The organism is Acidiphilium sp. PA (assembly GCF_026191915.1).
Taxonomy (GTDB): Bacteria; Pseudomonadota; Alphaproteobacteria; order Acetobacterales; family Acetobacteraceae; genus Acidiphilium.
This window is the reverse complement of sequence record NZ_JAIMBY010000005.1, coordinates 1-115,343: the sequence shown is the minus strand read 5'-3', so window position 1 is coordinate 115,343 and position 115,343 is coordinate 1. Positions and strand designations below refer to the sequence as shown.

Annotated in this window: 94 protein-coding genes and 4 tRNA genes (1 of these 98 running past the window's edge); 62 read left to right on the top strand and 36 right to left on the bottom strand. The window is 63.0% G+C overall.

The annotated features are described in order from the left end of the window. Positions 1-1,101, top strand: the 3' portion of a protein-coding gene (locus AruPA_RS09160) for a nitric oxide reductase activation protein NorD (protein ID WP_265636362.1). The gene continues 609 nt to the left of window position 1, outside the view; 1,101 of the gene's 1,710 nt are visible here — the last part of the coding sequence; the start codon falls outside the window, past its left edge; the stop codon is at positions 1,099-1,101. Here AruPA_RS09160 and AruPA_RS09155 read toward each other — a convergent pair. The 13 genes from AruPA_RS09155 to AruPA_RS09095 all read right to left on the bottom strand — a co-directional run bounded on the left by AruPA_RS09155 (position 1,102) and on the right by AruPA_RS09095 (position 16,519). Then, positions 1,102-1,187, bottom strand: a tRNA-Leu gene (locus AruPA_RS09155). A gap of 52 nt (positions 1,188-1,239) precedes the next feature. Then, complete coding sequence (gene shc, locus AruPA_RS09150) at positions 1,240-3,198, bottom strand: squalene--hopene cyclase (RefSeq protein WP_408858587.1); 1,959 nt, start codon at positions 3,196-3,198, stop codon at positions 1,240-1,242. Between the two features lie 47 nt (positions 3,199-3,245). Continuing rightward, the gene (locus AruPA_RS09145) at positions 3,246-4,550 is read right to left on the bottom strand and encodes an MFS transporter (protein ID WP_265636360.1); all 1,305 of its coding nucleotides are present in this window, start codon (positions 4,548-4,550) and stop codon (positions 3,246-3,248) included. A gap of 53 nt (positions 4,551-4,603) precedes the next feature. Next, positions 4,604-6,100 carry a malonyl-CoA decarboxylase gene (locus AruPA_RS09140; protein WP_265636359.1) on the bottom strand — a complete coding sequence of 499 codons (1,497 nt, stop codon included), beginning with the start codon at positions 6,098-6,100 and terminating at the stop codon, positions 4,604-4,606. Positions 6,101-6,427: 327 nt separating this feature from the next. Continuing rightward, entirely contained in the window at positions 6,428-7,147 is a 720-nt protein-coding gene (locus AruPA_RS09135; RefSeq protein ID WP_265636358.1) for a hypothetical protein, read from the bottom strand. Between the two features lie 215 nt (positions 7,148-7,362). Then, positions 7,363-8,028, bottom strand: coding sequence for a PEP-CTERM sorting domain-containing protein (locus tag AruPA_RS09130; protein ID WP_265636357.1), 666 nt, complete (start codon positions 8,026-8,028; stop codon positions 7,363-7,365). A 586-nt stretch (positions 8,029-8,614) separates the two neighbouring features. Next, positions 8,615-10,480 (bottom strand): sulfate adenylyltransferase subunit CysN, encoded by a 1,866-nt coding sequence (gene cysN / locus AruPA_RS09125; RefSeq protein WP_265636356.1) that lies wholly within the window; start codon positions 10,478-10,480, stop codon positions 8,615-8,617. Continuing rightward, positions 10,480-11,436 carry a sulfate adenylyltransferase subunit CysD gene (gene cysD / locus AruPA_RS09120; protein WP_265636355.1) on the bottom strand — a complete coding sequence of 319 codons (957 nt, stop codon included), beginning with the start codon at positions 11,434-11,436 and terminating at the stop codon, positions 10,480-10,482. The genes cysN and cysD overlap by 1 nt, the downstream gene beginning before the upstream one ends. Positions 11,437-11,597: 161 nt before the next feature. Beyond that, the gene (locus tag AruPA_RS09115) at positions 11,598-13,121 is read right to left on the bottom strand and encodes a Do family serine endopeptidase (RefSeq protein WP_265636354.1); all 1,524 of its coding nucleotides are present in this window, start codon (positions 13,119-13,121) and stop codon (positions 11,598-11,600) included. A gap of 213 nt (positions 13,122-13,334) precedes the next feature. Further along, a complete protein-coding gene (locus tag AruPA_RS09110; protein WP_265636353.1) occupies positions 13,335-14,042 on the bottom strand; it encodes a pirin family protein in 708 nt (235 codons plus the stop codon). Between the two features lie 73 nt (positions 14,043-14,115). Further along, the gene (locus tag AruPA_RS09105; RefSeq protein WP_265636488.1) at positions 14,116-14,565 is read right to left on the bottom strand and encodes a MarR family winged helix-turn-helix transcriptional regulator; all 450 of its coding nucleotides are present in this window, start codon (positions 14,563-14,565) and stop codon (positions 14,116-14,118) included. A gap of 2 nt (positions 14,566-14,567) precedes the next feature. Next, positions 14,568-15,446, bottom strand: coding sequence for a universal stress protein (locus tag AruPA_RS09100; RefSeq protein WP_265636352.1), 879 nt, complete (start codon positions 15,444-15,446; stop codon positions 14,568-14,570). Between the two features lie 32 nt (positions 15,447-15,478). Beyond that, positions 15,479-16,519, bottom strand: coding sequence for a rod shape-determining protein (locus AruPA_RS09095; protein ID WP_029311338.1), 1,041 nt, complete (start codon positions 16,517-16,519; stop codon positions 15,479-15,481). Between the two features lie 232 nt (positions 16,520-16,751). Here AruPA_RS09095 and AruPA_RS09090 point away from each other — a divergent pair, with 232 nt between their 5' ends. Both AruPA_RS09090 and AruPA_RS09085 read left to right on the top strand, forming a co-directional pair. Next, on the top strand, positions 16,752-17,021 hold the full coding sequence (locus AruPA_RS09090; protein WP_265636351.1) for a YMGG-like glycine zipper-containing protein: 270 nt from the start codon (positions 16,752-16,754) through the stop codon (positions 17,019-17,021). Between the two features lie 115 nt (positions 17,022-17,136). Continuing rightward, positions 17,137-18,921, top strand: coding sequence for an SLC13 family permease (locus AruPA_RS09085; RefSeq protein WP_265636350.1), 1,785 nt, complete (start codon positions 17,137-17,139; stop codon positions 18,919-18,921). A 77-nt stretch (positions 18,922-18,998) separates the two neighbouring features. Here the strand turns inward: AruPA_RS09085 and ndk are convergent, their stop codons facing one another. Further along, a complete protein-coding gene (ndk, locus tag AruPA_RS09080) occupies positions 18,999-19,421 on the bottom strand; it encodes a nucleoside-diphosphate kinase (RefSeq protein WP_265636349.1) in 423 nt (140 codons plus the stop codon). Between the two features lie 105 nt (positions 19,422-19,526). On the opposite strand from ndk, the gene AruPA_RS09075 reads away from it, so the two are divergent. Both AruPA_RS09075 and AruPA_RS09070 read left to right on the top strand, forming a co-directional pair. Continuing rightward, positions 19,527-21,395, top strand: coding sequence for an ABC-F family ATP-binding cassette domain-containing protein (locus AruPA_RS09075; RefSeq protein WP_265636348.1), 1,869 nt, complete (start codon positions 19,527-19,529; stop codon positions 21,393-21,395). A 57-nt stretch (positions 21,396-21,452) separates the two neighbouring features. Further along, the gene (locus tag AruPA_RS09070; protein ID WP_265636347.1) at positions 21,453-22,367 is read left to right on the top strand and encodes a restriction endonuclease; all 915 of its coding nucleotides are present in this window, start codon (positions 21,453-21,455) and stop codon (positions 22,365-22,367) included. Positions 22,368-22,446: 79 nt separating this feature from the next. Here AruPA_RS09070 and AruPA_RS09065 read toward each other — a convergent pair whose 3' ends face one another. The 4 genes from AruPA_RS09065 to AruPA_RS09050 all read right to left on the bottom strand — a co-directional run bounded on the left by AruPA_RS09065 (position 22,447) and on the right by AruPA_RS09050 (position 28,271). Further along, positions 22,447-23,688, bottom strand: a complete 1,242-nt coding sequence (locus AruPA_RS09065) for an outer membrane beta-barrel protein (protein ID WP_265636346.1) — start codon at positions 23,686-23,688, stop codon at positions 22,447-22,449. 190 nt (positions 23,689-23,878) lie between these two features. After that, positions 23,879-26,644, bottom strand: a complete 2,766-nt coding sequence (locus AruPA_RS09060; RefSeq protein ID WP_265636345.1) for an ATP-dependent DNA helicase — start codon at positions 26,642-26,644, stop codon at positions 23,879-23,881. A 411-nt stretch (positions 26,645-27,055) separates the two neighbouring features. Further along, positions 27,056-27,691, bottom strand: a complete 636-nt coding sequence (locus AruPA_RS09055) for a uracil-DNA glycosylase (protein WP_265636344.1) — start codon at positions 27,689-27,691, stop codon at positions 27,056-27,058. A gap of 7 nt (positions 27,692-27,698) precedes the next feature. Then, complete coding sequence (locus tag AruPA_RS09050; RefSeq protein WP_265636343.1) at positions 27,699-28,271, bottom strand: NYN domain-containing protein; 573 nt, start codon at positions 28,269-28,271, stop codon at positions 27,699-27,701. Between the two features lie 105 nt (positions 28,272-28,376). Between AruPA_RS09050 and folK the strand changes: the two genes are divergently transcribed. The 6 genes from folK (at position 28,377) to AruPA_RS09020 (ending at position 35,217) form a co-directional block, all read left to right on the top strand. Further along, positions 28,377-28,877 (top strand): 2-amino-4-hydroxy-6-hydroxymethyldihydropteridine diphosphokinase, encoded by a 501-nt coding sequence (gene folK / locus AruPA_RS09045; protein ID WP_265636342.1) that lies wholly within the window; start codon positions 28,377-28,379, stop codon positions 28,875-28,877. Positions 28,878-28,988: 111 nt separating this feature from the next. Further along, positions 28,989-29,399: a DNA-directed RNA polymerase subunit omega gene (gene rpoZ / locus AruPA_RS09040; protein WP_029311326.1), complete on the top strand. Its 411-nt coding sequence runs from the start codon at positions 28,989-28,991 to the stop codon at positions 29,397-29,399. A gap of 37 nt (positions 29,400-29,436) precedes the next feature. Continuing rightward, complete coding sequence (locus tag AruPA_RS09035) at positions 29,437-31,689, top strand: bifunctional (p)ppGpp synthetase/guanosine-3',5'-bis(diphosphate) 3'-pyrophosphohydrolase (protein WP_265636487.1); 2,253 nt, start codon at positions 29,437-29,439, stop codon at positions 31,687-31,689. 85 nt (positions 31,690-31,774) lie between these two features. Further along, positions 31,775-32,179, top strand: coding sequence for a holo-ACP synthase (acpS, locus tag AruPA_RS09030; protein ID WP_029311324.1), 405 nt, complete (start codon positions 31,775-31,777; stop codon positions 32,177-32,179). Positions 32,180-32,183: 4 nt separating this feature from the next. Further along, entirely contained in the window at positions 32,184-33,275 is a 1,092-nt protein-coding gene (locus AruPA_RS09025) for a class I SAM-dependent RNA methyltransferase (RefSeq protein WP_265636341.1), read from the top strand. Between the two features lie 367 nt (positions 33,276-33,642). After that, positions 33,643-35,217: a 2-isopropylmalate synthase gene (locus AruPA_RS09020; protein WP_265636340.1), complete on the top strand. Its 1,575-nt coding sequence runs from the start codon at positions 33,643-33,645 to the stop codon at positions 35,215-35,217. Here AruPA_RS09020 and AruPA_RS09015 read toward each other — a convergent pair. From AruPA_RS09015 to AruPA_RS08980, 8 genes are read right to left on the bottom strand one after another with little or no spacing between them, the layout of a single operon-like run. Beyond that, positions 35,206-36,102, bottom strand: a complete 897-nt coding sequence (locus AruPA_RS09015) for an alpha/beta fold hydrolase (RefSeq protein ID WP_265636339.1) — start codon at positions 36,100-36,102, stop codon at positions 35,206-35,208. The genes AruPA_RS09020 and AruPA_RS09015 overlap by 12 nt on opposite strands. Beyond that, positions 36,099-37,601 (bottom strand): glycosyltransferase family 39 protein, encoded by a 1,503-nt coding sequence (locus AruPA_RS09010; protein WP_265636338.1) that lies wholly within the window; start codon positions 37,599-37,601, stop codon positions 36,099-36,101. The genes AruPA_RS09015 and AruPA_RS09010 overlap by 4 nt, the downstream gene beginning before the upstream one ends. Further along, on the bottom strand, positions 37,598-38,857 hold the full coding sequence (locus tag AruPA_RS09005; RefSeq protein ID WP_265636337.1) for an FAD-binding oxidoreductase: 1,260 nt from the start codon (positions 38,855-38,857) through the stop codon (positions 37,598-37,600). Before AruPA_RS09005 ends, AruPA_RS09010 begins: the two co-directional genes overlap by 4 nt. A gap of 5 nt (positions 38,858-38,862) precedes the next feature. Then, entirely contained in the window at positions 38,863-40,203 is a 1,341-nt protein-coding gene (locus AruPA_RS09000) for a glutamine synthetase family protein (protein ID WP_265636336.1), read from the bottom strand. 55 nt (positions 40,204-40,258) lie between these two features. After that, a complete protein-coding gene (locus AruPA_RS08995; protein WP_265636335.1) occupies positions 40,259-41,353 on the bottom strand; it encodes a spermidine/putrescine ABC transporter substrate-binding protein in 1,095 nt (364 codons plus the stop codon). Positions 41,354-41,379: 26 nt separating this feature from the next. Beyond that, positions 41,380-42,219, bottom strand: coding sequence for an ABC transporter permease (locus tag AruPA_RS08990; RefSeq protein WP_265636334.1), 840 nt, complete (start codon positions 42,217-42,219; stop codon positions 41,380-41,382). Continuing rightward, entirely contained in the window at positions 42,216-43,124 is a 909-nt protein-coding gene (locus AruPA_RS08985) for an ABC transporter permease (RefSeq protein ID WP_265636333.1), read from the bottom strand. Before AruPA_RS08985 ends, AruPA_RS08990 begins: the two co-directional genes overlap by 4 nt. Before the next feature lie 40 nt (positions 43,125-43,164). Continuing rightward, the gene (locus AruPA_RS08980) at positions 43,165-44,283 is read right to left on the bottom strand and encodes an ABC transporter ATP-binding protein (protein ID WP_265636332.1); all 1,119 of its coding nucleotides are present in this window, start codon (positions 44,281-44,283) and stop codon (positions 43,165-43,167) included. Positions 44,284-44,415: 132 nt separating this feature from the next. Here AruPA_RS08980 and AruPA_RS08975 point away from each other — a divergent pair, with 132 nt between their 5' ends. Genes AruPA_RS08975 through AruPA_RS08965 form a run of 3 tightly spaced genes read left to right on the top strand, consistent with a single transcriptional unit; the run spans position 44,416 to position 46,321 of the window. Beyond that, a complete protein-coding gene (locus AruPA_RS08975; RefSeq protein WP_265636331.1) occupies positions 44,416-44,553 on the top strand; it encodes a hypothetical protein in 138 nt (45 codons plus the stop codon). A gap of 48 nt (positions 44,554-44,601) precedes the next feature. After that, positions 44,602-45,723, top strand: coding sequence for an alanine dehydrogenase (gene ald, locus AruPA_RS08970; RefSeq protein ID WP_265636330.1), 1,122 nt, complete (start codon positions 44,602-44,604; stop codon positions 45,721-45,723). A gap of 31 nt (positions 45,724-45,754) precedes the next feature. After that, positions 45,755-46,321 (top strand): cupin domain-containing protein, encoded by a 567-nt coding sequence (locus AruPA_RS08965; protein ID WP_265636486.1) that lies wholly within the window; start codon positions 45,755-45,757, stop codon positions 46,319-46,321. Positions 46,322-46,454: 133 nt separating this feature from the next. Here AruPA_RS08965 and AruPA_RS08960 read toward each other — a convergent pair whose 3' ends face one another. Then, a complete protein-coding gene (locus tag AruPA_RS08960; RefSeq protein WP_265636329.1) occupies positions 46,455-46,694 on the bottom strand; it encodes a hypothetical protein in 240 nt (79 codons plus the stop codon). Between AruPA_RS08960 and AruPA_RS08955 the strand changes: the two genes are divergently transcribed. The 3 genes from AruPA_RS08955 (at position 46,683) to AruPA_RS08945 (ending at position 50,892) form a co-directional block, all read left to right on the top strand. Then, positions 46,683-48,074 carry an aspartate aminotransferase family protein gene (locus AruPA_RS08955; protein WP_265636328.1) on the top strand — a complete coding sequence of 464 codons (1,392 nt, stop codon included), beginning with the start codon at positions 46,683-46,685 and terminating at the stop codon, positions 48,072-48,074. The genes AruPA_RS08960 and AruPA_RS08955 overlap by 12 nt on opposite strands. Beyond that, on the top strand, positions 48,071-49,444 hold the full coding sequence (locus AruPA_RS08950; RefSeq protein WP_265636327.1) for a glutamine synthetase family protein: 1,374 nt from the start codon (positions 48,071-48,073) through the stop codon (positions 49,442-49,444). Before AruPA_RS08955 ends, AruPA_RS08950 begins: the two co-directional genes overlap by 4 nt. Before the next feature lie 131 nt (positions 49,445-49,575). Further along, positions 49,576-50,892: an APC family permease gene (locus tag AruPA_RS08945; RefSeq protein WP_265636326.1), complete on the top strand. Its 1,317-nt coding sequence runs from the start codon at positions 49,576-49,578 to the stop codon at positions 50,890-50,892. A 76-nt stretch (positions 50,893-50,968) separates the two neighbouring features. Here the strand turns inward: AruPA_RS08945 and AruPA_RS08940 are convergent, their stop codons facing one another. The 3 genes from AruPA_RS08940 to AruPA_RS08930 all read right to left on the bottom strand — a co-directional run bounded on the left by AruPA_RS08940 (position 50,969) and on the right by AruPA_RS08930 (position 55,162). Beyond that, positions 50,969-52,066, bottom strand: a complete 1,098-nt coding sequence (locus AruPA_RS08940; protein ID WP_265636325.1) for a PA0069 family radical SAM protein — start codon at positions 52,064-52,066, stop codon at positions 50,969-50,971. A gap of 72 nt (positions 52,067-52,138) precedes the next feature. Beyond that, positions 52,139-53,536 carry a TIGR03013 family XrtA/PEP-CTERM system glycosyltransferase gene (locus tag AruPA_RS08935; RefSeq protein ID WP_265636324.1) on the bottom strand — a complete coding sequence of 466 codons (1,398 nt, stop codon included), beginning with the start codon at positions 53,534-53,536 and terminating at the stop codon, positions 52,139-52,141. Positions 53,537-53,719: 183 nt separating this feature from the next. Beyond that, complete coding sequence (locus AruPA_RS08930) at positions 53,720-55,162, bottom strand: mannose-1-phosphate guanylyltransferase/mannose-6-phosphate isomerase (RefSeq protein WP_265636323.1); 1,443 nt, start codon at positions 55,160-55,162, stop codon at positions 53,720-53,722. 74 nt (positions 55,163-55,236) lie between these two features. On the opposite strand from AruPA_RS08930, the gene AruPA_RS08925 reads away from it, so the two are divergent. Next, positions 55,237-56,037 (top strand): creatininase family protein, encoded by an 801-nt coding sequence (locus tag AruPA_RS08925; protein ID WP_265636322.1) that lies wholly within the window; start codon positions 55,237-55,239, stop codon positions 56,035-56,037. Next, a complete protein-coding gene (locus tag AruPA_RS08920; protein ID WP_265636321.1) occupies positions 56,034-56,957 on the top strand; it encodes an EamA family transporter in 924 nt (307 codons plus the stop codon). The genes AruPA_RS08925 and AruPA_RS08920 overlap by 4 nt, the downstream gene beginning before the upstream one ends. Before the next feature lie 42 nt (positions 56,958-56,999). Here the strand turns inward: AruPA_RS08920 and AruPA_RS08915 are convergent, their stop codons facing one another. Continuing rightward, entirely contained in the window at positions 57,000-57,953 is a 954-nt protein-coding gene (locus AruPA_RS08915) for a GDP-mannose 4,6-dehydratase (RefSeq protein WP_265636320.1), read from the bottom strand. 7 nt (positions 57,954-57,960) lie between these two features. Next, the gene (locus tag AruPA_RS08910; protein WP_265636319.1) at positions 57,961-58,932 is read right to left on the bottom strand and encodes a GDP-mannose 4,6-dehydratase; all 972 of its coding nucleotides are present in this window, start codon (positions 58,930-58,932) and stop codon (positions 57,961-57,963) included. A 158-nt stretch (positions 58,933-59,090) separates the two neighbouring features. On the opposite strand from AruPA_RS08910, the gene AruPA_RS08905 reads away from it, so the two are divergent. Then, entirely contained in the window at positions 59,091-60,668 is a 1,578-nt protein-coding gene (locus AruPA_RS08905) for a glycosyltransferase family 1 protein (RefSeq protein WP_265636318.1), read from the top strand. On the opposite strand, the gene AruPA_RS08900 is transcribed toward AruPA_RS08905, so the two are convergent. After that, positions 60,628-61,350 carry an SIMPL domain-containing protein gene (locus AruPA_RS08900; RefSeq protein ID WP_265636317.1) on the bottom strand — a complete coding sequence of 241 codons (723 nt, stop codon included), beginning with the start codon at positions 61,348-61,350 and terminating at the stop codon, positions 60,628-60,630. The two genes, AruPA_RS08905 and AruPA_RS08900, sit on opposite strands and share 41 nt — an antisense overlap. Before the next feature lie 131 nt (positions 61,351-61,481). Here AruPA_RS08900 and AruPA_RS08895 point away from each other — a divergent pair, with 131 nt between their 5' ends. The 4 genes from AruPA_RS08895 to AruPA_RS08880 all read left to right on the top strand — a co-directional run bounded on the left by AruPA_RS08895 (position 61,482) and on the right by AruPA_RS08880 (position 66,743). After that, entirely contained in the window at positions 61,482-62,669 is a 1,188-nt protein-coding gene (locus tag AruPA_RS08895; RefSeq protein WP_265636316.1) for a DUF563 domain-containing protein, read from the top strand. Further along, the gene (locus AruPA_RS08890; protein ID WP_265636315.1) at positions 62,666-63,646 is read left to right on the top strand and encodes a hypothetical protein; all 981 of its coding nucleotides are present in this window, start codon (positions 62,666-62,668) and stop codon (positions 63,644-63,646) included. Before AruPA_RS08895 ends, AruPA_RS08890 begins: the two co-directional genes overlap by 4 nt. A 224-nt stretch (positions 63,647-63,870) precedes the next feature. Then, positions 63,871-65,520 carry a DEAD/DEAH box helicase gene (locus tag AruPA_RS08885; RefSeq protein ID WP_408858586.1) on the top strand — a complete coding sequence of 550 codons (1,650 nt, stop codon included), beginning with the start codon at positions 63,871-63,873 and terminating at the stop codon, positions 65,518-65,520. A 32-nt stretch (positions 65,521-65,552) separates the two neighbouring features. After that, positions 65,553-66,743, top strand: a complete 1,191-nt coding sequence (locus AruPA_RS08880; protein WP_265636314.1) for an acyl-CoA dehydrogenase — start codon at positions 65,553-65,555, stop codon at positions 66,741-66,743. A gap of 17 nt (positions 66,744-66,760) precedes the next feature. Here AruPA_RS08880 and AruPA_RS08875 read toward each other — a convergent pair whose 3' ends face one another. Continuing rightward, the gene (locus tag AruPA_RS08875) at positions 66,761-67,570 is read right to left on the bottom strand and encodes an N-acyl amino acid synthase FeeM domain-containing protein (RefSeq protein WP_265636313.1); all 810 of its coding nucleotides are present in this window, start codon (positions 67,568-67,570) and stop codon (positions 66,761-66,763) included. Between the two features lie 170 nt (positions 67,571-67,740). On the opposite strand from AruPA_RS08875, the gene AruPA_RS08870 reads away from it, so the two are divergent. Then, positions 67,741-70,158, top strand: coding sequence for a bifunctional diguanylate cyclase/phosphodiesterase (locus AruPA_RS08870; protein WP_265636312.1), 2,418 nt, complete (start codon positions 67,741-67,743; stop codon positions 70,156-70,158). On the opposite strand, the gene AruPA_RS08865 is transcribed toward AruPA_RS08870, so the two are convergent. After that, complete coding sequence (locus AruPA_RS08865) at positions 70,052-72,826, bottom strand: hypothetical protein (protein ID WP_265636311.1); 2,775 nt, start codon at positions 72,824-72,826, stop codon at positions 70,052-70,054. The genes AruPA_RS08870 and AruPA_RS08865 overlap by 107 nt on opposite strands. 61 nt (positions 72,827-72,887) lie before the next feature. Here AruPA_RS08865 and mutS point away from each other — a divergent pair, with 61 nt between their 5' ends. From mutS to AruPA_RS08695, 34 genes are all read left to right on the top strand, one after another. Next, positions 72,888-75,542, top strand: a complete 2,655-nt coding sequence (gene mutS, locus AruPA_RS08860; RefSeq protein ID WP_265636310.1) for a DNA mismatch repair protein MutS — start codon at positions 72,888-72,890, stop codon at positions 75,540-75,542. Position 75,543: 1 nt separating this feature from the next. Continuing rightward, positions 75,544-78,378 carry a [protein-PII] uridylyltransferase gene (locus AruPA_RS08855; protein WP_408858589.1) on the top strand — a complete coding sequence of 945 codons (2,835 nt, stop codon included), beginning with the start codon at positions 75,544-75,546 and terminating at the stop codon, positions 78,376-78,378. A 177-nt stretch (positions 78,379-78,555) separates the two neighbouring features. Beyond that, a tRNA-Leu gene (locus tag AruPA_RS08850) sits at positions 78,556-78,637 on the top strand. Positions 78,638-78,727: 90 nt separating this feature from the next. Beyond that, positions 78,728-80,050, top strand: a complete 1,323-nt coding sequence (gene tig / locus AruPA_RS08845) for a trigger factor (RefSeq protein ID WP_265636308.1) — start codon at positions 78,728-78,730, stop codon at positions 80,048-80,050. A gap of 158 nt (positions 80,051-80,208) precedes the next feature. Then, a complete protein-coding gene (gene clpP / locus AruPA_RS08840) occupies positions 80,209-80,871 on the top strand; it encodes an ATP-dependent Clp endopeptidase proteolytic subunit ClpP (RefSeq protein ID WP_322784394.1) in 663 nt (220 codons plus the stop codon). A gap of 134 nt (positions 80,872-81,005) precedes the next feature. Beyond that, positions 81,006-82,262 carry an ATP-dependent Clp protease ATP-binding subunit ClpX gene (clpX, locus tag AruPA_RS08835; RefSeq protein ID WP_265636307.1) on the top strand — a complete coding sequence of 419 codons (1,257 nt, stop codon included), beginning with the start codon at positions 81,006-81,008 and terminating at the stop codon, positions 82,260-82,262. A 186-nt stretch (positions 82,263-82,448) separates the two neighbouring features. Continuing rightward, entirely contained in the window at positions 82,449-84,899 is a 2,451-nt protein-coding gene (gene lon, locus AruPA_RS08830) for an endopeptidase La (protein WP_265636306.1), read from the top strand. Positions 84,900-85,098: 199 nt separating this feature from the next. After that, entirely contained in the window at positions 85,099-85,362 is a 264-nt protein-coding gene (locus AruPA_RS08825) for an HU family DNA-binding protein (RefSeq protein WP_029311286.1), read from the top strand. Between the two features lie 89 nt (positions 85,363-85,451). After that, a tRNA-Val gene (locus tag AruPA_RS08820) sits at positions 85,452-85,523 on the top strand. A gap of 395 nt (positions 85,524-85,918) precedes the next feature. Next, positions 85,919-85,995, top strand: a tRNA-Asp gene (locus tag AruPA_RS08815). Between the two features lie 197 nt (positions 85,996-86,192). Next, complete coding sequence (locus AruPA_RS08810; protein WP_265636305.1) at positions 86,193-86,558, top strand: NADH-quinone oxidoreductase subunit A; 366 nt, start codon at positions 86,193-86,195, stop codon at positions 86,556-86,558. A gap of 100 nt (positions 86,559-86,658) precedes the next feature. After that, positions 86,659-87,219 (top strand): NADH-quinone oxidoreductase subunit B family protein, encoded by a 561-nt coding sequence (locus tag AruPA_RS08805; protein ID WP_029311283.1) that lies wholly within the window; start codon positions 86,659-86,661, stop codon positions 87,217-87,219. Continuing rightward, positions 87,212-87,856, top strand: coding sequence for an NADH-quinone oxidoreductase subunit C (locus tag AruPA_RS08800; RefSeq protein WP_265636304.1), 645 nt, complete (start codon positions 87,212-87,214; stop codon positions 87,854-87,856). Before AruPA_RS08805 ends, AruPA_RS08800 begins: the two co-directional genes overlap by 8 nt. After that, positions 87,853-89,070, top strand: coding sequence for an NADH-quinone oxidoreductase subunit D (locus AruPA_RS08795; RefSeq protein ID WP_265636303.1), 1,218 nt, complete (start codon positions 87,853-87,855; stop codon positions 89,068-89,070). The genes AruPA_RS08800 and AruPA_RS08795 overlap by 4 nt, the downstream gene beginning before the upstream one ends. Positions 89,071-89,073: 3 nt before the next feature. Further along, positions 89,074-89,685, top strand: coding sequence for an NAD(P)H-dependent oxidoreductase subunit E (locus AruPA_RS08790; protein ID WP_265636302.1), 612 nt, complete (start codon positions 89,074-89,076; stop codon positions 89,683-89,685). After that, positions 89,685-90,980 carry an NADH-quinone oxidoreductase subunit NuoF gene (nuoF, locus tag AruPA_RS08785; protein ID WP_265636301.1) on the top strand — a complete coding sequence of 432 codons (1,296 nt, stop codon included), beginning with the start codon at positions 89,685-89,687 and terminating at the stop codon, positions 90,978-90,980. Before AruPA_RS08790 ends, nuoF begins: the two co-directional genes overlap by 1 nt. Before the next feature lie 12 nt (positions 90,981-90,992). Next, positions 90,993-91,379: a pentapeptide repeat-containing protein gene (locus AruPA_RS08780; protein ID WP_265636300.1), complete on the top strand. Its 387-nt coding sequence runs from the start codon at positions 90,993-90,995 to the stop codon at positions 91,377-91,379. Then, positions 91,379-93,454, top strand: a complete 2,076-nt coding sequence (nuoG, locus tag AruPA_RS08775) for an NADH-quinone oxidoreductase subunit NuoG (RefSeq protein ID WP_265636299.1) — start codon at positions 91,379-91,381, stop codon at positions 93,452-93,454. Before AruPA_RS08780 ends, nuoG begins: the two co-directional genes overlap by 1 nt. Before the next feature lie 4 nt (positions 93,455-93,458). Further along, on the top strand, positions 93,459-94,475 hold the full coding sequence (gene nuoH, locus AruPA_RS08770) for an NADH-quinone oxidoreductase subunit NuoH (RefSeq protein ID WP_265636298.1): 1,017 nt from the start codon (positions 93,459-93,461) through the stop codon (positions 94,473-94,475). Between the two features lie 168 nt (positions 94,476-94,643). Beyond that, a complete protein-coding gene (gene nuoI / locus AruPA_RS08765; protein WP_265636297.1) occupies positions 94,644-95,132 on the top strand; it encodes an NADH-quinone oxidoreductase subunit NuoI in 489 nt (162 codons plus the stop codon). A 9-nt stretch (positions 95,133-95,141) separates the two neighbouring features. Further along, entirely contained in the window at positions 95,142-95,801 is a 660-nt protein-coding gene (locus AruPA_RS08760) for an NADH-quinone oxidoreductase subunit J (protein ID WP_265636296.1), read from the top strand. Then, entirely contained in the window at positions 95,798-96,106 is a 309-nt protein-coding gene (nuoK, locus tag AruPA_RS08755; RefSeq protein ID WP_265636295.1) for an NADH-quinone oxidoreductase subunit NuoK, read from the top strand. The genes AruPA_RS08760 and nuoK overlap by 4 nt, the downstream gene beginning before the upstream one ends. Before the next feature lies 1 nt (position 96,107). After that, entirely contained in the window at positions 96,108-98,036 is a 1,929-nt protein-coding gene (gene nuoL, locus AruPA_RS08750; RefSeq protein ID WP_265636294.1) for an NADH-quinone oxidoreductase subunit L, read from the top strand. A 13-nt stretch (positions 98,037-98,049) separates the two neighbouring features. After that, positions 98,050-99,558 carry an NADH-quinone oxidoreductase subunit M gene (locus AruPA_RS08745; RefSeq protein ID WP_265636483.1) on the top strand — a complete coding sequence of 503 codons (1,509 nt, stop codon included), beginning with the start codon at positions 98,050-98,052 and terminating at the stop codon, positions 99,556-99,558. Then, positions 99,555-101,003, top strand: a complete 1,449-nt coding sequence (nuoN, locus tag AruPA_RS08740) for an NADH-quinone oxidoreductase subunit NuoN (protein ID WP_265636292.1) — start codon at positions 99,555-99,557, stop codon at positions 101,001-101,003. The genes AruPA_RS08745 and nuoN overlap by 4 nt, the downstream gene beginning before the upstream one ends. After that, positions 101,000-101,728 carry a biotin--[acetyl-CoA-carboxylase] ligase gene (locus tag AruPA_RS08735; protein ID WP_265636291.1) on the top strand — a complete coding sequence of 243 codons (729 nt, stop codon included), beginning with the start codon at positions 101,000-101,002 and terminating at the stop codon, positions 101,726-101,728. The genes nuoN and AruPA_RS08735 overlap by 4 nt, the downstream gene beginning before the upstream one ends. Before the next feature lie 22 nt (positions 101,729-101,750). Beyond that, complete coding sequence (locus tag AruPA_RS08730) at positions 101,751-102,551, top strand: type III pantothenate kinase (protein ID WP_265636290.1); 801 nt, start codon at positions 101,751-101,753, stop codon at positions 102,549-102,551. A 19-nt stretch (positions 102,552-102,570) separates the two neighbouring features. Next, positions 102,571-104,235, top strand: a complete 1,665-nt coding sequence (locus AruPA_RS08725) for a ribonuclease J (RefSeq protein WP_265636289.1) — start codon at positions 102,571-102,573, stop codon at positions 104,233-104,235. 248 nt (positions 104,236-104,483) lie between these two features. Then, entirely contained in the window at positions 104,484-105,578 is a 1,095-nt protein-coding gene (locus AruPA_RS08720) for an acyltransferase (protein ID WP_265636288.1), read from the top strand. A 34-nt stretch (positions 105,579-105,612) separates the two neighbouring features. Continuing rightward, positions 105,613-106,926 (top strand): proline--tRNA ligase, encoded by a 1,314-nt coding sequence (gene proS / locus AruPA_RS08715; RefSeq protein WP_265636287.1) that lies wholly within the window; start codon positions 105,613-105,615, stop codon positions 106,924-106,926. Next, a complete protein-coding gene (locus AruPA_RS08710; protein ID WP_265636286.1) occupies positions 106,926-108,173 on the top strand; it encodes a lipoprotein-releasing ABC transporter permease subunit in 1,248 nt (415 codons plus the stop codon). Before proS ends, AruPA_RS08710 begins: the two co-directional genes overlap by 1 nt. Then, positions 108,166-108,843, top strand: coding sequence for an ABC transporter ATP-binding protein (locus AruPA_RS08705; RefSeq protein WP_265636285.1), 678 nt, complete (start codon positions 108,166-108,168; stop codon positions 108,841-108,843). Before AruPA_RS08710 ends, AruPA_RS08705 begins: the two co-directional genes overlap by 8 nt. Before the next feature lie 17 nt (positions 108,844-108,860). Next, the gene (locus tag AruPA_RS08700) at positions 108,861-109,799 is read left to right on the top strand and encodes an alpha/beta hydrolase (protein ID WP_265636284.1); all 939 of its coding nucleotides are present in this window, start codon (positions 108,861-108,863) and stop codon (positions 109,797-109,799) included. Next, entirely contained in the window at positions 109,789-110,253 is a 465-nt protein-coding gene (locus AruPA_RS08695) for a phosphate-starvation-inducible PsiE family protein (protein ID WP_265636283.1), read from the top strand. The genes AruPA_RS08700 and AruPA_RS08695 overlap by 11 nt, the downstream gene beginning before the upstream one ends. Positions 110,254-110,383: 130 nt before the next feature. On the opposite strand, the gene AruPA_RS08690 is transcribed toward AruPA_RS08695, so the two are convergent. Beyond that, positions 110,384-112,171, bottom strand: coding sequence for an ABC-F family ATP-binding cassette domain-containing protein (locus AruPA_RS08690; protein WP_265636282.1), 1,788 nt, complete (start codon positions 112,169-112,171; stop codon positions 110,384-110,386). 65 nt (positions 112,172-112,236) lie between these two features. Between AruPA_RS08690 and AruPA_RS08685 the strand changes: the two genes are divergently transcribed. From AruPA_RS08685 to AruPA_RS21795, 3 genes are all read left to right on the top strand, one after another. Continuing rightward, positions 112,237-113,823 carry an NAD(P)/FAD-dependent oxidoreductase gene (locus AruPA_RS08685; RefSeq protein ID WP_265636280.1) on the top strand — a complete coding sequence of 529 codons (1,587 nt, stop codon included), beginning with the start codon at positions 112,237-112,239 and terminating at the stop codon, positions 113,821-113,823. Positions 113,824-113,987: 164 nt separating this feature from the next. Then, on the top strand, positions 113,988-114,137 hold the full coding sequence (locus AruPA_RS08680; RefSeq protein WP_265636279.1) for a hypothetical protein: 150 nt from the start codon (positions 113,988-113,990) through the stop codon (positions 114,135-114,137). Between the two features lie 502 nt (positions 114,138-114,639). After that, positions 114,640-114,951 (top strand): TonB family protein, encoded by a 312-nt coding sequence (locus tag AruPA_RS21795; RefSeq protein ID WP_408858588.1) that lies wholly within the window; start codon positions 114,640-114,642, stop codon positions 114,949-114,951. The last annotated feature ends 392 nt before the right edge of the window (positions 114,952-115,343 follow it).

Genomic DNA, 115,343 nt, shown 5'->3' with positions numbered 1-115,343 from the left:
GTGGTCGAACCGGCCTATCGCGATGACAATGCCGGGATCTGGATCGCGACCGAGCCGCCGCCGCCGGACGCGGCGTCCGAGACCTGGCTGCAAGCCGCGACAATCACCCCGGCCGAGACCGAACCGCCGCGCGGCCCGCCCGATGAGGCGGACAATCAGCCGGCCAATGCAGCCCGACCCGCCGCCGCGACCGAAGATGGTTCACCGCCGCTCGCGTCCTATCCCGAATGGGATCATCTGATCCGTCAGGCACGGCCGCATTGGGCGACGATCCGGGCCTATCCGGCGCGCGCCGGGCGGCAGGAGGTGATCGATGAGATCATCGCTTCACATGCACCGCTGGCGCATCGGCTGGCCGCGCTGATCGAACACGCGCGGGTCAGCCGGCCACGCCGGCTGCGCCGTCAGGCGGAGGGGGACACGCTCGATCTCGATGCCAGCATTGAAGCCGCGATCGACCTGCGGGCCGGATTACTGCCCGATCCGCGGATTTATAGCCGGATGGAGCGGCGGCATCGCGATCTGGCGACGCTGGTGCTGCTCGATGTGTCGCATTCGACCAATGACCGCCTGCCGGGATCAGCCACCAGCGTGCTCGCGCTGGAGCGCGCGGCGGCGGCCCTGCTCGGCGATGCGATGGCGGGGCTGGGGGATCGGTTTGCGATGGGCGCGTTCTGTTCGAACGGGCGGCATGATGTGCGCTACAGCGTGATCAAGGCGTTCGACGGGTCGTTCGATGGCGCGGCGAAGCGGCGTCTCGCCGGGTTGACCGGCAGCCTTTCGACCAGGCTGGGGGCGGCCCTGCGCCACGCCAGCCGCGCGCTTGGGCAGCAGGCGGCGTATCGGCGGTTGCTGCTGGTGATCTCGGATGGCGAGCCTTCGGACATCGATGTGGGAGATCGGCGCTATCTGGTCGAGGATGCGCGGCACGCGGTGCAGGAATTATCACTGGGCGGGATCGATGTGTTCTGCGTCGGGCTGGATGCCGGGGGCGATCGATATTTCGGGCGGATTTTCGGGCGGCACCGGATTGCGCTGATCGACCGGATCGAACGACTGCCGGAGCTGCTGCCGCTGATTTATCTGCGGCTGACGGCGTGATGGTGCGGATGGCGGGACTCGAACCCGCACGCCCTGACGGGCAACAGATTTTAAGTCTGCAGCGTCTACCATTCCGCCACATCCACATAGGGTAAGGGTAAGGCTTCTTTTTTACAAAAAAGAACTGCTTCTTCTCACCTAAAACCCGTAACTCACCCGCCCGCTATTCCCCAACGACAGATTCCGATACCGCGCCATTGCCATTAACGGAAAGAACCGCGGGTAGCCGTGATAGCGCAGATAGAACACGCGGGGAAAGCCCACCGCGTTATAGGGCTGCTCGGTCCAGGACCCGTCAGCCTCCTGCACCGATTGCAGCCAGGCGATACCGCGCGCGACGGCAGGATGATCGTGGCGGCCGGCGGCCATCAGACCGAGCAGGGCCCAGGCGGTCTGGGAGGGCAGGCTTTGGTGGTATTCGCCGTGCGGCGCGTCCGCGTAGCTTTCGCAATCCTCACCCCAGCCGCCATCGGCGCGCTGCTTGCTGATCAGCCAGTTGGCGGCGCGGGTGATGGTGGGATCGTCGTGATCTAGGCCGGCGGCGTTCAGCGCGCAGAGCACCGACCAGGTGCCGTAGATGTAGTTGGTGCCCCAGCGGCCGAACCATGAGCCATCGGCTTCCTGATCGCGCCGCAGATAGGCGACGCCGCGATCGATCGCGATGCGATCCTCTGGGTGGTTCAACTGGCCGAGGAAGGAGACGCAACGCGCGGTGACATCGGCGGTCGGCGGGTCGAGCAGGGCGCCATGATCGGCGAAGGGGATGTGGTTGAGATAGGTGAATTCGTTGTCGGAATCGAAAGCGCCCCATCCGCCGGACTGGCTCTGCATGCCGAGCACCCAGAGGCGGGCGCGTTCGACCGCTTCGTGATGCGCCGGGTCGCCGTTGCGGTCGAGGATCATGCCGACCACGGCGGTATCATCGACATCGGGGTAATGGGCGTTGTTGTACTGGAAAGCCCAGCCGCCCGGCGGCGCATCGGGTTTGCGGTGGGCCCAGTCACCTTTGACATCGAGGATCTGGCGCGGGATCAGCCAGTCGCACGCGGCGGCGACGCGGGCATCGCCGGCACCGGCGGCTTCGGCGAGGGCGTGGGCGGCGAGCGAGGTATCCCAGATCGGCGACAGACAGGGTTGGACATAGGCGGCGCCGGCGAACCGATCGGATGCGTCGGTGATCAGCTTGCGCACCGCGGCCCAGGCGGTCGCGTAGTCCGGGTGGTCGGGGGCGTAGCCGAGGGTGTGGTACATCATCACGGTGTTGGCCATGGCGGGATAAATGGCGCCGAGCCCGTCTTCGCCGTTGAGGCGAGGGGTGATGAAGTCGATCGCCGCCTGGATCGCACGGCGGCGCGAGCGGCTGGGAAAATGCCGTTCAAGCGGGCGGAGCGCGGAGTCGAGCGCCTTGAAGGCGTGACCCCAGGCCGAGCGATACGGGCCGCGGATATAGTCGCGCACCTGAGCGGGCGGGGTGACGAATAATTCGTCGATGCGGATGTTGTGCGGGTTTCGCGCCAACGGGCGCTCGGTCATCAGGACCAGCAGCGGTGCGATGACGGTGCGCGACCAGTAGCTGATTTTCCAGAGCGTGATCGGGAACCAGTCCGGCAGGAGCATGATCTCGACCGGCATGACCGGGCAGGCGCGCCAGGGCAGGGCGCCGAACAGGGCGAGCTGGATGCGGGTGAACACGTTGGTGCGGGCGGCGCCCCCGCGCGCGAGGATGGCTTCGCGGGCGCGGCGCATGTGCGGGGCGTCCGGGTCGTCGCCGATCGCTTTCAGGGCGAAATAGGCTTTGACGCTGGCCGAAAGATCCATCGCGCCATCATGGAACAGCGGCCAGCCGCCGGGGTTGTGCGGGGAATCGCCCTGGATGGCGCGGAGGAAGATGCCGATCCGGGCCTGCAGGGCAGGGTCGATCCGGTCGAGGAAATGTTCGAGCAGGACGTATTCGGCCGGGATGGTGGCATCGGCCTCGAGCTCATAGACATAATGACCATCGTCACGCTGCTCTGCGGCAAGGCTCGCGTGCGCGCGGGCAATTGCCTCGTCGAGTTCATGAAGATCGGTTGATAAGCTGTTTAGCATATGACCCATATAGTCGGTTTTGTTACGTTTCGCCTATAGCGCCGTGGTTGACGCAGCTACTCGGGGAGCGTCTGGCCGGTGGTATCGCGGCCGAACGGGATGATCAGCAGGCCGATGGCGAAGGCGACGGCGGTGATGGCGACCGGTGTGCCGAGCGTGCCCATGCCTTTCACCGCGGCGGCCAGGACGAAATTGACCGCAGCCCCGGCGAAGCGACCGATGGATGTGCAGAAGGCGAAGGCGGTCGCCCGGATTTCCGTGGGGTAGAGTTCGGGCAGCCAGAGGCTGAACATCGCGAAATTGCCGCCGCCGAAACCGAGGAAGAAAAGGATGATCAGGAACGTGGTGAGCGCATGGGCGGGCGGCAGGTAGAACGCCCAGCCGAATGCGGCGATGATGGTGATGAACATGATCACGAAATAAAATGCCAGCGTGCTGCGCCGGCCGAACCGTTCGGCGAGAACGGGCAGGGCGATGCACCCGAGGATGGTGCCGAGCGAAAGGATGGCGGTGCCGAACGAGACCATGTGGATCGCCGCCGGCAGGGCCATGCCGGATTTTTTCGCAAGGATGATGATGGCGCTGGGTTCGTAGACGGCGCCCGCCCAGAGGCCGATGATCGCGACCGTGAGCAGGACCGACATCAGGATGGTCTGGCGGCGGTGGGCGGGGGCGAAGATGGCGGCAAGCGGATGGGTGGTGCCGGTCGCCCGGTGACGCTGCCATTTGCCGGTTTCCTTGACACCGAGCATGATCAGCACCGAGATGACGACGGGGGCGAGGCCGCACAGGAACATGGCGCGCCAGCCGAAATCGGCGCCGACGGTGAAGTTCAGAGCCGCTGCGACGAAGAAGCCGAAATAATAGCCGGTCTGAAGCAGGCCGGCGCCCATCTTGCGGCGGTCTTCCGGCCAGGCTTCGGCGACGTAGGTACCGGCCATGGCCCATTCTCCGCCGATGCCGATGCCGGCGATCAGGCGGAAGATGCCGAGTTCATAGATATTCTGCGACAGGGCGGCGGCACCGGTGAAGACCGCATAGAGCAGGATGGTGGCGGCGAGGGATTTCTTGCGGCCGAAGCGGTCGGCGATCGGACCCCAGATGAACGAGAACCCCCAGCCGATCAGGAAGACGGCGAACAGGATCGAGCCGATTTCGCCGATGTTGGCGGGGGTGGGTTTGATGCCGGAGCGGGGCAGCAACTGCGTCAGGGCGGGGGCGAGCACGAGGGCGTAGATCACGCTGTCCATGCCATCGAGCATCCAGCCGAACCAGGCACCCCAGAAGCCTGCGATCTGCTGACCGTTCAACCGCGTGCGCGCGCCGGATGCGCCGCGGCCGGCGATACCGAAATCGTTCATGTGTCTTTCCCCCCGCTCGATTGGTCTGGATTGCTGCCGTTGATATGGGGCAATCAGCTATCGGCGGCAATCGGTGCTTTTTTGCGCCGGGTCAGCCAGCCCTGGCTGGGCATGGCCATCAGTTGATCGACCGCGGCGGAGCGGGCAACGGTGCCATCGCGCAGGAAGGCCTCGTGGCGGGCTTCGATCGCTTCGGGATCGTAGAGGTAGTTGACCATGATGCCGAAGGATTCCGTCATGCCGCGTTTGGCGGTGTTGCCGAGCCAGTTGATGCGTTCAAGACGGGCGCCGTTGCCGAGGTGGAAGCGCGCGACCGGGTCCTGGCGGATCGATGCGGTGCCGGGCGCGGCGCGGAAGGCACCGGTGAGGTATTGCGCGGCGAGGCGGAGGAGTGGCGGGCGGAGTGCGGTGGCGAGGGCGGGTTCGGTCCACCAGGGGGCGGATTCGAGGGCGGTTTTGAGCAGCGTGGCATCGTCGGGCGGGGTGGTTGCGGTGGCGCGGTGGAGGGTTTCGCGTTCTTCGGCGGTGAGCAGGGGTGTGGTCTGGGGCAGGTCGAGCCAGGTGAGGATGGCGCGGCGCAGGCCGGGGACGGGCGAGAGGGTGGAGAAGCGTTTCAGGCGCGGCAGTTCGGCCTGGAGTTCGGCGACCACCTGCTTGATCAGGAAATTGCCGAAGGAGATGCCGCGCAGACCTTCCTGGCAGTTGCTGATTGAGTAAAAAATCGCGGTATCGGCGCCGGCGGCGGCATCGTGCAGGGTGCCATCGCCGGATAATTCATCGGGCGAGGGGGCGAGGAGCGGGCCGATCGCTTCGGCGAGGCCGCGGACCAGGGCGACTTCGACGAAGATGAGCGGTTCATCGGGCAACGCGGGATGGAAGAAGGCGAAGCAGCGGCGGTCCGGGGCGAGGCGGCGGCGCAGATCGTCCCAGCCGGCGATTTCGTGGACCGCTTCGTAGGCGATCAATTTTTCGAGCACGAAGGCGGGGGTGCGCCAGTCGATCCGCCGGAGTTCGAGGAAGCCTCGGTTGAACCAGGAGGCGAACAGGTGGCGCAGGTCGGAATCGAGCGGGGCGAGGTGAGGCGCGTTGCGCAGTTCGGCGAGCACGGCCATGCGCAGTTCGATCAAAGCGGCGGTGCCACCGGGGGCCATGTTCATGCGGCGGAGCAATTCCTGACGCGGCGGTTCCGCCGCATCGGCCAGGGCGGTCGCGGTGGCGGCGCCGGGGTCGGCGAGATAGGCGCGCGCGGCTTCGGCAAGTCTGGCGGGGTCCGGTTCGAAGCTGTTGGCGAGGAACTCGAGGAACCCTGTGCGGTCGGCCGGGGTGAGGCCACGCAACGCGCCGAGCAAGGCGGCGGCGAGGGCGGCGCCTGAGGCCTCGCCACGGCCGCTCAGCAGGGCATCGGCCAGAAGCTCGGCACGCTGGCGCGAGGGGAGATTGTCATTGGGCAGGGTGACGAATTTGCGGCCATGATCGGCGATCGAGGACCAGAGGCGGTCAAGCCAGGAACGGGTGGGATGGTCGGGTACGATCGGCGGTTGGTCGGGCATTGCTGTGGTCCCTCATCGAGCAGAGCACGGATATAATGCATTTTGAGCGGGTCTTAAACCGGGTTGCTGCGGTGCGGTATGGAAGGAAGGGGAAGGCTTCTTTTTTGAAAAAAAGAAGCAAAAAACTTTCTTTAATCTGGGTCACGGGCGTTTTCACCGGCACGGACCCAGATTAACAAAGTTTTTTAATCTGGGGCACGGGCGTTTCAGCCGGCACGGACCCAAATCAACAAAGTTTTTTTTGCTTCTTTTTTGTTCACAAAAAAGAAGAACTTCCCTTGCTTCTTTGCCTGTTTGGTTACGATATCGTAACGAATTAGGCGTGCATCAGCCTCGCGGGCCTTTGCGCCACATTTTTTTGGCATCGAACGAGGGCACGAAGGGGTGGTGCCAGGGCGGGACGGGTGGTGGGGGTGGGCCGAGGATGTCGCGGAGTTGTTCGGGGGTGAAGTCGATGCTGCCGTCGGGGTTGACTTTGTATTGGGCCATGAAGTCGGGCTGGCGCTTGGGGCGGGGGCGTTTGGGGCGGGGGTTGGCGGGGTTGGTGGGTTCGCTCCGGGGTTTTCTCGGGCGTTTGATGATTTGGGGTGGACGCAGGCCGAGCATGGTGTGGAGGGGGCGGAGGATGCGGCCGAGGCTGGGGTGGGTGGCGAGCAGGTCCAGCACGATGGGGTCTTCCATGAAAAGCTGGAGATCGGCGCGGGCGGCGGCACCGGCGACGACGGTGGCGGGGCCGTTGGGGAGCAGGCGGATGAGCCAGGCGAAGCCGCGGGGCAGGGTTAGGGGTGGTTTGGGATTGGGGGTGGCGGGTTCGCGCTCGACCGGTTTGGGAGCGCGGGTACGGGTGCGCGGGGATTGGGGTGGGCGGGATGCGATTTTGGCGAAGCGAGCGATCTGGCGGGCGAGGTAGTTCCAGATCAGGACGATGAGCGGGCCGTGGATTTTGAGGCGGTAGCCGTTGTCGGCGACCGCGCGCTGCAGGGCACGGAAGATCACCGTGAAGCGCTCGGTCGGGTCGGCAGGCATGAACGGCGCGTTCGCAATCATGGGTAGGGTTAGACCATGATCGGTGGGGGGTGAGAAAGGGAAATGTTAGGGGGTTTTGTTAGTTTTTTGGTTTGGGGATTTGGGAGGACGGGATTTGGGGGATGGGTGCTCGATTGGTGCTGACGGGCGGATGGCGCCGGGCGATCGCTTCGGGTTTAACAAAAAACGCGCCCCTGTGACGGGGCGGGTTCGGATCGACGTTTGGCGTCTCGGTGTCAGGCGCGCTTGCGGCGGCGCAGAACCAGGCCGAGACCGACCAGGGCGGTGCCGAGGACGGCGAGCGAACCGGGTTCCGGCACGTTCACGTTGCTGAATTGAAAGTCTGCCGGCGCACCGTTCGCCTCGAGGTACCAGATGTCATAGGTGCCCGGACCGACATTGAAATTGGTCGGGGTTGCGTTGGTCGGGTAGGCGCTGTTCACCAGCTGGGTGTTGGTGGCGGCGTTGTAGAGGCTGAACCCGTCGTCATGGGTGACGGTGCCGGAGAACGTGTGGTTGGTCGTGAAGCTCAGCTCGAACAGCGCGACGCTGCCGAAATTCGATGTGCTGAGAACCGTGTTTGCCGAACCATTGTTGAAATATTTGATGTTGGAAAATCCGGCGCCGTTGTTGGTAAAGCCGGCGAAGGTATTGCTGGACTGCGTGCCGTCGGACCAGTTCGGAATACCGGTGTAGGTCGCGGTCGCCATCAGATTTGATGTCATGATGATCGGGTTGTTCGGCAGGGCCTGCTGGTTGGCGTCGCCGATTTGGGCGCCGGGTGTTGCGGCGGTCCAGACCGTGACGCCGAACGTCAGCGACGGGTCGGCGTGGGCGGTGACGGCACCAAAGAAGGACGCCAGAATTGCGGCGCCGGCGAGCAGGGTTGTTTTATTCAGCATAGGTAACTCCACAAAATCCGAAAATGAAGGGCGTTCCATATTTGGAACAAGTCACGGTTCGAGACGGGTCTCGACAACATTTAAGCAATTGTCATGCCAAATTTTGAAACCTATATATTTCAGATGGTTAGGCGGCGTGTACGTCAAGAGCGCGATCAATGTGTAAAATTTTCTGACAAATCCCGGCTGCACAGCGCGTCAGCGCGGCTGTCAACCACGTCGCTGCCCGGCGCGCGGGCGCCGGACCATGTCGATCTATGATAACGTGTCGTCAACTGAAATATCGTTGCGATCTGTCAATTATGCGATTGATCTGAAATAAAGGCGGCCACACCGGTTTTGGGCGCGTTTTTCACTGTAGTGAGTATTGCTCGTACCCGATTTTGATGAAAAATCAGTGAACGGATTTCGTCCACGCGCCGCATGATGAAGGGCGATTTTTGACCGGTGCGGGGCGCCATGGTCGGGCGGGCGGGATCGCGTGACGCGCGTGCCGGGGTTTCGGCCCGGCACGCGCGCGCGATTTCATCGACCGGCCGGATGCGATCATGGTGCCGCTGCCGCGTCACCGCGATCGGGGCGTGGATCAGGTTTGCAGGCCGAGGGCCGGGCGGAGCGAGGCGAGGAGGTGGTCCGCCAGGGTTTCGGCGTCCGTCGTGTCGGTTTTCAGGTGGAACTCCGGTGCTTCGGGAGGTTCGTAGGGGCTGTCGATGCCGGTGAAATTGCGGATCTGGCCGGCGTCCGCCTTGCGGTACAGGCCTTTCGGGTCGCGCTGGCGGCAGATCTCGATCGGGGTGTCGACGAAGACTTCGTGGAACAGGCCGGGTTCGACCAGTTCGCGCGCCATCTGCCGTTCGGCGCGGAACGGCGAGATGAAGCTGACCAGCACGATCGTGCCGGCATCGGCGAATAATTTGGCGACCTCGCCCACCCGGCGGATGTTTTCCACCCGGTCCGCATCGGTGAAGCCGAGATCGCGGTTCAGGCCGTGGCGGATGTTGTCGCCATCGAGCAGGTAGGTGTGCGCGCCGAGCAGGTGCAGCCTGGTTTCCAGCAGATTGGCGATGGTCGATTTGCCCGAGCCGGACAGGCCGGTGAACCACAGGATGGCCGGGCGGTGGCCGTTGCGCGCCTCGCGGGCGGCGCGGTCGATCGTCAGGGCCTGGGTGTGGATGTTGCTGGCGCGGCGCAGTGCGTGGCGGATCATGCCGGCGGCGACGGTTTCGTTGGTGACGCGGTCGATCAGGATGAAGGCACCGGTGCGGCGGTTGTCCTGATAGGCATCGAAGGCGACCGGGGCGGCGAGGGCGAGGTTGACCAGGGCGACCTCGTTCAGGGTGAGCTGGTCGGCTGCCAGCTCGTCGAAATTATTGACATTCACCTTATGGCGGATTTTCGAGACCACGCCGGAGACGCTGGCCGTGCCGATCCGCACGACATAGGGCCGGCCGGGCAGCAACGGGGCCGCGCTCATCCAGACCAGATCGGCGGCGAACTGGGCCGCGACGTCCGGCCGGGTATCGGGGGTGGCGAGCACGTCGCCGCGCGAGATGTCGAGCTCATCGGCGAGGGTGAGCGTGATGGCGTCGCCGGCATTGGCGACTTCGCGGTCGCCATCGGCGGTCACGATGCGGGCGATGGTGCTGGTGCGGCCCGATGCCGCGACGACGACGGCATCGCCGGGGCGGATGACGCCGCCGGCGACGGTGCCGGCATAGCCGCGGAAATCGGCATCCGGCCGGCTGACCCATTGCACCGGAAAGCGGAACGGGCCGGTCTGCGCGGTGGCGGGTTCGATCGCCTCGAGATGGTCGAGCAGGGTCGGGCCCTGGTACCAGGGCATCGCTTCGCTGCGGTGGACCACATTGTCGCCATGGCGGGCCGAGAGGGGAATCGCGGTGATGGTCTGGAAGTGGAAACGGGTCGCGAGGGTTGCGAAATCACGCGCGATCGCCTCGAACCGGGCCTGGTCGTGGCCGATCAGGTCGATCTTGTTGACCGCGAGCACCACGTGGCGGATGCCCAGCAGATCGGCGATGAAGGCGTGGCGGCGGGTTTGGGTCAGCAGGCCCTGGCTGGCATCGACCAGCAGGATGGCGAGCTGCGCGGTCGAGGCGCCGGTGGCCATGTTGCGGGTGTATTGCTCGTGGCCGGGTGTGTCGGCGATGATGAATTTGCGGCGGGGGGTTGCCATGAAGCGGTAGGCGACATCGATGGTGATGCCCTGTTCGCGCTCGGCCTCCAGCCCATCGACCAGCAGGGCGTAGTCGATATTCGCGCCATCGGTGCCGAATTTGCGGGAGTCGCGTTCGAGGCTGGCGCGCTGATCGTCGGGGATGTTGTCGGTATCGAACAGCAGGCGGCCGATCAGGGTGGATTTGCCGTCATCGACCGAGCCGCAGGTGAGCAGGCGCAGCAGGGTGCGGGGTTCGAGCGCGGTCATGTCGTGCATCAGAAATATCCCTCCCGCTTCTTTTTTTCCATGGCGGCGGAATCGTCGTGATCGATCAGGCGGCCCTGCCGCTCGGAGAGGCGCGATGCGCCCATTTCGGCGATGACCGCATCGAGCGTGGCCGCGGTGGATTCGACCGCGGCGGTGAGCGGGTAGCAGCCGAGGGTGCGAAAGCGCACGCTGCGCAGTTCGGGCACCTCGCCGGGGCGGAGCGGCAGGCGGTCGTCATCGACCATGATCCACTGGGTGCCGCGCTGCACCACCGGGCGGGGTTTGGCGAAATAGAGCGGCACCACCGGGATCGCCTCGGCGGCGATGTAGTTCCAGATATCGGCCTCGGTCCAGTTCGACAGGGGGAACACCCGCATCGACTGGCCGGGGGCGAGGCGGGTGTTGAACAGGGTCCATAATTCGGGCCGCTGGGCTTTGGGGTCCCAGCCATGGGCGGCGGTGCGGACCGAGAAGATGCGCTCCTTGGCGCGGGATTTTTCCTCATCGCGCCGCGCGCCGCCGAAGGCGGCATCGAAGCCGAATTCATCGAGCGCGGCCTTGAGCGTTTCGGTCTTCATGATGGTGGTATAGGTCGAGGCGGTCTGGTCGAACGGGTTGATGCCGCGGGCGGCAGCCTCGGCATTGGTGCGCACGATCAGCTCGAGCCCGAGGCGGCGGGCGGTCTCGTCGCGAAAGCTGATCATTTCGCGGAATTTCCAGCCGGTATCGACATGCAGCAGCGGGAACGGCGGCTTGCCGGGGAAGAACGCCTTCATGGCGAGGTGCAGCATCACCGAGCTGTCCTTGCCGATCGAATAGAGCATCACCGGGTTGCGAAAGCCGGCCGCGGCTTCGCGGATGATCTCGATGCTTTCGGCCTCGAGGGCGGCGAGATCGGTGGCGTTCGGGCCGGGGGCGGCGGAGGATGCGGCGGTGGACGATGGGGCGGACGGCGTGATGCGCATGCGGCGGACCTCAAGGAAACGGGCGGTTGCCGGATGGTCAGATCAGAAACGCCTCCGGCCTGCAAGGGCCGGAGGCGTGTTTGCTATGATCCGGTTGAGCGGGCGGCGTCCGGTAGTCGGATATTCCATCCCGCCCGGCGGTGGGAGAACGGTGCGCCCCGTTATTTTTTGGCACCCGCCTTCGGCAGCGGCACGGCGACGAAAATCGCCTGATTGCCGCGCATGACGCGCAGCGCGATCGCCTTGGCCTTCTGAGCCTCGGCCTTGTGGATGGCGCGGACGGCATCGGCCGGATTTTCGACCGGCGTGCTGCCGACGCCGACCACGACATCGCCCGAACGCAGCCCGGCCTCATCGGCGGGCGAGTTCGGCATGACGCCCGCGACCACGGCGCCCTTGCTCGACATCGGCAGGTCGAGCTGCTGGCGGTCGGATTCGGTCAGGGGTGCCAGGGTCAGCCCGAGTTCGGGCTTGTTGGCGGCGGGATGGCCGTTGCTGGTGGGGCCGCCGTTGAAGGCGGCCTGGGCGTTGGCGGGCATTTTTTCGACGGTGATGGAGGCGGTTTGGTCTTTGCCGTCGCGGATGTAGGTCACGTGCGCGTCATCGCCGGGTTTGATCTCGGAGATGGCGACCGCAAGATCGCGCGGGTTGGTGACGGGTTTGCCATCGACCTGCGTGATCACGTCGCCCGGCTTGAGACCGGCTTTGGCGGCGGGGCCGTTCGGCACGGTTTCGGCGACGAGCGCGCCGGCGGATTTGCCGTCTTCGCTCTTCAGACCCATGGCGGTGGCCATTTCAGGGCTGATCAGCTGGACCTGCACGCCGATGAAGCCGCGGGTGATGTGGCCCTGCTTGATCAGCTCGGTGCTGATGCGCTTGACCATGTCGGAGGGGATCGAGAAGCCGATGCCGACCGAGCCGCCGGTGGGGGTGAGGATGGCGGTGTTGACGCCGATCACCTCGCCTTTCTGGTTGAGCAGCGGGCCGCCGGAATTGCCTTCGTTGATCGGGGCGTCGACCTGGATGAAACTGTCGTACTCGCCATCGCCGATGTCGCGGCCGAGGGCGGAGACCACGCCGGTGGTGACGGTTTCGGCGAGGCCGAAGGGATTGCCGATCGCGATGACCCACTGGCCGGGGGTGACCTTCGCGGAATCACCGAGTTCGAGATAGGGGAACGGCTTGGAGCGCGACACTTTCAGCACGGCGAGATCGGTGCCGGGGTCGGTGCCGACGATGTGGGCGACCAGGCGCTGCCCGTCGAGCAGGGTGACGAAGACCGATTTGGCGTTTTTCACCACGTGGTTGTTGGTGATCAGGTAGCCCGAGGAGCTGATGAAGAAGCCCGAGCCCTTGGCTTCGACCGCCTGGGGCTGCTGGGGCTGCGGGAACGGGAAGGGAAACGGCATGGGCATGCCGTGCGGCGCGCCGCCGCCCATCGAGTCCGCGTTCTGCACTTTCAGGTGAACCGTCACCGAGACGACGGCGGGGCTGACGTCCTTTACCAGCGGCGCGAAGCTCGGCAGCGGCTTGTAGTCCTGCTGGACCTTGGCGGTGGCGTTGAGGGACTGGTCGCCTGCGATCGCGGGGCGGAGTGTCACGACGGCGAGGGAGGTTCCGGCGAGCAGCACGGCCGAGAGTGCCGCAATCCGGTACGGCCGGCGTCGTGCGAGGAACGATGTCATGCAAGCTATCCTTATGGTTGGCCGGCCGTTGATTGGCCGCAGGAGGACGAGACGAAAATGCGGTACGAAAGAACGAAGCGAAACAATGCGGCGGGCGATCGGTCGCGTCATTCGTTTCGTGGTCCTACACTATTCGCGTAACGGATCGATGACCCTGCGCTGCGATATAGGCACGATTCTAAACGTGGGCAGGTTGTTCAGATGAAACTCGTTTCATGAGCGTACATCGACAAGGACCAGTTCGGTTTCCGTAGCGCCCGCTTCGATCACGATCGCGCGCTCATCGCTGATGGCGACACCGTCGCGTGCCGATGCGGCGACGCCGTTGACGGTGAAGTGACCCTGCGGGGCGACGAGATAGGCCGCCCGGCCGGGTGCGATGGTGTAGGTGGTGCGCTCGCCGGGGGCGAGCCGGCCGGCGAGGACCGCGGCATCGGCGTAGAGGGGCAGGGCGCCGCTTGCGGCATCGCCGGGGCGGCCGCCGGCCAGGACGTGAAGGCCGGTGCCGGTGGCGCGGGGGAATTCGCGCGTCGCCCAGCCGGGGGCGACGCCGGTGCGGTCCGGCATCACCCAGATTTGAAACAGGCGGGTGGGCTCGTCTTCCTGGTTGTATTCGGCATGGGTGATGCCGGTGCCGGCGTGCATCACCTGGACATCGCCCGCGCGGGTGACGCCTTCGTTGCCGAGATTGTCCTTGTGGGTGATGGCGCCCTGGCGGATGAAGGTGATGATTTCCATGTCGCGGTGCGGGTGCGGATCGAAGCCGGAACGGGGGGCGACCTCGTCATCGTTCCAGACGCGCAGGGCACCCCAGCCCATGCGCGCGCGGTCGTGATAGCCGCCGAAGCTGAAATGATGGTGGGCGTTGAGCCACTCGTTGCGGAAGCGGCCGATGCTGTCGAAGGGGCGTAGCTCGATCATCGATGATCTCCTGATGCGGCGGGGCGCATGTTATAGTTCGATATCGAATGATATAGGCGGGCGGCGGCGAAGGTCAATCATCGCTGACCGCGGTGCCGAGGCGGCGCAGCAGACGGTCGAGCGTGGCGAGATCTTCGCCCGTCACGCCGGCCATGGCGGCGCCGATATCGGCGGCGTGGCCGGGGAACAGGGATTCGATGAAGGCGCGGCCGGGCTCGGTCAGGACGACGCGGACGCTGCGGCGGTCTTCCTTGCAGGCGAGGCGGGCGACCAGATCGCGTTTGGCGAGTTTGTCGATCACATCGGTGAGGTTGCCGGGGCTGGTCAGGATTTTGCGCGACAGGTCGCGCTGGGTGAGGGGGCCGAGATGCAGGAGGGCTTCGAGCACGCCGAGCTGGGTGTGGGTGAGGCCGGCGGCGATCAGGCGCGGGGCGGTGCGGGCGCTGACCGCATGGCTCGCCCGCATCAGTTTCACGTAGGCGCGGATCGCGGCTTCGGTTTCCGCGTCCTCGACGCCGAACATGGTCACCGGTTCATCAGCACGGCGAGTTTGGCGTGCTCCAGCACGTGGCGGGTGACGCCGCCGAGGATGAGCTGGCGCAGGCGCGAGTGGGAATAGGCACCCATCGCCAGGAGATCCGCGCCATAGGCCTCGACCGCGGCGAGCAGGCCGGTGCCGGCGTTGCGGTCGATCGCGCGGAATTCGGTGGCATCGGCGGTGATGCCGTGCAGTTCGAGGAAGGACGCGAGTTTGTCGGCGCCGGGGCCCTGGCGCTGATAGTCGGGCGAGTGGAAGATGCGCACCGCCGTGGCATCGGCCAGCCAGGGCAGCACGGAGGCGACGGCGGAGGCGCTTTCGGCGGTGCCGTTCCAGGCGATTGCGATGCGGGTGCCGATGGTGGTGGGGACGCCCACCGGGGCGATCAGCGCGGGGCGGCCGGAATCGAACAGGACGGCGTGCAGCGCATCGGCGGAGGCGACTTCCTCGGCCGATTTCGGGTGCGGCACCACGATCAGGTCCGACAGCCTTGCTTCGCCGGCGACCAGTTCCTCCTCGCGCCCGACCACCGAGGAGAACCGGGCGGAGGCGGCGCGGACCGCGCCATCGGTCGCGCGGACCGGCGCGCCGACGGTGATGCCGCGCGCGGTGGTTTCCTGGGTGAACAGGGCGGCGAGGGCGGTGGCTTCGGTGTTGCCCTCCTTTTCGGTGCTCGCCATCATTTCCTCGATCATCGCGCCGGACAGGCCTTCGCCGGCCAAGGGTGCGACGTCGCGGGTGTCGGTGCGGACGTGCAGCGCGTGCAGATGGGCGCGCCAGCGTTGCGACAGCATCAGGGCGGTGGACAGCGCGCCCCGGGCGGAGGCGATACCGGCCAGCGGGAGCAGAATTTTACGGATCGCCATGCGTCAGTCCTCCGAGCGGGATGGGTGGCGTATCAATACATGGATGAAAGCACGGTGCGCAGGCGTTTCAACTCCTCCAGCGCGCGGCCGGTGCCGAGTGCGACGCATTGCAGCGGTTCCTCGGCCACCACCACGGGCAGGCCGGTCGCCTCGCGCAGGACATCGTCCAGCCGGTGGAGCAGCGCGCCGCCGCCGGTGAGCACGATGCCTTTGTCGACGATGTCGCCCGCGAGTTCGGGCGGCGTGTTTTCGAGGGCGACTTTGACGGTCTCGACGATCTGGCTGACCGGCTCGGCCAGGCTTTCGGCGATCTGGGCCTGGCTGACCCGCACTTCGCGCGGCACGCCGTTGATCAGGTCGCGCCCCTTGACCTCGCGCCAGACGCCGGGGGCGGAGGGGTCGGACCAGGCGGCGCCGATTTCGAGTTTGATCTTTTCGGCCGAGGATTCGCCGATCAGCAGGTTATGGTTGCGGCGGATGTAGGAGATGATGGCTTCGTCCATCTTGTCGCCGCCGACGCGGACCGAGCGGGCGTAGACGATGCCGCCCAGCGAGATCACCGCGACCTCGGTGGTGCCGCCGCCGATGTCGACCACCATCGAGCCGGAGGGTTCGGTGACCGGCAGGCCGGCGCCGATTGCCGCGGCCATCGGTTCCTCGATCAGCAGGACCTTGCGCGCGCCGGCGCTTTCGGCGGACTCCTGGATGGCGCGGCGTTCGACGGCGGTGGAGCCGGAGGGGACGCACACGATGATGAGCGGCGAGGCGCCCCATTTGCGGTTGTGCACCTTGCGGATGAAATGCTTGATCATTTCCTCCGCCACCTCGAAATCGGCGATGACGCCGTCGCGCAGGGGGCGGATCGCCTGGATGTTGCCGGGGGTGCGGCCGAGCATGTGCTTGGCTTCCTCGCCGACCGCGAGAACCTGCTTGCGTCCCTTGACCTCGGCGATTGCCACGACCGAGGGTTCATCGAGCACGATGCCGCGCCCCTTTACATAGACAAGGGTGTTGGCGGTGCCGAGATCGATGGCCATGTCGGCAGACATGAGCCCGAGAAGCCGAGAAAACATGGAATCCTTTCCGCGGAGCGTCAGCCAGAGGTGTTGTCTGGCGAGGATGCGAACCAATAATCCAGAACGCCGACCGATTACCCTCTGCGGTGGCGCATAACAAGGCCGGGGCAATGCCACGATGCTGCCACAGCAGCGCCGTTACATTGCCGACATCAGCCGGTAACGGCGTTGCAAAGAATGAGACGTTATCTGCTCAACTCATTCCGATCGATAAACAAGGAGACCAACCATGACCCAGTCAACCACCCGGCGCCTCACGGTCCGGCATTTTGCGACGCCGGCGCTGCTTGCGGCGTTGGCGCTCAGCCTGGCCGCCTGCGGCTATACGCCCGGCTCGCGCGCACTCTCGGGCGGTGCCATCGGCGCCGGCACCGGTGCGATCATCGGTGCGGCCACCGGCGGTTCGGCCGCGACCGGCGCCTTGATCGGCGGCGGGATCGGGGCGATCGGCGGTGCGGTCACCAACCCGAACACCGTCAACCTGGGTCATGCACCGTAAGCTGCGGCGCATCACTCTCGCTTGAAAGGGGAGCTTCGGCTCCCCTTTTTCTTGATCCCCCGACCCAGCCCGGGTGAGCCGCACAGGCGCGATGGCGCCAGGAATTGGAGATTTGATGCCGCCTGCCCAGATGATCGTCTTCGCGGTGATCGGTGCCACGCTGGTGCTGTTCCTGACCAATATCATCCGTTACGATCTGGTCGCCGTGGCGGCGCTGATGGTTCTGGCGATCACGCATGTGCTCAAGCCCGATGCGGTGTTCGCGGGGTTTGCCAACCCGGCGGTGATCACGGTCGCCTCAGTGCTGATCATGGGACATGCGATGTGGCAGTCCGGTGTGGTCGATCTGCTGGCCAAATGGCTGGGGCGCGCGGCGAAGACACCGTCCGGCCAGCTGGTGGCGCTGACCGGCTCGGAGGCGGTCAGCTCCGCACTGATCAACGACACCGGATCGATCGGCGTGTTCATGCCGGTGGCGATCCAGCTCGCCCGGCGCAGCGGCACCAGCGTGTCGCGGTTTCTGATGCCGCTCGGGTTCAGCGCGTTTCTGGGGGGCATGACCACGTTGATCGGCACGTCGCCGAACATCATCATCGCGGCGTATCGGGGTCAGCTGGGGCATGGCGGCTTCACCATGTTCTCGTTCACGCCGGTGGGCGCCGGGGTCGCGGTCGCGGGGCTGGTGTTCATGGCCGCCTTCAGCCGGTTCCTGGTGCCGGAGCGCCAGAGTGCGAAGGGTCAGGACGAGCATTACGGCATGGCGAAATATCTGACCGAGGCGGAAATTCCACAGGGCAGTCCGTTCGACGGCCGGACGATCGGTGAACTGGAGGAAGGCATCGATGCGAGTTTCGCGATCATCGGGCTGGTGCATGGCGCGGACCGGCGGGTGGCGCCGCGCCGGTATCATCGGATGCAGGGGGGCGATCATCTGGTGATCGAGGCGGATGCCGATAATCTGACGATCGTGCTCGACACCGCGAAGCTCACCCTGGCGTCGGACAAGGATATCGGGGACGATTTTCTGAAATCGAACGACATCGACATCATCGAATGCGTCATTCAGCCGGAATCGCGGTTGATCGGCAAATCGGCGGCGTCGCTCGGTCTGCGCAAATGGTATGGGGTCAACCTGCTCGCGGTGGCGCGGCAGGGCGAGCGGATCAAGGGGCGGCACTCGGCGATTCCGCTGCAGGCGAGCGATATTCTGTTGCTGCAGGGCGATGCCGAAACCCTGGACGAGGTGATGACCCAGCTGGGGTGCCTGCCGCTGGCAGAGCGGGCGATCCGCGTGGGCAAGCCGGCGCGGATTGCCACCGCGCTGGGGATTTTCGCCGTCGCGATCACGCTGGCCGCGACGCGGGCGCTGCCCTCGGACGTGGCGTTCGCGAGCGGGGCGCTGGCGATGGTGCTGGCGCGCCTGATCCCGACGCGCGCGCTGTATGATGCGGTGGAGTGGCCGGTCATCGTGCTGCTCGGCGCGATCATTCCGGTGGGGCAGGCGTTGCAGCAGACCGGCGGGGCGAAGACCATCGCGGCGCTGTTCATTGATCTGGCGCATCATCTGCCGAGCTTCGGCGTGGTCGCGTTGATGCTGCTGGTGACGATGATTTTATCGAACGTCATCAATCATGCCGCGACGGCGGTGCTGATGGCGCCGGTCGCGGTGGGTGTGGCGCATGGGCTGCATGTCGGGATCGACCCGCTGCTGATGGCCGTCGCGGTCGGGGCGGCGCTGCCGATGGTGGTGCCGACCGGACATCAATGCAACATATTGGTGATGGGGCCGGGCGGTTACCGGGCCGGCGACTATTGGCGGCTGGGCCTGCCGCTGAGCGTGGTCTGTCTGGTGGTCGCGGTGCCGCTGATCATGCTGGTCTGGCCGCTGCATCCGGGCTGAACCGGGGCGAGCAAGAGAGCGATGCGAGCGAGGGGGCGATGCGAGCAAAGGGGGCGGGCGCCCCCTTTTCGATGCGGTCAGCCGACGATTTCGATGCCGGCGAAGAAGAAGGCGATCTCCTGCGCCGCGGTGTCCGCCGCATCGGAGCCATGCACGGAATTGGCTTCGATGTCTTCGGCGAATTCGGCGCGGATGGTGCCGGCGGCGGCCTTCTTCGGGTCGGTTGCGCCCATGATCTCGCGGTTTTTGGCGACCGCGCCTTCACCTTCGAGCACCTGTGCGACGACCGGGCCGGAGGTCATGAATGTGACCAGGCCGGCGAAGAACGGGCGTTCCTTGTGGACACCGTAGAACGCCTCGGCCTGTGCTTTGGTGAGGTGGATGCGCTTCTGGGCGACGATGCGCAGGCCGGCGGCCTCGAATTTGGCGTTGATGGCGCCGGTGAGGTTGCGGCGGGTCGCGTCGGGTTTGATGATCGAGAGCGTGTGTTCGAGGGCCATTGGGGTCTCTTTTCAGGGTTTTGGTCGGAAGCTTCGAGAGTCGGGGCGGCCATAGCCGCCCTGTCCGGTATGGGCAAGCCCCGCGCGCTGGGTTAGCTAGCGGGCATGAGCCTTCTTCGCATCGAAAACCTCTCCTTCAGCATCGCCGGGCGCGCGTTGCTCGAAACTGCGGCACTCACGGTCGATCCTGGCCGCAAGATCGGGCTGATCGGGCGGAACGGGGCGGGCAAATCGACCCTGCTCAAGCTGATCCAGGGCATTCATGCGCCCGATGGCGGCACCATCCGCCTGGCCAACCGCGCCAGACTGGGCGCGGTCGCGCAGGAAGCGCCGGCCGGGCCGGTCACGCCGATCGAGGTGGTGCTGGCCGCGGATGTCGAGCGGGCGGCGCTGCTCGGCGAGGCCGAACACGCGGCCCCGGAGCGGCTGGGCGAAATCCATGACCGGTTGATCACCATCGATGCCGACAGCGCCGGCGCGCGGGCGGGGGCGATCCTGGCGGGTCTCGGGTTCGACGATGCCGCGCAGAATCGTGCGATGTCGAGTTTTTCCGGCGGCTGGCGCATGCGTGTGGCCCTTGCGGCCGCGCTGTTTGCGGCCCCCGACCTGTTGCTGCTCGACGAGCCGACCAATCATCTCGACCTCGAAGCGACGCTGTGGCTGGAAAACTGGCTCGCCCGGTTTACCGGTGCCGTGTTGATGGTGTCGCATGACCGTGACCTGCTCGATCGCGCGGTTGACAGCATCGCCCATCTCGATCGCGGCAAGATCACGCTCACGCCCGGCGGGTTTGCGGAGTTCGTGCGCATTCGCACCGAGCGGGCCGAGCAGCAGAACCGGGCGGCCGCCAAGATTGCGGAGCAGCGGGCGCATATGCAGAGCTATGTCGACCGGTTCCGCGCCAAGGCGAGCAAGGCGCGGCAGGCGCAGTCGCGCCTGAAGGCGCTGCAGAAAATGCCGATGATCGATACCATCGTGGAAGACAGCCCGACGCGGTTCAGTTTTCCCGCGCCGCGCGAACTGGCCCCGCCGCTGCTCTCGCTCGACCGGGTTTCGCTCGGGTATGGTGCGCGGACCGTGCTCTCGGGGGTGTCGCTGCGGATCGATATGGAGGACCGCATCGCGCTGCTGGGGGCGAATGGCAACGGCAAGTCCACCCTGGCCAAGGCGCTGGCCGGACGGCTCGAGCCGATGAGCGGCAGCAGTTTTCGCACCCGTGGCATCACGGTGGGGTATTTCGCGCAGCATCAGGAGGATGATCTGCACCTGGAAGACACGCCGCTGCTGCATCTGTCGCGCGCGCTGCCGAACGCGACCCCCACCCAGTTGCGCGCGCAGGCGGCGCGGTTCGGGCTGGATGCGGCGCGGGTGGAGACCAGGGTGGGTCAGCTTTCGGGCGGTGAGAAGGCCCGGCTGCTGCTGGCGCTGGCGACGCGCGATGCACCGCAGGTGCTCATTCTCGATGAACCGACCAACCACCTCGACATCGACGCGCGCGAGGCGCTGGTGCGCGCGCTGACCGATTTTCCCGGCGCGGTGATTCTGGTGACGCATGACACGCATCTGATCGATCTGGTGGCGGACCGGCTGATGCTGGTTTCGGGCGGCAAGGTCGAGGCATATGACGATGATCTTGAGGCGTACCGGCGCCTGATCACGCAGAAATCGGCGGGGGCCGCACAGGATCGGAAACCCGCTCCTCAGACCAAGGAAGACCGCAAGGCCCGCGCCGAAGCGCGCGAAGCCACGGCACCGCTGCGCAAGCGGGGCCGCGATGCGGAGAAGACGATCCGCACGCTGGAGGCGGAGAAGCGCAAGCTGGAGGCGAAACTCGCGGATGCCGATTTCTACGCGCGGGCGAAATCCGACGAGATTACCGCGGTCCAGCAGCGGCTGGGCGTGATCGCCGGCGAGATCGAGGCGGCGGAGGCGGTGTGGCTGGAGGTTGAGGCGGCGCTGGAGGCGGTGGGGTAGGAAGACGTTCTTTTTTGAAAAAAAGAACCAAAAAACTTTTATCCGGGTGGTGATTTGATGGCGATACCCGACTTCCAGACGTTGATGTTGCCCGTTTTGCAGCTTGCCTCGACCGGCGAACGGCGGATCGGCGACGTGGTCGATCATCTGGCCACCGCATTTTCGCTGACGGATGCAGAACGCGCACAATTGCTGCCCTCGGGACGTCAGGCGACGTTCGCCAACCGGGTGCATTGGGCGAAGGCATATCTGGCCAAGGCGGGACTGGTCGAGCTGACGCGGCGCGCCCATTTCAAGATCACGGACGCGGGCCGGGCTGTGTTGCGGCATCCGCCAGATCGGATCGACATCAGGTTTCTGGGCCGGTTTCCCGCATTTCAGACGTTTCGCGCAGCGTCGGAACCGGATGTGCAGGAACCGCTTCCGGTGACCGCGGCTGATCAGGCATTGACGCCGGACGAGATGATGCGTGCGGCCCATCGGCAACTCGAGGCGGCGCTTGCAACTGAACTTCTCGACAGGATCAGAACGGGCTCGCCCGGTTTCTTTGAGAAGCTGGTCGTGCGGTTGCTTCTGAGCATGGGATATGGCGGCGGCTCCGCGACCGATCTGGATCGTGCGCTGGTCGGTGGCAGTGGGGACGGTGGCATCGACGGCGTGATCGACCAGGATATTCTTGGGCTGGATCGGATTTATGTTCAGGCGAAACGCTATGCCGATGGCAATGTGGTTGGTTCGGGCGCCATTCGCGATTTCTACGGTAGCCTCGATATGCGCAAGGCTTCGAAAGGGGTGTTCGTCACCGCATCGGCTTTTTCGGCTCAGGCGACGGAAACGGCGGATCGTCTGGGCAAGCGGATTGTGTTGATCGACGGCGCACAATTGGCTCGGCTGATGATCCGCCACGATGTCGGCTGCCGGGTTGAGGAGACGCTCAGCGTGAAGCGGATCGACGAGGAATTCTTTGAATAGGTCCAGCGACCGGGGGCTGGGGCCAATGGCCCCAGCGAGGTCCAGGAGCGGCGCTCCTGGCCTTTCCCTATGAGACTGATCAGAAGAGCACGCCGGCTTCGACCAGGAAATCGGCCTGGTTGCGGCTGCCGCCGTCGTTGCCGTAGCCGCGCGATCCGTTGTTGCTGAACTTGGTCAGGTGCATCAGGCCGACATCGCCCCGCACGAACAGGTTCTTGCTCTGCCATGTGGGCGAGACCGAGAGGCCCACGCCCTGCGCGCCCTGGTTGATGAACCAATTATCAGAGCCGTTGCTGGTGAAATATTCGCCCCAGCCGGCCAGCGAATAGTCCGACTTGCCGAACTGGTAGTCGGCGAACACCGCCGCGCCGAAGTTGCTGGAGAATTTGTAAAGACCCTTACCGGGCAGATCGCCTGAAGCCCGCGCGAGAATCGCATCCGGCTTGGCGTAGACATATTGCACCTCGGGCACGAGGTTCAGATTGCCCACGGTGTAGCTGTAATAGGCGCCAAGCATGGTTGAATTGACGTAATATGGTCCGTATGCGCCGACGAAGGACTGGTTGTACGGCGTCGCCGCCGAGCCATAGATATGCGCGTTCGGCCCGGTGCGGCCCAGATTGGTGGCGCCGAACACGTTGAGCACGTTGTTGCTGTTGATTGTGTAGGTCGCGAGCGCCTGCACGAAATTCCACACGCCGGTATCGAACCCGTCGCCGTACTCGATGGTCGCGGCGACCGGGCCGACCGTGTAGGTGGCTTCGATGCCGCGGCTCTGCGAGTTTTCGACCGCGAAGATATCGGTGGTCAGCAGATTGGCGTTGTTCCAATCGATGCCTGACTCATAGCCTTCCTGCGAGCCGAGCTGCCCCGCCGAGATCGACAGGCTCTTGGTTGGGGCGAGGGTGAGGTAGCCGGCGTAGAGCGGGCCGGTCGAGAAGGTCTGGACCGAGGTGGAGGTCGGCCGGCCACCCAGAATCAGCGAGTTGGTGGCGCCGACCTCGATGGTGAATTGCACCAGCCCGCTGCTCTTCTGGATCTGGACCAGCCCGTTGAGGAATTCGGCGCCGGTTGCCTTGTCGGTGCCGAGCAGGCCGTAATTCGCGGAATTGCCGGTGCCCGACAGGCCATAGAGATACCCATCCGCCCCGCCGGTCAGCGCGAGGGGGCCGAGGGGGCCGCCGTCGATGTTGATCGCGGTCGGGCCGTTGAACGCCTGGGCGGATTGCAGCGCCAGCAATGATGCTGCCGCGCCGAAGCCGAGGCCCAGCCACGCGGCACGTTTCGACTTTCGCGGCCCAGTTGTGATTTCAGCAAACATAGTAGCTCCTATTTGATCTTTTATTGCGCCAGACGCCTAAATTTTCATCACGGAACGATGAAACCCTGTCGAAGTGTCGCGACGTTCCGACATGTCGCCGTCGCATCTCAGCAAACTATATGCCAAAAGCGACATGTGCAGCCGCAGCATGGCGTAAAATGAGCAATTGACGCGGGCTGTTGCAGTTTTGCTACAAATTCGGGGGCGCGAAGAACGCCGCGACCGAGGCCACCGTTTCGGCGAGGCCGATCCTCTGCACGATCACGTCCGGCGGAAAGGCGGATTCCAGGCGGGAGGGGAACGCCCGGTCGAGCAGGACGAACACGCCGCGGTCGCTCGCGCGGCGGATCAGGCGGCCGAAGCCCTGGCGCAGGCGGAGGCGGACGATGGCATCGTCATAGGCTTTGGCATCGCCATCCGCGAGATGGGCGCGGCGCACCCGGTGCAGGATGTCCGGCCGTGGCCAGGGTGTGCGCTCGAACACCACGAGGCGCAGGGCGTTGCCGGGGACATCGACGCCATCGCGCATCGCATCGGTGCCCAGCAGGCAGGCATTCTGTTCGGCGCGGAACACATCGACCAGGGTGGCATTGTTCATCACGTCGACGTGCTGCGCATAGAGCGGAATGTTTTCCGCCTCCAGCGCCGGCGCGATGCGCGACTGGACGGCGCGCAGGCGCGCGATCGCGGTGAACAGCCCCAGCGCGCCGCCGCCCGATGCCAGGAACAGGGCGCGGAAGGCGGCGGCGAGACCGTCGATATTGTCGCGCGGGGCGTCGCGCACCACGAAGATCCGAGTCTGTGCTGCATAGTCGAACGGCGAGGCGAAGCCGGCGCGGATCGCGGGGGTTGGCAGATACCGCGCGCCGCTGCGCGCTTCGGCGCCGCGCCAGCCGGACTCGGGATCGGCCGGGCCGGCATGGTCGCGCAGGGTGGCGGAGGTGATCAGCAGGCCATGGGACGGGGCGGCGACGATTTCGGCGAAGGCTTCGGTGGGATCGAGCAGATGCGAGAGTAGCGCCGCATCGCGCCCGAGGCGGATGAACAGGACGCTGCGCGGCCGCTCGCCCGCCGCCGGGGGCGCCGCGCTGGCCGCCGCCAGCATGCGCCGCCAGGCGGCCAGTTGATCGAGCGCGCGCCGGCGCAGGCTGCGCGCCATCGCCTCGATCCGCTGGCGGTCGCGCTCTTCGATGGTGGCGGCTTCCTCGTCGAGACGGGTGAGCAGGCGCTCGCGGATTGCCTTGAGCGGGGTTTCGAGGCGGGTGAGGGCGCGTTCCAGCGCGGCCGCCGCTTCGGCGAGGGCGGGTTCGACCGGGTGGAGATCGACCTCGAAATCGAGGTTCGATTCGCGATCGGCGGGTTTCGCGCGCGCGCGCGCCTGGGTGACCAGCGCGGCGAGAAACGCCTCCGCCGTGCCGGTGCCGATACTGTCGAGTTCGACACCGCCGGCCGCGCCGAGGCGGGCGAAAAACGCCGATCCGGGCAGTACGCGCGCCGCGATGAGCGCGGCTTCGAGCGGTGCGGCCAGGGTTTCATCGGCCTCGACCAGGTCGGCGATCCGCAGGGCGATGCCGCGCGCGCGCGAGCGGCCGCCCTCGGCGCCGAGCAGCCAGCGCCGCAACTCCGCCATCGCGATGCCGGACAATTCGGCCGAAAACGCTGAATCGGCGGCATCGAACAGATGATGCCCTTCATCGAACACGTAGCGGGTCGGTACGTTGTTGTCGTCGAGCCCGCCCCACACCGCCTGCGCCATGACGAGCGCGTGGTTCGCGATCACCAGATCGGCCCCGCGCGCCCGGCGGATGATGTGTTCGATCGTACAGCGCTTGAAATGCGGGCAGGCGCCGTGAATGCATTCGCCGCGCCGGTCGGCGATCTGGGGCAGGAGGGTGGTGCCGAACAATTCGGCGAACCAGCCCGGCAGGTCGCCGCCCGCCACATCGTGATCGCTCGAAACCAGCGCCCAGCGGGCGATCAGGCCGAGGGCCACGAGATTCGCCCCGACGTTGTTCACCGCCTCCTCGTAATTGAGCAGGCAAAGGTAATTCTCGCGCCCCTTGCGCAGGACCACCCGGTTGCGCCGCCTGGCCGGGTCCGGCTCCAAGCGCGCCAGTTCCTGCTCGATCTGGCGTTGCAGATGGCGCGTGTAGGTCGAAATCCAGACCGGACCCTGGTTGCGCTCGGCCCAGAGCGAGGCCGGCGCGAGGTAGCCGAGAGTCTTGCCGGTGCCGGTGCCCGCCTCGGCCAGCACGCAATGCGGCGCACCCTCGATTGCGGCCGGGGCGAACGCGGCGGTCGCGGCGGAGGCATAATCCGATTGCGCCGGGCGCGGCTCCGCCTGATCGCCGAGGAGGTCGGCCAGCCGGGCGCGGGCCGCATCCGGCGCTACCGCGAAGGAGGATGGCGGGGGGCGCGGGGCCTCGTCATCCCACTCCGGCAGGATCGACCACAGGCGCAACGGCGCCCGGTCGGGCCGGGCCGCCGCATCGTCGAGCGCCGCGGCCACCGCTTTGGCCCAGGGCCAGCCGGCACCGCCCATCAGCGCCGCAAGCCCGGCGGCGTGGCGGTTCATGCGGAGCGTTTTGGCCTGGGAGAGCCTGGTCAGTAAGGCACGCGCGAAATCGGGCAGCATCGCCGCCGCCGCCTCGATGGTTGCGGGCGGCTCCATGTCGAGCGCGCGCGCGAGGGCCGCAGGCGTCGGCGCCAAGGGCTGCGCCGGCATCACAAAGGCGAATAATTCGAGCAGGTCCAAAGTTCGCAGCGTGGTGCCGAGCCGCTTGAGCGTGGCGGGCGCATGGATCACGATGGGCGGCGGCAAGCCCCGCAACGCAGCGCGCGCCGCCTCGACCCCGAGCGTCAGCAACTCGCCCTCGACCGTCAGAATGGCCGCACGGCCATGCGCCGTCACCAGCGATGGCGCGTCAGGCAGCAACAATCGCGGCAGGGCGTTCATACCCCCGGGTTTAGCGGCCCCGAGCCATAATACCAACCGGTGAGGGGCGACGCGGGGAAGCAAGCAAGGCGGGGGGCTTTGCCCCCTCGACCCCCACTAAGGGCATCTCGGCGCTTACGCGGCCTTCGGCCACGGTCGCCTCGATCCCTTAGAACCCGCTAGTTTTAGGCAAGGGGAGGGCGACACGGGCCAGATCGATGGCGCCACCGAGGCAGCGCCCTCCCCTTGCCTAAAACTGATGGATTTTAAAGGCTCCGCCTTTAACGGGGTCCAGGGGCGGAGGAGCCGAAGGTTCCAGCGATGCTCTTCATCGCTGGAATGGCTCCGGAGGGAGAGCCCCTGGCCTTGCTTGCTTCCCTGCATCACCGCTCACGGGTTGGCGTAAGCCCGGTTCTGATTAGGGCGTGGGGGTCAGGGGTGCAGTGTGGCGATGATGGCTTCGAACATGGGTGTGGTCAGTCTGCCGGTGTTGGTGTTCAGCCGTGAGACGTGGAAGCTGTCGGTCAGGGTGATGCCGTTTGGCAGGGTTGTCGTGGTGCCGTGGGCGAATTTCGCGAATCCTGGTTTGAGGCCGAAGGCGCGCAGGCTGGCCTGGTGTGCGATGCCGCCGAGGGCGAGGATGGCGCGCAGGTTGGGCATCCGGCTGATTTCGGCGCGGAGGAATTGGTTGCAGGTGGCGATTTCGGCGGGCAGCGGCTTGTTTTCCGGTGGCACGCAGCGGACCGCGTTGATGATGCGGCAGTCGTGCAGGGTTAATCCGTCATCGGGCCGCTCGTGATACTGGCCGGTGGCGAAGCGGTATTTCAGGAGGGATTGGTAGAGGAGTTTGCCGGCGAAATCGCCGGTGAAGGGCCGGCCGGTGCGGTTGGCGCCGCGCAGGCCGGGTGCGAGGCCGACGATGAGCAGGTGTGCATCCGTCGGGCCGAAGCATGGCACCGGGGCATTGTGCCAATCGGGGAATTTTTGGCGGTTTTCCGCGCGAAACGCGGCGAGGCGGGGGCAGAGCGGACAGTTTTTTGCCGGCTCGGTCCCGATTGTATCCGGCATGGTCGGGTTATTCGGCGTCGACCTCGGCGCGTTGCGGGCGCTGGCGCGGTTCGGTCTGGCGGCGGGTGAAATCGGCGGCGATATCCGACAATTCGACGAATTGATCGGCCTGGCGGCGCAGTTCATCGGCGATCATCGGCGGGGCGGTCTTGATGGTGGAGACCACCGAGACCCGGACGCCGCGCCGTTGCACGGCTTCGACCAGCCGGCGGAAGTCCGAATCGCCGGAAAACAGGATCGCGTGGTCGATGTGCGGCGCCATTTCGAGCATGTCGATCGCGAGTTCGATATCCATATTGCCTTTGACCCGGCGGCGGCCGGCACCATCGGTGAATTCCTTGGCGGGCTTGGTGACGAGCGTGTAGCCGTTGTAGGCCAGCCAATCGGTGAGCGGCTTGAGGGGCGAGTATTCTTCAGTATCGAGCAGTGCCGAATAGTAATACGCGCGGATCAGGTTGACGCTACCGAAAAAATCGAGAAGGCGGCGGTAATCGACGTCAAATCCCACAGCGCGAGAGGCGGCGTAAAGATTAGCGCCATCGATAAATAGCGCGGTCTTTTCGTGAGGGAGTAAACGCATGGGCGGAACCTTCCGAATCGCAAGAAATTTAAATATTCAAGTTGAATATCGATAACGCAGTTATTCGTTTACGCGAAACTATCTCGAACGTATAGGGTTGAATTGATGCTGTTGATCGCCATAGGCGCAAACCTGCCGGGCGCTGCGGGTGTATCGCCGCGCGTGACCTGCGACCTGGCCGTGCGGGCGCTGCGAAACCTTCCGGGCATTCGGTTCACCAAAGTCTCGCGGTGGTACCGCAGCGTGCCGGTGCCGCGCGATGACGCGCAACCCGATTACTGCAACGGTGTCGCCCGGTTCGAGGGTGAGGCCGAGCCCGGCGGGCTGCTGGCGGCGCTGCATGCGATCGAGGCGACGTTCGGCCGCACGCGCGGGGTTGCCAATGCGGCGCGGACGCTTGATCTCGATCTGATCGACTGCAATGGCAGGGTATGCACCGATGCGTCCCTGGTGTTGCCGCACCCGCGCGCTCACCTGCGGGCTTTCGTGTTGCAGCCCATTCTTGATATCGCGCCCGATTGGGTGCATCCTGTCTCAGGAATGACCGCTGCGGCGCTGCTGGAGGCGCTGCCCGGGTCCGCCACGGTACCCATGACGCCGTGGTGAGCGCTGTCGCGCGTTTGGTTCGGTTGCGCTGCGGTGTGCCGTCTGCTAGCTGTTCAGATTGAAGTTCTGGGTTATGCGCCGCTGAGCGCATGATAAATGGAGTGGGTTGTCATGGCACGCGTTACCGTTGAAGATTGCATCGAACAGATCCCCAACCGGTTCGAGCTGGTTTTGCTGGCCGCCCAGCGGGCCCGTAACCTGGCGCGGGGCGCCGCCATTACGATCGATCGTGACAACGACAAGAACCCCGTGGTCGCGCTGCGCGAGATTGCCGATGTCTCGGTCGATTTCGGCGGGCTGGAGCAGGATCTGATCAAGTCGCTCTCGCGCGTGCCCGATCCGGAGCCGATCGACGAGGAAGTGCAGGATCTGATTCCGACCGATCAGAATATTTTCGGTCTGCAGGATGTTTCCGCCGAGGAAGAAGCGGCGGCGCTGGCTGCCGAGTCCGAGGAAATGACCTCCGAGGATATTGCGGCCGCCATCGAGGCGGAGCTTGGCGGCGGGCGTCCGCGCCGCTGATCCGAGCCGGAACGCAATGGTCGTGCGGCGCGCCGGGATGGGATTGAACCAGCCCGCCGCCGCGCCGGACGGTGTGGCCGCCGGGAGCGGCGTGTTCAACGAAGCGATCCTGCCGCTGCTGAGCCGCATTGGCGGCTATGATTCCAAGATCGACCCCGGCCTGATCGATCAGGCCTATACGATCGCGGCGGAGGCGCACGCCGCGCAGACCCGCGAAAACGGCGATCCTTACATTACCCATCCGCTTGCGGTTGCCGATATTCTCGCGGGCTACCGGCTCGATGGTGACAGCATCATCACCGCGCTGCTGCATGATGTGATCGAGGATACCAAGGTTACGCTGCCCGCGCTGCAATCGCGCTTCGGCGCGGAGGTGGCCGGGCTGGTCGATGGGGTGACCAAGCTGACCCGCCTCGAGCTGCAATCGGATCGCACGAAGCAGGCGGAAAACTTCCGCAAGCTGGTGCTCGCGATGAGCAAGGACATCAGGGTCCTGCTCGTGAAGCTGGCCGATCGGCTGCATAATATGCGCACGATCCATTTCATGCGCGAGCCCGAACGCCGGGCGCGGATTGCGCGCGAGACCATGGAGATCTATGCGCCGCTCGCCGAGCGCATCGGCATGGACCGGGTGAAGACCGAACTTCAGAACCTGTCGTTCGCCGTGCTCGACCCGGAGGCCTATGATTCGATCCAGGCGCGGATGAACTTTCTCCGCGGCCAGGGTGCCGACGTGATCGATGAGGTGCGCGCCGAATTGCTGCGGATTTTCGCGGTGGCCGGTGTCGAGGTGATCGATATTTCCGGCCGGGAGAAATCGATCTTTTCGATCTGGGAAAAGATGCAGCGGCGCAATGTGGCGTTCGAGCAGTTATCCGACATCATGGCGTTCCGCATCCTGGTGCCGACGCGCGAGCAATGTTATGTGGCGCTCGGTGCGATCCATGCGGCGTTTCCGGTGATTGCGGGCCGGTTCAAGGATTATATCTCGACGCCCAAGGCCAACCATTACCAGTCGCTGCATACCGGCGTCACCCTGCGCCACCCGCGCAATCAGAAGATCGAATTGCAGATCCGCACGCCGGAGATGCATGCCGTCGCGGAAAACGGGGTTGCCGCGCATTGGGTCTACAAGCAGGCGGACGCATCGCCCGCCGATGTCAAGCAATTCCGCTGGGTGCAGGATCTGCTCGAAATTCTGGAGAACTCGACGGCGCCTGACGAGTTTCTGGAAAACACCAAGCTCGAACTCTATCAGGACCAGGTTTTCTGCTTCACGCCGAAGGGGCAGCTGATCCAGTTGCCGCGGGGGGCCACGGCGGTCGATTTCGCTTATGCGGTTCACTCGCAGATCGGCGATACCTGCGTCGGCGCGCGGATCAACGGCCGGCTGATGCCGCTGCGCTACGAGCTGCAAAACGGCGATCAGGTCGAGATTCTGACCGCGCGCGGCGGCACGCCTTCGCCATCGTGGGAGCGGTTCGTCGTCACCGGCAAGGCGCGGGCGCGCATTCGCCGTTTTCTGGCCAGCCAGGTGCGGGACCAGAATCGCGACCAGGGCAAGGCGGCGCTGGCCAAGGCGTTCCGCCAGGACGGGGTGGACGGTTCGGAAAAAGTGCTGGAAGGCGCGCTGAAGGCGCTGAAACAACCCAGTCTCGATGACCTTTATGTCGCGGTCGGCACCGGTAATCTGGGTGCGAAGGACGTGGTGCAGGCGGTCTACCCGGAACTGCGCGAAACCCGGCCTTCGCGCATCATCCCCGGGATGCTCGCGCGGCCGGCCCGCCCGCCGGCGCGTTCCAGCGATCTGCCGTTGACCGGCTTGATCTCGGGCATGGAGGTTCACTACGCGGGCTGCTGCCACCCGCTGCCGGGGGACAAGATTGTCGGGATCATCGCGACCGGCAAGGGTGTGACCATTCATACCCGCGATTGCATGACGCTCGAGACCTTTGCCAATACGCCGGAACGGTTCATCGACGTCGATTGGGATTATGCGCAGCTCGGCCAGGCGAGGGACGGCGGCAAGGACGGCGCGGGCCGGGATCGGCCGTTTACCGGGCGCATCAGCGTGATTGCGGCCAATGCGGCCAATGCGGTCGCCAACCTCGCCAATGCCGTCTCCAAGCAGGACGGCGCCATTGCCAATTTGAAGATCGTGCATCGCCAGCAGGATTTTTTCGAATGCCTCATGGATGTCGAAGTGCGCGATCTGCGGCATTTGTCGCAGGTGATCGCCGGGTTGCGGGCGGCGGGCGGGGTGGCGCAGGTGGATCGGGCGCGGACGTGAAGGGACGGCAGGAAGACATCTTTTTTGTAAAAAAGACGCCAAAAACTTTTGTTTGTTTGGCGTCGGGCTTTGCGGCGTTGTTGCCATGATTGTCGGCATTGGTTCCGACCTTTGTGATATCCGGCGGATCGAGGAGACGCTGGCCCGCTTCGGCGATCGGTTCACCGGCCGTATCTTCACCGCAATCGAGCAGCGCCGTGCCGAGCGCCGGCCGCATCAGCGCGCATCGAGCTATGCCAAGCGGTTTGCCGCCAAGGAAGCCTGCGCGAAGGCGCTTGGCACCGGGTTTCGGCGCGGCGTGTTTTTCTCCGACCTCGGCGTGATCAATCTGCCGTCCGGCCAACCCACCATGGCGCTGACCGGCGGGGCTGCGGTGCAGCTGGCGCGCTTGATTTTGCCCGGAAAGACGCCGTTTATCCATGTGTCGCTGACCGATGAGTATCCCTACGCCTATGCGCATGTGATCATCGAGGCACGGGAAGGTACCTGAATCCATGATCGAGTTTGAAACGGTGCCGGCGGTTTGCCGGCATTTCGACGTTTGTGGCGGTTGTACCGAGCAGGACGTGCCAGCCCCGCGCTACGCCGAGGCGAAGCTTGCGACGCTGGCCGAGGCGCTGGCTCAGGCCGGCTATTCCGATGCGCCGATCGCACCGCTCCTGCTCATCCCGATGGGTACGCGCCGGCGCGTCGATTTCGCGGCCATGCGGGTGGGCGGGGCGGTTCGCCTCGGGTTTCACGCGGCCCGCTCGCGCGATGTGGTCGATATCACCGAATGTCCGCTGGCCCGGGCGGATATTGCGGCGCTGATCGGCCCGCTGCGCGACTTGCTGGGCAGGCTTGCGGGGTTTCGCAAGACCGGCAGTGTGTTGATCAACGCGATCGATACCGGGCTCGATGTGTCGGTGGTGGTCGATGGCGAGGCGACGGCGGCGGATCGCTCGTGGCTGGTGGCATTCGCGCGCACGCATGGCCTGCCGCGCATCAGCCTGGGCGATGAGCCCGTGCTGGTTGCGCGTGCGATCACGCTCGATCTCGGCGGGTTGACCGTGGCGCCGCCGCCGGGGGCGTTTCTGCAACCGACCAGCGAGGGCGAGGCTGCGATCCGCGCCGCCGTGATTGCGGGTCTGCCCGGCCGGTTGACCCGTAAATCCCGCATAGTGGAACTTTATGCCGGGATCGGGACGCTGACCGGTGCGCTTGCGGCGCATGCGCGGGTTCATGCGGTGGAGGGCAGCAAGCCGGCGTGCGCGGCGCTTGAAGCGGGGGCGCGCATTGCCGGGTTGAGCGGTAAAATTACGGTCGAGACCCGCGATCTGGCGCGGCGGCCGGTGACGGCCAGGGAACTCGCCGGCGCGGCCGCGATTGTGCTCGACCCGCCGTTCGATGGCGCGGGGCCGCAGATGCGGGCGATCATCGAAGCCAAAGTGCCGCGGATCATCTATGTCAGTTGCAATCCCGAAGCGCTGGCGCGCGAGGCGAAATGGCTGCGCCAGGCGGGCTATGGGGTGGTGGCGGCCAGCCCGATCGATCAGTTTGCGGGATCGGTGCATCTGGAGGCGGTGGTGGTGTTTGCGCTGGTGTGAGGAAGAGTCTTCTTTTTTGTGAACAAAAAAGAAGCAAAAAAAACTTTGTTGATCTGGGCCCGTGCCGGCTGAAACGCCCTTGCCCCAGAGTAAAGAAGTTTTTTGCTTCTTTTTTTCAAAAAAGAAGGACTTCCTTCCTACTCCCCAACCCCCAGGTTGCACCCGCCCGGTAACGGTGTTATCGCTGGATCATGAGCGAAACGGTCTTCCGTTCCGAGATTTGCATCCGCCACGCCGCCTTGTCGCTGCGTGCCGCGCTCGCGCTTCGACTTATTCACCCCTGGGCGTAACGCCGGGCGGTATGCCGGCGCGCACAGGGGAGCCAGAGTTCGAGCGTCTGAAATCCTGAACCGAAGCGAGACCTGCCATGAGCATCAACCATCCTAATTTCGGCATGATTGCCGAAGATCGCGTGATCATATTCGACACGACTTTGCGTGACGGCGAGCAATCGCCGGGTTTTTCGATGAATCTCGACGAGAAGCTGCGCATGGCCGAAGCTTTGGCGGAGCTTGGGGTCGATGTGATCGAAGCCGGGTTTCCGATTGCGAGCACCGGCGATTTCGAGAGTGTCCAGCGCATTGCGCAGAGCATTCGTGGCCCGGTGATTACCGGCCTCGCGCGTTCGGGGCGGGATGACATTCTGCGCGCGGCCGAGGCCGTGAAGCCGGCGGAGCGCAAGCGCATCCATACCTTCATTTCCACCTCGCCGCTGCACATGAAGTACAAGCTGCGGATGGAGCCGGACGCCGTGCTCGAAGCGGTCGGCCGATCGGTTGCGCTGGCGCGGGACTTTACCGATGATGTGGAATGGTCGGCCGAGGATGGCAGCCGCACCGAGCCCGATTTTCTGTGCCGCTGTGTGGAGGCGGCGATCAAGGCCGGGGCAACCACCATCAATATTCCCGACACGGTCGGGTATTCGGTGCCCGAGGATATCGCGCGGATTTTCACCATGCTGCGCACGCGCGTGCCGGGGGCGGATGGTGTGATTTTTTCGACGCATAATCATAACGATCTTGGTCTTGCCGTTGCGAACACGCTGGCGGCGGTGGGTGCCGGTGCGCGGCAGATCGAATGCACGATCAACGGGATTGGCGAGCGGGCGGGCAATGCCGCGCTCGAGGAAGTGGTGATGGCGATCCGCACGCGGCATGACGCCGTGCCGTTCAGCAACAATATCGACAGCACCCGGATTCTGCGGACGTCCAAACTGCTCGCGGCGATTACCGGGTTCGATGTGCAGCCGAACAAGGCGATCGTCGGGCGCAACGCTTTTGCGCATGAGAGCGGCATTCATCAGGATGGCGTGCTGAAGAACGCCGCGACGTATGAGATCATGACGCCGGAATCGGTGGGTTGGCAGAAAACCAGCCTGGTGCTCGGCAAACACTCGGGCCGGGCGGCGTTCCGCGACAAGCTGCGCAGCCTTGGGTATGGCGAAGTCGGTGACAATGCGCTGAACGATGCGTTCCGGCGCTTCAAGGATCTCGCTGATCGCAAGAAACTGGTGTACGACGAGGATATCACGGCGCTGTTCGATGAGACCGTGGTGCGCGAGCACAGCCGGATCAAATTCATTTCGTTGCAGGTGTGGTCGGGCTCGAAGGCCCAGCCGCGCGCGGTGCTTGAACTCGAGGTCGATGGCGTGCTGCATGAACAGGAATCGGTGGGGGATGGGCCGGTCGATGCCACGTTCAACGCGATCCGCGCGATTGCGCCGCACGAGGCGGAGTTGCGCCTGTTCACGGTGGGCGCGGTGACCGAGGGTACCGATGCGCAGGCGCGCTGCGGTGTGCGGCTCGAAGAGGCGGGCAAGCTGGTTGATGGGCAGGGTGCGGATACCGACACGATCGTGGCGGCCGCGCGCGCCTATATCCATGCGTTGAACAAACTCATGGTCAAGCGCGCCCGGACCGAGCCCGCCGCGCTATCCGCCTGAGAGAAACGCGCTCAGCGCGGCCAATGTTTCCGCCGGCGCTTCTTCGGCGAGGTAGTGTCCGGCGGGCAGTGCCGCGCCGCTGAGGGGGCCGGCGCAGTAGTCGCGCCAGATCGTCAGCGGCTCGTACAGGGTACCGACCAGTCCGTGCGCGCCCCAGAGAACCAGGGTGGGGCAGGCGATTTTCAAACCATGCGCGCGGCTCGCGCGGTCGTGTTCGAGATCGATGGTGGCGGCGGCGCGGTAATCCTCGCAGATCGCCACCACGGTTGCCGGGTTGGCGATGCAGCGCTGGTAATCGGCCATGGCGGGTGCGGCGAACACCGACCCTGCCGTCTTGTGCCGGGCGCTTTGGGCGAGGAGCCAGGCACCGGCATCGAGGTTGATCAGCGTCTCGGGGAACGGATGGGGCTGGGCGAGAAAGAACCAGTGATAATACCCCATCGCGAATCGCATGTCGGTGCGCTCGAAATGTTCGATGGTCGGAATGATGTCGAGCATGGCGAGTTGCCGGACGCGGGAGGGGTGGTCGAGCGCGAGCCGGTGTGCGACGCGTGCGCCGCGATCGTGCCCGACCAGCGCGAAATCGCCGATCGCCAGATGATCGAGCAGGGCGATGATATCGCCGGCCATCGCCCGTTTCGCGTAGGGCGCGTGATCGGTGCTGGCGGGTGGCTTGAAGGTTTCGCCGTAGCCGGTGATGTCCGGGCAGATCACGGTGAAGTGCTGGGCGAGGGCCGGGGCGATCTTGTGCCAGATATAATGGGTCTGCGGCATGCCGTGCAGCATGACCAGCGCCGGGCCGCTGCCGTGGGTGCGCAGGCGGAAGGTTCGGCCATCATCGAGCGTGACGTGGCGGCGGGTGAAGGCCTCGAACGGATCGGTCATTGCGGCTCCTGGCAGTGATTGTCGAACACGATGACATCGGCCGGTGAGCGCTGCAACGTGCGGCAGGGGTCGGCGGAGAATAACGCGACCAATTGTGGGATGAGGGTGCGGCTGGCGGTATCGACCTGGATATTGGCGATGACGATGCGATGGAAACGCGCGGTGGCGGCGGGCAGGGCAGGGGTTGCCGCGCGCACGATCTGCACCAGGAGGTGCGACGGGGCAGCGGCGATGAACGGGCCGGGAATGCCGACCCCGTCGTTGCCGAACGGCACCAGGACCAGCGCATCGGCACCCGCGAGCGCCGCGGCGGTGCGTGCGGTGCGCCTGGCCGGCTGCATGGTCTGCGGCGCGATCGCGAGGCCTGCGATCGCGGCGGCCTGGACCGTGATCAACAGCGCGGCGAGCCGGGGCCGGTTGTGCACGGCCGCCGCCAGGGCGAGGCCGATATACGGCAGGCCGAGCCAGACGTAGCGCACCTCGATCGGCGTGTTATCGAAGGCGGCGCCGAGTGCGAGGAGACCCAGAGGCGGCGCCAGGATCAGGCTGCCCACCAGGCCACGGTGGTGCGGTGCCAGGCGTGGCAGGCCATCGCGGATCACCAGCGCCGCGAGCAGCACGGCCAAGGCGCCGAGCGCCGCTGCGAGTGCGATCGAGACGGGTGGTGGTGCATAGCGTGGGAGCGCACCGAGGACGGCGCCTGCCTGATCGCGGCCGAGCTCGATCAGCGCGCGGAATGGTTTGAAGGCGTGGAACTGACCCTTGCGACTTTCGGCCTGCGCCAGAAAGAACCAGGCGCCGGCGGGGATGAGCGATGCGGCGCCGAGGGCGGGCAGCAGCGCCGTGAGGGGATGGCGCCGGTTGATGATGGCAAACCAGCCGAGCGCTGCGATCGTTGTGAAACTCGCGAGATAATTCGAGAAACAGGCGGCGCCGAGTGCGAAGCCGCCGAGCAGGGCGATCGGGCGATTTGGCGGTGCTGTGGCTTTCAGCAACAGCACGACCCCGGTGAGTGACAGCAGATCAGCCAGCGCGAAATTGCGTGCGACGACGCCGGTGTAGGCAAACCCGTAGCAAAGCACGGTCAGAACGATTGTGCGGGCGGGGGCGACGCCGAGGCGGCGCGCGATCCGCGCCAGAGTGGCCAGGGCCAGCAGCGTCAGGATGATTGATAACATACGAAGTCGGAACAGAGTCATCCCGACCAGGTCGCGCCAGACGGACAACAGCCAGAAGTAGAGCGGTGGATGGACGTCACCACGGCGCAGGGCGCGGACGATCTCGAGCAGGCCGGCGTGCCCGTGATATAATCCGCGCAGAGCCATCACGCGGACCGGTACGACCGGCCAGTGGGGCCTGGGATCGCCCGCGATCAGAAAGATGCTGTAATATTCGTCGTATTCGCCGCCACGGCACCAGGCGATGATCAGCAGAATGAGGGCGGCGCTGCCTAGTGCCGCGGCAATTCGTATCCGCGCGCGGGGCGACGTGGCGCTCACAGCATGTCGCGCAGGCGAAACCAGCTGGTGGCGAGCACCAGGCTCGGCATGCGCAGCATCGGGCCGCCGGGAAACCGCGCGTGGGGGATTTGGGCGAACAAATCGAACCGCTCGGCCTGGCCGGCCACGGCCTCGGCAAGCAGCTTGCCGGCCAGCCCGGTCAAGGCGACGCCATGGCCGGAAAATCCTTGCGCAAAGAGAGTGTTCCGGCCGAGCCGCCCGAAATGGGGCAGACGGTTGCGGGTGATGGCGACATTGCCGCCCCACACGTAATCGACCCGCGCATCGGCGAGTTGGGGAAATGCCCGTCTGGCGCGGCGCAGCATCGAGGCGGCGAGATTGGGTGGTGGCAGCGTCGAATACGATACGCGGCCGCCGAACAGCATCCGGTCGTCGGGGCTGCGGCGAAAATAATCGAGCACGAAATTCAGATCCGCCACCGCCTCGTTGTTCGGGATCAGCGACGTCACGTCCGGCCGGGATTCGGTGGCAATGATGTAGGTGCCGACCGGCATCACGTAGCCTGCAATCGGGCGCGAGAGCGTGCCGAGATAGGCATTGCCGCACAGGAGCAGGTAGTCGGCGGTGACCGCGCCCTGTGGCGTCGTCAGCGTCACGCGCCTGTCTTCGTGGATCTCGCTGACGCGGGTGCCGGTGAAGATTTGCGCGCCTGCGGCGATCGCCGCATGGCCGAGCCCGAGCGTGTAGTTCAGCGGATGGATATGTCCGGCGAGCGGGTCGTACAACGCGGCCTGGTAGCGCGGGCTGGCGAGCCGGGCCTGCAACGCTGACCCTTGCAGCAGGGTGAAACCGGTGGCACCGAGTTCGTGAAGTTCCTGCTGCCACTCTTGAAGTTCGCGCACCTGGCGTTGCTTGACGGCGGCGTGCAGATAGCCGCGTTGGGGATCGCAGGGGATGGCGAAGCGGTCGATCTGCGTGTGCAGCAGATCGACCGCCTCCACGCTCATGTCCCATAGAGATCGTGCGGCAGCCGCGCCCATCAGCCGGCGCACGATGGTCTGGCTGGCGGCGAAGCCGGGCAGCGCCTGGCCGCCGTTGCGCCCGGAGGCGCCGAATCCGATGTGCTGCGCTTCGAGCAGCGCGACGCGGTAGCCGCGTTCGGCGAGGTGGAGTGCCGCCGAGCATCCGGTCATGCCGGCACCGATGATCGCGACATCGCAGCTCAGATCGCCGGTGAGTGGTGCGGTCGTGGTTGGAAAGCGAGCCGTGGCCTCGTAGTAATTCGCCAGCGCCATGGTGTTCAGACGTTCAGCAGCAGATGTTCACGCTCCCACGAGCTGATGACCCGCAAATATGTTTCGTATTCGAGACGTTTAACCGCAACGAACACCTGCACCAGCTTTTCGCCGAGGATATCGTTCAGCGGCCGGGATTGCTCCATCATTTCGAGCGCGTGAGAGAGCTCGCGGGGCAGGCTGTACGGTTGCGAATAGGCCGAACCCTTGAACGGCGGGGTTGCGTTCAACCCCTCCGTCATGCCCAGGAAGCCGCAGGCGAGCGAGGCGGCGAATGCGAGATAGGGATTGGCATCGGCCCCGGGCACCCGGTTTTCGACCCGCATGGCCGAAGGATCGCCGAACGGCACGCGCAGGCCGCAGGTGCGGTTGTCGTGGCCCCATTGCAGGTTGATCGGTGCGTTGGAGAACCGCGTGAGCCGGCGGTAGGAATTCACGTTGGGCGCAAAGATCGGCATGATCGCCGGGATGTATTTCTGCAGTCCGCCGATGAAGGACAGGAAGAGCGCGCTCGGTTTGCCATCGCGGTCGGCGAACAGATTTTCACCGGTTTCGGCATCGATCACGCTTTGATGCACATGCATGGCGCTGCCGGGCTCCTGGCCCATCGGCTTGGCCATGAAGGTCGCGTAGATATCGTGGCGCAGCGCCACTTCGCGCACCGTGCGCTTGAACAGGAATACCTGATCGGCGCGGTTCAATGGATCGCCGTGCAGAAAATTGATCTCGACCTGTGCTGCACCTTCCTCGTGGATCAGCGTGTCGAGATCGAGTTCCTGGATCTCGCAGAAATCGTACATCTCTTCGAACAGCGGATCGAATTCGTTGACCGCATCGATCGAATAGGCCTGCCGGCCGGTTTCCTGGCGGCCGGATCGCCCGATCGGTGGCACCAACGGATAGTCGGGGTCGGTGTTGCGCCCGACCAGATAGAACTCAAGCTCCGGTGCCAGGACCGGCTTCCAGCCGCGCTCGGCATAGAGCGACATCACTTGACGCAGGACCTGGCGCGGCGCGATCGGCACCGGTTTGCCGTTGGCATAATGGCAATCATGGATGATCTGCGCGGTCGGTTCATGCGCCCAGGGCACCAGGCGGACGGTCGAGGGATCGGCGATCAGTTTGATGTCGATGATCGCGGGATCGCTCAGAATATCATCCGGATCGTCGGGATATTCGCCGGTGACCGACTGGATGAAAATGCTCTCCGGCAGGCGCGGTGCGCCGCCCTGGTGAAACTTCTGCGCCGGCATGATCTTGCCACGCGGAATGCCGGTTATATCGGGCACCAGGCACTCGACCTCGGTAATGCGATGTTCGTTGAACCATTCGATCAGATCGATCATGTCAGCCTCGGAGAGAAGCGACGCGCCCGGAATGGGCGCGCCGTCGTAATCGGTGTCAGTGTTGGCGCACCGCGGTCCAGATCGCGTTGAAGGTCTGCAGTTTGGTTCCCGCCAGGGCCGGCAGGAAATGCAGGTATTTCATTTCCATGGCGTCCGGCTTGATCAGCGGTTTCTTGAGTTCGGCGCTCAGCATCGGCCCGGCCGCGGCGTTCGGACTGCCATAGAGATTATAGTTGGAAAGTTCGGCGCCCGCCTTGGCCGAGAGGATGAAGTTGATGAAATCATAAGCGAGTTTCGGGTCCGGCGCATTTTTGGGGATCGCCATGGTATCGACCCAGATTTCGCTGCCCTGTTTCGGCAGCAGATAGCCCGAATTCAGGCACGATTTGTCATCGTAGCATTCGGCGACCGCGCCATTGAACGTCATGCCGATTGCGATCGTGCCCTTCTTGATCTGGCCCATGGCGGGGTCGCCATCGACGAAGCCCGTGAAATTCTTGCGCTTCTCGGTCTTTTCGATCAGCTTGGCCGCCTTGATCCACTGGCTTTTCCTGTTGCAGGTAAATCCGTAGCCGAGGTAGGCGCAGGCGGCGCCGATGGTATCGCGCCCGGACCCGCCCATCAGGGCGAAGGGATAGCTCGGGTTCAGCTTCGGATTGAACAGCACCGCCCAGCTTTCGGGCAGTGAGGTCACCTTGGTTTTCAGATAGCCGATGCCGGTCGTGCCCCATTGATAGGGCATGGTGTAATCATCGTGCGGGTCATAGGAAGGGTTCTGGAACTTGGCGGCTAGATTGCGGAAGTTCGGGATGTCCTTCTTGTCGAGTTTGGCGATCAGACCTTCATGGATCAGCTGCGGCACGTAATAGCTCGACGGCACGATGACATCGTATTGCGAATCGCCACCCGCCTTCAGCTTCGCCGCCAGCGCCGAATTTGAATCGTAATAGGTCTGCACCACGGTGCAGCCGCAATGGGCCTCGTATTTCTTGATCAGCCCCTTGCCGATATAGTCCTGCCAGTTGAACAGGTAGAGCGTCTTGCCCGCCGCCTGTGCCGGCGGGGCCATGGCCATGGTGCCGGCGATCACACTGCCGATCAGGGCCGCCGACCCTACGATTGTTTTGATGATGTCGCTACGGTATTTCATTGTTAGCCTCCTGTTGATCTGGTTGTTCAATCGCCGGTGCGTGGCACGGCCAGCCGGTCTTTTTGCCGGGTGAAACCGTATTGCAATAGGCCGATGCCGATCACCGTGGCAATCATGAGTGTGGCGAGCGCATTGATGTCGGGCGAGATGCCTTTGCGCGCCACGGCGCTGTAGATATAGATCGGCAGCGTCGTGCTGCCCGGCCCCGCGGTGAAGTAGCTGATGGTGAAATCATCGATCGACAATGTGAAGGCGAGCAGGAAGCCGCCGATGATCGCGGGGCGGATCACCGGCACCGTCAGATGCAGGAAGGACTGACGCCCGTTGGCGTAGAGATCGTGCGAGGCCTCGAACAAATTCGGATCCAGCCCCGCCATGCGCGCGAAGACGACGAGTGCGACATAGGGGGCCTGGAACGTCACATGGGCGATGCCCATGGTCAGCAGCCCTGCCGCGAACAGCCCGGTCGCATTGTGCATCAGATTGAAAAAGATCAGCTCGGAGATGCCGAATACCAGGCTGGGCATGATGATCGGCGTGTAGATGATCAGGCTCGGCAAGGCGGCGGCGAACCCCGATCGGGCGCGGCTGCGGAAGCGGCTGAGGCCGAACCCCATCAAGGTTCCCAGCACGGTGCCGAGGATCGATGATCCTAACGCGAGTGTCAGTGACCGGCGCAGGGCGGCCAGCACATTCGGCGCGTGCAGCAGGGCGTCGTACCAGTGCAGGCCCGCCGCCGTGCCGCCCGGCGCCGGGGCGAATGAAAACACCGCGATCAGCGCGAGCGGCGCGTACAACAGGATGTATACGGGCAGGCTGGTCAGCAGCAGCGCGCGGCGGATCGGCGGTGTCAGGTGCTGGCTCATATCATGCTACCTTCGGAACTGCCGAGGCGCTTGCTCATGACGCGGAACACGATCAGGCCGGCGCAGGTGAAAATCAGCATGAAGATCGTCAGCGCCGCGCCGTAGGGCCAATTCGGTGTGTCAAGAAATTGCGAGGCGATCAATGAGCCGATCATCATCGATTTGCCGCCGCCCAGGAGCGTCGGCACCACGTAATCGCCGAACGCGGGAATCGCGACCAGGATGATGCCCGAGAGCAGACCGGGGATGGTCTGCGGGAAGACGGCACTCCAGAACAACCGCCGCCCCGAGGCGTAGAGATCGCGCCCGGCCTCGACCAGGCTCCAGTCGAGTTTTTCCGCCGCGGCATAGAGCGGGACGACCATGTAGGGCAGGTAATTGTAGGTCAGGCCGATCTGCATCGCCAGAATGCCCGGCATCAGGCCGAGATGAGGCGGAATCAGTCCGGCATTCTGCGCGAGATGCGACAGGGCGGAGCCTGGCCCGAGCAGTTCCATCCACGCATAGGTGCGCACGACCTGATTTGTCCAGGACGGCAGGATGACGAACAGCAGCAGCAGCGGGCGGAGCGCCGGCGGCTGCGTGACGATGAAGAACACCACCGGATAGGCGAGCAGGATGGTCAGACCGGCCGCCGACACCGCCTGCAACAGCGAGCGCAGGATGGTGGCGATGTTATCGGGGCTCCAGCCGAGGATCGAATAGCCGGCGACTTCGCGGAACGGCTCGAGCGAGAGCGGCAGATGGGGATTGCCGTAATTGCCGATCGAGAAGAAACCGATCCCGAGCAGGATCAGGCTCGGCAGCAACAGAAAGATCACGATCCAGAACAATCCGGGGCCGGCCGTCATCCAGAGGCGCCAGGCACGCGCGAGCCGTTCCGTCCGCTCGGCCCGTCCCTGCATGGATGCGCTCCCGGTTACCGTGGACATGGCTGGGCCGGTTTCATCCGTCGATCAGCATGATGTTGCCGGGTTTGAGTTCCAGCACCACACGCTCGCCCGGCCCCCAGCTGCGCTCGGCCGCCTGGTTATTGGTATCGAGCGCAAGAACGATGGCGCCGCCGGGCAGTTCGACGTTGTATTGCGTCGAAGCGCCCATGTAGATCGCCTCGCGCACGACGCCGGGGAAGGTATTGGGCCGGTCGCGCGGCGCATCGGCTTCGGGATAGAGCCAGATTTTCTCGGGCCGGATCATCGCGGTGCGCTGGGTGTCGATCCTGGTGTTGATCGCGAGCGCGCCGAGCGCGGTTTCGGCGACATTGCCGGGCCGCGGCGTGAATTTCCAGATGTTCGACAGGCCGAGAAACTCCGCGACGAACACCGAGCGCGGCTGTTCGTAGACATCGAGCACCGGGCCGACCTGCAACATCCGCCCGCGCTCCATCACCGCGATCCGGTCGCTCATCACGAGCGCCTCGTGCTGGTCGTGCGTGACGAAAATGAACGTCATGCCGAGGCGCTTTTGCATGCGCATCAGTTCGACCTGCAATTCGGCGCGCAATTTCGCATCGAGGGCTGAAAGCGGCTCATCGAGCAGGACCACCTCGGGCTCGTTCACCAGCGCCCGCGCCAGGGCCACGCGTTGGCGCTGGCCGCCGGATAGTTGCGCGGGGTTGCGCCGGGCGAATGCATCGATCTGCAGGAGGGCCATGATCTGCTCGGTGCGGGCGAGGCGTTCCGCTTTCGCCACGCCGCGCATGCGCAGGCCGAAGCCGATATTCTCGGCGACCGAGAGATGCGGAAACAGCGCATAGGACTGAAACACCGTATTCACGGCGCGCTTGTGGGGGGGGACGTTCTGCATCTCGCGCCCGGAGATCAGAATCCGTCCGGTATCGGGCGTCTCGAACCCGGCGATCATGCGGAGCAGCGTGGTTTTGCCGCAACCCGACGGGCCCAGCAGGGTGAAGAATTCGCCGGCGCGGATGTCCAGATCGATCTGATCGACCGCCACGATGCCGCCGCCGAACACCCGGCTGATCCCCTCCAGGCGGATCGCACCGCGGGGCGCTGCGCCATCGGGCCCTTGTGTGTTCCGTATCGGCAGGGTGGCTTCAGTCACGCGGGATCGCGCTGGTTTCGGATCCGCGCCGGCTGATTCGGGTCAAGTGGCACGCGCATCAAATCTCCCCGGCCACACGCCGTGCCTCGCCGGCCGGTGGCGCTGTTCTCGTGCTGAGGTCGCTCCCTGTTCGTGACCATCGCCAAAGTTTTTCGCATCGTCAAGAATAATCAACGAGGTGTGAATGATCGTTTTGTGATCGCCGTGCTGGCGCGCCTCACGCCGTCCGATGGACGAAATGATATTGCGCGGTCGTGCCGGCATGAGTAAAGCTGTTGATTATTCTAAACGGCGTCCTGGCCAGGAGGAGAGTGTTTCATGTTGATCGGCGTTCCGAAGGAAATCAAGAATCACGAATACCGGGTCGGCCTGACGCCTGCCTCGGTGCGCGAGCTCCGCACGCATGGTCATCAGATCCTGATCGAAACCGGCGCGGGCGAGGGCATCGGCATGGACGACGCCGCCTATGGCAGGGCGGGTGCCGAGATCGTGCCGGATGCCGCCACCGTGTTCGCGCGGGCCGAAATGATCGTGAAGGTCAAGGAGCCGCAGCCGGCCGAATGCAAGCAATTGCGCGCGGGCCAGATTCTGTTCACCTATCTTCATCTCGCGCCCGACCCCGATCAGGCCAGGCTGCTGATGCAGGCCGGGGTCGTTGCGATCGCCTATGAGACCGTCACCGATGAACGCGGCCGGCTGCCGCTGCTGGCGCCGATGAGCGAAGTTGCCGGGCGCATGGCGGTGCAGGTGGGCGCGGTTTCGTTGCAAAAGGCCAATGGCGGGCTCGGCGTGCTGCTGGCCGGCGTGCCCGGCGTGCCGCCCGCGCGGGTCGTGGTGCTTGGCGGCGGCGTGGTGGGCACCAATGCCGCGCGCATCGCTTTGGGCATGGGGGCGGATGTCACCATCATCGATCAATCGATCGGCCGGCTTGCGCAACTCGATGATCTGTATGGGCCGCACCTGAAAACCCTGTTTGCCACGGCCGAGGCGATCGAGGAGGCGGTGTTCCACGCCGATCTCGTGATCGGCGCCGTGCTCGTGCCCGGTGCATCCGCGCCGAAACTGGTGACGCGCGCGATGCTCGGCCAGATGCGGCGGGGGGCCGTGCTGGTCGATGTCGCGATCGACCAGGGCGGTTGTTTCGAGACCAGCAGGCCCACCACGCATGATGATCCGACCTATATCGTCGATGGCATCGTGCATTACTGCGTCGCCAACATGCCTGGTGCGGTGCCGCGCACCTCGACCTTCGCGCTCGCCCAGGCGACGCTGCCGTACACGCTGAAACTGGCCGATCATGGCTGGAAGGCGGCGCTGCGCAGCGATCCGCATCTGCGCGCGGGGCTGAACGTCGCCGAGGGCCGCATCGTGCATCCCGCGGTGGCGAGCGCGCTGGGCGAAGCGGTTCTGACGGCTGATCTCGTGCTCGCGGCGGCCTGATCGGGACGTGGACGCTCGCAGCGAGGGTCCGATGGATGGCGGGCCGGAGGACGTTGGGGTGGGGGCGCGGCTGAAACGAATGCGTCAGGTGTTCGGCCTGACGCAGCGCGAACTCGCCCGCCGCGCCGGCGTGACCAACGGGGCGATTTCGCTGATCGAACAGGCGCGGGTCAGCCCCTCGATTTCGTCGCTCAAGAAGATCCTCGACGGGATCCCGATGTCGCTTGCCGAATTTTTCACGATCGATCTGGCGGCGCCGGAGGACGTGTTTTTCCGGGCGTCGGATCTGACTGAAATTGCGTTCGAGGATCGGATCTCGTTTCGGATGGTCGGGCGCCGGCTCAAGGAACGCGCGCTGCAGATGCTGCACGAAACCTACCGGCCCGGTGCCGATACCGGCGAAGCGATGCTGCGCCACGATGGCGAGGAAGCGGGCGTGATCGTGCGTGGCCGGCTGCTGGTGACGGTGGGGGATCAGGAACAGGCGCTTGGCGCGGGCGATGCCTATTACTTCAAAAGCCGCATTCCGCACCGGTTTCGCAATCCGTTCGATGAATTATGCGAAGTGATCAGCGCGAATACGCCGCCCAGTTTTTGAAAAGCGAGGGGTGGAGACGGCAAGCACGTCTTTTTTGTGAACAAAAAAGAAGCAAAAAAACGTTGTTGATCTGTGCCTGTGCCGGTTCAAACGCCTGAGCCCCAGTTCAGAGACAGTTTTTTGTTTCTTTTTTTCAAAAAAGCAGCGATTGCTTTGCCTTCAATACGAAATTGCTTGAACCAGAACCGATATGTTGATAAAACGGTAATAATGCTGTGTTTTCCGAACAAATATGACCGCAACGCGCATGCTGAGCTTCTTCGGCTTTGCGCGCGCATCGGCTACAGCCCGCATCGCTCCTGATCGTTTTGGCCCGGCGGCCGTCATGCCGCTTGTTCTGCTCTAACATCGGAGTTATTTCATGCTCGATCATCCCGTCGCTACCGTTCTGGACAGTGATTTCAACTGGCAGGCGGCCGATTCCGCGCATCATCTTCATCCGTTTTCCGACCATAAATCCCTCCATGAGGGCAAAATCCGCATCATCACCGGCGCCGAGGGCGTTTATCTGACCGATGATGCGGGCAATCGCATTCTCGATGGCATGGCCGGGCTGTGGTGTGTGGCGGTCGGCTACGGCCGTCATGAACTGGTCGATGCGGCGGCGGCGCAGATGAAAACCCTGCCGTTCTACAATACGTTTTTCAAAACCGCGACCCGGCCGGTCATCAGCCTGGCCGAACGTCTGACGGCGATGGCGCCCGGCGATCTCAATCATGCTTTTTTCGCCTGTTCGGGTTCGGAGGCGGTGGACACCGCGCTTCGCATGGCCCGCACCTTCTGGATCACCAGGGGACAGCCGTCCAAGCGCGTTATCATTGGCCGCGAATTCGGCTACCATGGTTCGACCACGCTGGGTGCGGCGGCGGGGGGCATGGTCGACATGCATCGCCAGGGTGCGGCGCTGCCGGATTTCGCACATGTCATGCCGCCCTATTGGTATGGGTATGGCAGCCAGATGAGCCCGGAGGCGTTTGGTCTGTATGCGGCGCGCCAGGTGGAGGACAAGATCCGCGAGATCGGGGCCGAGAATGTCGCCGCGTTCATCGGCGAGCCGATCCAGGGGGCTGGGGGCGTCATTATCCCGCCCGAGACCTATTGGCCGGAAGTTCAGCGGATCTGCCGCGCGCATGATATTCTGCTGATCGCCGATGAGGTGATCTGCGGTTTCGGCCGCACCGGGCGCATGTTCGGCAGCGAAACCTTCGGCATCGCGCCCGACCTCATGACGCTCGCGAAAGGCATCACCTCGGGTTACATTCCGCTCTCCGCGGTTCTTGTGGGGGACCGTGTGGCGGATGTGCTGATCAATGAGACGGGCGAATTCTATCACGGGTTCACCTATTCGGGTCATCCGGTTGCCTGCGCGGTGGCACTTGCCAACCTCGATATTCTGGAGTCCGAGCAGCTTGCCGCGCGCGCCGAAGCCAGCGGCGTCAAATTGCGCGCCAAGCTTGCTGCGGCGCTCGGTGAGCAGCCGATCGTCGGTGAAATTCGCGGCACCGGGCTGATCGGCGCGATCGAGCTCACCGCGGATCGGCGTACACGGCGGTTCTTCGAGAAGCGCGGCCGCGTGGGCGCGCTTTGCCGCGATCATTGTTTTTCCAACAATCTGGTGATGCGTGCGGTGCGTGATACCATGGTGTTCTCGCCGCCGCTGACCATCACGGATGCCGAGATGGACGATCTGGTCGATCGGGCGACGACCGCCATCATGGCGACCCAGGCCGATGTTCGTTCCGAAATCCTGTGACGGCCGCCATGGATACCGTGTCATCGCGTGAAGACAGGCTCGCGCTGCTGGGGCAGAGCGAGTTGATCGAGGCCTTCATTATCGATGTGAACGGCGTGCCGCGTGGCAAATGGCTGCAGCGCGACAAGGCGGCCGCGCTGTTAGGCGAGGGTATCGCGATCCCGCGCTCGGCCTATCTGCTCGACATCTGGGGTCGTGACATCGTCGAGGGCGGCATCGCTTTCGATACCGGCGATCCTGACGGTATCTGCGTCGCCGTGCCGCACAGCGTCACGCGCATGCAATGGGCCGAAGGGCACGCGAGCCAGGCGCTGCTGACCATGCGGGAGGCCGATGGCTCGCTGTTCTACGCCGATCCGCGCGGTGTTCTGGCCCGGGTGCTCGACCGTTACGCGGCACAGGGGCTGACGCCGTCGGTCGGGGTTGAGCTCGAGTTCTATCTGGTCGATCCCAACCGCACCGGTGGCCAGCGCATCGCCCCGCGCGGCGCCGATGAGAGTGCGTGGCGCGGCTGGCAGACTGACACGATGGGGCTGTGGGAGATCCACGATTATGAGCCCATCCTGCGCGATCTGCTGCGCGCCGCCGCTGCCCAAGACATCGCGCTCGACACGTTGATCAGCGAAAACGGGCCGGGCCAGTTCGAAGTTACACTGCGCTATGCGCCGGATGCCATGCGCATCGCCGACGATGCGGTGCTGTTCAAGCGCGCGGTCAAGCAGATTGCCCGCAAACACGGGCTTGCCGCGACGTTCATGGCGAAACCCTTCGGCAACTGGGCGGGCAGCGGCATGCATGTTCATATGTCGGTGCTCGATCGGAACGGGGTCAATATCTTTACCGGCGATGCGCAAAAGCCCAGCCAGGTACTGTATCATGCGCTCGGCGGGCTGGTGGCGGCGATGCCCGATACCATGCTGGTGCTCGCCCCCCACGCCAATTCGTTCCGCCGCTTCGCGCCGGGTACGCACGCGCCCGTATTTGGCGATTGGGGTCATGACAACCGGCTTTCGGCTGTTCGTGTGATCAATGCCGAGCCCCGCGCCGCCCGGATTGAGCACCGCGTTGCCGGTGCCGATTGCAACCCGTATCTCGCCTTCGCCGGGATGCTTGGCGCCATGCTCGATGGCATTGCCGATCGGGCCGACCCCGGACCGGAATCGATCGGCGACAAGACCGGCGCGGCGGCGCCGCGCTTGCCGATCGCCTGGAGTGCCGCGACGGATCGCTTTGCCGGATCGGCACGCAGCGCCGCGATTTTCGGTGCCGCGTTCCAGGCCATCTTCGCCGCCTGCAAACGCCAGGAGATCGATGAGTTCCGCCGGCGTATTTCGGACGTGGAGTACGATGCCTATCTGAAAAATGCCTGACGATGCCGGGCATCATCGCGACATGACATAACAAGAAACCAGAACGACGCCAGGGACTTCAACCGTACAGGAGAGCAACGATGCGAACGGAGTTGAGAGCGAATTCACTGTCGTTTATCGAGTCGATTGTCATGGGTATCGCCGGCAGCGCGCCGGGCTATACCATCGCCGTGACCACCGCGGCGCTGATCGGCACGGCCGGATTTTTGTCGCCGGGCAGCCTGATCATCTTTGCGGTGCCCATGCTGGGCATCGCGGTCGCCTACAAGGCGCTGACCAGGCGAATGGCCAATGCCGGGGCCGCCTATGAATGGACCACCCGCGTGTTCGGTCGCTTCTTCGGCTTCTTTTCGGGCTGGGCGCTGCTGGTCGCTTCGATGGTGTTCATGGTCACCGGCAGCCTGCCGATTGCGACCTCCACGTTGAACTTCATCGCGCCGGCGCTGACCAAGAGCGTGCTCGCCACCACCAGCGTCGCAACGCTGTGGTTTCTGCTGATCGCCGTCGTGTTGATCGCCGGGATCAAGCTGACCAGCAAGATCCAGCTGGTGATGAGTACGATTGAACTGGTTATCCTGGCGGTCGTGGCGATCGCCGCGTTCGTTCATGTTGCGGCCCACGGCGCGGTCAATCCGTTTTCGTGGTCGTGGTTCGGGTTTCACTATACTGCCGGCGGGTTCGCCGCGACCGCTCTGGTCGTGGTTTTTTTCTATTGGGGGTGGGACGTGACAGCCAACCTTGCCGAAGAAACCAAGGATGCCGAGGTCAACGCCGGCAACGGCGGGTTCGGTAGCGTGTTCGTCACCATCACCTATTATGTGGCCTTCACCCTCGCCGCGCTGCTGCTGTTCACGACCAAGGCGGCGCAGGGATACAGCGACAATATCATCTACAACATTGCCGTCGCCTCGGGCCTGGGGCGGACCGGCGGCTTGATTGCCTCGATCGCGGTGATCCTGTCGTCCATCGCGACGCTCGAGACGACCATGCTGCAGTTCTCGCGCACCCTGTTTGCCATGGGCCGCGACGGCGCGCTGGCGCGGCACTTCGGCATGGTCGACGAACGCACGGAAACGCCGGTGCGTGCGATGTATCTGCTGATCGGCGTCGGCCTCGTCGTGCTGTGGGTCTCGTCCCTGATGCCCTCGATCAACGCGATCATTACCGACTCGGTCAATGCCATCGGAATTCAGGTGGCCTATTACTATGGTCTTGCCGGGCTCGTGGCGGCCTGGGTGATGCGCGATGTTTATCGTGAGTCGATCGCGCTATGGGTCGGTCTGTGCCTGTTTCCGGCGCTCAGCGCCATTTTTCTGTTCGCCATGGGCCTCTATGCCATTACCACATTCAACCTCGTGACCAATCTGGTCGGGATTGGCGGGCTGGTCGCCGGGATCGTTTTCTTTCGCCCGGCGCGCGCCACGGCGGCGCCCGCCACGGCGTCGTGACGTGGTATTGCTGTTCGGGCAGAGCCGGGGGCGTGACGCTTCCGGCTCGTTTCGAAACCGACGTGAGTCTGCCCGATCAGAACAATGACATCTGTGTGCCTGGGCCCTGAGTGGGGACGGGACGGGCGAAGCGCGTGCAGTCGAGCGCGGGCGGCGTTTCGCTGAGGTTGAACCGTCGGGCGGCGCGCTTGAATCGTGCGGTGAGCAGATCGGCGTAGGGGCCGGTTCCTTTGAAACGGCTGTTGAAATTGGGGTCATTGAGCGCGCCGCCGCGGGTCTGGCGGATCAGGCTCAGGATGCGGGCGGCCCGGTCCGGCATGGTGCGGTTGAGCCACTGTTCGAACAGCGCGCCGACTTCGTGGGGCAGGCGCAGCAGGATCGCGTTGGTGGAGGTGGCGCCGGCGGCGGCGGATGCTTCGAGGATGGCTTCGAGTTCGGCGTCGTTCAGCCCGGGGATCATGGGGGCGGCGAGGACGCCGACGGGAATGCCGGCTCTCGCCAACCCGGCTACGGCGACCAGCCGCCGGGCCGGGCTGGCTGCGCGGGGTTCCATGGCGCGGGCGAGTTGCGGATCGAGCGTGGTGATCGAAAGATGCACCCGCGCGAGATTGCGCGATGCCATGCGTTGCAGAATATCGCCATCGCGCAGCACGCCGGCGGATTTGGTGATCACGCTGACCGGGTGATTGAAACGGTCCAGGACTTCGAGCACCGCGCGGGTCAGTTTCAACTGGCGTTCGACCGGTTGATACGGGTCGGTGTTGGAGCCGAGCACGATGGGGGAGGGGATATAGGATTTTCGCGACAATTCCCGTTCCAGGAGTGATGCGGCATCCGGCTTGAAAATCAGTTTGGTTTCAAAATCGAGGCCCGGCGAGAAGCCGAGATAGGCGTGGGTCGGCCTGGCGTAGCAATAGATACAGCCGTGTTCGCAGCCTCGGTAGGGATTGAGCCCACGGTCGAAACCGAGATCCGGGCTATCGCTACGGCTGATGATCGACCGGGTGGCGTCACGGATCAGGACCGTCTGGGCGGCGGGTTCCGCTTCGGCGAGGGTTTCCCACCCGTCATCGAATGGATCACGGCGGCTGGACTCGAACCGGTTGGCAGGGTCAAGCGTGGTGCCGCGCTTTTCGAATGCGGTATGCCGGGGAATGGTGGTGCGTATGTTCATGATATGTTCAAACGATATCATCGGAACGGCACCGCAAGTCAAGAACAAAATACGAACGGTACTGATGCGGCGCTAGCGGACCCCGGACGGCCAGAGGACGACGCGCAGGGTCTGGAGGATAATCAACAGATCGAACGCGATCGAGGCATTTTTCACATAATAGAGATCGTAGCTCAGCTTGGAGCGGGCGTCGTCGAGCGAGGCTCCATAGGGGTAATTGATCTGCGCCCAACCGGTCAGCCCGGCCTTGACGATGTGCCGTTCGTTGTAGAGCGGCAGTTGGGCGGCCAATTTGGCGGTGAATTCAGGGCGTTCCGGCCGCGGCCCGACGAATGACATGTCGCCCCGGAGAATGTTGAATAATTGGGGAATCTCGTCGATCCTGGTGCGGCGCAGGAAATTGCCGACCCGGGTGATCCTTGGGTCTTTGGCGTCCGCCCAGACCGCGCCCGCCGATTCGGCGTTCAGCAGCATGGTTCGCAGTTTGAGAATCTTGAAATGTCGCATCCCTTTGGTCACCCTTGTCTGGGAATAGAAGGGTGACCCGCGATCCTGCAGCCAGACCGCCAGGATGCCGAGCAGCAGGAACGGCGCGGCGCAGATAAGCAGGATGAGGCTGACGGAAACATCGAGCGCGCGTTTCAGCACGCGGTCGAACATGGTGTAGGTGAAGCCGTCCGAATACAGCAGCCAGGACAGATCGAGCCGCTTGATGTCGATCCGGCGGATCTCGGTCTCCAGAAAGCTCATATACTGATAGATCGGGTAGCCGGCCATTTTGCAGTCGATCAGCCGGTCGAGCGCCATGCCTCGCCGCTCGTCCGGCGCAATCACGATCTGATCCGCCCGGATCCGCCGGGCCGCATCCAGAAATCCCGAGGGCGCCTGGATCACCCGGACCTTGGGGTCGTGGTCCAGCCGCGGATCGATGACGCCGAACCCGGCATCGTGCACGAAGGTGACCTCGTAATGAAGGTTGCGACCTTCGCTATGCAGCATCCACATCAGATCACACGCGCGCTTGCCCGCCCCGATCACCAGCAACCGGCGCTTCAGCAGCCCGGATTTGCGCAGTCGCAGAAACGCAAGCCGCGTCGCCACGCCGCAGCCGGTAAAGCAGATCGATGCAGCGACGAATAGCGGATCGGGCAGCGGGCGGGGCCAGTTCTGGCGGTCAAGGCCCAGCAGCGCCGGCAGCATCAGAACCAGGGCGGATGCCGCCAGCGTGCCGATGCCGACGACCAGTGGCAACCGCCGGATCGAGCGCCGGACCGTCAGGATCACGTCGCGCCGGTAGAGGCCCAGCGCGTAGAGCGAAACCAGATTGGCCGCCGGATACAGCGCCAGGATCAGTCCGATTTCCAGACCGGCGCGCGGCAGTATTCCTGGCACCGCGAACCAGGCCGCGAATGGCCACACGAGCATGATAAGCCCGGCATCCAGACAGAACATGATGGCGGCGGCGTTCATCGGCGTATGATCGCGCCGATGCCGGTATGAAGACCTCGAACGGGGGCAATGATCGACCTTGGCACAGTTCCAACCTTGTTGCGGACCAAACGCGCTGGAACGCACCATGCCCTTGCTACGTCAACAAATCATTAAATAACCGCTGAAAACTGAATCTCGAGGTGCGAGGCCCGGTTCCGCTGTTCAATTTCGTCCGTAGGTGTCCTCGAATCGGACGATATCGTCTTCGCCGAGATAGGAACCCGATTGCACCTCGATCAGCGTCAGCGGGATCTTGCCTGGATTTTCCATGCGGTGAACACAGCCCAGCGGCAGATACAGGCTTTCGTTTTCGCGGATCAGATGCACTTCGGCATCACGCGTCACCAGCGCCGAGCCGGCCACCACGACCCAGTGCTCTGCCCGATGAAAATGCTTCTGCAGTGACAGTTTCGCTCCCGGCAGCACCACGATGCGCTTGACCTGAAACCGTTCGCCCAAAATCAGCGTCTCGTAGAAACCCCAGGGTCGATAGACCCTGGTGTGGGCCTCGGCTTCGGGCCGCTTGTCGCGTTTCAACCGCTCGACCACGCGCTTGACGTTCTGCGTCTGGCTGCGGTGCGTGACCAGCACCGCGTCATTGGTCGTCACCACCACCACGTCCTGCAACCCCAGCACCGCCGTGACCGCGCCTTCGCTGCGAACGTAGCAACCGTCGGAATCCTCGATCACGGCATCGCCCATCGTTGCGTTGCCGCGCGCATCCTTGTCGGCGACGTCCCAGATCGCGGCCCATGATCCAACATCGGACCAGCCGAGCGCGGCGGGCACCACCGCCGCGAGATCGGTCTTCTCGGCGATCGCGTAGTCGATGCTGATATCGGGTGCGGCGCTGAAACCCGCCGCATCCAGTCTGATGAAATCGAGATCGGGCTTGCGCGCGTCGAACGCCACGCGCACGGCGCGCGCCACCGCCGGCGCGTGACGTTCGATCTCGGACAGCAGCGTGCGGGCGGTGGCCACGAACATGCCCGAATTCCAGAAATGCCGACCATCCGCGAGCAGGTTCGCAGCCGTCGCGGCGTCAGGCTTCTCGACGAACCGCGCGATCCGGAATGCGCCTTGATGCCCGGCGAGCGCCGTGCCTTGCTCGATATAGCCATAGCCGGTCTCAGGCGCGCTTGGGTGCATGCCGAAGGTGAGGATGAACCCGTCGCGCGCGGCTTTCGCCGCGATGGCCAGCGCGGCCTGCAGCGCCGGCAGATCGGCAATCGCGGCGTCAGCCGCCATGATCCACAGCACCTGATCGGGATCGGCCTCGGCGATCAGCAGCGCGGCGGCGGTGATCGCCGGCGCGCTGTTGCGACCCACCGGTTCAAGTAGAATTCGTGCGCCCGTGGCGCCTGATTCCCGGAGCTGTTCGGCGACGATGAAGCGATGCTCATCGTTCGCGACCACCACCGGTGGTGCGAACCCGGGTCCGGCCGCGCGGCCGGCGGTTTCCTGCAACATGGTCTGCAACCCCACCAGCGGCCAGAACTGCTTGGGGTAGGCCTTGCGCGATACCGGCCATAACCGTGTGCCCGTGCCCCCCGACAAGATCACCGGTACGATCGTTTCGCTGTGCATCACAGTCCCATCAGCCATGCAAATCCCCATCCATCACGAGCGCTTCATTGCCAGCGGACGTGCTTTGCGTCCAGCATGGGGCGGGAGATTTCATGACCGGATCACAACAAACGCTGCATCTCGACACCTTGACCAGCGCCGCCCTGCGCGCGCTGCTCGACCAGCGCCCGCTCGTGCTGCTGCCGCTCGGCAGCCAGGAAGATCAGGGTGCCCATGCGCCGATGGGGGATTTCCGGCTCGCTGCCATCATCGCCGGCCAGATCGCGCGCCGTGCGACCGATGCCGGGACGCTTACCTTGGTCGCTCCCACCCTGCCGTTCGGCGCGGCCGATCATTTCGGCGCGAGTCCCGGTGGGCTCGCGCTCGCGCCCGGGACGTTTCGCGCCGTTCTGGCCGATCTGCTGGGGGATCTCCGCCGCAACGGGCTTGGCCGCATCGTCATTCTCAACGGCCATGGCGGCAACGTGCCGCTGATCCACGAAGTCACCCTCGCGATCCGGCGCGGCGGTGGACCGGTCATCCCTTCGGTCTATCTCTGGAAAATCGCCCGCCGCCTGATGGAGCGGCGCATCGGTCCGGCCGGCGATAGGTTCGGCCACGGCGGTGAACCGCTGGCCTCGATCACCCTTGCGTTGCGCCCTGATCATGCAAGGCCGGAGCACGCTGTGGCACCCGCCGCGGCGGGGCAGGCGTTCGGTTGCCCGATTGCCGGGTTCGGCGCCATCGGTTTCGAGGATATCGAGATCGACGCACCGCTCGAATACCATGAGATCGCGCCCAATTCCGCCACGGCCGACGCCACGCGGGCGACCGCCCCGCTCGGTGCGGCTGTGGTCGAAGACCTTGTTGCCCGGGTGGCGCGGTTTTGCGCGCACGCCGCCGCGCAGCCATGAGCCTCGTTCCCGCCTGGATACCGGTGACGATCGCGGCCGCGCTGTTTCAGGTCTGGCGGACCGCCTTGCAGGCCCGGTTGCGTGGCACGCTCAGCCCGGGCGGTGCCGGCTTCGTGCGTTATCTCTATGCGCTGCCGGTCGATTATGCCCTGCTCGGCGTGACCCTCGTTGTGCTCGGAACCGGCGTGCCATCGTTCGGTTCGGACTTTGCCGTGCTGTGCCTGGCCGGCGGGATCGCGCAGATTTTCGGCACCAATCTGCTCATCATGGCATTTGCGCATCGCAATTTCGTGGTCGGTACCGCCTACGCCAAGACCGAGGCCGCTCAACTCGTGATCGTGTCGGTGGTGCTGTTTGGGGCGCATATCCCGGCAATCGCGGTCATTGGTATCATGCTTGCGGTGGCCGGGGTTCTCGCGCTCTCGTTCGCCGGTCAGTCGATGGCGCCGCGCGCCCTGCTGCGCGCCTCGGTCCAACCCGCGGCGCTCTGCGGCCTCGGGTCCGGCTTTGCCTTTGCGATCACGGCCATCGCGCTGCGCAATGCGACGCTGGTGCTGGCCCCGGCCACGCCCGTGCTGCTCAAAGCGCTGCTGGCCCTTGCCGTGGCCAATACGCTGCAGACCCTGGCGCAGGGCGGCTTCATGGCGATCCGCAGCCCCGCCGAATTGCGCAGGACCCTGCTCGTCTGGCGCCGGGCCGCGCCGATCGGCGTGCTCTCGGCCTGCGGTTCCGGGTGCTGGTTCATTGGCTTTGCCCTCACCAACGTGGCACTGGTGCGCGGGTTCGGGCAGATCGAAATCCTGTTCACCTTGGCGGTGGGTCATTTCTATCTGAAAGAGCGCACCAAACGGGGCGAGATCACGGGACTCGTCATGGTCGGGCTTGGTGTTGTTCTGATCGCCGCCGCCGGCATCGGGTGAGGTGGCGGGGGTTGGATCGGTGATCGCGTCTGACCGGGTTCGCTAAGGACTCCGGGTGTGTTCCGTGCGGGCGAGGGTATCGCTGGCGGGGCGGGTGCTTGCCGTCAATATGTCGTGCAGGGTGTTCGTCAGGTCGATTTCCGGCCGCCATCCGAGGACCCGCGCGGCGGCCGAGGCGTCGCCGAAGGCGCTGGGGATGTCGACGGGGCGTAGGCGGAACGGATCGATCTCGACTGTGATCGGGCGATCGGCAACGCTGATCATGGTGTGCAGGATGTCGCCGATCCGGCGGGGCATGCCGGAGGCGAGGTTGAAGATGGTGCCGGGCGGAAGATCGTTGCCGTGTGCGATGGCGAGGGTGTAGGCGCGGACGATGTCACGCACGTCGAGGAAATCGCGCGCGGCATCGAGATTGCCGACCTTGATGACCGGCGGCTGGCTGCCGGCGATGATCGCCGCGATCTGGGCGGCGAAGGCCGGGATGACGAAGGCATCCGACTGGCCGGGACCCGTGTGGTTGAACGGGCGGAAGCGGATCAGCCGCAAGCCGGATTCCGCGGCCATTGCACCCAGGGCGAGGTCGGCGGCGGCTTTGGTGGCGGCATAGGTGTTCAGCGGTGCGAGGGCGGCGGTTTCATCGAGCGCGACGCCAGAGCGGAAGCTGTCGCCGTAGCACTCGGCGCTGCCGACGTGCACCATCAGGCAGGTTGGCGCCGTATCGATGATCGCGCGGGCGACCGCGAGGCTGCCGCCGAGATTGACGGCGAACGCACGGTCGGGGGCGAGGCGCGCGGCCGGTACCGAGGCGATGCCGGCCAGATGCACCACGGCATCGGGGCGTGCGGCCTCGATCATGCGGTGAACCGCGCCGGCATCGGTAACATCCGCGTCACCCGCGATCAGCGCCGCCCCCGGCCATTGTGCCGCCAGCGCGGTACGGAGGTAGCCACCGACGAAGCCGGTGCTGCCGGTGATGAGGATGCGATCGGGGGTCATGCCTTTGTCAACGTGACAGGCGGGCGATATCGGCCTGGACCATTTCGGCGGCAAGCTGCTCGAGGGTGACGGTCGCTTTCCAGCCGAGTTTGCGCTCGGCCTTGGACGGGTCGCCCAGCAGCAATTCGACTTCGGCCGGCCGCATCAGCGCCTGGTCGGTACGGACGTGATCGGCCATGGCGAGCCCGGCCGCGGCAAAGGCCATTTCGCAGAAATCGGCGACGCGCATGGTGCGGCCGGTTGCGATGACGTAATCGTCGGCCTCGTCCTGCTGCAGCATCATCCACATCGCCTGAACGTAATCGCGGGCGTGGCCCCAGTCGCGCTTGGCTTCGGTGTTGCCGAGCGTCAGGTGGTCGGCGAGGCCGAGCTTGATGCGGGCGACACCATCGGTGATGCGGCGGGTGACGAATTCGATGCCACGCAGCGGGCTTTCGTGGTTGAACAATATGCCTGACGACGCGTGCATTCCGAAGCTTTCGCGGTAGTTCACCGTCATCCAATGGGCGTAGAGTTTGGCGGCGGCGTAGGGGCTGCGCGGATAGAAAGGGGTGGTCTCGGACTGCGGGATCGCCTGGACCTTGCCGAACATTTCCGAGGAGGATGCCTGATAGAAGCGGGCTTGCGGCCGCGCGATTCGTACCGCTTCGAGCATGGTGACAGCGCCCAGGCCGGTCACCAGACCGGTGAGCGAGGGTTGCTGCCAGGAGGTGGCGACGAAACTCTGGGCGGCGAGGTGATAGACCTCGTCAGGCTCGTAGGTCTGCACCGTGCGGATCAGGCTGCCGAGGTCGGTGAGGTTGCCTTCGACCAGTTGAACCTGGTCGATGACGCCCAGCCAGCGCAGCCGCTCGCCGATCACATCGGATGACGCTGAGCGGCGCATCAGGCCAATCACGCGATAGCCCTTACCGAGCAGAAATTCGCTCAGATAGGCGCCGTCCTGGCCCGTGATGCCGGTGATCAAGGCTGTCTTCATTTTGGCTCCACTCGATCCTATGTATTGAACTCGGATTAAAATCCGGTGCCGTTCTGGACGGAATTGATCACGCTGGCTAGAGGGATGTGCTGCGGTGGGTTTCCGTAACATATTGTTAACAATTGAGGATTTAATTTGAGTGAATCGAATCTATTGAAATGACAATTTGGATCGACATCGAGGATTTGCTGGTTCATTTTTATTCAACCACCAGACCCAGTGGTATTCAGCGTCTATGTTTTGAGATTTATCGTGAGCTGGCACGGAGTCATACCGAGGATCAACCGATCCGGTTCGTCCGCCATTTGCCGAACGGACGCGACTTCGAGGAAATTCGCTGGCCGGACGTCGAGCAGCATATTTCGAATGCGGTATCCAGTCAGCATGCGGCGGTTGAGCCCGCTGCGCCGCCGGCGGCGAGCGAACCCTCGGCACTGGAACTGCCTGACGCGCCGCCGGTATCATCGTTGCGGCAATGGGGCAGGCAATTGCCGGCCGACGTGCGGGCGCCGGTTGCCGCCTTTGTGCGCGCGCAGACCAACAGTGGCCAGGCGCTGCGGGCGAGCGCGCGTATGGCGCGTATGGCGCTGCGGGCACAGAAGCATGCGGCACGCGCGTTACTCGATATTTTGAAGGGAGGGCGCCGCTGCGCCGGGCTCGGTGGGAGTGGCGCGCTGATGCCCGCCGCGGGGCCGGTGCCTTCGCCCCTGCAGGGACCGGCCAATGATGATCAACCGGTGACGGGCGCGGCGCCTTCGAAAATCGTCAACGGGCGGCCGATCCAACCCGAACCGGGGGATATCATTCTCTCGATCGGTGCCTCCTGGCCGGGCGGCTATTACGCAGCGATGATCGCGGCGGCGAAGGAGCAGTATGGCGTGCGGTTCGCGGTCATGATCTATGATCTGATCCCGCTGAACTGGCCGGAGTGGGCGGTAAAGGAGTTGCGGCGGCAATTCATCGACTGGCTCGGCCCGATCATCGGGCTCGCCGATACGTTGTTCACCATCTCGAAAGCGACTGCGGTCGATATCGTTACGTTCGCGGCACGTGAGGGGATCGCGATCACTGTGCCGCGGATCGTGCCGATCGGCGTGACGTTTCCCGACCGCACGCCGCTGCCGCCGATTCAGTTTCAGCCTTACGTCCTGTTTGTCTCCACGATCGAGACGCGCAAGAATCACATCCTGATGTTCCGCCTGTGGCGCCGCATGTTGAACAACCTGCCCCGCGAACAGGTGCCGAACCTGGTGTTCGCCGGCAAGATTGGCTGGCTGACCCAGGATTTGATGGCACAGATCGAGAATTCGTCCTATCTGGACGGTAAGCTCAAGATTGTCGAAAGTCCGAGCGATCGTGATTTGGCCTCGCTGTATCAGCATTGCCTGTTCACGGTGTTCCCCTCGTTTTATGAAGGGTGGGGCCTGCCGGTGACCGAGAGCCTTTGCTTCGGCAAGACGGTGGCGGCGTCCAACCGCGCATCGGTTCCCGAAGCGGGGGGTGATTTCTGCGTGTATTTCGATCCGGAAGACATGAGCGATGCCTACCGGGTGATCACGCAGCTGATTCTGGAACCTGAGCGGGTTGCGGCGCTGGAGGCGCGGATTGCCCGCGAATTTGATCCGCCGTCGTGGGCCGACAGTGCGGCGGCGATTATTGCCGCGGTCGAGTCGGGGCCGGTTCGCGCGGCCGATGCTACGGCGCCGCGCGTAGGGTCACTGTCGCGGACAGATTGATCTGTTCGGTGATCGGGCCTGATCGCATTTGCGGCGCGGCGGATTGGATGCGCGCCGCCATCATGACCGGCCGGAACGGCGATTGGGTGGTCAGGCTGAGTTTGGTGATTGCGCTCACGTGATCACCGAGCGATTTTGCCGTTGCATCGGCTTCGGCGCGCATCTGGGCTACGGCATCCTTGATGGCTGCGGCCCGGGTTTTGCGGGCGGCGCTTTGGCTCAATGTCGCACCGATCGACTCGAGGGTCATGCCTTTGGCCTGCAACATGCCGATCATGCGGCGCAGGTCCTTTGCGTGATCGGAACCAGGTGACGTGGCGAGACGCAGATCGATCGTTTGGCTGGCATGCCAGGCGGCTTGTTTCGGGTCGGCCGGATAGACCTCGTAGCCGCCGGTGGTGGCGCGCAGCGCCTTGATCGCATTCGTCGCAGCCAGCGCGGCGGCCACCGCGCGATTGACCGCGGATTGAGCGGCGGCGGCGGTTTTCGCGGTTGCCTGCGCGGCCATTGTGGCCACCATGACGTCCGGCTTGTGGCTCGCCTGACCGGTGACGGACAGGGTGAGTTCGGTGGCGGTCCCGGCCTCTGCGGCCCGCGCGCGCGGGATCTGGCAGCCTATTGTCACGCCTGCGGCGATCAGTGCGGTGAGCGGGTATCGGGACGTCAGGGTTCGCAAAAGCATGCAGGCAGAATTGCCGATCCTGTGGTGGAATGCCATAGGCCGCACCCTGACATTGCAAATTAGACATCCGGCACCAAAACGGTATTGCCACCGGATCATCGGTCACGGTTGGCGGACAAGAATGGGGCGTTATGGACGGGCCAGGGATCAGTACCGGCGCCATCGGGCGATTCGAAGCGGACGCGCTGCCAGCCGCGGCGGGGTTTGCCGCATTCCGGCGGGCTGCGCTCGATCCAGCCGGTACGGACTGCCGGTTCGGCCATGCGCCTGACCGGTTGGTCGATGTGGTGCCGCATGGGTTGATCGAGGGTGTCACGGTGTTCGGCGAGGGGATGCCGGCGATTGCCGCCCTGCGGGATAATCCGGTTCACCGGCTCGCCGGCGTATCGAGCGTGCTGCTCAACGATGCCGTGCTGGCGCCGGATTCGATGGCGGTGATCGATTCGCACCGACGGTTCTTTGGTCCCTCGGTGGATAATCTGGCGGTGTGGAACCACCATCTGCCGACGGTGGATCGAGCGTTCGTCGATGTGGCTGGGGGCTGGTCGCTGCGCGAGCAGGTGGATGATAGCGCGGATGACGCGGTGATCGCCCTGCCGGTCGGCGGTGTCGGTAGCGTCAACTACGGGCATTTTCTTTATGACGGGCTGCCTGCCGTGCTGCTCCACCGGCAGTTGCTGGGGCCGCGTGCCGTCGTGGTAGGCCGGCCGTTGCTTGGATGGCAGGCGGAGGTTCTTGATGGACTCGGGTTGCTCGGCGGCTACCGCGCGATCGAGCGGCCGACCCGGTTTCGCAAGCTCGTCACCAGCACGATGGTGTCCTGGACGGTGTCTTATCCGAACCGCTTCGTCCGTGCCGCCTTCGACCATCTGCGGTTCCGGTTCGGGGGCGGCTCCGATCAGGGGAACCGGTTGATCATCGTACGGGATGAACCGGGTAATCGGCGGGTGATGGTCAATCGCGCGGAGATTCTGGCGATTGCGGCGGCGTTCGGCTTCGAGCCGGTCCGGCCGGCCGGTCTGAGCGTTGCCGCGCAGGTGCGCCGGTTTGCCGGGGCGCGGTGTGTGATCGGCGAATCGGGCGCGGGGCTTGCCAACCTCGGATTTTGCGATCCTGGCGCCAAGGTTCTGGAGATCCAGCCTGCGTGTTTCTCCGATGGCTGGACCCGGGCCGCGTGTCATTTGCTGGGGTTGCGCTGGCAGGTATTTTTTGCGACCTGCCGGACCCAGCCCGATCATGCGGCGGCGGGTGCGTTTGAATATTGGGTCGATCCGCTCGCGTTCCGGACGGCGCTGGCGCGGGTGTTCGGCGCCCCATGAGCGGGTCTGGCTTGTTTCGTCTGACCGGGTCGGGTTGGGGCGATCGGCTGCCGCGCTGGTCTGGGACGCCAGATGTTCCGACGCAGGAGATCGAGACGATCGCGCTCGAAGATGGGATCGTCGTGCCGGCGCCATTCGCCGTGCTGAATGCCGAGGGCCTCCTGCAACAGGGGACCATGCCGGCGACACGCGTGGAGCCTGCGCCGATGCTGGATGATGGCAGGGTGCTGGTGCCGCTCGCGGCCGGTCCGACTGTACCGCTCGGCCGGTTCATTGGTGAAAGCCTCGCCATTGCTTCGCTGCAGGGGGCTGCGGCGGCGGATGTCGGGTTTATCGGCGGGCCTTTGCTGGCGTGCCAGATTGATGCGTTGGTCACGCTCGGCCTGCTGGGGCGCTACATGCCGATTGCCGGGCCGGTTCGGGTGCCGCGGCTTCAAATGACCCGGCTGCCTGGTCGTGGGTCATTGCGCGCGATCCGTCCCGTCATCGAGGTGTTGCGGTTCGGTGTCGAGCCATACGAGGTCAGCAAACGGGTTGCGATGCTGGCATCGCCGGGTCGGAGCCGGTTCGGCAGGATCAATCAAGGCAGCCTGCACGCCTGGCTGCGGGCACAGTCGTTCGGGCTGCTCGATGCCTGGGCAATGACGCTGGGCGCGGATCAATTGGGTCTGGCCGATCTGATCGCGGTATTGGCGGCAGCGCGGGTCATTGTGATCGATGACCCGGCGCAGGCTGCGTTGCTCGGCTTTTGTGACCCGGCCGCATTGGTGCTTGAGCTTGGAGTCGAGGGCTGGGCCGACCCGACGATTGGCGCGATCGCCCGCCTGTTTGGCCTGGAATGGCGATTGAGCGAGGCGGCGCCGCCGCGGTATCCGGTGAAAGCGCGGCTGCCGGTCGGCGCGCGTCATATGCTGCGGACCGAGGTGGATATCGGCGCGCTCGATCGAGCGCTGCTGGATGACGGTGTGCGCAGGTAAACTGCTCGCGGCGATTTGGACCCCGACACCGTGGGGCTTGCTATGTGCGGCGCCGCGCCAAAACCGCTCAGACCGGGTGGCACAGGCCGTGATCTCTTGACTTTTTCGTGGTTTATCGAGATATGGGAAGAAGTTGGCGAGACATGATGCGCCGACTCTTTCATGCCTGATCCGGTTCTTTGTTGAGACCGGTCGCAGTCCTCTTATCCGAACTGGTCGTCCATTTGTCCGAATCTGAACATTTCGAAAACCCGATTTCGCAGCCTGCGGAGGCCGATGAGTATACGGCAACGCCTGGTGATGCGAACGATGCGCCTGAAACCGACGCGGGTTGCGAGGCTAGCGGTTTTGCGGCGCTCGGTCTGTCCGAACCGGTTCTGAAAGCGCTGGCCGAAAAGGGGTATCTCTCGCCAACACCGATCCAGGCGCAGGCGATTCCCATGGTGCTGATGGGGCGCGATGTGCTGGGGTGTGCGCAGACGGGCACCGGCAAGACGGCGAGTTTCACGTTGCCGATGCTCGATATTCTGTCGGGTTCGCGGGCCCGTGCGCGGATGCCCCGGTCGTTGATTCTGGAGCCGACGCGCGAGCTTGCCTTGCAGGTGGCTGAGAATTTCGTTCAGTATGGTAAGCATCTGAAGCTGACGCATGCGCTGCTGATCGGCGGTGAGAGCATGGGCGAGCAGCGCGATGTGCTGACCCGCGGCGTCGATGTGCTGATCGCTACACCGGGGCGGCTGATCGATATTTTCGATCGCGGGGGTCTGCTGCTGTCGGATGTGCGGGTGCTGGTGATCGACGAGGCGGACCGGATGCTCGACATGGGCTTTATTCCGGATGTCGAGCGGATCGTGTCGCTGTTGCCCAAGCCGCGCCAGACGCTGTTTTTCTCAGCGACGATGGCACCCGAGATTAAGCGGCTGGCCGATGCGTTTTTGTGGAACCCGAAGGAAATCACCGTCTCGAAGCCGGCTTCGGTTGCGACCACGATTACCGAGGGGTTGTTTCTTGTCGCGACGCAGGACAAGCGTGAAGCGTTGCGTCGCCTGGTGCGGACTGAGGATGTGCAGAACGCTCTGGTGTTCTGCAATCGGAAGCGCGATGTCGATATTCTTTATAAGTCTCTGACGCGGCATAAGTTTTCCGCCGGCCAACTGCATGGCGACATGCCGCAATCGGCGCGGTTCGCGACGCTCGAGGCGTTCAAGGCCGGCGAAATCCGGTTGCTGGTCTGTTCGGACGTGGCAGCGCGCGGCATCGACATCGGTGGCTTGTCGCATGTGTTCAATTTCGACGTACCGCATCATGCGGAGGATTATGTCCATCGGATTGGCCGTACCGGGCGCGCGGGGCTCGAGGGGCGGGCTTTGACGCTGGCAACGCCGGAAGACCGTCTGGCGGTCGAGGCGATCGAGAAACTGACGGGTCATGCGATACCGCCGCTGGTGGTGGAGGGGCTTGACCCGGTGGAATGGGCTGAGTCCGATAAGCGTGGGCGCCGGCGCGGTCGGGCTGCGCCGACCGCGGCGCCGAAATCGTCGGCGCGGCGGACGGCCCCGGTACCGGCATCAGAGGTTCAGGCCACAGCGGAGCGCGAGGACGCACGGCCTGCCGGGCGAGATAATGCGCGATCCGCGCGTGGGCGTGGTCGCGATGCGGTGCATGAAGCGCCGCGCGACGCCGGCCGGAACGCACGGCGGTCGCGCGATGGCGAGATGGGCGAGGACCGGGGTATTGTGGTGGGATTTGGCGAGGAGATTCCCGCTTTCATGCAGATCCGGCGGCGGGCCGTCAGCGCGATCGCCGATCCGATTGAGGCGGCCGGTTTCGATGACGACGGCACAGACAATGACGATACGGAGATCGCAGCGTGAACGAGATGCGCAAGCCTTCTGGGCCAGAAGCGATGAGTTTGGTGAAGAAGGGCGGATTTGCCGCGTTTGACTGGTCCGACCCGTTTCATCTCGACATGCAACTGACCGAGGATGAACGGGCGGTTCGCGATGCCGCCCACGAATATTGTCAGGAAAAATTGTTCCCGCGCGTGCTGCGGGCGTTCCGCGATGAAAAATTCGATCGGGCGATCGTGTCCGAGATGGGCGAGATGGGGTTTCTGGGCGCCACGCTCGCGACCCACGGCTGCGCTGACGTTTCCTACGTCGCTTACGGGTTGATCTCGCGCGAGGTCGAGCGCGTCGACAGCGGCTATCGGTCGGTGTTTTCGGTCCAGTCTTCGCTGGTGATGTATCCGGTTTCGGCGTTCGGTTCCGAGGCGCAGAAAGACAAATACCTGCCCAGACTGCGCAGCGGCGAATGGGTCGGCTGTTTTGGTCTGACCGAACCGGATGCCGGCTCTGACCCGGGTTCCATGCGGACACGGGCCAGAAAAGTCGATGGCGGTTATCTGCTCAGCGGGTCGAAGACCTGGATCAGCAACGCACCCATCGCGGATGTGGCGTTGGTCTGGGCGAAAGACGATGCGGGGGTTATCCGCGGCTTTCTGGTCGACCGGGGCAGCAAGGGGTTTGAGACGCCGAAGATCGAGGGCAAGTTTTCGCTGCGCGCCTCGGTGACCGGCATGCTTATGATGTCGGACGTGTTTGTGCCGGATGATCATATGCTGCCCGGCGTGAAGGGGTTGCGCGGCCCGTTCTCGTGCCTGAACAATGCGCGCTATGGCATTGCTTGGGGCTCCCTGGGTGCTGCCGAGTTCTGCTGGCACGCGGCGCGGCAGTATACGCTCGATCGCCAGATGTTTGGCCGACCCCTCGCAGCCACGCAGCTGGTTCAGAAGAAGCTCGCCGATATGCAGACTGAAATTGCGCTGGGTCTGCAAGGCGCGTTGCGGCTGGGCCGGTTGCTCGATGCCGGCGAGGCGGCACCTGAGATGATATCCCTGATGAAACGCAACAATTGCGGCAAGGCGCTCGACATCGCCAGGATGTCTCGCGACATGCATGGCGGCAATGGCATTGTCGATGAGTATCACGTCATTCGGCATATGATGAATTTGGAGACCGTGAATACCTACGAGGGGGCGCACGATGTGCATGCGCTGATCCTGGGGCGGGCGCAGACCGGATTGTCGGCGTTTTAAGCTGGTGGATCACGGCGTCAAACTCCGGACTGATGATCCGAGTTGGGTCGTTTGCGATTGACGATAAGGTCGGGCGCGGATGTGGCTGCGCCCCCGAACACTGGCACACGCTCGCCCGCGATCAGGCCGAGGTAAGTGTCATCCGACAGAGACATCTCCTTAAGCGCTAGCGTCCGGCCCGGGATGCCGCGATGCTCCTCGATCAGACAGCCCATCAACACGGTCTGGACATCGAGGCCCGGGTAATCCTTCGGTGGGGCGATCTCGCGAAAGCCCATGCGTTGATAGAAGCTGGTATGGTTTTTGGTCACGGCGGCGAAAATGACATCGGCGCGGAAGTGAAGGATCAAATAACCAGCGACATGATAAAGACCCAGGACAAGCGCGAGGTTTTTCGCGTGAAGAGGGCTGCGGGCCAGCCGCGTTATTTCGACCGCCTTCGTGCCGCAACCCCGATCGGCCCGTTGTCTTAAGAAATTCTCGATTTCGGTTTTGAACATCGCCGATGCAGGGAGCTCGCCGCCGCCTTCGTGATCGCTCCCGGCTTCCAGCAGGCAGACGCGAACCGATGCGGCCGGCTGATCGTCGAGATAGATGACGAGGGAACGGCTGGATGGTTTGGCATCGTGGGAGTCGACAAACAGTGTGACATCGCGTGGCTGAAGATATCCTGCGGCGAGGTATGCATCGTACCGCAGGCGTTGGGCTTCGTGGTAGCCATTTTCGTTGACCACCAGCCGTGCTGTGATACCATCCGAAGCTTTAGAAATCTTGAAATGCGCAATTGCGTCACTTTGCCGAGTAAGCCCGAGACTCGATCCATCCATTGGTTAACTCCGTTTTGAAAGATTGGGAAATGAGCAATAACAAGCGCGGCTTGACCAAATGTAAAGCCGTTAGCGCGCGTTGTGTGCTGGCTATATGAAGCAATATTTTTGAGAAGAGCGCACTTAGAGAGAATAATTTTTTGCCTAAATTATTATATATTTTTGTAGTTTTGAGCAGACAATTTATCGCCAAAATTTTTTCTTTGGACGTTGTCCCGCCTGAGCTAAGATTACAAATTTCTCGAGAAAATTTTGCTGTTCGGATCCGTCTGACGCGGGGGGCATGTGCGCTAGGCGCGACGGTCGCTACGGCTATTGAAGTCGAATTCAATAACCAAGGGCAATTAAAGTTTACAACTTTCTATTTTATTGGCCTTATATCAAATTATTTTATATTGTTTTTGACAACTATTTTTTGGAATCGATACGTCAATACTGACAAAAACTTTATCAAAATGAAATTATTTTTTAATTTTTTAATATTCATGCTGGGCAGCTTCTGGTCACTTTACTTAGTGTCAATTATAAAGACTTCGGCAGCGACCCAACAGGCTCTGATTTTGAGTATTATAATTGGTCTGATATCAACGACAATTTCGTCAGGACCATTGTCGTCTACACTGGTGTTCTGGTTACCTCTGACGTTGGGGTCGTTCTGTGCAATCGATGTCTCCGGACATATGCAAAGCCCGGCCTTCGTTATTTCGCTGTCGGGCTATACCGCGCTCGTGTTTTTCACGATGGTGTTTTTAAATCGAAAAATGCTCGAGCGCAGCGTCAACGAGATCAATCTGGCAAAAACAGGCGAGACGATTCGCATCCTGCTGCGCGATTTCGAGGAAAATGCCAGCGACTGGCTTTGGGAAACCAACACCGAAGGCGAAATCAAACATGTCTCGCCGCGCTTTGCTGAAGTCGCGCGCCAGCCCCCATCGGCCATTCAAGGTGATCTCCTGGCCTTTATGGCCGGCGGCGATCACACTCTAAGGAGGGTTCGTCCCGCGGAAGGTGACGTGTTTGAGCCACTGCGTCGGCGGATGATCGCGCGCAAACCGTTTCGCGATATGGTCATGCCCGTCAATATGGGCGGTGAACGCCGGTGGTGGTCGATGACCGGCAAGCCAGTTCAAGATTCCAGTGGTCGATTCATAGGTTACCGTGGCGTCGGCTCTGATGTGACCGCCGTTCATCGTTCACGCGAACGGATCGCGTATCTCGCGCGGCACGACAGTTTGACGGATCTGGCCAACCGCACAGAATTCAACAACGTCTTGACTCTGCTGTTATCTGAGAGTGCCCAGCCGAGCGCTGCCTTGCTATGCCTTGATCTGGACCAGTTCAAGGCGGTCAATGATAGTTATGGTCACGGGTTGGGCGATTCCGTGCTCCGCGCTGTTGCGCATCGAATCCGTGGCGCGATCCGCGATCGTGATGTTGCAGCGAGGCTCGGCGGCGATGAATTTTCGATCGTGCTGCCATCGGATGACGAGTTCGAGGCGACGGCGATCGCGGACAGGATTATTGATCGTGTGTCGCGGCCCTATAAATTTGATGGAGTGACCGTTGAGATTGGCGTGACGATTGGAATTGCGCTGGCGCCGCGCGATGGCAAAACGCCGGAAACTCTTTATCGTAACGCGGATCTTGCTCTGTACCGTGCGAAAGATGCCGGCCGTGGCACGTGGCGATTATTTGACCCTACCATGGATCGTCAACTGCAGGACCGCCGAGGTCTGCAGCGAGACATCAAGAGTGCGCTGCGAAATGATCAGCTTTTCGTGGAATTCCAACCTGTGATCGAGCTGGCCACGCGGTCGGTCGTTGGCCTCGAGGCCCTGGTGCGGTGGAAGCACCCCGATCGGGACATCATTTCTCCGGGTGATTTCATCGAGATCGCTGAACGTAGCGGGCTGATCGGCGCGATCACTGCGTTCGTTCTGTCGGAGGCCGCAGCGTTGGTCGCACAGCTACCAAGTTTCGTGGCGGTTGCCGTCAATCTGTCACCGTTGCATCTGCGTGAGGCCTGGCTGGTTGATCAGGTGTCCGAAATCATTCGCCACGCGGGCGTGGCGCCTGATCGGATAGAATTCGAAGTCACCGAGACGGCCGTGCTTGAGACCGAAGGCCGGACGATTGATAATCTGCATCGCCTGCGTGCGCTTGGCTGTCGTATCGCGATCGATGATTTCGGCACGGGCTACTCCTCACTCGCGACGCTGTCACGCTTTCCGTTCGACCGGTTGAAGATTGATCGCAGTTTTATCAATGATCTGGAAAACAATGCTGCCGATGCACCGATCGTGAAGGCGATAATTGACCTCAGTCAGACCATGGGTTTGCGCGTGACCGCCGAAGGCGTGGAAACCGAGCGGCAGGCAGACATCCTGACGCGGTATCAGTGCGACGACATTCAGGGGTTTCTCTATTCACCCCCTGTTCGCAAGGCAGAAGTGTTGCAGTTGTTCAAGTCAGGACAGACGATTACTGGTCTGAGTGTGGGTTGCGCCGTACCCGGACCTGCTGTGCGGCAAGCAACGCAAGCCAGGCGACCGCAGCAGCCAATGCCGCAGCACAGCTCATTCGAATGAAGGGGGGGCGGTAGAAAAAACGCACGCGGTTTGAGCCGGCGGGCAAGCTGATTGATTGAAAGATCGTCTTTGCAGGCGTGATCGGTACGGCGCGGCGGTCAACGCGGGCGTGCCAGCCGGGATAGGAAGCCTCCAGCCAGACCAGCCGCGATGGCGTGCTGCAATTGGTATCGACAACATCGATCCCGAGCGGTGTAAGGTGACAGGCGGGGCTGGCGGCGAACAAGGGCTGAGGATGAGGGAGGCGGTAGACGCGCATCACCCGGTTGTGGAAGACCAAGGGTGGGCGGTCGGGCGGTTCCATCACCAGGCGAAGCAGTGGCGCGTGGGGTGGCGTAATGCCGCGGAGCGCGAGCGCGGGTGGCGCGCTGATCCGGAACGCTCCCAGCCAGACGGCGACGGCCGATCCGCTTGCATGGGTGAAATGGTATGTCAGCGGCGTGGTACGCGGTACGGAGAGTGGCCGATCGAGCGGGATTGGCAGGTAGTGGTTATCCCGCGCCGTTGCCAGAGGGGCATGGCCTGTCGCGCAGACTTTGCCGGCGCAGAGTTTCAGCCGCAGCACCCCGCGGGCAGCGCCCTGATAGGTGCCGATCAGGACATCCACCCGATTGATCTGGCGCATGGCGACGGTCCCTGCCGGGATGGCGCCATCGAGCACCCCGCCGGCCGCAAGGGGGAACGGTATCTGGCCGACCGTCGTGAGGGGCAGGCGTGCCTGCGCGATGAACGGATCCTGGGAGGGCGGTGTGAGCACGTATTTGACCCCGATCGCCTGATATGAGGCCAGATGCCGCCGCAGTTCGGCACTCTGATCCGGCGGCACGACCGAGCGCTGCGGCCGGATGAACACCCCGTTTTGCAGGGCGGCGGCGGCGCGCGGCAGCAGCACACAGCCGATGCTGCGCGCCTGTGAGCCGGTGAACATCACCACATCGGCATAAGGGTCGAGATGGCGGTGGATATAGTCGTTCCAGGCAGCCGGTACGGGCAGCTCGTTCTCATCGATCGCGGCGAGCCCGTAGGCCGCTGGGTAGTTCGGACCGAACGGTTGCAGCGAGTAAAACCGTGCGAGCCCAAGATGACGCTGCAAATAGGCGACGCCGGTCTGGTCGATCGTGCCGTGGATCGGCGCGGCGAACTGGCTTAGGCCGGCCGTTGCGAAACCGTCGGTGCCGATGATCGCAGCGAGCATCAGCGCCGCGACCCGGCTCGGGCGGCGGGTCAGCATGAAGCCCGCGCCGATCGCGAGGATCAGCTCAGCGCCGGTGGCCCCGATCGCGAAGGCGGGCATGGCCGTGCCCGGGGCAAACCAGGCGTCCAGACTGCGCAAGGCGGGCACCACCGCGATCACCACGATCGCGAGGCTGAGTGCGATCAGGCGTCGGATCGCGCGCCGATCCATCGCACCGCGGGTCTGCCAGATATCGACCGTGATCGCGAGCAGGGTGAAACAGGCGAGTTCCATCGCTGGGCCGCAGAACCGGACGGCATTGGTCTGGCCCATCAACGGGATCTGATCGATCAGCCAGACCGCCGGCGGAAACCCCCAGATCCGCAGTTGCCAGATCAGGATATAGCCAGCGAGCAGACGCACCAGCCCTCGGCGATGACCGGGGCGCACGATGGCGACCAGCGCCATACAGCTTGCCAACGGACCGAACCAGCCGCCCAGCTGATTCCAGCTCGCCGTGATCAAATTAGACAGGACCGGCGAGACGCCCGGCGGTGTCAGTGCGCCCACCGGCCCGTAGATGAAAGGAAACAATTGCAGCGGCGCGCCCGGCGGCAGCAGCCAGAGCCAGCTGTATAAATCGGCATGCTGGCCCAGATACGACAGGCGCACATATTGAAAGAAAGGCACCACCAAGGGCAGGGTGAGCGCCAGCCCGATCCCGCCGCCGAGCGCAACCTTGCCGGCGAACCGCGCGCGCGCAGCACCGAGCGTGGCGAACCGCCAGATCGTCCACACTGCTGCAAGCGTACCATCGGCATACGCGACTTCCGGGTAGCCACCGTAAATCGAGTAGGCGAGTGCAAGTGGAATCAGGCCCCAGCCGAGGGCATGCCCGTCGCGTGCGGCACGCTGCGCCCGCTCGATGCCAAGCAGCAGCAGCGGTGCGAACGGCAGCGGACCCATCACGTGCGGTACGAGAAAGAATGTCGCCGACAGGGCATAGAACAGGCTGCCCAGGAACGCGGCGAGCCGAGTCAGCCGCAATTCGATCAGCAAGGCATAAGTGAACAGCCCGCACAGGATTTGCAGCAGGATCAGCAGCGCGAGCCAGCCGCGCCAGAACTTCAGCAGCAGTACGAAGGGCAGAAAGAACGACATCGTCTGCATTTCTGCCGCCAGCGGCATCCCAACGCCCGAATAGGGGTTCCACCAGGGCACAATGCCGTGCAACCAGTCGCGGGCGCTGAGGAACCCAAGTGGCTGCGTGATCAAGCCGATCGTGGGGTCGCGCCAGCCCGGCGCGCCCGGCAGCCAGCCGCCGACCAATCCGCGGGTCAGGAACTCGACAAACAGCGCGGGATTGCCATGCGCGATGCCGAGCAGCATCAGCGCATGGGCAGCGAAGGGCAGGGCGATCAACGCCAGGATCGGCAGTGAGTGACGGTTTTTGAGAGCGCGCTGCGGCGAGATCATGCCCGGCTCGGTTAACATCTCGGAACCATGCCAGCAATCAGCGCTTCGCACGCCGCGGCGGGTGGATTACACTGGCAGGATGGATGTCGATCGCGCCGCGGGCGCAACCCCCGCCATGGCGCAATGGTTCGCGGCGAAGGCCGAATACCCGGACGCGCTGATTTTTTTCCGGATGGGCGATTTTTACGAATTGTTCTTCGACGATGCCGCAGCGGCATCCGCGGCGCTCGATATTGCACTCACCGCGCGCGGCACCCATCAAGGTGAGCCGATCCCGATGTGCGGCGTGCCGGCTTCGCAACGCGATGTCTATCTCGCCCGTTTGGTCCGGCGCGGTTTTCGGGTGGCGATTGCCGAGCAGATCGAGGCACCGGCGGCGGCCCGTGCGCGGGCGGCGAAATTATCCGGTGGCAAGGCGCTGATCGAGCGCGCGGTGGTCCGGCTGATCACGCCCGGGACCATCACCGAGGAGGCGTTGCTCGATTCCGGCCGGTCCAGCCTGCTGGTCTCGCTCGCGCACGATGCCAGACAGATCGGCGTCGCGTGGATCGACGTTTCGACGGCGTCATTCGAAACCGCGCTGATCGAGCGCGATGAATTACCGGCGCTGCTGGCGCGGCTCGACCCCGCCGAGATTTTGAGCGCGGAGTCAGGTGGTCTGGGTGCGCTGGCCGCGCGGCGGGCCGAGGCCGAGGATGTGCCCGCGCCGGATGCGGCACGCCGGCACCTCGCGCGGGTGTTCGGCGTGGCGTCGCTGGACGCGTTCGGGGCGTTCTCGGCGCTCGAGGCGCAGGCGGCGGCGGCGGCGCTGCGCTATGTCGAGCGCAGCCAGGGCGGCAGCCTGCCGCGAATCGGGCGCCCGGTCCGCCAGAGCGAAACGGGGCTGCTGGTGATGGACGCAGCGACGCGCGCCAGCCTCGATCTGTTGCGCACCCGCGACGGCAGCGAGATGGGCAGCCTGTTCGGCGCGATTCGGCGCACCGTCAGCGCGGCCGGTGCGCGGCACCTGGCGCAGTGGATCGCCGGACCGCTCGATGCGCTCGAACCCTTGCGCGCGCGGCAAGCTGGCTGGCAGAGCCTGCTGGTGATGCCAGATGGCGTGAGGGCGATCCGCACCGCACTGCGCGGCGTGCCCGATCTGGCTCGCGCCCTGGCGCGGCTGAGCCTGGCCGCCGGCAGATCCGGCCGGCTCGCGCCGCGCGACCTGGCGCAGGTGCGCGACGCGATTGCGGCGGCAGAGACCTTGCGGGCGGCTTTGCCTTCGGCCTGTCGGGACGCCGGGCATCCGCTCGCGGCTGATGCGTTGGCCCTCGATCCATCGGCCGATCTGGCACAATTGTTGCGACGCGCCCTGGTGGAGGCTCCGCCGCAACGTGTGGGCGAGGCGCCGTCGATCGTCACCGGCTTTGACGGCGAACTCGATGCCGAGCGCCGCCTGCGCGACGATACCCGGCAGGTGATTGCGGCCCTGCAGACCGACCTCGCGACGCGGTACGGCGTCGCCAGCCTTAAGGTGCGGCACCATCATCAACTCGGCTACGTGATCGAGGTGCCATCGGGCGCGGTCGAAGCGCTGCGTGCCTTCCCCGAACTGGTGCTGCGCCAGGGGTTGGCCGCGGCAGCGCGATTTACCCAACCTGAGCTCTCCGACCTCGATCGTCGGATCGCGGAGGCGCATGATCGGGCGGCGGCACGCGAGGCGTTGATCCTCGATTATCTGCTGCGCCAGGTGATCGCGCAGCAAGAGGCCCTGGCTGGCTGCGCCGCCGCGTTGGCGCGTCTCGATGCGCTGCAATCGGCTGCGAGCCTTGCACAATCCGGCCGCTGGGTCGCGCCGAGCCTGACCATGGACAATGATTTCACGGTCGAGGCCGGTCGCCATCCGGTGGTCGAGGCGGCGCTGCCGCCCGGGGCGCGGTACATCGCCAACGATGCGGATCTGTCACCCGATCGCCGGCTGATGCTGCTCACCGGCCCCAATATGGCCGGGAAATCGACCTTTCTGCGCCAGAATGCGCTGATGATCGTGCTTGCGCAGGCCGGACTGCCGGTGCCGGCGGCCACGGCGCGGGTCGGGCTGGTCGATCGCTTGTTCTCGCGCGTCGGCGCGGCGGATGATCTGGCGGCCGGACGCTCGACCTTCATGGTCGAGATGATCGAAACCGCCGCCATTTTACATCAGGCCGGGCCGCGCAGCTTTGTCATCATCGATGAAATCGGTCGCGGCACCGGCACCCGCGATGGACTTGCGATCGCGCAGGCTGTGTTGGAAGCATTGCACGGCCAGATCCGGTGCCGAACCATTTTCGCGACACATTTTCATGATCTGGTACAGCTTGGTGCGGCGCTGCCACGGCTGCGCCCCTGCACGATGCGGGTGAAATCATGGCGCGGCGAGGTGGTGTTTTTGCACGAGGTGATCGAGGGTGCGGCGGAGCGCAGCTGGGGCGTGCATGTCGCGAAGCTCGCCGGTGTGCCGGATGGGGTGGTGCGGCGGGCTGACATGCTCCTGCGCGCGGCGGAACGCTCGCGTGCTGGCGATCAGGCGCTGCCGCTGTTCGCGGGGCTCGAACCGACGCCTTCGGTTCCGGTCGACGAAGCTTCGGTCTGGCGTGACGCGCTGGCCGCCGCGGCGCCCGATCACCTGACCCCGCGAGAGGCGCTCGATCTGATTTATGCGTGGCGACGAAAGTTTCTTGGCGAGGGCGTACAAGGCGCGGTAGAGAATGGATAGCATGTCAGATCTTACCAACCAGCCCCGCTTCGCCTCGGGTGGACTGCCGCACTCCCAAAGCGACACCAGTAACGCTGCGCGGGATGAGGCGCCGGCCGACCGGCCCGAGATCGCTGCTACCCTCCAATCGCTGATCCCGAAGGGGGCCATGTTGCCGCGTGATGCGGCGCTTGGTTTGTTTCGTCGACAACTTGGGCGGTTGCAGGCCCATGTGCAGACCCGGTTCGAACGTGGTGATCTCGGCGGGCTTGTTGCGGCAAGGTTGCTATCGGGGTTGATGGACGAATTGATCGCGGCGCTGATCGGCTATGCGCTGACCTTGTTGCCGATCGAGCCGGACGACCGGCTCGCCATCGCGGCGACCGGCGGCTATGGGCGTGCCACGCTTGCGCCGTTCAGCGATATCGATCTGCTGTTCCTGACTGACCATGAGCCTTCGGCGCGGGTCGAGCGCGCGGTTGAGTTCATCCTGTATTTTCTATGGGATCTGGGTCTCAAGGTCGGCCACGCCACACGCTCCACCGCCGATTGCCTGACCGAGGCGCAAGGCGATATCACGATCCGCACCTCGTTGCTCGATGCCCGTTGCATCGCCGGCGACCGCGCCTTGTTCGCGCATTTTCAGATCGCCTTCCGCGCTGATTGCGCCGAAGGCAGCCCGGCGGGTTATATCGCGGCGAAGCAGGAAGAGCGCGCGGCGAGGCACAAGCGGTTCGGCGACACGCCCTTCATGGTCGAGCCCAATATCAAGGAAGGCAAGGGCGGTCTTCGGGATCTTCAGACGCTGTACTGGGTTGCCCGCTACGTCTTCGGGACTTTTGCGATGACCGAGCTGGTCGGCCCGACGGCGCCCGGCGGCGGCATCCTCAGCGAAACCGAGGCGCGGGCTTGTAAGCGGGCTTGGGATTACCTTTGGACCGTCAGGTTTCACCTCCATTACGTTGCGGGCCGTGCCGAGGAGCGCCTCACCTTTGATCTGCAGCCGGTGATCGGCGCGCGCATGGGCTATACCCGCCACGGCCGGCAGGACGGCGTGGAACGGTTCATGCGCCACTACTTTCTGGTGGTTCGCGAGGTTGCGCGCGTTACCGGCGTGCTGGAACCGGCGGTTATCCGTGCAGCGCTGGGGCCACCGGCGATTGCGGCGGCGACTGATGCCGAACTCGCCAATGCCGGTTTTGTTCTTGCCGATGGCAAGATTTTGTTCGCGCCGGGCCGTGAGCCCATGGCTGAGCCGCTGCAATTGTTCCGCATTCTGCGATTTGCGCGCGACCGCGCGCTGGCGCTGCACCCGCTGGCTTTGCGTGCGATGATCCGTGGTGCGCGACGAACCGGGGAGTTACGCGGCAACCCGGCCGCGGCTGCCTTGTTTCTTGATCTGCTGTGTGGCGCGACCGAACCGGCCTCGGACGGTGCGACCTGGCTGACCATTCTCAATGAAACCGGTGCTCTGGGGCGCTATCTGCCGGACTGGCGCCGCATCGTCGGCCAGATGCAGTTCGATTCTTATCATGTCTACACGGTCGATATGCATACGATCCATGCGATCAGCGTGCTCAACGCGGTCGAGCGGGGCGATTTGGCGGAAACGCTGCCGGTGGCCAGCGGCATCGCGCAACATCTGCAATCTCGCCGGGCTTTGTATGTCGCGCTGCTGATCCATGATATCGCGAAGGGCAGGGGGGGCGATCATTCTGAAATCGGGGCCGAACTTGCGCTAAGCATCGGCCCGGCGCTCGGTCTCGAGCCTGAGGAAACCGAAATGGTCTCCTGGCTGGTCCTGCATCATCTGTTGCTGAGCCAGACCGCGTTTTCCCGCGATATCGATGACCCGAAGACGATTCTCGATGTGGCGGATGTCGTGCAGTCGCCCGAGCGTCTTCGTCTGTTGCTGATCCTGACCTGCGCGGATATCCGCGCCGTCTCGCCTAAAGTGTGGAACGGCTGGAAAGCGACCTTGCTGCGCGAAATCTACGCCCGCGTCGCCGAAGTGCTCGAAGGCGGGCTGGCCACCACCGAGCGGGACGTGCGGGTTGCCCGCGTCAAGCAGATGGTTGGTGAGTTGCTTGCTGACTGGTCGGGCGCAGATCGCGAGCAGTTTTTGAGCATGGGCTATCCCGGCTACTGGCTGAGTTTTGATCCTGACAGCATTGCCCGCCATGGCCGCCTGATCCGCGATGCCCGGGTTCGCGACCTGCCGCTGGTGGTGGCAACGATCCCCCTGCCGGCCCGCGCCGTAACCGAGGTCGTGGTCTATACCGCCGATCATGCGGGACTCTTCAGCCGCATCGCAGGGGCGCTCGCGGTCGCCGGGGCTTCCATCGTCGATGCGCGCATCCACACCATGACCGATGGCATGGCGCTCGATACGTTCTGGATTCAGGACGCTGGCGGCGGCCCGCTCGATGCGCCGCATCGGCTGGCGCGCGTGTCGGCGCTGATCGAACAGGTGCTGTCCGGTCGGTTGCGCCTCTCGGCCGAGATCCGCAAGGCGGGGCGGACCGTGGTCGGCGGACGGATGCGTGCGATTCATGTGCCGCCGCGGGTTGTGGTCGATAACAGTGCGTCGAACCGTCATACCGTGATCGAGGTAAACGGCCGCGATCGGCCTGGACTGTTGCACGATGTGACGGCGGCGATCAGCGGGCAGGGGCTGCAGATCGCCTCGGCCCATATCACCACCTACGGCGTTCGCGCGGTCGACGTTTTCTATGTCAAGGACGTGTTTGGCCTGAAGGTGGAGAACGAACGTAAACTCGCACAGCTGCGTAGTGCGCTGATCGCCTCGCTGGCCGATCGTCCGGAGGACGCGGCACGGGACCGCGCGACGGTTTAGGCGGCGCGAACCGTTACGGGGCGGTACTTGCTTGCCTTGCAGACAAACCGGTGGCTTGCGTTCGGCGTGCTCGGCCGCGTTCGGTCATCCCCTGCTTGTCGAATGTGCCAATCCGCGCTAGGTGCCCCCCGGGTTTGTCCTACGTCCGTTTGGGCGCGGGGCGATGGGTTAGTCGAGGCGGGCGTGGTGGAACTGGTAGACACGCCAGATTTAGGTTCTGGTGGCGTGAGCTGTGGGGGTTCAAATCCCTCCGCCCGCATGAATGAAGGCTCCGCAAGGTGCAGCGATACTGAGGCCGTGCTTCAGCACGGCCATCACAAGATGGCGTAACGTAAGGATTTTGTTGGACATGCAGGTTACCGAAACGCTGACCGATGGGCTGAAGCGCAACTTCACCGTGGTCATTCCCGGCAGCGATTTAAGCGAAAAGCGCGACAAGCGCCTCGCCGAATTGTCGAAGACGATGCAGATGCCGGGGTTTCGGCCGGGTAAAGTGCCGCTGTCGATGGTGCGCAAGCGCTTCGGTGAGGCTGTTGCCGCCGAGGTGCTCGAAGCCTCGGTGAACGACGCAACCGATAAAATGATGGCCGAGCGTAGCCTGCGCCCCGCTGTCTCGCCAAAGGTCGAAGTCGTAAACGCCGGTACCGAGGCCGATCTCGAGTTCAAGATTGAGATGGAAGTGCTGCCGGAGGTGACATTGCCCGACCTCAAGTCGCTGACGCTGACGCGTCCGGTTGCGCCGGTCACTGACGCCGAAGTGGATGAGGCGATTGCAAAATTCGCAGATCAACGCGCGACGCTGGTGCCTGTTGAAGAGGTTCGCCCGGCGGTGACCGGTGATATCGTGACGGTGGATTTCCTGGGCAAGCTCGATGGCACGCCGTTCGAGGGCGGGACCGCGCAGGATTCCGATGTTGAGATCGGCGGCTCCGGCTTCATTCCTGGATTCGCGGAACAGATCGAAGGCATGTCGGTCGGGGAGGAGAAAGTCATCAATGTGACGTTCCCGACGGAATATCACGCGGCTAATTTGGCGGGTAAAGATGTCACATTCGACATCACCGTGAAGGCGTTGAAGCAGAAAATTCCCGCGGTGATCGACGATGCGTTCGCCGAGACCAACGGGTTTGAAAACTTGGAGGAATTTCGTAAATTCTTCAAGGATCGGCTTGAGCAGCAGCGCGCCGGTGCCAGCCGCATGAAAGTGAAGCGCGCGTTGCTTGATGAACTGGCCAAGCAGGCCGACTTTCCCGCGCCGGAAACGCTGGTCGAGGCGGAATTCGCCGAAATCTGGCGCCAGGTGGAGGCCGAACGGGCCGGCGGTCGGCTCGATGCGGAAGATGCTGCGAAGGACGAAGAGACGCTGCGCGCCGAATACCGCGCCATCGCCGATCGCCGCGTGCGACTCGGCCTGCTCGTCGCGGAGATTGGCCGCAGTACCAATCTGCAGGTGACCGAGCAGGATCTGCGCCGCGCGATGATCAACGAAATGCAGCAATTCCCTGGCCAGGAAAAGATGATCATCGATTTCTACCAGAAAAATCCCCGCGCGATGGATCGTCTCCGTGGGCCGATTTTCGAGGATAAAGTCGTCGATCACGCGCTCGAACTCGCCACCGTGACGGACCAGGAGGTCACGGCCGAGGTGCTGTTCGCTGACGACGAGGAGTGATCAGCCCCCGCATGGGGGGTTTACGACAGCCCGATCTCGGCTCATCTTAAAGATCTGCGATGATGGTTCCGGCCTTGGTAAGGCGGAACCATGATCGGCAGGCATAGATTTTCATGCGGGTGCGGCCTTCCCGGCCCGCGACCAGGAGATAGACCCCGATGGACCGCGATCCGACCGAATATTACATGAACAGCCTGGTGCCGATGGTCGTCGAACAGACCGCCCGCGGTGAACGCTCTTATGATATTTTCTCGCGTCTGCTCAAAGAGCGGATCATTTTCCTGACAGGCACCGTCTATGATCAGGTCGGTTCATTGATCTCGGCGCAGTTGCTGTTCCTAGAAAGTGAAAATCCGTCGAAGGACATATCTTTTTACATCAATAGTCCGGGTGGCGTCGTTTCGGCTGGCCTCGCGATCTATGACACGATGCAATACATCAAATCGCCGGTTTCGACCGTCTGTATCGGTCAGGCGGCTTCGATGGGTAGCCTCCTGCTCGCGGCCGGCGAGAAGGGGAAGCGTTACGCTCTGCCGAATTCGCGCATTATGGTCCATCAACCGTCGGGTGGTGCGCAGGGCCAGGCGGCTGATATCGAAATTCAGGCCCGTGAGATCCTGACGCTGCGCCGGCGCCTGAACGATATCTATGTGACGCATACGGGTCAGACGCTGGAGGATATCGAAAGCGCGTTGGAACGCGATCGGTTCATGTCGGCGGACGAGGCAAAGATTTTCGGCCTGGTCGATGAGGTTATGGCGCATAAGCCGACCGGTCCATCGGAGTCTTCCAGCAAGGACGCCAAGAAAGAGGCGGCCTGATCGCGCATAACTGAGGCGGAATGTTGCATGGCTGCGACATGCCGCATCAGAATGCTTGTATGATCCCGAGTTGGGGTCTAGTCTTCCCGCGATGATTAAAGCGCCGCACTTTCTGGGGCGCTGCTGGAGCGTCGATGAGCACTAAGTCCGGAGATTCTAAGAACACATTGTACTGCTCGTTCTGCGGCAAGTCGCAGCATGAGGTGATTAAGCTGATCGCGGGGCCGACCGTATTCATCTGCAACGAATGCGTCGAACTGTGCATGGATATCATCCGTGAGGATAATCGCACCCATCTGGTGAAAACGCGGGATGGTGTGCCGACGCCGCGCGAGATCTGCAAGGTGCTCGATGACTATGTGATCGGTCAGGATCAGGCGAAGAAGGTCCTGAGCGTCGCGGTCCATAACCATTACAAGCGCTTGGCCCACGCACAGAAGAACAATGACATCGAAATCGCCAAGTCCAACATCCTGCTGCTTGGTCCGACCGGTTCCGGCAAGACATTGCTCGCGCAGACGTTGGCGCGGATTCTGGACGTGCCATTCACAATGGCCGATGCGACGACGCTGACCGAAGCGGGCTACGTGGGTGAAGATGTCGAGAACATCATCCTGAAATTGTTGCAGTCGGCCGATTACAATGTCGAGCGGGCGCAGCGCGGCATCGTTTACATCGATGAAGTCGACAAGATCAGCCGGAAATCGGATAACCCCTCGATCACCCGTGATGTATCGGGCGAGGGCGTGCAGCAGGCCCTGTTGAAGATCATGGAAGGTACTGTCGCCTCGGTGCCGCCGCAGGGTGGGCGCAAGCATCCGCAGCAGGAGTTTCTCCAGGTCGACACCACCAACATCCTGTTCATCTGCGGCGGTGCGTTTTCGGGTCTTGAGAAGATTATTTCCCAGCGTGGAAAGGGGTCGGGCATCGGCTTTGGTGCCGACGTGCGCGACCCCAGCGAGCGTCGTACCGGAGCGGTACTGCGCGAAGTGGAGCCCGAGGATTTGCTCAAGTTCGGCCTGATCCCTGAGTTTATCGGCCGCCTGCCGGTCGTCGCCACGCTCGAGGACCTGGACGAGGTGGCGCTGATCGAGATTCTGAGCAAGCCGAAGAACGCGTTGGTCAAACAATATGGCCGGTTGTTCGAGATGGAAGGCGTGAAGCTCAATTTCACGGAGGACGCACTCCGCGTCGTTGCGTCGCGGGCAATTCAGCGTAAGACCGGTGCCCGCGGCCTTCGGTCGATCATGGAGCAGATCCTTTTGGCGACCATGTTCGATCTACCAGGGCTCGACAGTGTCGAAGAGGTGGTGATTAACGGCGAAGTGGCGGAAGGTCGTGCCGAGCCCTTGTTTATTCACGGTAAAGAACGGGCTGAGACAGCTTCTTGATCGATAAGCCGGCTGCCCAGGACTGGTGGTACGTCAGCGGCAAGAAGCCGGCATGCTCGATCCTCGGCCTTGAACGCTGTTGCGCTAACGAAAACCTAACCCCATATCGCCAAGGTGGCCGGATGAACCGGCACCGTTTCCTGTGCCGTAGTCGGGCAGGGATCGCGGCGTAAGAAAGGTAGTCTGATGTCAGAGGCCAATCCCAAGAAAATAAAGTCAGCGGGTGCGAAGGTGAAATCGCCCGTCGTGATCGCCGGTGAAGCGTTGTCGGTCTTGCCATTGCGCGACATCGTCGTGTTTCCGCACATGATCGTGCCGCTTTTCGTCGGTCGTGAAAAATCGGTGCGCGCGCTGGAAGGCGTGATGAAGGACGATAAGCAGATCCTTCTGGTCGCTCAGCGTAATGCCCAGCAGGACGACCCGGCAGCGTCCGACATCTACGATGTCGGCACTGTTTCCACCGTGTTGCAGTTGCTGAAACTGCCCGACGGCACCGTCAAGGTTCTGGTTGAGGGTGTGCGCCGGGCTAGGATCACCGGCTTCAATGAAGTCGACAGTCATTTCGAGGTTCTGGCCGAGACGCTCGACGACATCGTCGATCACTCCAAGGAGACCGAGGGGCTGGCGCGCGGTGTGGTGACCCAGTTCGAGCAATATATAAAGTTGAACAAGAAGATCGCGCCCGAGGTACTGGTGTCGATCAACCAGATCGATGATCCCTCGAAGTTGGCCGATACCATTGCCAGCCATCTCGGCCTGAAGATTTCCGACAAGCAGGAATTGCTGGAGACGGCCTCGGTTGCCGAACGGCTCGAGCGCGTGTTCGCCCACATGGAGGCCGAAATCGGCGTCCTGCAGGTTGAGAAGCGTATTCGCAATCGGGTGAAGCGCCAGATGGAGAAGACCCAGCGCGAATATTACCTCAACGAACAGCTCAAGGCGATCCAGAAGGAGTTGGGCGAGGGCGAGGAAGGCAAGGACGAGACGGCCGAGCTTGAGGAAAAGATCAAGACGCTCAAGCTGACCAAGGAAGCCCGCGAAAAGGCGACCGCGGAGCTGAAGAAACTCAAGACCATGAGCCCGATGAGCGCGGAAGCGACCGTTGTGCGCAATTATCTCGACTGGTTGCTGGGCATCCCGTGGAAGAAGCGCGCGAAGATCAAGAACGACGTGATCGAGGCCGAACGTGTGCTCGATGGCGATCATTACGGGCTTGAGAAGGTCAAGGAGCGCATTATCGAATATCTGGCTGTGCAATCGCGCAGCCCGAAGCTGCGGGGACCGATCCTGTGCCTGGTTGGGCCACCCGGTGTCGGCAAGACATCGCTCGGTAAATCGGTTGCGAAGGCAACCGGGCGCAATTTCGTGCGGATGTCACTGGGTGGCATGCGCGATGAGGCCGAAATCCGCGGTCATCGCCGGACTTACATCGGCTCGATGCCGGGTAAGGTCATCCAGGGTATGAAGAAAGCCAAGACGTCGAACCCGTTGTTCCTGCTCGACGAGATCGACAAACTTGGTGCTGATTGGCGCGGCGACCCGACCTCGGCGCTCCTCGAAGTCCTCGATCCTGAACAGAACGCGACCTTCAATGACCATTATCTGGAAGTTGATTACGATCTGTCGGACGTAATGTTCGTAACGACGGCCAACTCACTGCGGATGCCGCAACCGCTGCTCGATCGGATGGAGATCATTCGCATCCCGGGGTATACTGAGGATGAGAAGGTGGAGATCGCGAAGCGCCATCTGGTCGAGAAACAGGCCGAAGCGCATGGGTTGAAAAAGGGTGAGTGGTCGGTCTCGGACGATGCAATTCGGGAGTTGATTCGGACGTACACGCGCGAGGCGGGTGTGCGTAATCTGGAGCGCGAGTTGGCCAATCTGGCACGCAAATCGGTCAAGGAAATCGTCACCAAGAAGGTTGCCAAGGTGGCTGTGACTTCGAAGAATCTCGAAGCGTTCGCCGGTGTACCCCGATTCCGGTTTGGCGAGACCGAGGCGGAAGATATGGTGGGCGTCGTTACCGGGCTTGCCTGGACGGAAGTCGGCGGCGAGATTCTCACAATCGAGAGCGTGCTGCTGCCCGGCAAGGGCAACGTCAAGCAGACCGGCAAGCTTGGCGATGTTATGCAGGAAAGTGTCTCGGCTGCGATTTCCTATATCCGGTCGCGCGCCATCAGTTTCGGCATCAAGCCACCGTTGTTCGAAAAGCGTGATATCCATGTCCATGTGCCGGAAGGTGCAACCCCGAAGGATGGGCCATCTGCCGGCATTGCGATGGCCGTCTCGATTATTTCTGCGCTGACCGGCGTTCCGGTACGCAAGGATATCGCGATGACGGGCGAAATCACGTTACGTGGCAGGGTTTTACCAATTGGCGGATTGAAGGAGAAGCTTCTGGCAGCTTTGCGTGCGGGTATAACCACGGTGCTGATCCCGAAGGACAACGAGAAAGACCTTGCCGAGATTCCCGACAACGTTAAAAAATCACTGAAAATCATCCCAGTATCGCATGTGGATGATGTGATTTCGCAAGCGTTGGTGCGTAAGCTCGAACCGATCGAGTGGGAAGAGCCGGTCGAGCCGATCTCGCCGCGATCAGCCGAGCCTGCCGGGACCGCATTGCCGCATTGATCCTGAAGCGTGAAGGCCGTTAAAAAAAGGCTTAAATGACTGTCATAGGGCCGGTTTCTGCTTCGTCTTCGTTGACGAGTGAGAACCGGCCCTTCTAGTGTGCGACCACCGAATCGGACGCAACATACCAAGGGCAGGCCACTGTTGCTTGCGCTCGTGCTGTTTAGTTTTACAACTGGGAGACCACCTCGTGAACAAAATGGATCTAGTCGCCGACGTCGCGGAACAGACCGACCTTTCGAAAGCCAAGGCGACCGAGGTCGTCGACGCTGTATTTGCCGCGATCGAATCGGCGCTGAAGCAGAAGCAGGAAGTCCGCCTGGTGGGCTTCGGCACATTCGGCACCGCAGAGCGCAAGGCCGGGATTGGCCGCAACCCGCGCACTGGCGAAGAAATCAAAATCCCGGCATCGACCTCCGTGCGCTTTAAGCCGGGCAAAACCCTGAAAGACGCAGTTAACTAAATTGGTACTTTCGGCTGGATAGGCCGGCAGTTCTCTTCCACGCTCAAGACGGTAGAATGGCGGCGCTGCGCTGAGCAGGCCGTCTTTTCGGGCGGTTAGCTCAGCGGTAGAGCGTCTCGTTTACACCGAGAGGGTCGGCGGTTCGATCCCGTCACCGCCCATACGGTCTTCAATCCCTTTCGATATATCTTTACCCACCCCCTGACGCATCATTCATCTTTCGGATGGCTCGGCGACAGGTCGCATCCCCATTTGTTCTGGGTTATCCACTCAACGGAGGATTGCGTATGCTGAAAAACATGAAAGCACTGTTGGCCTTATGTCTCGTTCTCGGGCTGTCCGCGTGCGGTAACACGCCCGGTAGCCGCGCGCTCAGCGGGGGCGTGCTGGGTGCGGGTGCTGGCGCGGGCATTTCCGCGCTGACTGGGGGTAAGCCCGCCACCGGTGCGTTGATTGGTGGTGGAGCGGGTGCCATTGGAGGAGCGGTCACTGCACCGTAAAATATCCCGTCCCGCTTGACGCCTACAGGTCGGCGCGTTACGAGCAGCCCAACGACGCGGGTGTAGCTCAGTTGGTTAGAGCGCCGGCCTGTCACGCCGGAGGTCGCGGGTTCGAGCCCCGTCACTCGCGCCATTTTTTGGTTTAGTGACAACCATCTCTTACGTAAGTTTGATGGATCACGTTCGGAGGGAGCGCCGATCGCCGTACGTAGCGGGCTTGACCTGTTTCGTGCACGATACGACAAGTGGAAAGCAGACGATGCTGGGCGTCGGTAGTCGCTTCTTAAGCGACACGGGCGTAAACTTGGGGCATGATATAGGCGGACCGCGATGCAGCCGAGCTTGATGAATTACTTTCCGATTTTGGTTTTCCTTGGTATTGCGGGACTGATTGGCGCGGCATTCGTGATGGGCTCCCTGCTGGTCGCCCGACAGAATCCCTACGGAGAAAAACTCGGAGCCTATGAGTGCGGGTTTGAGCCGTTCGGGGACGCGCGCCGCAAATTCGACGTCCGCTATTACCTCGTCGCCATCCTGTTCATTATTTTCGACGTCGAGGTCGCGTTCTTGTTTCCCTGGGCCGTCAGCCTGTCGCATGTCGGCCTGCTCGGCTTCTGGTCGATGATGGGGTTCCTCGCAATTCTGGTGGTCGGGTTTATCTACGAATGGCGCAAGGGCGCTCTCGACTGGGAATAAGCGGTCCGGAATAAGCCCAAACGCCCACGCCACGCGGCGCCTGGGAATAACGCATGATTATGGTTATTGACCGGATACCGGTCTGATCGGAAGGCATGAGATGAACGCCGTGCAGCAACCCGAAATTGCCTGGAACCGTGAGGCGCTTGCGCCCGGTGCCGAACAGGACGCGGTGATCCGCGGCATTACGGGTGAAATCGCTGGCAAGGGCTTCGTGGTTGCCAATCTCGACAAATTGGTAAATTGGGCTCGCACAGGCAGTTTGTGGCCGATGACGTTCGGTCTCGCCTGCTGTGCGGTCGAGATGATCCATGCCTATATGCCGCGCTGGGATCTCGACCGATTCGGCATTATCCCACGCAACTCGCCGCGGCAGAGCGATGTGATGATCGTTGCGGGGACGCTGACCAACAAAATGGCGCCCGCCCTGCGCAAAGTGTATGATCAGATGCCAGAACCGCGCTGGGTGATCTCGATGGGCAGCTGTGCCAATGGCGGTGGGTACTATCATTTTTCCTACTCGGTGGTGCGCGGCTGCGACCGGATTGTGCCGGTCGATATTTACGTGCCGGGCTGCCCGCCGACCGCCGAGGCGTTGGTCTACGGCATCATGCAGCTTCAGAAAAAGATCCGCCGCACCGGGACGATCTTCCGTGAGTGACACCACCACACCAGACGCTCTGGCGCTTGACCCCTTCGCGGCCGCGCTTGGCGCACTGCCGGGCGTGACATCGGTCGTCATGGAGCGTGATGAGCGCATCGTCCACGCGAATCGCACTGATCTGGCGGCCTTGATGACCGTGCTACGTCGTGATGCTCGATTCGCCTTCGAGCAATGCATGGACGTCTGCGGCGTCGACTGGCCACAGCGCGACGAGCGGTTCGATGTTGTCTATAATCTATTGTCGGTAACGCGGAACGATCGGCTGCGCGTGATCGTCAGGACTGATGAAACCGCATCGGTTCCCAGTGTCACCGGGATCTGGCCGGGCACGGCTTGGTGGGAGCGCGAGGTGTTCGATCTGTTCGGCGTTACGTTCGATGGTCTGGCCGATCATCGCCGCATCGTATCGGACTATGGGTTTGAAGGTCATCCGCTGCGCAAGGATTTCCCGCTCACCGGTCATGTCGAACTCCGCTACGATGAGGAGCAGAAGCGCGTGGTCTATGAAAAAGTCGCGTTAACCCAGGAGTTCCGCAATTTTGACTTCCTCTCGCCCTGGGAAGCCATGACGACGCTGCCCGGCGATGAAAAAGCGCATCGGCCGGCAACGAGCGCGCCCGCGGTGAAGCCATGAGCGGCGGATTGCATGAGGCGGCTCCCGGTCGGGAGACGCGGACGCTCGACCTCGAACGGCATACCGTCAATGTCGGGCCGCAGCATCCGGCGACGCACGGCGTGCTGCGGCTGATCATGGAACTTGAGGGAGAAACCGTCACCCGGGCCGATCCGCACATCGGACTGCTCCACCGCGGCACCGAAAAATTGATCGAGTACAAATCCTATCTGCAGGCGGTGCCGTATTTCGATCGGCTCGATTACGTCTCGCCGATGTGCTGCGAACACGCCTTTGCGCTGGCCACCGAAAAATTGCTGGGCATTGCCGTGCCGGATCGGGGTCAGTGGATTCGTGTGCTGTTTTCCGAAATTACGCGAATCCTGAACCATCTGCTTACGGTCGTGCATCTGGCGCTCGATATCGGTGCGCAGTCACCCAGCCTTTGGGGCTACGAGGAGCGCGAAAAACTACTGACGTTTCATGAGGCGGTCTCGGGGGCGCGTTTCCACGCCAATTACTTCCGCCCTGGCGGTGTCTCGAAGGATCTGCCGGCCGGCCTTGCTGATGAAATCTGGGCTTGGAGCGAGACCTTTCCGAAATTCCTCGCCGATTTGCAGAATTTGTTGAACGATAACCGCATTTTTCGCCAACGCCTGGTCGATATTGGCATCATTTCCGCCGAGGATGCGCTGGGAATGGGATTTTCCGGGCCGAACCTCCGCGCCGCCGGCATTGCGTGGGACCTGCGGCGCGCGCAGCCTTATGATAAATACGGCGAGGTCGAGTTCGATATTCCGGTTGGCCGCCATGGTGATTGTTTTGATCGGTATCTGGTCCGCATCCATGAGATGGGCGAGAGCTTGAAAATCATCCGCCAGGCGTTGCAGAAAATGCCGCAGGGCCCGGTGAAGGTGCAGGACCACAAGATCACCCCGCCCAAGCGCGCTGAAATGAAGCGCTCGATGGAGGCGCTGATCCACCATTTCAAACTCTACACCGAGGGCTATCACGTGCCGGCGGGCACCACCTATACGGCGGTGGAGGCTCCCAAGGGCGAGTTCGGCGTGTATCTGATCGCGGATGGTACGAACCACCCCTACCGCTGCAAGATCCGCGCGACCGGGTTTTCGCATTTGCAGGCGCTTGAAATGATGTCGAAGGGCCATTTGCTGGCCGATGCCATAGCGGTGCTCGGCTCGATCGATATCGTGTTCGGCGAAGTGGACCGCTAAGCGATGAACGACATGACAACTGAAACCTTCAGCTTCGACGACGTGAGCGAGGCAAAAATTCCGGGCATCATTGCCAAATATCCGGCCGGACGGCAGGCCAGCGCGGTGATGCCGCTGCTCGATCTGGCGCAGCGCCAGATGGCCCGTCTGACCGATCACGCCTGGGTGCCGCGGGCGGCGATGGATGTGATCGCCGATCGGCTCGCGATGCCGCGGATGCGCGTGTATGAGGTCGCGACCTTCTACACGATGTTCCACCTCAAGCCGGTGCGGAAATTCCACCTCCAGGTCTGCACCACCACGCCGTGCTGGCTGCGGGGATCGGATGCCGTGCTTGAGGTCTGCCGCCACGCGGTGGCTACTCATGGCGACCTGTTCAGCATGGAAGAGCTGGAATGCGTCGGTGCGTGCGTCAATGCACCGGTGCTGGTCATCAATGACGATTACTACGAAGACCTTGACGGCGCGCGCACCGAAGCTCTGCTTGAGGCCTTCCGGCGCGGGGAGGCGCCGAAACCCGGCTCGACCATCGGCCGGCAGAATTCGGCGCCGGAAGGCGGCCGCACCACCCTGTTCGCCGATGTGACCAAGCACGACACCGGAGCAGACTCCTGATGCTGAGTGACAAGGACCGGATTTTCACCAATCTCTATGGCATCCATGATTGGCGCCTCGCGGGTGCCAGGTCCCGCGGCGACTGGGATGGCACTGCGGATATTCTGGCGCGTGGGCGCGAGGCGATCATTGAAGAGGTGAAAGCATCGGGCCTGCGGGGCAGGGGCGGTGCAGGGTTTCCGACCGGGTTGAAATGGTCGTTCATGCCGAAGGCGAGCGATGGCAGGCCAAGCTATCTGGTGGTCAACGCCGATGAAAGCGAACCGGGCACGTGCAAGGATCGCGACATTATTCGCCATGATCCGCACAAACTGGTCGAAGGCTGCCTGATCGCGAGTTTCGCAATGGGTGCGCACCAGGCGTTCATTTATATTCGTGGGGAATATTATAATGAATATCTGCACCTCCAGGCGGCCGTGGATGAAGCGCGCGAGGCCGGGCTGATCGGACCTGATGCCTGCGGCTCGGGCTGGGCGTTCGACATCACGATCCATCGTGGGGGTGGTGCGTATATCTGCGGCGAGGAATCGGCTTTGCTCGAAAGTCTTGAGGGAAAGAAAGGCCTGCCCCGCATGAAGCCGCCGTTCCCGGCCGCAATGGGCGTGTATGGCTGCCCGACGACGGTGAACAATGTCGAATCGATATCGTGCGTTTCGACCATCCTACGGCGGGGTGCTGGTTGGTTTTCCGCGCTCGGCAGACCAAAGAATTCAGGCACGAAGCTTTACTGCATCTCCGGCCATGTCAATAAGCCCTGCACGGTCGAGGATGAACTCGGGCTGCCGCTGCGCGACCTGATCGAGCGCCACGCCGGCGGCGTGCGCGGCGGGTGGGATAATCTGCTCGCGGTCATTCCAGGTGGTTCCTCGGTTCCGATGATCCCGAAGTCGGTCTGCGACACCGTGCTGATGGATTTTGACAGCCTGCGCGAAGCTGGCAGCGGCCTCGGCACCGCAGCCGTGATCGTGATGGATAAATCGACCGATCTGATCCGCGCCATCGCCCGGATATCGGCCTTCTACAAGCACGAAAGCTGTGGCCAGTGCACGCCGTGCCGCGAGGGCACGGGCTGGTTGATGCGGATGATGAACCGCATGGCCGAAGGCCGCGCTGAGTTTGCCGAAATCGACCTGATGGAGCAGATTACTAAGCAACTCGAAGGTCATACGATCTGCATGCTGGCCGATGCGGCGGCATGGCCAATCCAGGGGCTGCTGCGTCATTTCCGCCCGGTGGTCGAACAGCGGATCGCGGACTACAAGGCGCGTACGGCGCCAAAAATCGCGGCGGAATGACGGAGTTTGGCCATGCAGCACAGTGAGTTGAACGAAGCCCTGCAGATCGCCTCATCCGACATCTCCGATTCGGTGTTCGAGATGGTCAAGCTGGAGCGGGTGAGCTTTAACGACGCCGGCATGGCCGGTGCGCGGTTTACCGATGTCAACATGTCGGGTGTGACGTTTCAGGCCGTCGATCTGTCCGGTGCACGGATCGAGGATGCCTTGCTGCCGGGCATGGTGGTCAAGGATGCCAATATGTCCGGTGCGCGGTTTCAGGACGTCTCGCTGGCCGGCGCCGTCATCGATCAGGTCGATCTGTCTGGCGCGATGATTTCCAACTGCACGCTGGCCGGCATGAAGATCGACGGTATCGAGGTGGAGAAACTGCTCGCCGTCTACCGGAGCCAGCGCTGATGCCCAAGGTTACCGTCGATGGAATCGAACTCGAAGTCCCCAACGGCTTTACCGTGTTGCAGGCCGCCGAGGCCGCCGGAAAGGAAATTCCGCGATTTTGTTACCATGACCGCCTGTCGATCGCCGGTAACTGCCGGATGTGCCTGGTCGAGATTGAAAAAATGCCCAAGCCGGTCGCCTCCTGCGGCCAGCCGGTCGGCGAGGGTATGGTGATTTTTACCGACACGGAAAAAGTGCGCCAGTCCCGCCGTAACGTAATGGAATTCCTGCTTATCAATCACCCGCTCGATTGCCCGATTTGTGATCAGGGCGGCGAGTGCGATCTGCAGGATGAGGCGGTTGGCTACGGCCGCGATCACACCCGCTATCACGAAAACAAGCGCGCGGTGACCGATAAAAATTTCGGCCCGCTGGTCAAAACCGTGATGACCCGCTGCATTCAGTGCACGCGCTGCGTGCGGTTCCTCTCCGAAGTTGCCGGGGTGCCCGAACTGGGTGCGACCTCGCGCGGCGAGACCATGGAAATCACCAATTACGTCGAGCGGGGCCTCACCTCGGAATTATCTGGGAATATCATCGATCTCTGCCCGGTTGGTGCGCTGACGGCCAAGCCCTATGCGTTCGTCGCGCGCACCTGGGAACTTCGCAAGACTGACAGTATCGATGTGTTCGACGCGGTCGGCGCCAATATCCGCGTTGATACCCGTGGCGGCGAAGTGCTGCGTGTGCTGCCGCGCATCAATGATGCAGTGAACGAGGAATGGCTGGCCGATAAGTCACGGTTCGCGATCGATGGGCTGAAACGCAAACGGTTGGATCGGCCGTGGATCCGTCGCAATGGCAAGTTGCAGGCGGTGACATGGGATGCCGCGCTGTCTGCTGTGGCAGCGCGGCTGAACGGTGCTGAACCCGGGCGTATCGGCGCGATTGCCGGCGATCTTTGCGATGCCGAGAGCATGATGGCGCTGAAGGATCTGATGGTCGGGCTCGGATCGCATAATTTCGATTGCCGCCAGGATGGCGCTGTGCTCGATACCAGCAATCGCGCATTCTATCTGTTCAATACCACAATCGAGGGAATCGACGAGGCGGACGCGGTACTGTTAGTCGGTCTTGATCCGCGCCGCGAAGCGCCCGTCCTGAATGCGCGCATCCGCCGCCGCTGGGCTGAAAACACCGGTTTCGTCGCTGGCCTGATCGGGCCGAACGCGGACATCACCTATGGCTACACCCATTTGGGCGAGGATGGCGCGGCGCTGCGGGCCCTCCTCGATCCCGGGCATGAGTTCGCCATGATGATGGCGGCGGCGAAAAAGCCCTTGGTGATCGTTGGCCAGCAGGCACTCGCCCGACCGGATGGTGCTGCGGTGTTCGCCGCCTGCTGGCAAATTGCAGAGACTGCTGGGGCCCTGACCGCTGACTGGCATGGCTTCAACGTGCTGCATAATGCGGCGGCGCGCGTCGGCGGGCTCGACATCGGGTTTGTGCCCGCTGACGGCGGCAAGAACGTTGCCGGCATGGTGGCGGGCGGTGTCGATGTGCTGTGGCTACTGGGCGCCGATGAAATCGACATGACAGCACTGCCGCCGGATGTCTTCGTGATCTATCAGGGGCACCATGGGGATCGCGGCGCCGCGCGCGCCGATGTCATTCTGCCTGGTGCCGCCTATACTGAAAAGCCCGGCACTTACGTGAACACCGAAGGGCGCGTCCAACGCGCTCAGCGCGCGATTTTCCCGCCCGGCGAAGCGCGCGAGGACTGGACGATTGTACGTGCGGTCAGCGCGCTGGTCGGCAAGACGCTGCCTTACGATAATATTGAGGCGCTGCGTCGGCGGATGACGGAAGCGAATCCGGTGTTCGCCAACCCGGATACGGTTCGCCGCATTGCGCCCCAAGCGGGTCTCACACCGCCGGGTGACGTCGGTCAATTGAGCGATGCGAAATTCACCGCGGCTTTTGCCACTTATTACCAGACCGATCCTATCAGCCGCTCCAGCCCGACCATGGCGAAATGTGTCACTGAAATCCTGCCGCCTGCCATGCCGGCGCCTATCCAGCGGGCGGCGGAGTAGGGGCATGGCAACCGGATTTTTCGCCACCGATTTCGGTATTCTGATCCTGACATTGCTGAAAGCTCTCGCGTTGATCGTGCCGTTGCTGATCGGCGTCGCCTATCTTACCTACGCCGAGCGCAAGGTCCTGGCCGCCGTGCAACTCCGCAGGGGCCCGAACGTGACCGGCCCGTTTGGCCTGTGGCAGCCCTTTGCGGACGCCATCAAGATGTTGTTCAAGGAAACCATCATCCCGGACGGGTCCAATCGCTATCTGTTTTTGTTTGCACCGGTCATCACCTTTGGGCTCGCGATCATCGCCTGGGCCGTGATTCCGGTAAACGACCATTGGGCGATCGCGAACATCAATGTCGGCATGCTGTATCTGTTTGCGATCTCCTCGCTTGGCGTCTATGGCGTGATCATCGCGGGTTGGGCCAGTAATTCCAAATTCGCCTTCCTGGGTGCGATGCGCAGCGCCGCGCAGATGGTCAGCTACGAGGTCTCGATTGGTCTGGTGATCCTGTCGGTTCTGGTGTGCACCGGCAGTCTTAATCTCAACGCCATCGTGCTCGCCCAGCGCAACATCTGGTTCGCCATTCCGCTACTGCCGATGCTGGTGGTGTTCTTCATCTCCGGCCTGGCCGAGACAAATCGCGCGCCGTTCGATCTGCCGGAAGGCGAGAGCGAAATCGTTGCCGGCTTCTTCGTCGAATACAGCGCCATGAGCTTCGCGCTGTTCTTCCTCGGCGAATATGCGAACATGATCCTGATGAGTGGCATGACCACGATTTTGTTCCTCGGTGGATGGCTCTCGCCGATTCCGTTTATTCCGTTCACCTGGGTTCCCGGCCCGATCTGGTTCATCCTCAAAGTCGCGGTCTGCCTGTTCGTATTCCTCTGGGTGCGCGCGACCCTGCCGCGGTTCCGCTACGATCAACTCATGCAACTCGGCTGGAAAGTGTTCCTGCCACTCTCACTAGGCTGGCTGGTGCTGACGGCGAGCGCACTCGAGATTTTCGGATGGTTGCCCCATGCTTGAGCCAGGGAAAAGAGAAGACTCCTTTTTTGTTAAAAAGAAGCAAAAAACTTTTATTCGCTGGTCCACGGGCGTTGTCACGTTCACGGCCCTGATTAACAAAAGTTTTTTTGCTTCTTTTTTTACAAAAAAAGAAGTCCTTCTCCCTTCGCCGTTTTGGAAGCATCCTCAATGCCCCTGCTAGACCGCACCGCCCGCAGCTTTCTGCTGCTGGAAATCCTCTCCGGCATGGCGATCACCTTGCGCTATTTCTTCAAGCGCAAAGCGACGCTGAATTACCCATACGAAAAAAACGCGATCAGCCCGCGCTTCAAGGGCGAGCACGCGCTGCGCCGGTATCCCAATGGCGAGGAACGCTGCATCGCCTGCAAATTATGCGAAGCGATCTGCCCGGCGCAGGCCATAACCATCGAGGCCGAACCGCGCGACGATGGGTCGCGCCGCACCACGCGCTACGATATCGACATGACGAAATGCATCTATTGCGGTCTGTGCGAGGAAGCTTGCCCGGTCGACGCCATCGTCGAAGGTCCGAATTTCGAATTCGCGACCGAAACCCGCGAGGAATTGCTCTATGACAAGCAGAAACTGCTCGACAACGGCGATCGCTGGGAGCCTGAACTTGCCAAGCGCCTCGAACTCGATGCGCCGTACCGGTAAGCCGCACGCATGATCGCCGCCATCGCCTTCTATGCGTTTGCCGCCATCCTGCTTGCCTCGGCGTGCATGGTGATTACTGCGCGCAACCCGGTCCATTCGGTGCTGTTCCTCATTTTAGCGTTCATAAACGCCGCCGCTCTGTTCGTTCTCGCCGGCGCGGAATTCCTGGCGATGGTTCTGGTCATCGTTTACGTCGGTGCGGTCGCGGTGCTGTTCTTGTTCGTTGTGATGATGCTGGATGTCGATTTCGCTGCCCTGCGCGAGGGATTCCAGCGTTATGCGCCGTTGGGCCTGACGATCGGCTTCATCCTGATGGTCGAGATCGGGCTGACCGCCGTCAACTGGACCATCGCCCCGGCCGCACATCTGGCGGTATTGGTCCCGACGCCGGAACATCTGACCAATACCAATGCGCTGGGTAACCTGATCTACACACGCTACATGTTCGCCTTCGAACTGGTCGCGCTGCTGCTGCTGGTTGCCATGGTCGGCGCCATTGTGTTGACTCATACCGATCGGCGTGGCCCGCGGCGTCAGAACATCAATAGTCAGCACGATCGTACGATCGCGCAGACCCTTACCATGGTGAACATGAAACTTGGCGATGGCTCACGCCAGATCACGCCTGCCGCACGCAACGCTGAACCGGACAAGGAGACGGCGCGATGAGCATCGGCCTCGGGCATTATCTGATTGTCGCCGGTCTGCTGCTGATCATCGGGATTTTCGGGATTTTCCTGAACCGCAAGAACGTCATCGTCATCATGATGTCGATCGAGTTGATCCTGCTGGCGGCCAACATCAATTTCGTCGCGTTTTCGGCCGCGCTGCACGACATGATGGGCCAGGTGTTCACCATGTTCGTGCTGTCGGTCGCGGCGGCGGAAGCTGCGATCGGCCTTGCCATCGTGGTCGTGTATTTCCGCAATCGTGGCTCGATCGAGGTCGAAGACGTCACGTTGATGAAGGGCTGACATGTTCATCGCCATTGCCGTTCTGGCCCCGCTCGCCGGCGCCTTGCTCGCCGCCCTGTTCCGCCCCTTCGCCGGCCGCACATTCGCTGTCGGCGCTAGCGTCGTTGCCCTGATCATCGCCGCCGCAGCCGGCATCATTACCGATTATCGCCATCTCGTGCTGCACGTGCCCGACCATCTGGTGATGCGCGGCAACTGGATAAACGTCGCGCAGTTCACCCCGCACTGGGCGCTGCGCCAGGATACGCTGTCGCTGGTGATGGTCGGCATGGTCACCGTGGTGTCCGCTCTGATCCATATCTACAGTGTCGGCTACATGGCGCATGACCGTACCGAGCCGCGCTTTTTTGTTTATATCTCGCTGTTCACCTTCGCCATGCTGATGCTGGTCACCGCCAACAACCTGGTCCAGCTGTTCTTCGGCTGGGAAGGTGTGGGCCTGATGTCCTATTTGTTGATCGGCTACTGGTACGACCGCGCCGCTGCCAACGCCGCCGCGATCAAGGCGTTCATTGTGAATCGCGTCGGTGATCTGTTCTTTGCCGTGGGCATCGCGCTCACGTGGCTGCAATTCCACAGCGTCAGCTTCGATACGATCTTCGCCGCGGTGCCACAGGCGCGCAGTGCGACCTATCATCTGTTCGGTGCCGATCTGCCAGTGCTCGAAGTCATAGCGATCCTGCTGTTCATCGGGGCCATGGGCAAATCCGCCCAGTTGTTCCTGCACACCTGGCTCGCCGATGCGATGGAGGGCCCGACGCCGATTTCCGCGCTGATCCACGCCGCCACTATGGTCACCGCCGGCGTGTTCATGACCGTGCGGATGACCCCGCTGATCGACGCCGCACCGGTTGCCCTGCAGGTGATCACCATCATTGGTGCTGCCACGGCGTTTTTTGCCGCGACAATCGGCTGTGTGCAGAACGACATCAAGCGTATCATCGCCTACTCGACCTGTTCGCAACTGGGTTACATGTTCATCGCGGTCGGCGTCGGAGCGGCCCCGGCAGCGATGTTTCATCTGATCAACCATGCTTTTTTCAAGGCGCTGCTGTTCCTCGGTGCCGGTTCGGTGATCCATGCGCTGGCCGATGAGCAGGACGTGCGCAAGATGGGCGGGCTATGGTGCACGCTGCCGATTACCTACGTCACCATGTGGTTCGGCGCGCTGGCCCTGGCCGCGATTCCGCCGTTCTCGGGGTTCTTCTCGAAGGACGCCATCCTCGCCGCCGCCTTCGCCGACCATACCTCGGCCTCGTTGTTCGCCTGGGTCGCCGGGTCGCTCGGCGCCGGGCTGACCGCTTTCTATATCGTGCGCCTGATGCTGCTGGTGTTTCACGGCAAGCCGCGCGGTCCGGCCGACACCATGGCTCACGCCCATGAAAGCCCGGCCGTGATGGTGGGACCGCTGGTGGTGCTGGCGATCGGTGCGCTGACCAGCGGCTTTCTGCTCGCGCCCCGGTTCATCGGCAAGGCGTTCGCCGCATTTTGGGGCACCAGCATCGCCGAGCCGCACCACGCTGCCGTGATGCATGCGCTCGATGGGATTCCTGCCTGGGGCGCGGAACTGCCGCTGCTGCTTGCCATTGCGGGCATCGGGGTTGCATATTGGTTCTACGAGCTCAGCCCCGCCATGCCCGGCAAGCTCGCGAACGCGATGCCTGGGCTGTACCGATTCGTACTCAACAAATGGTATTTCGATGAAGCCTACGATGCCATATTCGTTCGCCCCGCGCTGCGGCTGGCCCATCTGATCTGGCGCGTCGGCGATGACGAGGTGATTGACGGCGTGCCCTCCGGCCTTGCACGCCTGACCACCGAGGCATCGGGACAGGCGGTGCGCCTGCAAAGCGGATCAATCGCGATTTACGGCTTCATCATGCTGATCGGTCTGATGGTGCTGGTCACCGTGTTCCTCCTGGCGCGGTGAGGAGATCAGAATGATGAGCTTTCCCATCCTGTCGCTGATGATCTGGCTGCCGCTGGTCGGTGCCGCGCTGATGTTCATCCCCCAGGGCAGCGACGCCGCCGGTGCGCGCAACGCCCGCTGGATCGCGCTCTGGACCAGCCTGATCGTGTTGGTGCTGGCTGCTATCACGCTGGTCGATTTCAACCCAGGGATCCATGGCTTTCAGTTCACTGAAACCGCTGCCTGGATTCCGCAATTCCATATCGCCTACCGCCTCGGCCTCGACGGCATCAGCCTGTTCTTCGTTGTCCTCAGTGCTTTGCTGACACCGATCGCGATCTTGGCAAGTTGGCGGGAGATGCGCCGCGTGCGTGATTACATGGCCGCGTTCCTGTTGCTTGAGACCATGACGATCGGCATGTTCGCCTCGCTTGACTTCCTGATGTTCTATATTTTCTTCGAAGCCGTGCTGATCCCGATGTATCTGATCATCGGCGTCTGGGGCGGCGAGCGGCGCATCCATGCCGCGATCAAGTTTTTCATCTTCACGCTCGCCGGCTCGCTGCCGATGCTGCTGGCGCTGGTGTGGATGTGGCATCACGCGGGTACCACGGACATGCTCACGCTGATGCACACGCCGATCGCGCCGCATATCCAGGATTGGCTGTTCATCGCGTTCCTAGCCTCGTTCGGCGTCAAAGCCGCCGTCTGGCCGCTACACACCTGGCTGCCTGATGCCTATGGCGAGGCGCCGCTGCCCGGCACCATCATGCTCGCTGCGGTGCTTTCGAAAATGGGTGCCTACGGCTTTCTGCGGTTTTCGCTGCCGATGCTGCCGCAGGCCTCGGCCTATTTCGCGCCGCTGATGTTCGCCCTTGGAATTATGGGGGTTATCTACATCTCCTTCGCCGCCCTGGCCCAGACTGATATGAAGCGGATGATCGCCTATTCCTCGGTCGCCCATATGGGGCTCATCATCGTCGGTATCTTCACGTTCACTGTCATCGGCATCGAAGGCGCGCTGTTTCAGATGGTCTCGCACGGGCTGGTGATCGCTGCCCTGTTCCTCTGCGTCGGCATTCTGCTGGCGCGCGGACATTCGTTGCGGCTCGACCAGTTGGGCGGACTTGCCACCCGCATGCCGGTCTTTGCCGCGTTCCTGATGTTTTTCGTGATGGCGAATGTCGGCCTGCCCGGCACATCCGGATTCGTCGGCGAAATCCTGGTGATGATCGGCGCCATCCAGATCAATTTCTGGGTCGCCTTCCTCACCGGCACCGGCATGATCCTGAGCGTGATGTATATGCTGGTCATGGTCCGCCGTGTGTTGTTCGACCATGCCCGCAGCATTGCGAACGCGGTGATCGGCGATCTGTCCGCCAAGGAATGGCTCATGCTGGCCCCGCTCGCGATCATGGTGCTCGGCCTCGGATTCATTCCGAGCGGCCTGACGACGGCGTTTCACACGGCAGTGACCGATCTGGTGCACGCGCATGTTGCTGCCATGTCGCCCCCGTCCCATTTCGCGATGGCCAGACCATGAGCACCCCGATGACGATTTTCGATACGATGCTGCCCATCCTGTTTCTCGCGCTCACCGCCATGATCATGTTGATGTCGGGCGTGTTCAGCCGGCGCGATCATAGTTTCGCGATCACCGGTGCGGCGATCGTGCTGTTCGCGATTACCGCGCGCCTGATGTTTGCGGCTCCGGATGGTACGATTTTCCATGGACTGTTCATCACCAATGATTTCACCCGCTTCGCCGATCTGCTGGTATTGGTGGGGGCAGCGGGCGCATTGTCGCTCTCGGTCGCGTTCAACCAGCGCACTGGCATCACGCGGTTCGAGTACCCGGTGCTGATCGTCTTCGCCGTCATCGGCATGGTCGTGCTGATTTCGGCGGGCGACCTGCTCACCCTGTATCTCGGCTTCGAACTGATGTCGTTGGCACTCTACGTCCTGGCGTCCTTTGCCCGGTATAATCTGCGCTCATCGGAAGCCGGTCTGAAATACTTTATTCTCGGTGCCCTCTCATCGGGTATCCTGCTGTACGGCATTTCGCTGGTCTATGGATTTTCCGGCACCACCGCGTTCACCGGAATCTCGCGGGCCTTCACCGGCAGCGCCAGCGCCTCGCTCGGTTCGACGATCGGCATCGTGTTCGTCCTGGTCGGGCTCGGTTTCAAGATATCGGCGGCGCCGTTCCACATGTGGACGCCCGATGTCTACGAAGGTGCGCCGAGCTCGGTGACCGCGTTTTTCGCGACCGCGCCGAAAGTCGCCGTATTCGCGCTGCTGCTGCGCGTGATGCTCGGCCCGTTCGCACCGCTGTTCGCGCAATGGCAGGATCTGGTGCAGATCCTTGCTGCCGCCTCCATGATCATCGGCGCGCTCGGCGCGATCGGCCAGACCAGCATCAAGCGCCTGATGGCCTATTCGTCGATCGGACATATGGGCTACGCGTTGATGGGACTCGCGGCCGGCTCGCTGATTGGCGTGCGCGCCACGCTGATTTATCTGGCGATCTACGTCGTGATGTCGCTCGGCACGTTCGGCTGCATCATCGCGATGTCGCGCAAAGGACGCCCGGTCGAACGCATCGCCGATCTTGCAGGCATGGCGAGCGAGGACGGCCGCTACGCGTTGGTGCTCGCGATCATGATGTGGTCGATGGCCGGCATTCCACCCCTTTCGGGGTTTTTCGGCAAGTTCTATGTCTTTGCCGCTGCGATCGATGCGCATCTGAACGTGCTTGCGGTCATTGGCATTATCACCAGCGTCATCGCGGCATTCTACTATCTGCGTGTCATCAAGGTGATGTATTTCGATGCCGGCTCGCCCGGCTTCGATAAGCGCACCGCCGGTATCAACCTAGTCATCGGCGTCAGCGCGATCGCGACGGTGCTGTTTGTCTTTTACCCATCGCCGCTTTCCACCGTCTCGTCGCTCGCAGCCCATGCTTTATTTCCGAGCCAGGGATTTTGACGCGATTTACCCCGTGGCGGATCGAACACTTCGAAACGCTTTCCTCGACGTCTGATCTTTGCGCCGAACGCGCGCGCGCCGGCGAGGCTGATCGGCTGCTGATCATCGCGGCAAGCCAGACCGCCGGGCGCGGCCGGGCAGGGCGCGTGTGGTCTTCGCCGCCCGGCAATTTCTACGCCTCGGCCCTGCTCCGCCCCGGCATCGCCGCCGTTGAGGGTGGTCTGTTCGCACTGATGGCAGGATTGTCGCTGCTCGAAGCGATCGAGCAAGCCAGCGGTACCGACGCAGCACTCCGCCTGAAATGGCCGAACGACATCACCGCAGGCGCCGCCAAACTCGCCGGCATCCTGCTCGATGCCACGATCGAACTGGGCCGGATCGCCACACTGGTTATCGGGTTCGGTGCCAATCTCGTGTACGCCCCCGAAATCCCCGATCGCGCTACCACCAGCCTCGCAGCGCTCGGCCTCCGCCTCGCGCCCGGGGATCTGGCAACCGCGCTCTGCGCGCGGCTTGATCATTGGCAGCACAGTCTGAAGACAGATGCCGGTGCAACCCTCCGGGCCTCATGGCTTCGCCGCTCTCACCCGATTGATGCCGCGCTCGCAATTGATGGCGGGCGTATCACCGGGCGTTTTGCCGGACTGGCCGGGGATGGCAGTCTGTTGCTGGCGCAGGGCGAGCGGGTCACAATTATTCGCAGCGGCGATGTCGCCCTTTTGTGACGCATAGCAAGAGCCACAGCACATGAAACTGGTAATCGATGCCGGGAATACCAATATCGTCTTTGCCGTACACGACGGCACTGCTTGGCGTGGCATCTGGCGCATCGCAACCGATGCGCAACGCACTTCCGATGAGTACGGCGTCTGGCTCGGCTTCCTGCTGGAGCGCAACGGCATTGCCAATGGCGACCTTAGAATGGCGATCATTGGCACGGTGGTGCCGGCCGCGCTCTATCATCTGCGCAGGCTCTGCCGCGACTGGTTCGGCATCGAACCGTTGGTTGCCAGTGCCGCGCTCGACTGGGGGTTCACGATCGATGTCGATAATCCGAACGAAGTCGGCGCCGATCGACTGCTGAATGCGCTGGCAGCCCATCAGACTTATGGCGGCCCGTTGATCGTGGTCGATTTTGGTACGGCGACGACGTTCGATGTGGTGGACCAGTCCGGTGCCTATATCGGCGGTGCCATCGCGCCGGGCATCAATCTCTCGGTCGAGGCGCTGCATCAGGCCGCCGCCCGCCTGCCGCGCATCGGCATCGGCCGGCCGCAGCGGGTGATCGGCACCTCAACCATTCCCGCCATGCGGTCGGGGATCTATTGGGGCTATGTGGGTCTGGTCGAAGGCCTGATCACGCGGATCGAAGCCGAATACGGCCGACCCATGAAAACTATCGCGACCGGCGGCCTTGCCCCGCTCATTGCCGAGGGCAGCTCCCGCATCGAACGCACCGACCCTGATTTGACCCTTGAAGGGTTGCGCCTGCTCAGCCTGCGTAATCCTGCCCCGCCATTGCGCAACCGCGAGCCTGATAACGACTGATGATGAAAGATCGATACGAATGAACCAAGCTGCCAAAGGCCAGATCACGCCGGGCCTGACCTTCACACCACTAGGTGGGACCGGCGAGATCGGCATGAACCTGAACGTTTATGGGCTCGACGATGCCTTGCTTGTGGTCGATTGCGGCATGGGCTTTGCCGGGCCGGAAGCGCCGGAGGCGGAACTGCTGGTACCGGACCCCGCGTTTCTGAAGGCTAATCGCGATCGCATTCGCGGCCTTGTGATCACCCATGCGCATGAGGACCATATCGGCGGCATCGCCCGTATTTGGGATAGTTTGCGCTGTCCGATCTATGCAACGTCGTTCACCGCCGCGCTGATCCGCTATCGCCTAAGCGAGGCCGGGCTGCTGCGCACGGTGCAGATTCACGAAATCAAGCCCGGCGCCCGCTTCGAGATCGCGCCGTTCTCGCTGCAATACATCCGTATGGCGCACTCCACGCCGGAAGCTCAGGCCTTGGCCATAACCACGCGCCTCGGCATCGTGCTGCACACCGGCGATTGGAAGCTCGACCCCGAACCCCTGATCGGCCCCCCGACCGACGAAGCCGCCTTGCAGGCGCTGGGCGACAAGGGCGTATTGGCGATGATTTCGGACAGCACCAACGCCCAGGTCGAAGGTCATTCCGGATCAGAAGCCACCGTGCGCAAAAGCATGACCGCGCTGATCGCGGGGCTGAAGGGCAGGGTGGTTGTTACGTGCTTCTCCAGCAACATTGCCCGGATCGACACGGTGGTGAAAGCTGCTCTGGCAGCCGATCGCCATGTTGCGCTGGTCGGCCGCAGCCTCGCGAAATATGTCGAAGCGGCACAGGAAGTCGGCTATCTGCGGGACCTGCCGGATTTCGTGCCGGAAGACGAAGCCGGCCGCATTCCCGATGACAATCTGCTTATCCTCGCGACGGGCAGCCAGGGCGAAAAACGCTCGGCACTCGCGCGGATCGCGGCGGATACCCACCGCAACATCGCGCTGGGCGAGGGCGATACCGTAATTTTCTCATCGCGCCAGATCCCCGGCAACGAACGTGCGATCGGTGCGGTGCAGGACGATCTGGTCCGCGCCGGGGTCAATGTCATGACCGCGGATGACCATGTGGTGCATGTGTCTGGCCATCCGGCGCGCGATGAACTCCGCCGACTCTATCGTCTGGTCCGCCCGAAATACATTATTCCGACCCATGGGGAATGGCGCCACATGGCAGCCCAGGCCGACCTTGCCGAAGCCGAAGGCATCAGCACGCTGTTGCTGGAAGATGGCGATGTGGTTCGCCTCGGTCCCGGCGAACCCGAGGTGATCGATTCGGTGCCGGTCGGCCGCCTCGCGGTCGATGGCGATCGCCTGGTGCCGATGCAGGGAGGCGTCATGGCCGCCCGCCGGCGCATGATGTTCAACGGTGTTGTGGTTGGCAGCATCGCGGTCGATAAATCCGGTCGCGTCAAAGGTGGCGCGCAGATCACCGCGCCGGGCCTGTTCGAAGCGGGTGATGTCGCGCTCGGCGCGCTGGAGGCGGATTTCGTCGCGAGTTTCGAGGAGCTTCCCGCCAGCCTCCGCACCGACCGCGGGTCGGTCAAGGAAGCGGCCCAGGCGGCGCTGCGCCGTGTGCTTGGTCGCCGATTCGGCAAACGTCCGATGGTTGACGTTCACGTTATTCCGATTGGTTGATCAAAAAACAGGCGAATGATGACTTCTTGGCTTTATATAGCATACTTGATAGGCAAATATTGCTTGAATGCGTATTTTGTGTGAACAATCTGTCCTGATTTAACTTTACGTGAGGGATGTTGCGATGCATCATGTGCCATAGAGTGAAGGTTGGTTCTTTACTCTGCCGTGTGACTGGCGTTTCCTCCCTGAACTTGGCCCGCTGGCCCTATGGTCGGCGGGCTTTTTTCTGGTCATAGTCCAAATACATGAACAAGACTCGCGAATTGACGGATCTGACCGCCTGCCGCGCGCTCTTCGCGCTCTGGGTGTTTGCTTATCACGCTAACCTCCACGCGCAGTTCAGCCGCTGGCTAGGGCCGATCGGTACCGTCATTGACCACGGTTATCTCGGTGTTGATGGGTTCTTTGTCCTGTCTGGCTTTATCCTCACCCGGGTCGACAATAAAATTCCGCTCACACGGCAAGGGTTGCTGCACTTTTGGGGCAAGCGACTCGCCCGGCTCTACCCCGTGCACCTCGCGGTCATCGTACTGCTCGGCGCCATTTTCATCGGTGGTGTCGCCATCGGCATCACGCCGCGCCATCCCTACCGGTTCGGAACCCTGGCGCTAATCGAAAACCTGGCGCTGGTCCAAAGCTGGGGCGGCCTGCACCATTGGACATGGAACTACCCCTCCTGGTCGATCAGCACGGAATGGGCGGGCTATCTGGTTTTTCCGTTTACGGTCGCAAGTCTCGCGATATTTTTCAATCTCGCCGTCGTTGCCGCCATGCCGCTGTGTTTTTTCATCCTCTGCGTGGTGGCCTTTGTCTATCACGGCCTGAATCTTACCTTTGCAGCCTCGATGCTGCGCTTCTTTCCTGAATTCATCGCGGGCATGGCAACGGTCACAATCGTGCCGATGCTGGCTGATGAAGTCTCGGGCGTCACGATCGGCCTAAGCGGTGCCGCGCTGGCCGCCGCGTTCGCCTGGGCCGGGCACGATGCGTTGACCGTCTTCGGCCTCTGGCTGATGATCTATGGCTTCGCGATGCAGGGCGATGCTGAGCGCACTGCGTATCTCGGCCGCATCAAGCCGCTACGTGCGCTCGGGATCATGTCCTATTCCTTCTACATGAGCTTTGCTCCCGCGGAACTGGTCACCGCGCAACTGTTCCGCCGCCTCGCCATCGCGCCTGCTCATGCGCCGTTGCCCTATATCGCGGTGCTCGCACTGATGACGCTGGGTCTTGGGATCTTACTGCATGTGCTGATCGAAAAGCCCGCCCGTGTGGCGCTCAACCGCCGGCTTGACCCCGCAAGGGCCGAGGCTCTGGCCGAGGGCTCCGTGCCGCTGTAGGAGAACGGGCTTCAACACTCGCTCAGGACATCGCATGCGCCTTTCCCGCTCGCTCATCCCCACCATCAAGGAAACCCCCGCCGAGGCGCAGATCGTCTCGCATCGGTTGATGCTGCGCGCCGGGCTGATCCGCCAGCAATCCTCCGGCATCTACGCCTGGCTCCCGGCCGGGCTGCGGGTGCTGCACAATATCGCGAACATCGTCCGCGCCGAGCAGGCACGTGCGGGGGCGCAGGAAATCCTGATGCCGACGATTCAATCCGCCGACCTCTGGCGCGAAAGTGGCCGCTACGATGCCTATGGCCCCGAAATGCTCCGCATCCGCGATCGCCACGATCGCGAGATGCTCTATGGCCCGACCAATGAGGAAATGCTCACCGCGATCATGCGCGACAGCGTGCAATCCTACCGCGACCTGCCGCAGATGCTCTATCAAATCCAGTGGAAGTTCCGCGACGAGGTTCGCCCCCGTTTCGGCGTGTTGCGGGGCCGCGAATTCTACATGAAGGACGGCTACAGCTTCGACCTTGATTATGCCAGTGCCGTCTCCAGCTATCGCCGCATGATGCTCTCCTACATGCGCATCTTCCGCGATATGGGCGTGCGCGCCATCCCGATGCGCGCGGATACCGGTCCGATCGGCGGCGACCTCAGCCATGAATTTCACATTCTGGCCCCCACCGGCGAAAGCGGCGTGTTCTACGACAAGGCTTTCGAAACCATCGATCTCGGCGACGACACCTATTCCTACGAAAGTCAAACCGACCTCGACGTGTTTTTCGATCATATGACCTCGCTCTACGCCGCCACCGATGAAAAACACGACATTGATGCGTGGTCGAAAATCCCTGAGGCTGACCGCCGGGAGGGCAGGGGCATCGAGATCGGTCAGATCTTCTACTTCGGCACCAAATATAGTGAAAAAATGGGCTTCGCCGTGGTCGGGCCGGACGGTGCAAAAATCCATCCTGAAATGGGCAGCTACGGCATTGGCGTGTCGCGCCTGACCGGTGCGATCATCGAAGCCAGCCATGATGATGCCGGGATCATCTGGCCCGACGCGGTCGCCCCGTTCCGCGCCGCCATCCTCAACCTGCGCCAAGGCGATGCAACTACCGATGCGCTGTGCGAAAAGGCTTACGCCAGCCTCGGCGATTGTGTGCTATATGACGACCGCCCCGCGCGCGCCGGCGAAAAATTTGTCGATGCCGATCTGATGGGCCACCCTTGGCAGATTATCGTCGGCCCGCGCGGGGCCGTGAACGGCATGGTCGAACTCAAGCGCCGCCGCACCGGCGAACGCGCCGAACTTTCACTCGAAGACGCGCTGGCGAAAGTGCGCGGCTGATGTTCAGTGCTTTCGAGCGCCGCATCGCCTTTCGTTACCTGCGCGCCCGCAAGGGCGAGCGCTTCGTCTCGATCATCGCGATTTTTTCACTGATCGGTATCGCCCTCGGCGTTGCCACGCTGATCATAGTGATGAGCGTGATGAATGGCTTCCGCCAGGAACTGCTCGGTCAGATCCTCGGGCTGAATGGCGATGTCGGCGTCTACGGCGCCGGCGGCAATATCAGCCAATACGATGCGGCCGCCGGCAAGCTGATGAAAATCCCCGGTGTGATCAGCGCCATTCCGATCGTGCAAGGCGAAGTGCTGATGACCGGCCCGCACGGCGGCGCCATCGGCGGCATGGCCCGCGGCATCCAACCGCAGGGCCTCGCGCAATTGCGCACCGTATCGCGTCACATCGTCGCAGGCTCGCTCAGCAATTTTTCAGGTAACGATATCGCGATTGGTGCTGGCGTCGGCACCCAGCTCGGCATTGCGGTCGGCGGCACCATCACACTGGTCCTGCCGCAGGGCAACGCCACCATCATCGGCACGATTCCCCGCATCGAAAGTTTCCACGTCAGCGCCATTTTTCAGACGGGCATGGCGCAATACGATTCGAGCTTCGTCTTCCTGCCGCTGCAATCCGCGCAAATCCTGTTCCGCACGCCGAACGCCGCGACCCAGATCCAGCTGTTCGTGAAAAACCCCGACAAGGATGGCCCGATCAAGGCGGCGATCCCCCGCGTGCTGTCCGGCACCCCGGTCAACATCGTGGACTGGCAGGACAGCAACAACGCCTTCTTCGCGGCGGTCAACGTCGAACGAAACGTCATGTTCCTGATCCTGACGCTGATCATCATCGTCGCGGTGTTCAACGTCGTGTCTTCGATGATCATGATGGTAAAAGATAAAACCGCCGATATCGCCATTCTGCGCACGATGGGTGCGTCGTCCGGCTCCGTGCTGCGAATCTTCTTCATGGTCGGCGCCTCGGTCGGTGTCATCGGCACCGCGATTGGATTTGTCCTCGGCGTGGTATTCTGCGCCTATATCGAGCAGATCCGCTTGTTCATCCAGAACGTCACCGGCACCCAACTCTTTAATCCCACGGTCTATTATCTGGAATCACTCCCCGCGCAGCTTGAATGGAGCCAGGTGATCGAGGTGGTCGTCCTCGCCATCGCTTTGTCCTTCGCAGCGACCATCTACCCAAGTTGGCGCGCCGCCCGCACCGACCCCGTGGAAGCCCTGCGCCATGAGTGAAATCCTCAATCTCGTGCATCTGGTCCGCACCTTCCACGGTGAGGGCGAGGATCTGCACATCCTGCGCGGTGCCGACCTCACGCTGAAGGGCGGCGAAATCGTCGCTCTGGTGGCACCCTCCGGCTCGGGCAAATCAACCCTGCTGCATCTCGCAGGTCTGCTTGAAAGTCCCGATTCCGGTACCATTCGCATCGGCGGCATCGATACCGCACGCCTGTCCGATTCCGAAAAAACGAGGCTGCGCCGCGATGAAATTGGCTTCGTCTATCAGGCGCATCATCTGCTTGCTGAGTTCACCGCGCTCGAAAACATCGCCATTCCGCAGTTGATCGCGGGCGTCGCCAATAAGGCTGCCGAAGCGCGCAGCCGGAATCTGCTCGAAGCCTTCGGCCTAGCCAACCGCGCCAATCACCTGCCCGGCAAACTCTCCGGCGGCGAACGCCAGCGCGTCGCCATCGCGCGCGCCATGGCCAACGCGCCCAAGCTGCTACTGGCCGATGAACCGACTGGCAATCTCGATGTCGCGACCGCCGACATCGTGTTTGATGAATTGCTGCGCGTGGTGCGCAGTGAAAACGTCGCCGCGCTCATCGCCACTCACAACCCCGATCTCGCCGCACGGATGGACCGCGTGGTCGTTCTGCGCGAAGGTCTGCTGGTCGCATCATAATCGACGGAGGAAACATAATGGCAGACCTCGACCGCAGCGCCGCAATGGTGCTCGATCTGATCCGGCTTTCCGGCGCGCCCACCACGGACACGCTGAGCCCCGCAGAGGCACGCCTCGCCTACCGTAACGCCCGCTTCGCGCTGAGCCCGGAGGCACCGGCGCTGGCCGACGTGCGCGACCTTTCGGCCCAAGGTCGTACCGGCCCGATCCCCCTGCGTTTGTACCGCGATGGCAGCGATACCAGCCCCCGCGCCGGCCTCGTTTATTTCCACGGCGGCGGCTGGGTGATCGGCGACCTCGATACCCATGATGTCGTCTGCCGTCAGCTTGCCCAGCGTACCGGCGCCGTCGTCATTTCGGTCGATTATCGCATGGGGCCGGAACATAAATTCCCCGCCGCGGTCGAAGACGCGATCGATGCGACATCCTGGATCGCCGGCAACGCGCCCGACCTCGGCATCGACCCGCACCGCCTCGCGGTCGGCGGCGACAGTGCAGGCGGTAACCTCGCCGCCGTCGTCGCGGTCGATGCACGGGACAATCACGGTCCCGCCATCGCTCTGCAGGCATTGATCTATCCCTCGGTCGCACTCGCCATGTCCACGCAAAGTCATGAGGATTTCGCCGAAGGCTACGGGCTCACCCGCGCCACGATGCTCTACTTCCGCGGCCATTACCTGCGCTCCGAGGCCGACAAGCAGGAATGGCGCGCCTCGCCCATGCGCGCCGCTCACCACGCCAACCTGCCGCCTACCCTTATCATCACCGCCGGGTTCGATCCGCTGCGCGACGAAGCCGAAGACTATGCCCGAATGTTGATCACCGCCGGCGTGCCGGTTACCGTCAGGCGCTTCCCCGGCCAGATCCACGGCTTCATCACCATGGGCCGCATCATCCCCGAAGCGACCGAGGCGATCAACGAAATCGCGGATGCCATGGCCGCCCGTGGCCTCTGAGCCGAAACCGCGCAAGCGCTGGCGGGCGCTGATCTTCCGCGGCTACGACGTCGCGGTCGATGCGGTGATCATCGGCGTCATCCCGCTGATGCTGATCGCCCTGGGCTTTGCGTTCGTCGAAGCCATCATCACCACCATCCAACTCTTCCCCCAACTACGCCCCGCCAGCGTCGATGCGTTCGAACTCCGCACCCTGGTCGAACGGATCCTCGACGTCGTCATCCTGATCGAATTGTTCAACACCTTTATGGACTATGCCCGCACCCGCCGCATCCGCCTCTCGACCCTGCTCGACGTCACCATTGTGTTCTCCCTGCGCGAAATCCTGATCAAACTCTACGCCCAGACCTTCTCCTCGCGCGATCTGGTGGCACTGTGTATTCTGGTGATCGTTTTGGTGATTGCGCGGAGTATTACAATCAAGGTGTCTCCGGCGCTTAGTAAGGAAGGGTAGCAGTTCTCTTTTGTAAAAAAGAACCAAAAAACTTTTATTATTTTGGGCGGAGGCGCTCATTCGCCACAGGCTCTGCCCCCGAATCAGAAAGTTTTTTGCTTCTTTTTTGCGAAAAAGAAGCCTTCCCTTCCTACCCCTCAACACTCTCCCGCCGCATCTCCAACTCCAGCCACTCCGCCTCCAGCACCCCCATCCGCTCATGCAGCCCCGCCAGCGCCGTCATATTCGCCTGAAACTGTTCCGGCCGCTTGGTGAACAACTCGGTATCCGCAAACGTCGCCTCCAGCGTATCGATTCTGCTCTGGACCCCGGCAATCTCCTCATTCAGCGCCTTCAACCGATGCCGATCCTTGAACGAAAACGCGGCTTTCTCGCTCACCCGCTTCGCGACCGGCCCAGCCTTGCGCACCGTCGCCGCCTCGCGTACCCGCTCACCGCGCTGCGCCAGCATGTCCGAATACCCGCCGGCATACTCCACCCAGCGCCCATCCCCTTCCGCCGCCAGGGTCGACGTTGCAATCCGATCCAGAAAATCACGATCATGGCTGACCAGCAGAATCGTGCCGGCGTAATCGCTCAACATGTCCTGCAATATATCCAGTGTCTCCAAATCCAGATCATTGGTGGGCTCATCCAGAATCAGGAGATTGGACGGCTTCGCCAAGATCGCCGCCAGCAGCAAGCGCCCGCGCTCACCGCCCGAAAGCGTACCTACTGGCGTGCGCGCCTGCTCCGGCCGGAACAGAAAATCTTTCATATATCCGATCACATGGCGCGATTCGCCACCCACCTCGACCAGATCACTCTTCCCCCCGGTCAGCGTGTCCGCCAGCGTCCGCGTCGGATCGAGTGCCGCGCGCTGCTGATCGAGCGTTGCGACCGCAAGATTGGTCCCGGTCTTGATCGTCCCGGAGTCCGGCTGGTCCTGCCCGGTCAGCAAGCGCAGCAGCGTCGTTTTACCTGCGCCATTCGGCCCGACAATCCCCAACCGGTCGCCCCGCAATACGCGCAAAGTCAGATCGCGGATAATCACCTGATCGCCATAGGATTTATCGATCCCCTTCGCGTCCACCACGATCTTGCCGGAGAGCGAGGCGGCACTGGCGCTGACCTGCAATTCCCGCGTGTCGCGTTTTTCCGCGCGCTTCTTCTCGCGCAGCCCGGCTAGTTCCGCTACCCGCCGCACGTTGCGCTTGCGCCGCGCGGTCACGCCATAGCGCATCCAGTCTTCCTCGCGCACAATCTCGCGCGCGAGTTTCTGCGCATCGCGCGCCTCCTGCTCGAACACCTCGTCGCGCCAGGCCTCGAAATGCGCAAATCCCCGATCGATCCTGCTGGTCGTGCCTCGATCCAGCCAGACGATGCTGCGCGAAACCTTCTCCAGCAGCCGCCGGTCATGGCTGATCAGCACGATGCCCGCGCGCGAACCCCGTAGTTCCGCCTCCAGCCACTCGATTGCCGGCAGATCCAGATGATTGGTCGGTTCATCGAGCAGCAACACATCCGGCGCCGGCGCGAGCACACGCGCAATTGCCGCCCGCCGTGCCTCGCCGCCCGAAAGCCGGTCCGTCGTCTCCGCCCCGCTCAACCCCAGTTGATCGAGCAAACCCCGTGCCCGATGCCCGTCGGTCTCCGCATCCAGTCCGTCAAGCACATAATCGAGCACTGTCGGAAACGCCGATAGATCCGGCTCCTGCGGTAGATACCGCAGCGTCGCCCCCGGTTGCAGAAACCGCGAGCCGCCATCGGCACTAATGATATCGGCGGCAATTTTCAACAAGGTCGACTTGCCCGACCCGTTGCGCCCGACGAGGCAGATCCGTTCACCCGCCCCCACGCCGATCTCGGCACCGTCGAGCAGGAGCGATGCGCCGAGCGCGAGCCGGATATTCTGTAATGCCAAAAGGGGAGGAGCCATGGCCGCGTTGTGGCCAATCGCGCCCGATGTGGCAAGCTTCGCACAGAGTTGGTAAGTCCCCTGCCATGCTCCGCCTCACCGAAATCATCCTCCCGCTCGATCATGACGATGCGGCCCTCGCCGCCGCCGTTGCCGGGCGCCTTGCTCCGGCCATCGTGCAACATTTCACGGTGTTCCGCCGCGCGATCGATGCCCGCCGCAAAGCCGCGATCCGCCTGACTTATACGATCGATGCATCGGTCGCGGATGAAACCGTTGTCCCAACCCACCCCCATATCCGCCAGACACCCGACACCAGCTACCGACCCCCACCGTCCAAAATGGCGCGATCCCGCCCGATTGTAATCGGCACGGGCCCCTGCGGAATTTTCGCCGCCCTCATCCTCGCTCAGGCCGGCCTCCGTCCGATTATTCTCGAACGCGGCAAACTGGTCCGCGAACGCACCAAGGATACCTGGGCGCTCTGGCGGCGCGGCATCCTCACCCCTGAATCCAACGTCCAATTCGGCGAGGGCGGGGCAGGAACCTTCTCGGACGGGAAACTCTACAGTCAGATCAGCGACCCCAACCATCTCGGCCGCAAAGTCCTCACCGAATTCGTCGCCGCCGGCGCGCCTGCCGAGATACTCTACGTTGCCCACCCGCACATTGGTACCTTCCGCTTGGTTGGCATGGTCGAGGCGATGCGCGCCACCATCGAGCGCCTCGGCGGCGAATACCGTTTTGGCGCCAAGGTTACTGGCTTGCTGATCGATGCACAGCCCCGCCGGGCACGCGGCGTCGTGCTTGCCGACGGCGAGACGATTGCATCCGATCATATCATTCTCGCGATCGGCCACTCCGCGCGTGACACGTTCGAAATGTTGCGCGATATCGGCGTGCATCTCGATCCCAAACCGTTTTCCATCGGCTTTCGCATCGAGCACCCGCAATCGCTGATCGACCACGCCCGCTACGGCAGCTTCGCCGGCAACCCAATCCTCGGCGCGGCCGACTACAAACTGGTCCACCACGCCAACAACGGCCGCAGCGTCTACAGTTTCTGCATGTGCCCCGGCGGCACCGTCGTCGCCGCCACCTCCGAGCCCGGCCGCGTCGTCACCAACGGCATGAGCCAATATTCCCGCAACGAACGCAACGCCAACGCCGGCATCGTCGTCGGCATCACCCCGGCCGATTATCCCAACGCCGATGCCGGCGATATCCTCGCCGGCATGGCATTCCAGCGCAGCCTCGAATCCCAGGCCTACATCGCCGGCGGCAGCACCTACCACGCCCCCGGCCAACTGGTCGGCGACTTCCTGGCCGACCGCGCCTCGACCACGCTGGGCGATGTCACCCCCAGCTACAAACCCGGCGTCCACCTGACCAACCTCGCCGCCTGCCTGCCCGACTACGCCATCGAAGCCATCCGCGAAGCCATCCCCCACTTCGCCAAAAAAATCCCCGGCTTCGACCGCGCCGACGCCATCCTCACCGGCGTCGAAACCCGCACCTCCGCCCCCATCCGCATCACCCGCGGCAACGACGGCCAGAGCCTCAACACCCCAGGCCTGTTCCCCGCCGGGGAAGGTGCCGGTTACGCCGGCGGCATCCTATCCGCCGGAGTCGACGGCATCCGCGCGGCAGAAGCGGTGATGCGCGCGGGTTGATGATATTTCCTTGATTAATAAACCGCGTTGGATTATGACTATAGGTTCATGGATATGGTCTTTTGACTATAGGTAGATTAATCCTGACCTCCATCGCGAAATCCGAATTCAAAGCGCGTGCCCTGGAATATTTCCGCCAAATCGAGGCGACGGGCGAAATAGTTGTGATCACCGACCATGGTGTACCGAAGCTCGAAGTGCGGCGCTATCAGCCGAACGGCGATGACCCGCTCAAACTGCTGCGCGGATCGGTGTTACGTTTTGACAATCCGACAGCACCGGTCGGTGACGATGATTGGGATGCACCAAGCTGATACTGCTCGACACCCACGTGCTGATCTGGTGGGCCAAGGGTGACCTGGACCGCTTGTCCGCACCGGCCCATTCGGCAATCGATGCGGCGGGCCCCTTTTAACCGCCGAGGATAAAATTCAGCATTACGCGCATGTGCGGACCAACTGGTAAGCCGGATTAACCGCCCCCCTTGCGCCCTCAGCCACGACCGCGTATCTAGTTTTTATTAAATTGTGGTTCACCTCATGATCTTCGTCATAAAATTGGAATTAAAACCCGCTTGCGGGCGTTATAGCCGGCGCTGATCAAGTGAAATATAAAAACTCTTGGGTAATTGCATGCACTTTAGTCGCTTTCAACTTGGCAGGCTGTGCGGTTTCATCAGGTCCGGCGGTTACAGTGTCGCAATTATGCCAATCTCTCAAATACGAGCCCGGTACCGCACAATTTCGAAATTGTATATTTTACGAAAATTATAAGATTAAAGAAGCGGGGAGCAGTAGATTAATAAACCAAAGAACAATGTTTTATGCTTTTAAAATTAGGCAGTCGATTATATCGAGACTTAATGACCCTAAAAGACGACTGGATCAATATTTAAAGCAGATGCAAGTTAGCGGTAAGGCTTATATTTTAATAACAGTTACCGGCGCTGGTACTGTCTCAGGTGCATCCATCTACAGGAGCAGCGGCAATCGGATCGCGGACCAACTTGCCCTCAAGCTGATTATGTTGTCCGCACCTTTTCCGCCTACACCAGACGCAAACACATTACGATTTTTGATCCCACTGACTTTCGAGCCTCATCATGTAAAGCCGGAACTAAGAACCTAATGGTCCGATCCTGACGCTCACTACCCGAGCGTCAAGTGAATCGACCCGCTAGTGGACAAATTCAGAGGACTCTTCCCTCTGATTTTATCCACTAGCTGATGAAAGCCATCACAACCGACCGGCCGTCGTGAACACAACAGTTTCCAACCTACGATGGGTCATACATCACGATATTAAAACACTAAGAAAGTAGCTGTAGAACAATATATGCAAAAGATAAGAGCGATACGCATGTTTAGCCTGATGGTCCTCGTTTGAAGTGGACCCTTTGGTATGGACCACTTGGGGCGGGGTATAAGATGGAAGCTGATCCGTTCTGATCTCCTAAAGGGCTATCAAGCTACCTGCTGTTGTTGCGGCTGTGGAGATGTGGGCAACGCGGCAGCGTTGTC

Coding starts and splice junctions, on each gene's coding strand:
- shc (WP_408858587.1), bottom strand. CDS start 3,198: ATGGGTCATATGCTAAACAGCTTATCAACCGATCTTCATGAACTCGAC.
- AruPA_RS09145 (WP_265636360.1), bottom strand. CDS start 4,550: ATGAACGATTTCGGTATCGCCGGCCGCGGCGCATCCGGCGCGCGCACG.
- AruPA_RS09140 (WP_265636359.1), bottom strand. CDS start 6,100: ATGCCCGACCAACCGCCGATCGTACCCGACCATCCCACCCGTTCCTGG.
- AruPA_RS09135 (WP_265636358.1), bottom strand. CDS start 7,147: ATGATTGCGAACGCGCCGTTCATGCCTGCCGACCCGACCGAGCGCTTC.
- AruPA_RS09130 (WP_265636357.1), bottom strand. CDS start 8,028: ATGCTGAATAAAACAACCCTGCTCGCCGGCGCCGCAATTCTGGCGTCC.
- cysN (WP_265636356.1), bottom strand. CDS start 10,480: ATGCACGACATGACCGCGCTCGAACCCCGCACCCTGCTGCGCCTGCTC.
- cysD (WP_265636355.1), bottom strand. CDS start 11,436: ATGCGCATCACGCCGTCCGCCCCATCGTCCACCGCCGCATCCTCCGCC.
- AruPA_RS09115 (WP_265636354.1), bottom strand. CDS start 13,121: ATGACATCGTTCCTCGCACGACGCCGGCCGTACCGGATTGCGGCACTC.
- AruPA_RS09110 (WP_265636353.1), bottom strand. CDS start 14,042: ATGATCGAGCTACGCCCCTTCGACAGCATCGGCCGCTTCCGCAACGAG.
- AruPA_RS09105 (WP_265636488.1), bottom strand. CDS start 14,565: ATGTTCGGCGTCGAGGACGCGGAAACCGAAGCCGCGATCCGCGCCTAC.
- AruPA_RS09100 (WP_265636352.1), bottom strand. CDS start 15,446: ATGGCGATCCGTAAAATTCTGCTCCCGCTGGCCGGTATCGCCTCCGCC.
- AruPA_RS09095 (WP_029311338.1), bottom strand. CDS start 16,519: ATGTTTTCTCGGCTTCTCGGGCTCATGTCTGCCGACATGGCCATCGAT.
- AruPA_RS09090 (WP_265636351.1), top strand. CDS start 16,752: ATGACCCAGTCAACCACCCGGCGCCTCACGGTCCGGCATTTTGCGACG.
- AruPA_RS09085 (WP_265636350.1), top strand. CDS start 17,137: ATGCCGCCTGCCCAGATGATCGTCTTCGCGGTGATCGGTGCCACGCTG.
- ndk (WP_265636349.1), bottom strand. CDS start 19,421: ATGGCCCTCGAACACACGCTCTCGATCATCAAACCCGACGCGACCCGC.
- AruPA_RS09075 (WP_265636348.1), top strand. CDS start 19,527: ATGAGCCTTCTTCGCATCGAAAACCTCTCCTTCAGCATCGCCGGGCGC.
- AruPA_RS09070 (WP_265636347.1), top strand. CDS start 21,453: ATGGCGATACCCGACTTCCAGACGTTGATGTTGCCCGTTTTGCAGCTT.
- AruPA_RS09065 (WP_265636346.1), bottom strand. CDS start 23,688: ATGTTTGCTGAAATCACAACTGGGCCGCGAAAGTCGAAACGTGCCGCG.
- AruPA_RS09060 (WP_265636345.1), bottom strand. CDS start 26,644: ATGAACGCCCTGCCGCGATTGTTGCTGCCTGACGCGCCATCGCTGGTG.
- AruPA_RS09055 (WP_265636344.1), bottom strand. CDS start 27,691: ATGCCGGATACAATCGGGACCGAGCCGGCAAAAAACTGTCCGCTCTGC.
- AruPA_RS09050 (WP_265636343.1), bottom strand. CDS start 28,271: ATGCGTTTACTCCCTCACGAAAAGACCGCGCTATTTATCGATGGCGCT.
- folK (WP_265636342.1), top strand. CDS start 28,377: ATGCTGTTGATCGCCATAGGCGCAAACCTGCCGGGCGCTGCGGGTGTA.
- rpoZ (WP_029311326.1), top strand. CDS start 28,989: ATGGCACGCGTTACCGTTGAAGATTGCATCGAACAGATCCCCAACCGG.
- AruPA_RS09035 (WP_265636487.1), top strand. CDS start 29,437: ATGGGATTGAACCAGCCCGCCGCCGCGCCGGACGGTGTGGCCGCCGGG.
- acpS (WP_029311324.1), top strand. CDS start 31,775: ATGATTGTCGGCATTGGTTCCGACCTTTGTGATATCCGGCGGATCGAG.
- AruPA_RS09025 (WP_265636341.1), top strand. CDS start 32,184: ATGATCGAGTTTGAAACGGTGCCGGCGGTTTGCCGGCATTTCGACGTT.
- AruPA_RS09020 (WP_265636340.1), top strand. CDS start 33,643: ATGAGCATCAACCATCCTAATTTCGGCATGATTGCCGAAGATCGCGTG.
- AruPA_RS09015 (WP_265636339.1), bottom strand. CDS start 36,102: ATGACCGATCCGTTCGAGGCCTTCACCCGCCGCCACGTCACGCTCGAT.
- AruPA_RS09005 (WP_265636337.1), bottom strand. CDS start 38,857: ATGGCGCTGGCGAATTACTACGAGGCCACGGCTCGCTTTCCAACCACG.
- AruPA_RS09000 (WP_265636336.1), bottom strand. CDS start 40,203: ATGATCGATCTGATCGAATGGTTCAACGAACATCGCATTACCGAGGTC.
- AruPA_RS08995 (WP_265636335.1), bottom strand. CDS start 41,353: ATGAAATACCGTAGCGACATCATCAAAACAATCGTAGGGTCGGCGGCC.
- AruPA_RS08990 (WP_265636334.1), bottom strand. CDS start 42,219: ATGAGCCAGCACCTGACACCGCCGATCCGCCGCGCGCTGCTGCTGACC.
- AruPA_RS08985 (WP_265636333.1), bottom strand. CDS start 43,124: ATGCAGGGACGGGCCGAGCGGACGGAACGGCTCGCGCGTGCCTGGCGC.
- ald (WP_265636330.1), top strand. CDS start 44,602: ATGTTGATCGGCGTTCCGAAGGAAATCAAGAATCACGAATACCGGGTC.
- AruPA_RS08965 (WP_265636486.1), top strand. CDS start 45,755: ATGGATGGCGGGCCGGAGGACGTTGGGGTGGGGGCGCGGCTGAAACGA.
- AruPA_RS08955 (WP_265636328.1), top strand. CDS start 46,683: ATGCTCGATCATCCCGTCGCTACCGTTCTGGACAGTGATTTCAACTGG.
- AruPA_RS08960 (WP_265636329.1), bottom strand. CDS start 46,694: ATGATCGAGCATGAAATAACTCCGATGTTAGAGCAGAACAAGCGGCAT.
- AruPA_RS08945 (WP_265636326.1), top strand. CDS start 49,576: ATGGGTATCGCCGGCAGCGCGCCGGGCTATACCATCGCCGTGACCACC.
- AruPA_RS08940 (WP_265636325.1), bottom strand. CDS start 52,066: ATGAACATACGCACCACCATTCCCCGGCATACCGCATTCGAAAAGCGC.
- AruPA_RS08935 (WP_265636324.1), bottom strand. CDS start 53,536: ATGAACGCCGCCGCCATCATGTTCTGTCTGGATGCCGGGCTTATCATG.
- AruPA_RS08930 (WP_265636323.1), bottom strand. CDS start 55,162: ATGGCTGATGGGACTGTGATGCACAGCGAAACGATCGTACCGGTGATC.
- AruPA_RS08925 (WP_265636322.1), top strand. CDS start 55,237: ATGACCGGATCACAACAAACGCTGCATCTCGACACCTTGACCAGCGCC.
- AruPA_RS08920 (WP_265636321.1), top strand. CDS start 56,034: ATGAGCCTCGTTCCCGCCTGGATACCGGTGACGATCGCGGCCGCGCTG.
- AruPA_RS08915 (WP_265636320.1), bottom strand. CDS start 57,953: ATGACCCCCGATCGCATCCTCATCACCGGCAGCACCGGCTTCGTCGGT.
- AruPA_RS08910 (WP_265636319.1), bottom strand. CDS start 58,932: ATGAAGACAGCCTTGATCACCGGCATCACGGGCCAGGACGGCGCCTAT.
- AruPA_RS08905 (WP_265636318.1), top strand. CDS start 59,091: ATGACAATTTGGATCGACATCGAGGATTTGCTGGTTCATTTTTATTCA.
- AruPA_RS08900 (WP_265636317.1), bottom strand. CDS start 61,350: ATGCTTTTGCGAACCCTGACGTCCCGATACCCGCTCACCGCACTGATC.
- AruPA_RS08895 (WP_265636316.1), top strand. CDS start 61,482: ATGGACGGGCCAGGGATCAGTACCGGCGCCATCGGGCGATTCGAAGCG.
- AruPA_RS08890 (WP_265636315.1), top strand. CDS start 62,666: ATGAGCGGGTCTGGCTTGTTTCGTCTGACCGGGTCGGGTTGGGGCGAT.
- AruPA_RS08880 (WP_265636314.1), top strand. CDS start 65,553: ATGAGTTTGGTGAAGAAGGGCGGATTTGCCGCGTTTGACTGGTCCGAC.
- AruPA_RS08875 (WP_265636313.1), bottom strand. CDS start 67,570: ATGGATGGATCGAGTCTCGGGCTTACTCGGCAAAGTGACGCAATTGCG.
- AruPA_RS08865 (WP_265636311.1), bottom strand. CDS start 72,826: ATGTTAACCGAGCCGGGCATGATCTCGCCGCAGCGCGCTCTCAAAAAC.
- mutS (WP_265636310.1), top strand. CDS start 72,888: ATGGATGTCGATCGCGCCGCGGGCGCAACCCCCGCCATGGCGCAATGG.
- AruPA_RS08855 (WP_408858589.1), top strand. CDS start 75,544: ATGTCAGATCTTACCAACCAGCCCCGCTTCGCCTCGGGTGGACTGCCG.
- tig (WP_265636308.1), top strand. CDS start 78,728: ATGCAGGTTACCGAAACGCTGACCGATGGGCTGAAGCGCAACTTCACC.
- clpP (WP_322784394.1), top strand. CDS start 80,209: ATGGACCGCGATCCGACCGAATATTACATGAACAGCCTGGTGCCGATG.
- clpX (WP_265636307.1), top strand. CDS start 81,006: ATGAGCACTAAGTCCGGAGATTCTAAGAACACATTGTACTGCTCGTTC.
- lon (WP_265636306.1), top strand. CDS start 82,449: ATGTCAGAGGCCAATCCCAAGAAAATAAAGTCAGCGGGTGCGAAGGTG.
- AruPA_RS08825 (WP_029311286.1), top strand. CDS start 85,099: ATGGATCTAGTCGCCGACGTCGCGGAACAGACCGACCTTTCGAAAGCC.
- AruPA_RS08810 (WP_265636305.1), top strand. CDS start 86,193: ATGCAGCCGAGCTTGATGAATTACTTTCCGATTTTGGTTTTCCTTGGT.
- AruPA_RS08805 (WP_029311283.1), top strand. CDS start 86,659: ATGAACGCCGTGCAGCAACCCGAAATTGCCTGGAACCGTGAGGCGCTT.
- AruPA_RS08795 (WP_265636303.1), top strand. CDS start 87,853: ATGAGCGGCGGATTGCATGAGGCGGCTCCCGGTCGGGAGACGCGGACG.
- AruPA_RS08790 (WP_265636302.1), top strand. CDS start 89,074: ATGAACGACATGACAACTGAAACCTTCAGCTTCGACGACGTGAGCGAG.
- nuoF (WP_265636301.1), top strand. CDS start 89,685: ATGCTGAGTGACAAGGACCGGATTTTCACCAATCTCTATGGCATCCAT.
- AruPA_RS08780 (WP_265636300.1), top strand. CDS start 90,993: ATGCAGCACAGTGAGTTGAACGAAGCCCTGCAGATCGCCTCATCCGAC.
- nuoG (WP_265636299.1), top strand. CDS start 91,379: ATGCCCAAGGTTACCGTCGATGGAATCGAACTCGAAGTCCCCAACGGC.
- nuoH (WP_265636298.1), top strand. CDS start 93,459: ATGGCAACCGGATTTTTCGCCACCGATTTCGGTATTCTGATCCTGACA.
- nuoI (WP_265636297.1), top strand. CDS start 94,644: ATGCCCCTGCTAGACCGCACCGCCCGCAGCTTTCTGCTGCTGGAAATC.
- AruPA_RS08760 (WP_265636296.1), top strand. CDS start 95,142: ATGATCGCCGCCATCGCCTTCTATGCGTTTGCCGCCATCCTGCTTGCC.
- nuoK (WP_265636295.1), top strand. CDS start 95,798: ATGAGCATCGGCCTCGGGCATTATCTGATTGTCGCCGGTCTGCTGCTG.
- nuoL (WP_265636294.1), top strand. CDS start 96,108: ATGTTCATCGCCATTGCCGTTCTGGCCCCGCTCGCCGGCGCCTTGCTC.
- AruPA_RS08745 (WP_265636483.1), top strand. CDS start 98,050: ATGAGCTTTCCCATCCTGTCGCTGATGATCTGGCTGCCGCTGGTCGGT.
- nuoN (WP_265636292.1), top strand. CDS start 99,555: ATGAGCACCCCGATGACGATTTTCGATACGATGCTGCCCATCCTGTTT.
- AruPA_RS08730 (WP_265636290.1), top strand. CDS start 101,751: ATGAAACTGGTAATCGATGCCGGGAATACCAATATCGTCTTTGCCGTA.
- AruPA_RS08725 (WP_265636289.1), top strand. CDS start 102,571: ATGAACCAAGCTGCCAAAGGCCAGATCACGCCGGGCCTGACCTTCACA.
- AruPA_RS08720 (WP_265636288.1), top strand. CDS start 104,484: ATGAACAAGACTCGCGAATTGACGGATCTGACCGCCTGCCGCGCGCTC.
- proS (WP_265636287.1), top strand. CDS start 105,613: ATGCGCCTTTCCCGCTCGCTCATCCCCACCATCAAGGAAACCCCCGCC.
- AruPA_RS08710 (WP_265636286.1), top strand. CDS start 106,926: ATGTTCAGTGCTTTCGAGCGCCGCATCGCCTTTCGTTACCTGCGCGCC.
- AruPA_RS08705 (WP_265636285.1), top strand. CDS start 108,166: ATGAGTGAAATCCTCAATCTCGTGCATCTGGTCCGCACCTTCCACGGT.
- AruPA_RS08700 (WP_265636284.1), top strand. CDS start 108,861: ATGGCAGACCTCGACCGCAGCGCCGCAATGGTGCTCGATCTGATCCGG.
- AruPA_RS08690 (WP_265636282.1), bottom strand. CDS start 112,171: ATGGCTCCTCCCCTTTTGGCATTACAGAATATCCGGCTCGCGCTCGGC.
- AruPA_RS08685 (WP_265636280.1), top strand. CDS start 112,237: ATGCTCCGCCTCACCGAAATCATCCTCCCGCTCGATCATGACGATGCG.
- AruPA_RS21795 (WP_408858588.1), top strand. CDS start 114,640: ATGTTTTATGCTTTTAAAATTAGGCAGTCGATTATATCGAGACTTAAT.